Raw genomic sequence first — 111,479 nt, 5'->3', positions numbered from 1 at the left:
CGCGGCCAGTTCGCGCTCGGCGCGCGGCAGGCCGGCCTCGGGGTTGTAGAAGATGTCCTTGTCGGTGCGCGTGCGCGCGCCGAGGATGTCGGGATCGCGCGCGAGCAGCCGGAAGTACGGCGACTTGGCGCGCGAGGCATCCACCAGGCCCGCGAGGTGACGCTCGGTGAGCTCGGCTTCGGGCAGCGGCTCGAGCCAGGGCAGCCATTCGAGCTGCGCCTGCGTGAAGCGCGTGGGGTGCGCGTTGTCCGGATAGCTCAGGGTCGATTCGGTGGCCATGGCGTTCAGTCGACGGAAGTGATGGGATGGCGCGCCAGCGTGCGCAGGCCCGCGACGACGCGGATCTGGAACGCGAGGAAGGCCACGAGCTGCGACAGAGTCACGATGCCGGTGGACGACCAGCCGGCATCGAGCAAGGCCTGCAGCGCGGTGGGGCTCGCATCGCGCGGATGGAACACCAGCAGCTGCGCATGCACGAGCGCGGCCGACAGGCGCGGGCCCAGCGCTTCGCGGTTCCCATCGGCGACCGCGTACGAGGGGCCGGCCGTGTCCTCGGCGCTCAGCGGGCCGGCGGGATAGCGTCCGTACGGGCCCTTGGCGGCGGCGCGTTTCGCTTCGTCCGCGACCGCCTCGGCCAGGCCCGCGCGTGCGCGCTGCGAGGCCAGGCGCTGCGCGTAGAAGCGCGCGACCTCGGGCTGCTCGTGCAGCGCGGTCACGAAGGCCGCGATGGCGAATCGGTCCGCGATATCGAACGCTTCGGGCACGGGCGGCGTGGGCGCGAACAGCGCGAGGTAGCTCTGCTGCGCGTTGAGGCGTGCCTGTTCGCGCTGCGCGCGCAGGCGGTCGAGCGGATCGCCGGGCGCGATGCCGACCAACTGGTCGATCACGTCGGCGACGGGAGTGGTGGTGGCGGTCATGAGGTCTGGAGGGAAGGAAGGTCGGTGGGTGCCGCAGCCGTGTCCCGCTGCCAGCCGAGCGCGGGCGCGACCTCGGTGGCGACGAGTTCGATCGAGCGCAGGATCGCCGCATGCGGCGGATCGACCGAGTGCACCTGGCACACGAGGTCGGTGACGCGCGCGAGCGTGCTGTCGGCGGCAAGCGATGCGATCACGTCCTCGGGCGTTCCCACGTGCACGTCGTAGGCCGCGATCAGTTGTTCGAGCGGGGCCTCGGGGCCCGCGCGGTCCGCGAGGCCACCGCCGCCCGAGGCCGCGAAGCGCGCGGCCGAGCGTCGCAGGCCGATCTCGGCCAGGCGCAGCGCCTCGGCGCGCGTGTCCGCCACGAAGACGCTGCGCGATCCCACGATGCGCGGCGTGGCGCCGGCGGGCAGCGCGGCGAGGTAGGCATCGACGATCGGGTTTTGCAGCTCTGCCAGCGTCGCATCGGGTGCTTCCAGCGTGCGCGGCTGGGTGCGCGAGAGCATCAGGCCGTCGCCGGCCTGGCCCGCGCGCGTGCCGCCGCCGACGGAGAAGGTCGCCTGCCAGATCCGGCCCAGCAGTTGGGCGCCCGCGGGGTACAGCGTGTCGCCGCCCGCGAGCGGCCGGCCGGCCCAGGCCGCGCGCACGGCGGCGAGCTGCCGCGCGAACAGCGCCGGACGCTCGGCCGCATCGAGGCCGAAAGCGGCGAAGGCCTCGGGCGTGCCGCCCGTGCCCACGCCGATTTCGAGCCGGCCGCCCGCGAGCAGGTCCAGCACGATGGCGTCCTCGGCCACGCGCAGCGCGTTCTCGAGCGGCAGGGTCACGATGCCGGTGCCCAGGCGGATGCGACGCGTGCGCGCGGCCACGTGGGCGAGAAAGACGAAGGGCGATGGCAGGCCGCCCTCGTGTTCGTGGAAGTGGTGCTGCGCGACCCAGGCCGAGTCGAAGCCGAAGGCCTCGGCGTGCGCGATCTGCGCGGCCACCAGGCGATAGCGCTCGGCCGCGGGGGCGTCGTCGAGCAGCCGGCTGAAGAAGCCGAGGCGCTTGCGCACCGTCGGTCGTTGGGCGGAGGGTGCGTGCGAAGGCTCGGGCATGAAGCGGAAATTGTGGCGGCCGGGGGCTGCGCCGGCTGCGAAGAAAAAGTCGCATGCATATGCGCAAACCGAGGCTGCGCCACCCGACCGCCTTGCCAAATGCAGCGCGCGCCTAAGGAAGTGCGAATCCCTTCTTTCCGCGCGAGCGGACACCGACTTAACCTGCCGCCGCACTTTTTCGCGCACCCTCCGACCACGAGTTCCCATGGCCACTTCCTCCCGCCAGATCAAGCTGGGCGCCTTTCTCATGCAGACCGGCCACCACATCGCCGCCTGGCGCCATCCGCAGGCACAGGCCGACGCGGGCAGCAACTTCCGCCACTACGTCGAGCTCGCGAAGCTGGCCGAGGCCGCGAAGTTCGATGCCGTCTTCCTGGCCGACTCGGTGGGCGTGCGCAGCAGCGAACTCGCCTCGCTCTCGCGCACCGCGCGCAGCGACCACTTCGAGCCGTTGACCCTGCTGTCGGCGCTGGCCGCGGTCACCGAGCGCATCGGCCTGATCGCCACCGTGTCAACCAGCTTCAACGAGCCCTTCAACGTGGCGCGCAAGTTCGCCTCGCTCGACCAGATCAGCGGCGGCCGTTCGGGCTGGAACCTCGTGACCTCGAGCGGCACCGGCGAGGCGCAGAACTTCAACCGCGACGAGCACTTCGAGCACGCGTTGCGCTACGAGCGCGCGGCCGAGTTCCACGACGTGGTGACCGGCCTGTGGGACAGCTGGGAGGACGACAGCTTCGTGCGCGACAAGGACAGCGGCCAGTACTTCCACGAGGACAAGCTGCACGTGCTGCATCACAAGGGCAAGCATTTCTCGGTGCGCGGGCCGCTCAACGTCTCGCGCTCGCCGCAGGGCCGGCCGGTGGTGGTGCAGGCCGGCGCCTCGGAAGCCGGCCGCGACCTCGCCGCGCGCACGGCCGAGGTGATCTTCGTCGCGCACCAGACCTTCGACGAGGCCAAGAGCTTCTACCGCGACATCAAGGACCGCGCCCAGGCCTACGACCGCGAGCCCGAGTCGATCAAGATCATGCCGGGCATCTTCCCGGTGGTCGGCCGCACGCAGGAGGAGGCCGAGGAGAAGTTCGCGCTGCTGCAGGACCTGGTGCACCCGGTGGTCGGCGTCTCGCTGCTGTCGAACGTGATCGGCGGCTTCGACTTCTCGGGCCTGCCGGTCGACGGCCCCGTGCCCGAGCTGCCCGAGACCAACGGCCCGAAGAGCCGGCAGCGCCTGCTGCTCGACCTCGCGCGGCGCGAGAACCTCAGCATCCGCGACCTCTACCTGCGCATCGCGGGCGCACGTGGCCACCAGCAGGTGGTGGGCACGCCGCAGAGCATCGCCGACCAGCTGCAGCAGTGGTTCGAGGAAGGCGGCGCCGACGGCTTCAACATCATGTCGCCGTGGTTCCCGGGCGGGCTGCAGGACTTCATCGAGCTGGTGCTGCCCGAGCTGCGCCGGCGCGGCCTGGTGCGCACCGAGTACGATGGAAGTACCTTGCGCGAGCACCTGGGGCTGCAGCGGCCGCGGCATGGGCAGCGCCGGGCCGCGGTGAGCGCCGCATAGCGGCGCGTCGCCTCTCCTCCGCTCATACGGCGGCGCGCAGCGTCCTGGCCGCCGCCACCATGTTGCTCAGCGCCGGAATCACCTCGGGCCACTGGCGCGTCTTGAGGCCGCAGTCGGGGTTGACCCACAGGCGCTCCGCGGGAATGCGCTCGGCCGCCTTCTTCATCAGCTGCACGATGTGCTCCTGGCTGGGGATGTTCGGCGAGTGGATGTCGTAGACGCCGGGGCCGATCTCGTTCGGGTACTTGAAGTCGTCGAAGGCGTCGAGCAGCTCCATGTCCGAGCGCGAGGTCTCGATGGTGATGACGTCGGCATCCATGTCGGCGATCGACGCGATGATGTCGTTGAACTCCGAATAGCACATGTGGGTGTGGATCTGCGTCTCGTCGCGCACGCCGTTGGCCGTGATGCGGAATGCATCCACCGCCCAGTCCAGGTATTCCTGCCATTGCGACTTGCGCAGCGGCAGGCCTTCGCGCAGCGCGGCCTCGTCGATCTGGATCACGCGCACGCCGGCGCGCTCGAGGTCGAGCACCTCCTCGCGGATGGCCAGCGCGAGCTGACGGCAGGAGGCGGCGCGCGGCTGGTCGTCGCGCACGAAGGACCAGTTGAGGATGGTCACGGGGCCGGTCAGCATGCCCTTCATCGGCCGTTGCGTGAGCGACTGCGCATAGCGGATCCACTCGACCGTCATCGCCTTCGGGCGGCTGATGTCGCCGAACAGGATCGGCGGCTTCACGCAGCGCGAGCCGTAGGACTGCACCCAGCCGAACTGGCTGAAGGCATAGCCCTCGAGCTGCTCGCCGAAATACTCGACCATGTCGTTGCGTTCGGCCTCGCCATGCACCAGCACGTCGAGGCCGAGCGCTTCCTGCTCGCGCACGCTGCGCTCGATCTCGGCGCGCATCGCCACCTGGTAGTTGGCCGCGTCGAGGCGGCCGGCCTTGAACTCGCTGCGCGCATGGCGGATCTCGGCCGTCTGCGGGAACGAGCCGATGGTGGTGGTGGGGAACGGCGGCAGCTTGAGGAACGCGGCCTGCTTGGGCGCGCGCTGGGCATAGACGCTCTCGCGCCGGCCGAGCTGGCTGTTGAGCCGGGCCACGGCCGCCTGCGCGGCGGGGTTGTTCACGCGCGGCGAGGCACGGCGCGCTGCCAGCGCCGCGGCGTTCGCGGCCAGCGCCTCCTTCACGGCCGCGCGGCCGTCGCGCAGCGCGCCGGCCAGCACGCGCAGTTCCTCGAGCTTCTGCAGCGCGAACGCGAGCCAGGACTTGAGCTCGGTGTCGAGCTTCTGCTCGCTCGCGAGATCGACCGGCACATGCAGCAGCGAGCACGAGGGCGCGATCCAAAGGCGGTCGCCGAGGCGCTCGGCCAGCGGCTCGAGCCAGTCGAGCACGGCGGCCAGGTCGGTCTTCCAGATGTTGCGGCCGTTGATCACGCCGAGCGACAGCACCTTGTGCGGCGGCAGCATGCTCAAGAGCGGCAGCACGTCGTCGCGGCCGTTGATGGCATCGACGTGCAGGCCGGCCACCGGCAGGTTGGCGGCCAGGTACTTGTTCTCGGCGAGCTGGCCGAAGTAGGTGGCCAGCAGGATCCTGATCCTCGCGCTCTTGAGGTGGTGGTAGGCCGTGTTGAAGGCGTGCTGCCAGTCGGCGTCGAGCTCGGTCGCGAGCAGCGGCTCGTCGATCTGCACCCATTCGACGCCGCGCGCCGCGAGCGCGTCGAGCAGCTCGGCATAGACCGGCAGCAGGCGCGGCAGCAGCGCGAGGCGGTCGGAGTCGTCCTTGGCCTTGCCGATGGCCAGGTAGGTGACGGGGCCGACCAGCACCGGCTTGGCCTTCACGCCCTGTGCCCTGGCTTCGTCGAGCTGTTCGAGCAGGCGCGAGGCATCGAGCCTGAACTCGGTGGCCGCGGTGAACTCGGGGACGATGTAGTGGTAGTTGGTGTCGAACCACTTGGTCATCTCGCCCGCGGCCACGCCGCCGCAGCAACCCGCATGCTCCTCGGCCGACTGCGCCGAGCGGCCGCGCGCCACGCGGAAGTAGTTGTCGAGCGCATCGCCATGGAAGCCGCGCACGCGCTCGGGCAGGTTGCCGAGCGTGAAGCTCATGTCCAGCACCTGGTCGTAGAACGCGAAGTCGCCGACCGGCACGAGGTCGAGGCCGGCCTGGTCGTTCCAGTGGCGCTGGCGCAGCGCGGCGCCTAGGGCCTGGAGCGTTTCGCGTGAGGACTCTCCCTTCCAGTACGACTCGAGCGCGAACTTCAGTTCGCGCCGGGCGCCGATGCGGGGAAAGCCGAGGTTGTGGGTGGTGGTCATGGGTAGCGGAAGGTCCGGCAGTACAGGGAAAGGCGCGATCCTAGGTGTGGCGACTCGTGAAGTAAAATGGTCTTATTTCACGCATCCATGAATCTGGCTCATTGACCATGCTCGAGCGCATCCATCTGTCGATCGTCCAGGAAGTGGACAAGCAGGGCTCGCTGACCGCGGCCGCCGAGGTGCTGCACCTCACGCAGTCGGCACTGAGCCATTCGATCCGCAAGCTCGAGCAGCAGCTCGGCACCGAGGTCTGGCAGCGCGAGGGGCGCAGCCTGCGGCTGACGCAGGCGGGCCAGTACCTGCTCGCGGTGGCCAACCGCGTGCTGCCGCAGCTCGCGCTGGCGGAAGAACGTCTGGGCCAGTTCGCGCAGGGCGAGCGCGGCTCGCTGCGCATCGGCATGGAATGCCATCCCTGCTACCAGTGGCTGCTCAAGGTGGTCTCGCCCTACCTCGCGGCCTGGCCCGACGTGGACGTGGACGTGAAGCAGAAATTCCAGTTCGGCGGCATCGGCGCGCTGTTCGGCTACGAGATCGACCTGCTCGTTACGCCCGACCCGCTCTACAAGCCGGGCCTGCACTACGAGCCGGTGTTCGACTACGAGCAGGTGCTGGCGGTGGCGCGCGGCCACCGGCTGGCGAACCTGCCCTACGTGAAGCCCGCGCAGCTCACGCAGGAGGTGCTGGTCACCTACCCGGTGGCGACCGACCGGCTCGACATTTACAACATGTTCCTGATGCCCGCGGGCGTGACGCCCAGGCGGCACAAGGCCATCGAGACCACCGACATCATGTTGCAGATGGTGGCCAGCGGCCGCGGCGTGGCCGCGCTGCCGCGCTGGCTGGTCGAGGAGTACGCGCAGAAGATGGACGTGGTGCCGGTGCGGCTCGGCGCGCGCGGCATCGCCAAGCAGATCTTCCTGGGAGCGCGCGAGGCCGACACCGACATCGACTACCTGCGCGCCTTCGTCGAGCTGGCGCGCGCGGCCGGCTGATCAGCCGGCCGGCCGCATGCGCTCGGCGATCTCGGCGTGGCCGCGCGCGGCCAGCGCCTCGGCGGCGCCCGCGCGATCGCGCGTTTCCTTGTTCTGGCTGAGCTTCGACTTGCCGACCAGCGAAGTGAGCGCGATCTCGATGCCGACGATGCGGCCCAGCATGTCGTCGATGAAATCGGGCGCCGAGTCGCCCATCTTCCAGGGCCTGGGCTCGGCCGCCTCGTGACGGCGCGTGAGGCGCGCGACGATGCCGCGCACGAAGCGCTCGTCGTCGCGCACGGTGATCGTGCCGTGCGCATGCACCACCTCGTAGTTCCAGGTCGGCACCTGGCGGTGCAGCTCGTGCTTGCTCGGGAACCAGCTCGGCGAGATGTAGGCCTGCGCGGCGCGGAAGACCACCATCACCTCGGTGCCGGTCGGGCAGCGCTGCCAGACGTCGTTGGCGCGCGCGACGTGCGCCGAGAGCAGGCCGTGCGTGCCGACCTCGGGATCGAACTCGAAGGGCAGGTGGTCGGCGTCCAGCCCCGCGGGGCCGTGCGTGACCAGCATGCCGAGCGGATGCTCGCGGATGACGCGCTGGAGCGCGGCGGGATCGGTGACGGCGAAATGCGCGGGGATGTACATCGGGCGTGGCTCGCAAAGCGTGGGGTGCCTCACTGTCGCCTCGAACCGGCACAATGCGAAGAACCAGTTTTCCACTTTTTGAATGGACCAGTTGTCGCTTCCCCCGGGCCAGGGCGCGGGCCGCCGCATCTACGCGCTGCTGCGCGACCAGATCGCCGACGGCACCCTGCCCGCGGGCGCGCCCGCACCGTCGACCCGGGCCCTGGCGGCCGAGCTCGGGGTCTCGCGCACCACGGTGACCGCGGTCTACGAGCAGCTCGCGGCCGAGGGCTACCTGCTCACCTCGGCGGGCCGCGCGGCGCGCGTGGCGAGCCCGCCGTCTGCGGCCGTGGCCCGACCGGCGGCCGCCTCCCGCCGCGCCCGGCCCGCGCCCACGCTGTCGGCCTACGGCCGCCGCATCGCGGCGATGGCGCCACCGTCCGCCGCGCCGAGCGAGCCGCCACGCATCGACTTCCTCTACGGCGCGGTCGCCTCGCGCGACTTCCCCGCGCTGGCCTGGCGGCGCGCCTACCAGGCCGAGCTGCTGCGCCAGCAGCGCAGCCTGAGCTACGCGCCGCCCGAAGGCGACGAAGGCTTGAGGCGCGCGCTGCAGGGCTATCTGCGGCGCGCGCGCGGGCTGGTCTGCGACGCCGGGCAGATCGTCGTGGTGCAGGGCTCGCAGCAGGGCATCGACCTGTGCGCGCGGCTGCTGCTCGATCCCGCCGATGCCTTCGTGTTCGAGAACCCCGGCTACCTGATGGCGCGGCGCTGCTTCGAGGCCACGGGGGCGACGCTGCTGCCGGTGCCCGTCGATGCGCAGGGCCTGGACACGGCCGCGCTCCCGCGCGACGGCCGCGCGCGCCTGGCCTATGTCACGCCCTCGCACCAGTTCCCGCTCGGCGGCGTGCTCGCCATCGGCCGGCGCCTCGAACTGCTGCAATGGGCGCGGCAGCAGCGCGCCTGGATCGTGGAGGACGACTACGACGGCGAGTTCCGCTACGGCCAGCGCCCGATCGATGCGCTGCGCGCGGTCGATGCCGACGGGCGCGTGCTCTACGTGGGCACCTTCTCGAAGGCGCTGTCGCCGCAGATGCGGCTCGGCTACCTGGTGCTGCCGCCCGAGCTGGTGCCGGTGTTCCGCCAGGCCAAGCGCATGGCCGACCGCCATGCGCCGCTGCTCGAGCAGCGGGTGCTGGCGGCGCTGATCGACAGCGGCGCCTACGAGCGCCACGTGCGGCGCGCGCGGCGCGAGAACGAGCGCCGCCGCACGGCGCTGCTCGAGGCGATCGCGCGCCATCTGCCGGCCGAGGCACAGGTCGCGGGCACGGCGGCCGGGCTGCACGTGGTGCTGTGGCTGCCGTGGCTGCGGCCGCGCGACGAAGCCGCGCTGGTCGCCGCCGCGCGGCTGCGTGGCGTGGGTGTCTATCCGGTGTCGCCGCTCTACGCGGGCAAGGCCGCGGGCGGTCGCTGCGGTGGCCTGATCCTCGGCTATGCGAGCCTCACGGTCGAGCAGATCGCGCAGGGCGTGCGGCTGCTGGCCGCGGTGCTTCAGCTGTAGCGCTGCTCCAGCGCGTCCCACTCGGGCTTGCCCACGAGCCGCTGGCGCTCGGCGAAGGGCGTGACCAGGCCGCTGGCCTCGCGCACTTCCTTCTCGTCGCGCAGCACGGTCAGCGCCTTCTGCATGCCGGCCACCGCGCCCTGCAGCGCGGCATTGGCATAGAGCACGATGCCGTAGCCGAGCTCGCCGAGTTCGGTCGCATTGAAGATCGGCGTCCTGCCGCCGATCACCATGTTCATGAGCTGTGGCCGGTCCAACCGTTGAGGCAGCGCGCGGACTTCCTCCGCGCTGGTCACGGCCTCGACGAACAGGATGTCGGCGCCGGCCTCGGCGAAGCGCTGCGCGCGCTCGACCGCGGCCTCGAAGCCATGGACCGCGGCCGCGTCGGTGCGCGCCATGATCAGCAGGTCGGCATCCTGCCGCGCATCGACGGCCGCCTTGATCTTGCTCACGGCCTCCTCGGTGGAGATCACTTCCTTGCCCGAGAAATGGCCGCAGCGCTTGGGCGCGACCTGGTCCTCGAACTGGATGCAGTCGGCGCCCGCGCGCTCGAGCGTGCGCACGGTGTGGCGCACGTTGAGCGCGTTGCCGAAGCCGGTGTCGGCATCGACGATCAGCGGCACCGACACCGCATCGCGGATGCGCGCCGTGTGGTCGGCGATCTCCGACAGGCCCATGAAGCCCTGGTCGGGCATGCCGAACCACATGTTGGTGACGCCGGCGCCGGTGACGTAGATGGCCTGGAAGCCGAGGTCCTCGACGACGCGGGCGGAGAGCGCATTGAAGGCGCCCGGAACGATCAGGCCGCGGCGGGCCTCGGCGAGGGACTTGAGTTGCTTGCGGGTGGACATGGGGAGGATCCGTCTTTCAGAAACTGTCGCCGGGCACGCGCACCCAGCCTTCCATCAATACGCGCGCGCTGCGGCTCATCAGGGCCTTGGTCACGGCCCACTGGCCATCGACCGCGCGCGCCTCGGCGCCGACGCGCAACGTGCCCGAGGGATGGCCGAAGCGCACCGCCTGGCGTTCGCCGCCGCCGGCCGCGAGGTTCACCAGCGTGCCGGGGATCGCGGCCGCGGTGCCGATCGCGACCGCGGCCGTGCCCATCATCGCGTGGTGCAGCTTGCCCATCGACAGGGCGCGCACCAGCAGGTCGACGTCGGCGGCCCGCACCGGCTTGCCGCTGGACGCGACGTAGTCCTTCGGCGGCGCGACGAACGCGACCTTGGGCGTGTGCTGGCGCTTCGAGGCCTCGGCGATGTCCTGGATCAGGCCCATCTTCACGGCGCCGTGCGCGCGGATGGTCTCGAACATCGCGAGCGCCTTCGGGTCGCCGTTGATCGCGTCCTGCAGCTCGGTGCCGCTGTAGCCGATGTCGGCGGCGTTGACGAAGATGGTGGGGATGCCGGCGTTGATCAGCGTGGCCTTGAAGGTGCCGACGCCGGGCACCTCGAGGTCGTCGACGAGCCTGCCCGTGGGGAACATCGCGCCGCCGCCCTCGCCCTCCCCTTCGTCGGCCGGGTCGATGAACTCCAGCGGCACCTCGGCCGCCGGGAAGGTCACGCCGTCGAGCTCGAAGTCGCCGGTTTCCTGCACCTGGCCGAGCGAGATCGGCACATGGGCCACGATGGTCTTGCCGATGTTGGCCTGCCAGATGCGCACGGTGCACACGCCGTCGGGCGGCACGCGGGCCGGATCGACCAGGCCCTGCGCGATTGCGAACGGGCCCACGGCGGCCGACAGGTTGCCGCAGTTGCCCGACCAGTCGACGAAGGCGCTGGCTATGGAGACCTGGCCGAACAGGTAGTCGACGTCGTGATCGTGCCGCGTCGAGCGCGAGAGGATCACGGTCTTCGAGGTCGACGAGGTGGCGCCGCCCATGCCGTCGATCTGCTTGGCATAGGGGTCGGGGCTGCCGATCACGCGCAGCAGCAGCGCGTCGCGCGCCGGGCCCGGCTGTTGCGCGGCCTGCGGCAGGTCCTGCAGGCGGAAGAACACGCCCTTGCTGGTGCCGCCGCGCATGTAGACGGCGGGAATCTTGATCTGGGGAATGAATGCCATGGCGATGGGTTTCTCAAGCGGCCGCGGTGTTCGCGGCCAGGAAGTCTTGCGCAAAACGCTGCAGCACGCCGCCGGCCTCGTAGATGGACACTTCCTCGGCGGTGTCGAGGCGGCAGGTGACCGGCACGCGAAGCTCCTCGCCATTACGCCGATGCACGATCAGCGCGAGGTCGGCGCGCGGGGCCGGTTCGCCGGCCACGTCGTAGGTCTCGGTGCCGTCCAGCCCCAGCGTGAGCCGCGTGGTGCCGGGCTTGAACTCGAGCGGCAGCACGCCCATGCCGAGCAGGTTGGTGCGGTGGATGCGCTCGAAGCCCTCGGCCACCACGGTTTCGACGCCGGCCAGGCGCACGCCCTTGGCGGCCCAGTCGCGCGAGGAGCCCTGGCCGTAGTCGGCACCGGCCACGACGATCAGCGGCTGGCGGCGGTTCAGGTAGGTCTCGATCGCCTCCCACATGCGCACCACGCGGCCCTCGGGCTCGATGCGCGCGAGCGAGCCCTTCTGCTGCACGCCGTCGACCACCGCCATCTCGTTCACGAGCTGCGGATTGGCGAAGGTGGCGCGCATCGCCGTCAGGTGGTCGCCGCGGTGCGTGGCGTAGGAATTGAAGTCCTCTTCCGGCAGGCCCATCTTCGCGAGGTACTCGCCGGCGGCGCTGTCGCGCAGGATCGCGTTCGACGGCGAGAGGTGGTCGGTCGTGATGTTGTCGGGCAGGAGCGCCAGCGGCCGCATGCCGCGCAGGGTGCGCGGGTTGGCCGCGAGCGCGCCCACGCCCTCGCTGTCCCAGTAGGGCGGGCGGCGGATGTAGGTGGACCGCGGGCGCCAGTCGTACTGCGGGCTGGCCTTCTCGCCGTGGTCGGCATGGATCGCGAACATCGGCTCGTAGACCTGGCGGAACATCTCGGGCCGCACCGAGGCGGCGACGATCGCATCGATCTCCTGGTCGCTGGGCCAGAGGTCGGCCAGGCGGATCTCCTTGCCGTCGACCACGTCGAGGATGTCGCGCTCGATGTCGAAGCGCATCGTGCCCGCGATCGCATAGGCCACCACCAGCGGCGGCGAAGCGAGGAAGGCCTGCTTGGCGTAGGGATGGATGCGGCCGTCGAAGTTGCGGTTGCCCGAGAGCACGGCGGTGGCGTAGAGGTCGCGCTCGACGATCTCCTGCTGGATCTTCGGATCGAGCGCGCCCGACATGCCGTTGCAGGTGGTGCAGGCGAAGGCGACGATGCCGAAGCCCAGCTGCTCGAGCTCGGCCAGCAGGCCGGCATCGCGCAGGTAGAGCTCGACGGCCTTCGAGCCCGGCGCCAGCGAGGACTTGACCCAGGGCTTGCGCACCAGCCCCAGCCGGTTGGCGTTGCGCGCCAGCAGCCCGGCCGCGATCACGTTGCGCGGGTTCGAGGTGTTGGTGCACGAGGTGATGGCCGCGATGATCACGGCGCCGTCGGGCATCAGGCCCGCGGCCTCCTGCTGGCGCGCCTCGTGCAGGCCGACGGCGATCTCGCGCTCGGCCAACTGCGAGGTCGGCAGGCGGCGGTGCGGGTTCGACGGGCCCGCCATGTTGCGCACCACGCTGGAGAGGTCGAAGCGCAGCACGCGCTCGTAGGTGGCGGATGCCAGCGCGCCGGCCCAGAAGCCCGCGGTCTTCGCGTAGGTCTCGACCAGCGCGACCTGCGCGTCCTCGCGGCCGGTGAGCCGCAGGTAGGCCAGCGTCTGTTCGTCGATGTGGAACAGCGCGGCGGTGGCGCCGTACTCGGGGCACATGTTGGAGATGGTCGCGCGGTCGCCGATGGTGAGGCTGCGCGCACCCTCGCCGTAAAACTCGAGGTAGGCGCCGACCACCTTTTCCTTGCGCAGGAACTCGGTCAGCGCCAGCACGATGTCGGTGGCGGTGATGCCCGGCTGGCGGCGGCCCGTGAGCTCCACGCCGACGATCTCGGGCAGCCGCATCCACGAGGCGCGGCCGAGCATCACGTTCTCGGCCTCGAGCCCGCCCACGCCGACCGCGATCACGCCCAGCGCGTCGACGTGCGGCGTGTGGCTGTCGGTGCCCACGCAGGTGTCGGGGAAGGCCAGGCCGTCCTGCACGTAGACCACGGGCGACATCTTCTCGAGGTTGATCTGATGCATGATCCCGTTCCCCGCGGGGATCACCTCCATGTTGGCGAAGGCGCGCTTGGTCCACTCGATGAAATGGAAGCGGTCCTCGTTGCGCCGGTCCTCGATCTCGCGGTTCTTCTCGAAGGCCCGCGGATCGAAGCCGCCGCACTCCACGGCCAGCGAGTGGTCGACGATCAGCTGCACCGGCACCACCGGATTCACCTGCGCCGGATCGCCGCCCTCGGCCGCGATCGCATCGCGCAGGCCCGCGAGGTCGACCAGCGCGGTCTGGCCCAGGATGTCGTGGCAGACCACGCGCACCGGGAACCACGGGAAGTCGCGATCGCGCCGGCGCTCGGCGATCTGCAGCAGGCATTCGTCGAGGATCGCGGGATCGCAGCGGCGCACGAGGTTCTCGGCATGCACGCGCGCGGTGTAGGACAGCGTGTCCCAGGCACCGGGGCGAAGCGCTTCGATGGCGGCGCGCGCGTCGATGTAGTCGAGCGCGGTGCCGGGGAGTTTCTTTCTGTGGCTTGAAGTCATCGTGGGGAAGCGGGCAGGAAAGCGATGCGGCCCCGCTGCGAGGGGCCGCGCGGGGTTCATTCGGAGCGGATGTCGTTGTCCTTCACGACCTTGGCATAGCGCGGGATCTCGGTGCGGATCAGCGCGCCAAACTGCTCGGCGCTGCCGCCGGCCGGCGACACGCCGGTGGGATCGAGCTTCGCCACCAGTTCGGGCGCCTTGAGCCCGGCGTCGAGCGCGCCGTTGAGCTTCGCGAGCACCGACGGCGGCACGCCCCGGGGCGCGATCAGGCCGTGCCAGGCCACCACGTCGTAGTCGGGCAGGCCGCCGCTCTCGGCGATCGAGGGAATGTCGGGATAGGCCTGCAGCCGCTTCGCCGTGGTGACGGCGAAGGCGCGCAGCCGGCCCGACTGCACGTGCGGCATCAGCGCCTCGGTGCCCGCGATCAGCATGTCGACGTTGCCCGCCACCAGGTCGGTGACGGCCGGCCCGGTGCCGCGGTAGGGCACGTGCGTGGCCTTGACCTTCGCCATGCCGAACAGGTACTCGCTCACGATGTGCAGGTGGCTGCCGTTGCCGGCCGAGGCGAAGGTCAGCTTGCCGGGGTTCTGGCGCGCGAAGGCCAGCAGTTCCTGCAGGTTCTTCGCGGGCACCTTCGACGGGTTGACGCACAGCACGTAGGCGCCCTTCGAGAGCTGGATCACCGGCGTCATCTCGGCCACCGGATCGAAGCGCAGCTTGTAGAGCGAGGGATTGACCGTGTAGCTGCCCGCGATCAGCAGCAGCGTGTAGCCGTCGGCCGGCGTGTGCAGCGCGTACTCGGTGCCGATGGTGCCGCCGGCGCCGGGCCGGTTGTCCACCACCACCGACTGGCCCAGTTGCTGGGTCAGCACGTTGGCCGCCACGCGGGCGATGAAGTCGGAGCCGCCGCCCGGCGCGAAGGGGCAGACGATGCGCAGCGGCTTGTTCGGGAAGGCCTCCTGGGCGCGGCTCAGGGTGGCGGCGGGCAGCGTCAGTCCCGCCAGGGCGGCGGTCGAGAAGGCGCGGCGGTTCAGCGTCATGGTCTTGTCTCCAGTGTTGTCGTTCGATGTGGGAGCGTGCCGCCCACGGGAGGCGGCACCGCGGAGTGTGCTCCGAGCGACATCGACCTGGAAGGACTTCACCGCGCCGCTGCCCCCGCCTCAGGCGCGCGCCTCGATCGGCACGAACGCCAGGTCCTCGGGGCCGGTGTAGTTCGCGCTCGGGCGGATGATCTTGTTGTCCACGCGCTGCTCGATGACGTGCGCGGCCCAGCCGCTGGTGCGCGCGATCACGAACAGCGGCGTGAACATGGCGGTGGGCACGCCCATCATGTGGTAGCTCACGGCGCTGAACCAGTCGAGGTTGGGGAACATCTTCTTGACCTCCCACATCACCGACTCGAGCCGCTCGGCGATGTCGTACATCTTGGTCGAGCCGGCCTCCTGCGACAGGCGCCGGGCCACGCCCTTGATCACCACGTTGCGCGGATCGCTCACGGTGTAGACCGGGTGGCCGAAGCCGATCACCACTTCCCTGGCCTCCACGCGGCGGCGGATGTCGGCCTCGGCCTCGGCCGGGCTGTCGTAGCGCTTCTGGATCTCGAACGCGACCTCGTTGGCGCCGCCGTGCTTGGGGCCGCGCAGCGCGCCGATCGCGCCGGCGATGGCCGAGTGCATGTCGCTGCCGGTGCCCGCGATCACGCGGGCGGTGAAGGTGCTGGCGTTGAACTCGTGCTCGGCGTAGAGGTTGAGCGAGGTGTGCATCGCGCGCACCCAGGCCTCGGAGGGCTTCTCGCCATGCAGCAGGTGCAGGAAGTGGCCGCCGATCGAGTCGTCGTCGGTCTCCACGTCGATGCGCTTGCCCTGCGTGCTCCAGTGGTACCAGTACAGCAGCATCGAGCCCAGCGAGGCCATCAGGCGGTCGGCGATGTCGCGCGCGCCCGGCAGGTTGTGGTCGTCCTTCTCGGGCAGCACGCAGCCCAGCGCCGAGACGCCGGTGCGCATCACGTCCATCGGGTGGGCGCCGGCCGGCAGGCTTTCGAGCGCTTCCTTCACGCTCGCGGGCAGGCCGCGCATCGCCTTGAGCCGTGCCTTGTAGGCCTTGAGCTCGGCGCGCGTGGGCAGCTTGCCGTGCACCAGCAGGTGGGCGATCTCCTCGAACTCGCAGACCTCGGCGATGTCGAGGATGTCGTAGCCGCGGTAGTGCAGGTCGTTGCCGGTGCGGCCCACGGTGCACAGCGCGGTGTTGCCCGCGGTCACGCCCGAGAGGGCAACGGATTTCTTGGGGCGGAAGCCCGCGGGTGCGGTGGTGTCGGTCATGGGGTTCATGCGGTTTCTTCGTTGAGGTAGGCGCGATCGATGGCGGCGGGACGACCGGCGGCGTCGACCGCCACCATCTCGAACACGCCCTTGAGGACTTCTTCGGCCGGCACGCCCGGCACGTCGGCCAGGCCGGTCACGCACACGGTCATCGAGCTGCGGCCGATGCGGCTGACCCAGCCGCGCAGCAGCAACTGGTGGCCCACCGGCACCGGCGCGAGGAAGTCGACGCCGGTCACGCCAGCCATCACAACCTCGCGCTGCGCCAGGCCGCGCGCGGCCAGGAAGGCGGCTTTGGTCATCAGTTGCAGGCCCTGCCCGGCGAACAGCGTGCCGCGGTGGTTGGCATGCACCGGCAGCACCAGTTCGCGCAGTTCGGTCGTTCCAGCGGGTGTTGTCATGCTTCGCAATCTACGCAGAGAATGCGGTTTGCAGAAGGACTGAAAAGGCAAATTCTTGCGAACCTCAATCCTCCAATTTGCGAATTTTGCGAATTTCCCCGCATTCGCGGCGAAGGCGAAACGATGAAGAAGACATTCATGGGCGTGCGCCTGCGCAGCCTGCGCGCGGAACGCGGCCTGTCGCAGGTGGCGCTGGCCCAGGCGCTGGAGCTGTCGCCCAGCTACCTCAACCAGCTCGAGCAGAACCAGCGGCCGCTGACGGTGGCGGTGCTGCTCAAGATCAGCCGCGCGCTCGGCGTCGACATCCAGCAGTTCTCGGAAGACGAGGAGGCGCGGCTGGTGGCCGGCATGCGCGAGGCGCTGGCCGATGCCGCCGAGCCGGTGGCGCTGCCCGAGCTGCAGGAGGTGGCGGCGCAGATGCCCGCGCTGGGTCGCGCGCTGCTGGCGCTGCACCGGCGCAACATCGAGGCGATGGAGCAGCTCGAGACCATGGCGCTGCGCCTGGGCGACGAGCGCTCGGGCCTGGCCGCGCCGCGCGCCATGCCCTTCGAGGTGGTGCGCGACTTCTTCTTCGCGCACCAGAACCACTTCGACACCCTCGACCGCGCGGCCGAGGCGCTGGCACGGGAGGCGCAGCAGGCGCAGGCCGCGCCGGGCGCGCGCGAGCACGGCGGCCATCTCGCCGAATGGCTGGTCGAGCGGCTGCGGCAGCGCCACGGCGTGCGCGTGCTGCTGACCGACGACACCGAGGTCAGCAAGCGCCGCTACGACGCCGCGCAGCGCAGCCTGCGGCTGTCGCCCGCGCTCGAGCCGGGCCAGCAGGCCTTCCAGCTCGGCACCCAGCTCGCGCTGCTCGAGCTCGGCGCGGCGATCGACGCGCTGGTCGACGCGCCGCCCTTCACCGAGGACCCGGCCTCGCGGAAGCTGGCGCGCATCGGCCTCGCGAACTACTTCGCGGGCGCGCTGCTGCTGCCCTACGGCGCCTTCCTCGAGGCCGCGGAATCGCTGCGCTACGACATCGACCTGCTCGGCCAGCGCTTCGGCGTCGGCTTCGAGACCGTGTGCCACCGGCTCAGCACGCTGCAGCGGCTGGGCGCGCCCGGCGTGCCCTTCTTCTTCGTGCGCGTGGACAAGGCCGGCAACATCTCCAAGCGCCAGTCGGCCACGCACTTCCACTTCAGCCGCACCGGCGGCACCTGCCCGCTGTGGAACGTGTACGAGGCCTTCGCGCAGCCCGAGCGCATCTTGCCGCAGCTCGCGCGCATGCCCGACGGGCGGCGCTACCTGTGGATCGCGCGCTCGGTCTCGCGCGGCCAGCGCGGCTGGGGCTCGCCGCGCAAGACCTTCTCGATCGGGCTGGGCTGCGACATCCGCCATGCGCCGCGGCTGGTGTATGCGAAGGGGCTCGACCTGCAGGACCCCGAGGCCGCCACGCCGATCGGCATGGGCTGCAAGGTCTGCGAGCGCGAGCGCTGCCCGCAGCGCGCCTTTCCGTTCATCGGCGAGGCGCTGGACGTGGACGAGAACCAGAGCCGGTTCGCGCCGTACGGCTTCGAGCGCTGAAGCCGCCGAACGCGAGCAGGCCTCGTCCGGCCTTCTTTCGGCCGCTTCGCCGACACCGCCACGGCCCCCGGAACCTGCCCGGCGTTCCGGGAAAAAAATCGCTCACGTTACGTAACGCGCGGCGAAAAGCCGTGTTACGGATGTTCCCGCCGCGTGTTACCCCGGATGAGAAAAGCCTTTGGAATCAACGAGATAAGGCGGTCGAGGTGCCGTAACAGAGGACCGCCATGGCGGCAGCGCAAAGACGGCACGCATGTTGCCCCTGTAGGCCACATCTTTGTCACAGAGGCCGCCATGACTACAACTCAATCATCGACCCCGACGACCCCGGAAACCACCGTGAACGGTGGGGCGCCCGTGGTCCTCGCGCAAGCCACCACCACGCCGATCGCACCGATGGGCTCGACCGCCATGGCGCCTCCCTCCGCACCCGCGGCCGCCGCGCCCGCCAGCATCGGATCGCTGTCGAACGCGACCCCGGGCACGACCATCGTGCGCGACGGCGTGAGCATCCCGGTGGACGGCAACCAGTCGCTGATCGCCGGCGACCGCGTGATCGTTCCCGATGGCGGCCAGGCCAATGTGCTGTTCCCCGGCTCGGCCACCAACAAGGCGCCGCTGGCCGGCGTCTTCGCGGGCGGCACCGATGCCACCGTCACGTCGACCAAGCTGCCGGGCGGCCTCGAGCAGGTCAATGTCGACGTGGCCTCGGGCGACCTCGCGGTCACCCCGCCCGACGCCGACGCCGATGCGGCGGCGCTGGCCGTCACCAAGAAGCTCGCCAGCGGCGGTGGCCTCGGCCTCGGCGAGTTCGCGCTCGGCGCGCTCGGTGGCATCGCGCTGGCCGCGGCCCTGGGCGGCGGCGGCGGCGACTCGACCATTCCCTTCTTCATTCCCGGCGTCGGCGACTCCGACGCGGATGCGGACGCGGACGCGGATGCGGATGCCGATGCGGACGGTGATGCCGATGCCGATGCGGACGCAGATGCGGATGCCGACGCTGATGCAGACGCCGATGCGGATGCAGACGCCGATGCGGACGCGGACGCGGATGCCGACGCTGACGCCGATGCGGACGCCGATGCCGATGCCGACCACCTGCTGGATCCGGGCGACAGCGCCGTCGGCCACGTGGTCGATGCCGTGGACAACACCCTGGGCCTAGGCGGCGCGCTGCAGACGGTGAAGCCCATCGTCAACAGCGTCACCGACGTGATCGACGACGTGCTCGCGCCGATCGCCGGCAACGAGTTCACGCCCAACGATCCCAACGAATTCGATCCCGTGGACAACGTGGTCGACCACGTCACCACCAATCTCGGCGGCGTGCTGTCGCCCGTGGTCGACGGCCTGCTGGGTGGCGGCACCACCGGCGCGATCATCGACACGGTCAACACCCAGGTCGACTACCTGACCGATGCACTGAACAACATCCTCGAGAACGTGCTGGGCAGCGACGGACTGCTGGGTGGCGTGACCACCGGCCTGGGCATCGATGGCCTGGTCGACGGCCTGCTGGGCGACGACGGCGTGGTCGGCCAGGTGCTCGACGGCCTGCTCGGCGAACACAGCCTGCTGGGCGGCCTGCTCGGCGAGGACGGCCTGGTCGGCGGTCTGCTGGGCGACGATGGCCTGCTCGGCGGCCTGCTGGGCGAAGGCACCGCGGTCGGCAGCCTGCTCGACACCCTGCTGGGTGACGGCGGCCTGCTCGGCGGCCTCGGCGGCGAAGACGGCCTGCTTGGCGGCCTGCTCGGCCCCGCGCTGGGCGAAGGCGGCCTGCTCGGAGGCCTGCTGGGCGACGACGGTGCGCTCGGCGGCCTGCTCGGCGAGGACGGCCTCGTGGGTGGCCTGCTCGGCGGCGACGGCGTGCTCAGCGGCCTGCTCGGCAGCGAAGGCCTGAGCGGCGGGCTGCTCGGACCGGACGGCCTGGTCGGCAGCCTGCTGGGCCCCGATGGCGTGGTCGGCAACCTGCTGGCCGACGGTCCGCTGGGCGGCCTGCTCGGCGGTGAAGACGGTCTGCTCGGCGGCCTGCTGGGCGACGACGGCCTGGTCGGTGGCCTGCTCGGCGAAGACGGGCTGCTCGGCGGTGTGCTCGGCGAAGACGGCCTCCTCGGCGCCGGCGGCCCGCTCGGCGGCCTGCTGAGCGACGACGGCCTGCTCGGTGGCCTGCTGGGCGATGAGGGCCTGGTCGGCGGTCTGCTCGGCGACGACGGCCTGTTGGGCGGCGTGCTGGCCGACGACGGCCTGCTCGGTGGCCTGATCGGCGGCGACGGCCTCGTGGGCGGCCTGCTCGGCGGCGATGGCCTGGTCGGTGGCCTGTTGGGCGACGACGGTCTGCTGGGTGGCCTGCTCGGCGAAGGCGGCATCCTCGGCGGCGTGCTGGGCGAAGACGGCCTGGTCCCGAGCCTGCTCGGCGACGACGGCCTGGTCGGCGGCCTGCTGGGTGGCGACGGCCTCGTGGGCGGCCTGCTCGGCGAGGACGGCCTGCTCGGCGGCTTGCTGGGCGGCCTGGTCGATGGCATCGGCGGCGGCGGTGGTGGCACCGGCGCGCAACTGCTCGACCCGACCGACACCATCGTCGGCGGCCTGGTCGACGGTCTCAACGACGGCCTGCTCGGCGAGCTCGGCCTGGGCGACGTGCTCGCCCCGGTCGTCGGCCTGACGGACAGCCTCACCGACACCGTGAGCGGACTGCTGGCCCCGGTGCTCGGCGACAGCTTCACGCCGAACGACCCGAACGTGCTGGATCCGGTGGACGACCTCGTGAGCCAGGTCACCGGCGGTGTCGGCGACCTGCTGAGCCCGCTGACCGACCAGCTGCTGGGCGCCGGCACCACCGATGCGCTGCTGGGCGCGGTCGGCACGCAGGTCGACTTCCTGACCGATGGCGTGGCGAATCTGATCGGCGGCGATGGGCTGCTGGGTGGCGTGCTGGGTGATGACGGCCTGCTGGGCGGCTTGCTCGGCGGCGACGGTGGCCTCCTGGGCGGTGTCCTGGGTGACGACGGCCTGCTGGGTGGTCTGCTCGGCGGTGACGGCGGTCTCCTGGGTGGCGTGCTGGGTGACGACGGCTTGCTGGGCGGCCTGCTCGGCGGCGACGGTGGTCTCCTGGGCGGCGTGCTGGGTGACGACGGTCTGCTGGGCGGTCTGCTCGGTGGCGACGGCGGCCTGCTGGGAGGCGTGCTGGGTGATGACGGCCTGCTGGGTGGTCTGCTCGGCGGCGACGGTGGCCTGCTGGGCGGTGTCCTGGGCGATGACGGCCTGCTGGGCGGTCTGCTTGGCGGCGACGGTGGTCTGCTGGGTGGCGTGCTGGGCGACGACGGCCTGCTGGGCGGTCTGCTCGGCGGCGACGGTGGCCTGCTCGGCGGTGTCCTGGGCGATGACGGCCTGCTGGGCGGTCTGCTTGGCAGCGACGGCGGCCTCCTGAGTAGCGTGCTGGGTGACGACGGCCTCCTGGGCGGCGTCCTCGGTGGCGAAGGCGGCCTGCTCGGCGGCATCCTTGGCGACGACGGCCTTCTCGGCGGTCTGCTGGGTGGCCTGCTCGGCGGTGGTGCCGATGCCGGCGCCTCGGCCAGCCTGATGGTCGCGGCCGATGCGCCTGCCGCGGACGGTGGCCTGCTTGGCGGCCTGCTGGGTGGCGATGGCGGCCTGCTCGGCGGCATCCTCGGTGACGACGGCCTGCTGGGCGGTGTGCTCGGCGGTGACGGTGGCCTGCTCGGCAGCATCCTCGGCGATGACGGCCTGCTGGGAGGTGTGCTCGGTGGCGAAGGTGGCCTGCTCGGCGGTGTCCTGGGCGACGGTGGTCTGCTGGGTGGCGTCCTCGGTGGCGAAGACGGCCTGCTCGGCGGCATCCTGGGTGACGACGGCCTCCTGGGCGGTGTCCTCGGCGGCGAAGGCGGCCTGCTCGGCGGCATCCTGGGTGACGACGGCCTCCTGGGCGGTGTCCTCGGCGGTGACGGCGGCTTGCTCGGCGGCATCCTGGGTGACGACGGCCTGCTGGGCGGCGTGCTCGGCGGCGACGGCGGTCTGCTCGGTGGCGTCCTCGGCGACGACGGCCTGCTGGGTGGCGTGCTCGGCGGCGGCGAAGGTGGCCTGCTCGGCGGCATCCTCGGCGACGACGGCCTGCTGGGCGGCGTGCTCGGCGGTGACGGTGGCCTCCTCGGCGGCGTGCTCGGCGGTGGCGAAGGCGGCCTGCTCGGTGGTGTCCTCGGCAGCGACGGCCTCGTGGGCGGCCTGCTCGGCAACGATGGCCTGGTCGGCAACCTGCTGGGCAACGACGGACTGGTCGGTGGCCTGGTGGGCGGCCTGCTCGGCAACGACGGTCTCGTCGGCAGCCTGCTCGGCGCCCTCGGCGGCGACGGCCCGGTGGCCAACATCCTGCAGCCGGTGACCGAGATCGCCAGCGGCCTGAGCGACACCCTCGCTCCGGTGGTGGACACGCTGACCAGCGCCAGTTCCGGTGCCCTGGCCCCCGTGACCGACATCCTGGCCGGCGCGACCGCGGCGGCGGCACCGGTGGTCGAGACCGTGTCCAACGTGGTCGAGAACGTCGATCACTCGGTGGGCTCGGTGGTCACCGACGTGGTGACACCGATCACCAGCCAGGTCGAGCACACCGTGAGCAGTGCGGTGACCCCGGTCGCCAACATCCTGCACGGCCTGCTGGGCTGATCGCGCACCGCGGCCTCGGCCGCGGCTCGCCACGAAAAAAAGGGGCGGACCGGCGACGGTCGGCCCCTTTTCTCATGGCGCCCCGCGGGGCGCCGGACCGCTCAGGCGCTGCCCCGCTCGATCAGCTCGAAACCCAGGTCGCGCTTGCGCGCCGCCGGCGTCTCGCTGCGCAGCCGCTGCACCAGCATGCGCGCGGCCTCCTCGCCCATGCGCACGGTCGGCACCGCGATGGTCGTGAGGCCGGGGTTGAGCTCGCGCGCGATCTCGTAGTCGCCGAAGCCCATGATCGCGAGCTGCCTGGGCACCGCGATGCCCAGCCGCTGGCAGGCCAGCAGCGCGCCCGAGGCCAGCAGGTCGCTCGAGAACAGCAGCAGGTCGCTGTCGGGGAAGCGCGCGCGCGCGGCCTCGAGCAGGGTGCTGCCGCTGCCCATGGTGTAGGGCAGGTTCTCCACCACCAGGCTGCGCGACGCCTGGCCCGGGTAGTGGCGCGCCATGCCGGTGGTGTAGCCGTCCAGGCGCTCGCGCGCGCGGTCGTCGCCGGGGCGCGCGGCGCCCACGAAGGTGGGATGGCGGTAGCCGCGGCGCTGCGCATAGGCCACGGCCGCGGCCAGCGCCTCCTGGTTCGAGAAGCCCACGAGCTGGTCGATCGGCTTGCGCGTCCAGGCCCAGCTCTCGACCACGGGAATGGCGGCGCGCGCGAGCATCTCGCGCACCGCGTCGGTGTGGCGCGTGCCGACGAGGAAGAAGGCGTCGGGCCGGCGGCCCAGCAGGCTGCGCACCACGGCCTCCTCGCGCTCGTGGCTGTAGTCGGTGTGGCCGATGATCACCTGGTAGCCGGCCTGCAGCAGCACGTTGGACAGGCCCTGCAGCGTCTCGGCGAACACCGAGGCCGCGATCTGCGGGATCACGGCGGCCACCGTCATGCTGCGGTTCGAGGCCAGGTGGCTGGCCGCGAGGTTCTGCACGTAGCGGGTGCTGCGGATCGCCGCCTCCACGCGCTCGCGCGTCTGCGGCGTGCAGCCCTCGGGGTCGCGAAGCACGCGCGACACGGTCTGTGCCGACACGCCCGCCACCTGGGCCACGTCGGCCATGGTGACGGAGTTGGTGCCGAAGCGGCGGCGGCCCTGTCTTTTTTCGGGTTCTGTCATGGGTGGCCCGGATTCTGCCGCCAAGCGCGCCCGGCCACCGCCGCGCTCAAAGCCGCCCGCGCGCGGCGAGGTTGCGCATCAGCGCGCCGATGCCGAAGGTCCACGGCGCAATGCGGTCGCTGCGCCCGACCCGGTTGAACAGCGTGCCCAGCCGCTCGGCGCGGATGGCGACGCGGTCGCCCTCGTGGTGGGTGAAGCCGGCGCCCGGCGCGTCGCGGTCCTGGATCGGCGCGAACATGGTGCCGCAGAACAGCAGGATGCCGTCGGGGTACTGGTGGTGCGCGCCCATGGCGTGGCGCACCAGCTCGAGCGGATCGCGGCTGATCTGCGCCATCGAGCTCGAGCCCTCGAGCACGAAGCCGTCCTCGCCTTCCACGCGCAGCTCGACCACGGTGGCGCGCAGGTCGTCGATGCCGTAGTGGGCGTCGAACAGGCGGATGAACGGGCCGATGGCGCACGAGGCGTTGTTGTCCTTGGCCTTGCCCAGCAGCAGCGCGCTGCGGCCCTCGAAGTCGCGCAGGTTGACGTCGTTGCCGAGCGCGGCGCCGACGGTCCGGCCGCGGCTGTCGACGGCAAGCACGACCTCGGGCTCGGGGTTGTTCCAGGTCGAGCCCGGATGCAGGCCCACCTGCACGCCGGTGCCCACCGAGGCCAGCGGCGCGGCCTTGGTGAAGACCTCGGCATCGGGCCCGATGCCGACCTCGAGGTACTGCGACCACAGGCCCTGCGCGAGCAGCACCTGCTTGAGCTGCATGGCCTCGGGCGAGCCCGGCACGATGCCAGAGAGGTCGTCGCCGACCACGGCCACCACCTGGCGGCGCACCGCCTCGGCGCGGCTCGCGTCGCCGCGCGCCTGTTCCTCGATCACGCGCTCGACCATGCTGGCCGCGAAGGTCACGCCTGCCGCTTTCACCACCTGCAGGTCGTTGGGCGCGAGCAGATGGCGCCGCGCGGGATCGGGGCCGTGCGCGGCGGTGCTCGCGAGCCAGTCGGCCAGCGTGCCGAGCGGCACGCCCTCGGCATCGCGCACCGCGGCGGCCGCGTCCGCGCGCTCGAGCAGCGCCGAGACGGTGGGCGCGAGCGCGCCGATGTCGACCAGTTGGCCCTCGCGCACCGTCACCAGCGTCGGGCCGCCCTCTTCGCCGTTCCCGCCCGGCAACCAGGCGCGGCCCACGAGCAGCGCCCTTTCCGCATCGACGGGCAGCGTGGCCGTGGCATCGACCATGTCGGGGATCGCCTGCATCTCAGCGCCCCTCGAACACGGCCGGACGGCGCGCCTTGAAGGCCGCGCGGCCTTCCTTCGCGTCCTCGGTCGCGAAGCACACGGTCTGCAGGTCGCGTTCGTACTGGATCGCGGTCTCCAGCGGCATCGCATAGGCGGCGCGCAGGTTGGCCTTGGCGGTCTCGACCGCGATCGGCGGGCGGCTCGCGATGGTGGCGGCAATGGCCTGCGCGCGCGCCAGCAGCTCGGTGGCCGGCACCAGCTCGCTCACCAGGCCCCACTGCAGCGCCTGCTGCGCGCCGATGGGATCGCCGCCCATCAGCATCAGCGCGGTGTTCGAGGCGCCGATGCTGTGCGCGAGCATGTACGACATGCCGCCGCCGCCGATCCAGCCGAGCTTGACCTCGGGCGCGCCGAAGCGCGCGTGCTCGGCCGCGATGCGGATGTCGCAGGACATGGCGGTCTCGAGGCCGCCGCCGAGCGCATAGCCGTTGATGGCGCAGACCACGGGCTTGCGCAGCGCGCGGATCGCGTCGCAGTAGTCGGGCCGGTTGCGGAAGGTCCAGGGCGTGTCGTAGCCGTCGAGCTCGGCGATGTCGCTGCCGGCGCAGAAGGCCTTCTCGCCGGAGCCCGTGATGACGACGGCGCGCACGTCGGCGCGCGCGTTGCAGTCCTTCACGTGGGCGACCAGCGCATCGGCCATCTCGGGCGTGACGGCGTTGAGCTTCTCGGGGCGGTTGAGGATCAGGGTCGCGACCCGGTCGCGGACCTCGAAGAGGATGTGGTTCATGGCGGAGGTGGACTGAAGAAGGGAAGACGGGCTCAGACTTCGCTGCCCGCGGGCCGGTGGTTCTGGTAGAGCGTTTGCAGCCGCTCGAGCGCGGCCCTGGCCGCGAGCCGGTCGGCGAGCATCTCGCGCACCAGCGCCGAGGCCGCGGTCTGGAACGGGATGTAGCCCGGATGGCGCGGCCGCACGATCGCGGCCTCGAGCGTGGCCTCGGTTTGCGCGAAGAAGCCGTTCCAGGCGCCGTTGACGCGCGCATTGCTCCAGGCACTGCGCGCGCTCGGCTGTCCGTCGGCGAAGGGAATGAAGTCTTCCTGCATCGCCGGGCTCATCAGCGCGACGAGGTGGGCGCGCAGCGCATCGCCGACCGTCGCGCGCCGGCTCACCGCGAGGCCGGTGCCGCCGAGCGTCGAACCGAGGCCGTGCGAACCGGCGGGCACGTCGGCGAAGTGCAGCGGCTGCGTGCCGGCGCCGGCCACCGCGTAGTTGACATAGCCGTAGACCAGCGGGCAGTACACGGCCCGCGCATCGCGCGACATCGCATCGAGGATGCCGATCGGGTTGAGCCCGGCCCAGCCGTGGAAGGCCAGCGCATGCAGCTCCGACAGCAGCTCCCAGGCCGTGGTGGCACCCTGCCCCGTGAACAGGCGGCCGGGCTCGCTGCCCGCGGGCGCATCGCCGTGCGCGGCCGCCATGCTGAACAGCGAGAGCGCCGCATGCGGGCCGGCCAGCGACAGGCACACCGGCTGGCGCGCGGCCAGCGCGAGCACCTCGGCCCAGCTGCGCGGCAGCGGGCCCTCGAGCCGGTCGGTGCGCGCCACCGCCACCTGCGTGGCGGCATCGAGCGGCAGCGCCCAGTGCACGCCCGCATAGCGGTAGCTGTCGAACGAGCGGCCGATGCTCTGCGCGCGCCAGCGCGCGAGCTCGTCGGCCGCGAACAGCGACTCGAGCGGCTGCAGGCAGTCGCCGGCCACCGCGTCCCCGATGTGCGGATGGTCGAGCACGATCAGGTCGTAGCGCTCGGCGAGGTCCTCGATCGGATGCGACTCGAAGCCCTCGAGCGGCTGGCGCTCCCAGTGCAGGTCGAGGCCCTCGGCGCGCGCGCGTTCGGCCGCGCGCTCGAGCGCGACGTAGCCGCGCGGATGGTCCCAGGTCAGGCCCTTGATCGGCGCGCCGCTCACAGCGTCTCTTCCCCGATCACCTTGGCCGCGAGCAGGCCGTCGATGCGCTCGGTGCTCCAGCCCAGCTCGCCGAGGATCTCGCGCGTGTGCTGGCCCGCCAGCGGCGCGCCGCGGCGTACGCTCGAGGGCGTGCGCGTGAACTTGATCGGGAAGCCCGGGGTCTTCACCTTGCCCTCGGTCGGATGCTCGTACTCGACGAAGGTGCCGTTGTGGACGATCTGCGGATCGTTCATGACGTCGGCATAGCCGTACACCGGGCCGGCCCAGATGTCGGCCGCGCGGAACACAGCGAGCCACTCGGCGGTGGCGCGGTGGCGCAGCTTCTCGCGCGTGATCGAGAAGATCTCGTCGCGCCGCGCGAAGGTGTCGCGCTCGTCGTCGAAGTCGGCCAGCACCGGCGCGCCGATGGCCTGCGCGAGCGCCGCCATCTTCGGGAAGGCCAGCGCGAGGAAGCCGTCCTGCGTGGCGAACACGCCGTAGGGCGCGCGGATGTAGACGTGGGCATGGGGCTCGGCCGTGCGTTCCTGCGGCTTGCCGGCCACGCTGAACACCGACAGCTCCTGCATCTGCAGCGCGACGATCGCATCGAGCATGTTGACCTGCACCAGCTGGCCCTCGCCGCTGCGCTCGCGGTGCAGCAGCGCGGCGATCACGGCCTCGAAGGCGGTCGATGCGGTGATGGCGTCGACCAGGTACTGGCCCGCGGGCGACGGCGGCTCGCCGGCGCGGCCGGTGGAGAGCATGGCGCCGCTCATCGCCTGCAGCAGCAGGTCCTGCCCGGGCCAGAGCTTGTAGGGGCCGTCTTCGCCGTAGCCCGACATCGAGACATAGACCAGCCGCGGGTTGATCTTCGACAGCGTGGCGTAGTCCACGCCCAGGCGCTCGGCCACGCCGGGGCGGTAGTTCTGCAGGAACACGTCGGAGCCGCGCACCAGTTCGTAGAGCGCGTCGCGGCCCTCGTCGCTCTTGAGGTCGACCGCGAGGCTGCGCTTGTTGCGGTTGAGCGAGAGGAAGGAGACGTTGATGCGGTTGCCGCGCGCGCCGCCGGCCGAGACGTGGCGCTGCCATTCGCCGGCGACCGGCTCGACCTTGATGACGTCGGCGCCCAGGTCGCCCAGGCGCTGGGCCGCGAAGGGGCCGGCCATGGCGATGGAGCAGTCGAGGACGCGGAAGCCCTCGAGGATGGCGGAGGATTTGTTCATGGAGTGTGTTGGCGATGAGGTGGGGGAAGAATTCAGTGCGTGCGCGGCGCGGCGGCGAGGTTGCGGCCGGTGGCGGCGTCGAACAGCACGGCCTGCGTGGCATCGAAGCCGACCGCGACCGGGTCGCCGTTCGCAAGGTCGGTGTAGCCCGGCACCGTGACCATCAGGTCGGCGTTCGCGGCGCCTTCCTCGTCGTGCAGCGTGCGGGCGTCGGTGAGCGCGACCGCCACCAGCGACTCGGCGCCGACGTGCTCGACCAGCGCGATGCGCCCGGCCAGGCCCTGGCCGCCGCGCGCCACCGTCAGCGCGTTCGGCCGCAGGCCGAGCACCACGGCGGCGCCGGGCGCTGCCAGGCCGCGCAGGTGCGCGGGCAGCGGCATCGTGGCCTCGCCGCCGAGCGCGAGCGCGCTGCCGTCGGCGTTCACCGTGGCTTGCAGCAGGTTCATCGGCGGCGTGCCGATGAAGCGCGCCACGTAGAGGTTGGCGGGCGCCTCGTAGATTTCTCGCGGGCTGCCGAACTGCTGCACCACGCCGTCCTTTAGCAGCGCGATGCGCGTGCCCATGGTCATCGCCTCGACCTGGTCGTGCGTGACGTAGACGAAGGTGCCGCCCACGCGCTGGTGCAGCTTCGAGATCTCGGCGCGCATGGTGGTGCGCAGCTTCGCGTCGAGGTTCGACAGCGGCTCGTCCATCAGGAACACCTGCGGCTCGCGCACCATCGCGCGGCCGAGCGCCACGCGCTGGCGCTGGCCGCCCGAGAGCGTGCGCGGGTACTTGTCGAGCCAGTCGGTCAGTGCCAGCGTGCGCGCGGTGCGCTCCACCAGCTGCGAGACCTCGGGCGAGCGCTCGATGCGCCGCTTTGCCATGCCGCCGAGCAGCGGGATGTGGAACCACCAGCGGTGCTGCCGCATGATCAGCGGAAACGCGATGTTGCGCCGCACCGTCATGTGCGGATAGAGCGCATAGGACTGGAACACGAAGGCGATGTCGCGTTCGGTCGGCGGCAGTTCGTCGACGCGGCGCTCGGCGATGTGGATCTCGCCGCCGCTGATGCTCTCGAGGCCGGCGAGCATGCGCAGCAGGGTCGACTTGCCGCAACCGGAGGGGCCGAGCAGCACGAGGAATTCCCCGTCGGGCACGTCGATCGACACGCCCTTGACGACATGCTTGTCGGCGAAGTTCTTGGTGATGTCCTGGAGCTTGATGGAAGCCATGGATTGAAGATCTATGTGCGTTTGGATATTCGGATTCGACGGGCGCTCAGAAGGCGTGAAGGAACCGTCGCGAGCGCCCCGAGGTCGCGTCGAGGACCGGAGCCGTACTCAGGTACGGCGAGGACCGCAGACGCGAGATCGGGGTGCGCAGCAGGTTCATTCATGCCTTCTCAGCCCTTGACGCTGCCGGCCGTCATGCCGGAGACGACGTGGCGCTGCACGATCAGGTAGAAGACGACGGCCGGCAGCGTGTACATCACGCCCACCGCCATCACGGCATCGAGCGGCGTGCTGAGTTCGCCGATGAAGCCGGCCAGGCCGACGGAGGCCGTGTGCAGCCGCTCCTCGGTGATCAGCGTCTGCGCGAACACGTACTCGTTCCAGCCATGGAAGAAGGAGATCACCGCGGCCGCGGCCAGCGTGGGCGCGATCAGCGGCACCACCACGCCCAGCACGATGCCGATGCGCGAGCAGCCGTCCACCCGCGCGGCCTCCTCGACCTCGATCGGCACGCCGTCGATGGCGCCCTTGAGGATCCAGGTGATCACCGGCACGGTGAAGGCGGTGTTCGCGAGGATCAGGCCGCTCAGGGTGTTGAGCAGCTGCATCTGCGCGAAGATCGCGTACAGCGGCACCACCAGCATCGCCTCGGGCAGCATCTGGGTGGCGAACAGGCCGAAGCCGATCGCGCCCTTGCCGCCGAAGCGGAAGCGCGACAGCGCATAGGCCGGAAACACCGCCAGCGCGATGCTCAGCACCGTGGTGCCGATCGCGACGCAGGCGCTGTTGAAGAGCCAGCTCGCCACCGGCTTGATGGCGAACACGCTCGCGTACACCGGCAGTTGCCCCAGCGACGGCAGCAACTGCGGCCGGTCGGCGAACAGCGCCTCGGTCGGCGTGAGCGAGGTCACCAGCATCCAGTAGATGGGGAAGGCCGCGGCGCCCAGCAGCGCCAGCACCGCGAGCATGCGCAGCGCCTGTCGGCTCATGGCGGCGTGCATCAGCGCTCTCCCTCGCGTTCGGCGCGCGCGGTGTAGCGGAAGTACACCAGCGTCACGGCCAGCGCGATCGCCACGCCCACCATGCCGACGGCCGCGGCCTGGCCCAGGTGGTGGTTGACGAAGGCGCGCCGGTAGAGATCGATCACCAGCGTGTTGGTCGCGCCCACCGGCCCGCCTTGCGTGAGCAGCCAGATCAGGTCGAAGCGGCGCAGCGACCAGATGGTGGAGAACAGCGCCAGCAGCGCGACCGAGGGCCGGATGGTGGGCCACACCACCGCCTTGAACACGCTGAGCCGGTCGGCGCCGTCCATCACGGCCGCCTCGCGTAACTCGGACGGCACGCCCTGCAGCGCCGCCAGCAGCACCACCGAGGCGAACGGGAAGATCTGCCAGATGGTGGTGAGCAGCACCGCGGGCATGGCGAGCTGCATGCTGTCGAGCCAGTTCTCGCTGCCCGCGGCGATGCCGAAGAAGCGCAGCGTGTGGCCGAACACGCCGTACTGGGCGTTGTAGATCCAGATGAAGATCAGCGCCACCGCGACCGGCGGCGCGGCCCACGGGATGGTGACGGCGGCGCGCGCGATGCCGCGGCCGCGGAACGGCGCGTCGAGCAGCAGCGCCGAGGCCAGGCCCAGCCCGATCGCCGAGGCCACGCAGGCCACGGTGTAGAGCAGCGTGGTGAAAATCACGCGGTGGAAATCGGGATCGTTCCAGAGGTCGGCGTAGTTCTGCAGCCCGACCCATTCGCCCTGCGAGGCCGCGAGCAGCGAGGTCGAGGTGAAGCTCAGCACCAGTTCGCGCAACAGCGGATAGCCCTGGAACACGAGCAGGTAGAGCGTGGCCGGCAGCACCAGCGCATAGGGCGCGAGCGGGTGGCCGTCGAGGCGCGCGCGGCGGCGCGCACCCTCGCGGCGGGCCACCGCGGCGGCGGAGGACAGCGTGGCGTTCATCGTCACGGGATGCGGCGCGGGTTCAGCGCTTGAGCACGCGGCTCAGCACGGTCTGCTGTGCGTCGTTCATCGCCTTGGCGGGATCGACGCCGCCCTGCAGCACCTTGATGACCTGCTCGATCACGATCTGCTGGATCTCGGGCGCCTTGACCTCGAGGCCCTGCGGCAGCGCGGGCACGCTGTTGGCGGTCTGCTGGTCGTAGACCGAGATCCAGGGCCACTTGGCGACCTCCTCGGCCGAGCGCGGCACGGCGATCGCGACGCTCGAGGCGCCGTGGATCAGCTGCAGCTCGCGCTGCGCCTCGGGCGTCAGCATCCACTGCAGGAAGGCACCGGCCGCGGCCTTGTTCTTGCTGTTGGCGTTGATGCTGATCGGCGCCAGGATCATGCCCTGCGCCTTGGTGGGAAACGGCGAAGGAGCGGCACCGAACTCGAAGCCCTTGGCCTGGGTCGCGAGGTTGGCGGCCACGCCGCCGTTGTCGACCTGCATCGCGATCTTGCCCTCGGCGAACATGCGCCGGTAGGTGGCGGCGTCGGCGCCCTTGGGGATCGCGCCGGCGTCGTAGACCTTCTTGTAGGCCGCCACGCCCTCGATCACCTTGGCGCTGTTGATGGTCGGGTTGCCCTGCTCGTCGGACCAGCGGCCGCCGAAGCCGTAGACGTAGTTGCACAGGTCATACCAGAAGCCGCCGCGTTCGGCCATGGTGGCGCGGTAGGCATAGCCGTAGTTGCCGGCGGCGGTCGCGGCCTTGGCGGCGGACAGGAACTCGTCGAAGTTCGAAGGCGGCGTGGCCTTGAGCAGCGCCTTGTTGTAGACCATCGCGTAGTTGCTGACCTCGAACACCACGCCGTAGCGCTTGCCGCCGATCTTCATGTACTTGTCGGGACCCGTGAGCGGGAAGGCGCCGTCGGCGATCACGTCGTCGATGGGCACGAGGCGCTTGGCATCGACCGCGGCATAGAACTCGGGCAGGTCGAAGCGCACGAGGTCGGGGCCGGCATTGCCGCCCATCTGCGTGAAGACGGTGCTCGCGAAGGACGAGAACGGGATCGTGACGGGCTGGATCTCGACCTTGTCCTGGCTCTGGTTGAACTTGCCGATCCAGGCGCGCATCTTCTCGCCGCGGCCGGGCTCGGCGAAGCTCGATGCGGCGAAGGTCACGACCTGCTTGCCGCCGGCCTGCGCCTGGGCGTTGCCCGCGGCGAGCAGCTGCAGGGCCGGAACGATGGCGATCGCGGCGAGGGCCGCGCGGCGGCCGGTGAAAAGGCGTTGCTTCATGTGTGTCTGTCTCCGATGACGGCAGGCCCTGCCGTGGGATTCGAGGCGTCCGGCCGAAACCGTCGCGCTGCTGTTGGTGAGATTATTAGCGCTAACTGTTAGCGCTAACAAGTACGACTTTAGCGTTCCGGCCCGTGGCTGCGATCACGGGATTTCCCTAGCTGCTGGTGGTATCGAGCGGAAAGGCGGGGGCTTCGGCGGCTACTGCATCACCCAGCCGCCATCGACGTTGAGCGTCTGGCCGGTGACGAAGCCGCTGCCCTCGGCCGCGAAGAACAGCATCGCGTTCGCGATGTCGTCGGGCGCGCCGCGGCGCTTGACCGACTGGTGCTCGAGCACGAAGCGCTCGTAGCCCTCGGGGTCGGGATGGATCTTCTCGGCATCGGTCGGGAAGGCGCCCGGCGACACCGCGTTGACCGTGATGCCATGCGGCCCGAGTTCGCGCGCCATCGCGCGCGTCATGCCCAGCAGCGCGCCCTTGGAGGTGACGTAGGGCAGCAGCAGCGGCCAGCCGCCGTACATGGTGATGCTGACGACGTTGACGATGCGGCCGAAGCGCTGGCGCTTCATGTGCGGCAGCGCGGCCTGCACGCAGACCAGCGCCGCGTCGACGTTCACGCCCTGCACGCGGCGATGCTCCTCGACGCTGAACTCCTCGATGCTGCGCGAGGGATAAATGGCGGCGTTGTTGATCAGCACGTCGATGCCGCCCTGGGCCTCGAACAGCGCGGCCAGTTGCGCCGCGAGCGCGCCGAGGTCGGCGAGGTCGCCCTGCACGAAGCGCAGCCGCGCGCGCACCTCGGCGCCCTCGCCCTCCCCGGCCGCGACCAGGCGCTCGCCCTTGGCCGGATCGATGTCCAGCGCCAGCACCTGCGCGCCCGCGCGCGCGAAAGCCCAGCAGATGCTGGTGCCGAGTCCGCCGGCGGCGCCGGTCACCAGCACCTTCTTGCCTGTCATGTCCATGGTCGTGTCGTGTCTTTTGAAGTCGTGTGAGGAAAGGAGGGATCAGGGCAGGTTCTCGCGCACCGCGATGCCGGCGCGCACCGGCTCCACGCCCGCGAGCGCATCGCGCCCCGCGCGCAGGTTGGCGAAGATGCGCACGCAGTTCATCACCTCGGTCTGCGGGTTCTGGTTGATGGCCGCGTCGAGCGTGCCGTCGATCAGCATGGCGCGGGTGTCGGGCGTGATCTCGTGGCCGATGAAGACCACCTTGCGGTCGAGGCCCGCCTCCTTGAGCGCGCGGCCGATGCCTTCGGAGGCACCGCCGATGTTGTAGAGCGCCACCAGGTCGGTGTGCTGGCGCAGCAGGGTGCGCGCCTGGCGGTAGTTCTGCGCCACGTCGTCGTGGCCCTCGCGCAGACCCACCACGCGCAGCCCCGGGAACTGCTCGGCCAGCACCTGCAGGAAGCCGACCTCGCGCTCCTCGTGGCCGCGGTAGCTGAGGCTGCCCGCGATCAGGCCGACCTTGCCCGACTTGCGGTCGAGCATGCGGCCCATGAGGTAGCCCGCGGTACGGCCGGCCGCATGGTTGTCGATGCCCACATAGGCGGCGCGCCGCGAGCCCGGCAGGTCCGACAGCAGCGTGAGCAGGTGCACGCCCTGGTCGGCCAGCGTGGCGACGGCCTCGCGCACCGCCGGATGCTCGAGCGGCACGAAGGCGATGCCGTCGCATTGCCGGCCATGGCGCAGCAGCCGCGCGGCGAGCACCTCGGCATCGAAGCCCTCGATCTCGACGCGGCGGCAACGCACGTTGAAGGGCTCGAGCTGCTTCTCGACGATGCCGACGTAGTCGCCGAGCATGCGGATGAACTGGTTGGTGCCGGCCGGCAGCAGGAAGATCAGCTCCATCGGCCGCGGCCGCAGCACCTGGTGCAGGCTCTCGTCGGGCAGGTAGCCCAGCTGCGCGGCCGCGCGCACCACGCGCTGCACCGTGGCCGAGCGCACGCCCTTGCGCGCATGCAGCGCGCGGTCGGCCGTGGCCTTGGAAACGCCGGCCACGCGCGCGACGTCGGCCAGGCGCGAGCGGCCGGGGGCCTCGGCGGGGGGCGTCGATGTCTTCGTCTTCATGTCGCCGAGTATTCCGCGCAACGAGACGCCCTGCCGCGATGTCCGCACCGGCTCGCCCATCTTCTTCGCGCCTCAGTCCCAGCGGCCGGTGATGGCCGGGTACTCGTCGGCGGGCTGCGCGCAGATGGCGCGCACGCGCTCCTCGAAGGCCGCGATCTCGCCGCGCCCGTCGAGCACCGAGAAGCGCGTGGTGTAGCGGCGCTCGTCGCCGTGCTCGAGCCAGATCAGCTCGCCGCGCTCGCGCGCGAAGGGCTTGCCCAGCACGTGGTTGGTGCTCGGCTCGATGCCCATCGCGTACTGGCCGCGCTGGTAGTTCTGCCACTGGAACTGGCACGGGAACTCGTCGCGGTTGACCTCGACCGCGAGGCCGATGCCATGGCCGCCGTCGAAGCCCTCGTTGACCAGCGCGACCGGGATGCGCCCTTGCGCATCGGCCGCCATCGCATGCTCGTAAACCTGCTCATGGAAGTCCGACTGCGGCCCGGGCTGGGTGCGATAGCCCACCGATTGCCTGCGCAATGCATCGGCATGCGCGGCCCAGGGCGTGTGGCGGATCGGCGCGATGTAGCGGCTGCCCTCGTCGAGCACCGGATGGCCGGCGTTGACGTGGTAGCAGAACATGTGCGGCGTGCGGTAGAAGCCGTGGTTGACCACGCGGTCGTGCAGCGTGAAGCCATGCTCGCCCACGCGCGCCTCGATACGCCGCACCAGGTGCAGGTCCTCGCCGAACACGGCCGACTGCTGCACCACGCCTTCGCACCAGAGGATGCAGTCGTCGCCCTCCCAGCGCTCGCCGTAACCGGTGAGCCGCGCGGGAATGTTCGCGATGCGGCCGTGCAGGCCGCTGTCGACGCTCTGGCGCGGCGTGTAGTGGTAGTGGCCGGCCGGGTCGCTGTCCATGAACAGCGTGTGGTCGAGGCCGCAGGTCACGAGCAGGCCCGAGAAGGAACGCAGCCAGCCGAGGCCGCCCTCGTCGGCGTTCTCGTGCAGCCCCGGATGCCGGAAGCCCGTGGGCGATTGCCAGCCGATGGCGGCGCCGCGGTATTCGCAGGCGCCGACGTCCATCGCGCGGTCGACCAGCACCTGGAACGCGAAGCCGGTGCCGGTGCGGAACTCGAGGCAGCGGATGCCGCGTTCCACGCCGTCGCCCAGCGTCACCAGTCGCACGCCCGCGAACTGCGCGAGCGTGCCCGCGTGTTCGCGCAACTCGCGCCGGCTCCAGTGGCGGCCGTAGAGCTGGGTCACGCGCCGGCCTCCAGCAGCTTGTCGTCGAGGAAGCGCTTGGCGCGCGGCACGTCCGATTCGTCGAGGTGCTCGATGATGATCGGGATGTTCGGATGGTGCTGCGCGAGCCGCTTGAGGTAGAGGTCGTAGTTCAGTGCGCCCAGGCCCGGCGCCGGCAGCTCGATCTCGCCCACGCCGCGGAACTGGTGCGCCTCCGAGGCGTCGATGTCGGCGAACTTTTCGCTCTTGTCGTCGCCCGCGGCGCGCTTCACGTCCTTGGCATGCGCGATGCGGACCTTGTCGCCGAGCGCGTCGAACATCTGGTTCAGCACCTGGTCCATGCGGTCGATGTTGTGGGTCTCGAAGTAGTTGGTCGGGTCCATCAGCAGGCCCAGGCCCGGATGGTTGACGTCGGCGAACAGGCGCAGCGTCTCCTCGACCGAACCGATGATGTTGTTGACGTAGGTCTCGACCAGGAACACCGCGCCGTGGTCGTGCGCCTCCTGCGCGAGCTCGCGCACCACCTTCACGCAGTCGGCGTAGGCGCGCTCGCTCTTGTTGTCGGGATGCGAGGACCAGTCGCTGTCGGGGTTGACGGTGCCGGTCTCGCTGATCACGTAGGGCGCGCCGCAGTCGCGCGCATGGCGCAAGGTGGCCTTGAGGTAGTCGTTGCGGCGCTTGCGCTCGCCGGCGTCGGGGTGGACGATGTTCGTGTAGGCCGACACGCAGCTGATCGGCAGGTCGTGGCGGCGGAAGGTGTCGCGCACGCGGTGGCACTTCTCGCGCGTGATGGCCTCGGGCGTGGAGAAGTCGATGTCCTTGAACGCGAGGTCGAGCTGCACGGTGTTGAAGCCCTGCGCCTTGATGCGGCGCGCGGACTCCTCGAGGGCATAGGGGAAGTAGCCGCTGAAGATGCCGACTTGGATCATGGGTTGTCTCCGATGGTTTGTGGGTGGGGATGCGGGGAAAGCGCGCGGCTCAGACGCCGAACTCGGCCAGCGGCACGGCGCGCCGCTCGGCGAGCGAGCGGTAGCCGGCCTCGACCAGCGCCATGGTCTTCACGTTGTCGGCGACGTCGAGCATCGGCGCCTCGCCCTGGGCGAGCGCCCATTGCAGCTGCTCCATCACGCCCGCGAAGGCCTGCGGGAACCAGCGCGTGGACCAGCTCGGTTCGACCCATTGGCCGTCCGTGCCGTGGCGCGAGCTGTAGCGCAGCGTGCTCGGGCTGCCTTCGGGATAGTCGGGCCAGCCGATCGTGCCTTCGGCCACGCCCTCGGTGCCCTCGACGCGCCACTTGATGAAGATGCCGGCATCGAAGCCCTCGCCATGCGGGCCGGTCCAGACGTCCTCCATGCTGAGCGCCATCACGCCGCTGCGAAAGCGCAAGGTCGAGCAGACGATGCCGTCGCTGTGTTCGAAGCCGGTGCGCGGATCGGGGCGCGCGGCGGTGTAGATGTCCTCGGGCTCGCCGAACAGGAAGCGCAGCACGTCGAGGTGGTGCACGCTCATGTTGGCCAGCGTGAGGCGGCCGTAGCCGCGCAGGAACTCCTGCCAGTGCGGGATGGCGCGCATCTCGATGGTGGCGAGCACCGGCGTGCCGAGTTCGCCGCGATCGAGCAGTTGCTTGAGCACGCGCATCGACTGGTCGAAGCGCATGTTCTGGTTCACCGACAGCGGCTTGCCGGCCGCGCGCGCCTCCTCGGCCAGCGCGCGCGCCGTGTCCAGATCGAGCGCCAGCGGCTTCTGCGCGAGCACCGCCTTCACGTGCGGCTGCGCGAGCGCGAGGCGGATCAGCTCGGGCTGGCGGTCGGGCGGGAAGGCGATGTCGACGATCTGCACCTGCGGATCGCGGATCAGCGCTTCGGGCGTGTCATGCACCGTGGGGATGTTCCAGCGCTGCGCCACATCGGCCGCCTTGGAACGGGTGCGCGAGGCGATCGCCACCACGGGGAAGCCGGCCTCGCGGTAGGCCGCGAGCTGCACGTCCGCCATGATGAAGCCGGCGCCGATGGCACCGATGCGGAAATCGCGGCAGCGGATCGGGGCGTCGGGTTCGAAGCCGCGGGCATCGGCGGCTGGCGCGGCGGTCGCGCTCGTTGGGGTCATGGCTTGTCTCCTGTCCTGGGTCGAATCGAGGCAGTGCTTTGCTGCCTCGCAACCGAGGTTAAGGGACGCGGCGACCCGGACCAATCGACCGGGATGAGGTTTTTTGAGGCGAATCAGCGGGGCATCCCGCGACGCGTCAGGTGGCTTCGGCGTCGATGCCGAGGGCGAAGATGCCCGGCATGCCGATGAAGCCTGGGATCGACTTGACGCGGGCGATCCAGCGCCTGAGCGCGGGATAGCGCGTCAGCGCGATGCCGCCCTCGGGCGCGAGCGCGATGTAGGGGAAGCACGCGATGTCGGCGAGCGTGGGCGTGGCGCCGACCAGCCAGCCCTCCTCCGCGGCCTCGCGGTCGCCCAGGTGGTCCTCGATGTGCGCGAACAGCCTGTGCGCGGCCGCGCGGCAGGCCGGTGCGTCGAGGTCGTAGCCGAAGGCATCGTGCAGGCGCGCGGCCGAGGCGCTGCGCGTGATGTCCTCGGCCACGGTGAGCCACAGCATGACCCGGGCGCGGCGCTTCGGATCGGCGGGAAACCAGGTGCCGGCGCTGTCGTGGCGGCTCGCGAGGTAGACGAGGATGGCCTGCGCGTCACGCAGCACGAAGCCGTCGTCGTCGATCACCGGCAACTGGCCGAAGGGATTGAGCTCGAGGAACTCGGCCTGCTTGTGTTCGCGTCCGGGGTGGAAGTTGACCGGCACGCGTTCATGGGCGATGCCGAGCAAGGCCATGAAGAGCCGCAGCTTGTAGCAGTTGCCGGACAGCTGTTCGTTGTAGAGCCTGATCATCGCGCGCCCTCAGAGATCGAGCACCAGCGTCGCCGAGCGCGACCGCGAGACGCAGGGCAGCATCTGCATGTGGGACGCCTTCTCGCCCGCGCTCAGGTACTGGTCGCGGTGATCGGGCTCGCCGTCGATGACGGTGCACAGGCAGGTGCCGCACACGCCCTGCTCGCAACTGGTGTCGAGGTGGATGTCGATCGCGCGCAGTGCTTCGACGATGGTGGTATCGCTCGCCACCTGCACGCGGCGGCCGCTGCGTGCGAGTTCGACGGTGAAGGCGGGGCCGGTGGCCTCGACGGGCGTGGTGCGTCGGAAGTATTCGAAGTGCACGCGATCGGCGGGCCAATGGCGTTCTGCCGCGACGCGCTCGATGCATTGCATCAGCGGCGCGGGCCCGCAGGCGAAGGCATGCGCGTCGCCACCGGCTTGCAGTGCCTGCCGTACCTGGTCTTCGGTCTGCTGCGGCGACAGGCCCAGGTGCAGATGCAGGTTCGTGCCCAACAGTGCTTCGAGCTCGGCGCGGTACGCGGCATGCTCGGCCGAACGGCAGAAGTAGTGCAGGGCCGGCCGCTTTCCCCTTGCCGCGAGATCGCGCGCCATCGCGAGGATCGGCGTGATGCCGATGCCGCCCGCGATCAGCACCGCGTGTTCGATGCGCGGGTCGAGCCGGAAGTTGTTCTTGGGCAGCCCGATCTCGAGCTGCATGCCGGCCTGCACCGACTCGTGCAGGGCGATGGAACCGCCACGCGAATCGGCCTCGCGCTTGACGGCGATCGTGTAGCCCTCGTCGTCCTGGCCGCAGACCGAGTACTGGCGGATCTGGCCGTTCGGCAGGTGCACGTCGAGGTGCGAGCCCGCGGCGGCGCTCGGCAAGGGGCCGCGACGCGGCGAGCGCAGCCTGAACTCGACGATGTCCTGCGCCACGGTTCTTTTTTCCGCCACCTCCACGCTGAGCCGTGGCCGTGGCTCGGTGCCCTGCGCCTCGATGCCCCAGCGCAGATGGATGTCGCGCAGCCAGCGGCGGAAGGTGCTCGAGGCCGCGTCGGCGCGCGAAGGCACCTCGATGCGCGGATCGAGCGGCAGCTTCTTGTGGACGTGGTTCTCGAGGATCGGCTTGTCCTGCCCGAGGATGTTCTGCTGGAAAGCCATGATTTCGCCACTCGAGCTTTCGGCATCGAACAGGCTGATCGCGAAGTGCGCGATGCAGCGCTCTTCGTCGGTGGGCTGGATGAACAGGAAGATGATGTCGGCGAGCTCGGCCGAACGGCCCGCCGGATGCTTGTAGAGCATCGGCGAGAACGGGTTGACGACGCGGTAGACGTAGTCGACGTCCGCCCCGCCCTTCGCGTCCGCCGAGGCCAGCGGCTGGATGAACTTGCAGTCGCGTGCCCAGAGTTCCTGGCGGGCGTCGAGCTCGACCTCGTAGCCGCGCACTTCGGTCGCCTCTTCCGAGCCCAGGATGTGGGCATGGACGAAGGGGAAATGCGCCATGTCGAGGAAGTTCTCCACCACCCGCAGCGGACCGCTGTGGATGCCGAAGCCACCCATGTAGAGGAAGCGGCGCGCGGGGTTCGCGAAGGCCGCCAGTTCGAACAGCGGCCTGGGCTCGTCGCCGAGGCACAGCAGGACGAAGCCGCAGTGGTCGGTGGCGTGGCAAGGCCTCGTGGGTTCGGTTTCGAACCAGGCCTCGAGCGCGCCGTCGGGCCGGCGGCGCACGTGCAGGTCGTGGCCCAGCAGTCGGGCCCGCCGGCCCGTGCCGGGCACGAGGCCGAGGCTGTCGCCGATGGCGAGCCAGTCGGACGCGATCGCGGGGTCGATGGTGTCAGGCATGTTCGCTCTCCCTCGGGGCGTAGGTCGCGGCCGTCCATTGGGCGATGTGCGTCTTGATGCGTTCGATGGCCCGTTGCTTGTCGAGGCTCGATGAGCCGCGCGCGACGAGCAGGTGGACGATCGAGGTGCCGGGCAACAGCGGCTGGATCAGCAGGGCCGATGCACCCTCCTGCAAGACGCAAGTGCTCTGCCCTTGCAACCAGCCCGCGCGTTCGGCCTGCAGCGCGAAGGTGTCGGCATCGAGGTCGACCGTGAAGCTGCGCGACGGCACGAGGTCGTCGCCGAGGCGCGGCGGATAGCCGACCGGCATGCGCGCGAGGCTGGCCCAGACGATGCCGTCGCTCTCGCGGCTGAGGTAGGTGCGCGCGCAGGCGGCCGGCGGGCTCGCGTCCTTCGGCGAGGAAGGCACCGACACGCAGTGGCCGTCGCGGCCGTAGCGCCAGCCGTGGTAGCGGCAGACCAGTTCTTCCCCGACGACGAAGCCGAGGCTGAGCCGCACGCCGCGGTGCGGGCAGCGGTTCTCCCACACCTCCATCGCACCCGAGGCCGATCGCCAGAGGGCCAGTTCATGGCCGAGCAGCGTGGACTGCAGCACCTGCCCCGGCAGCAGGTTGCGCGAGAACTCCACGGGAAACCAGTCGGCGGAGCTTGCCGCCGTCGCGTCTGCGGTCTGGTTCATGGCCGGGCCTCAGCGCGGGATCGCGCCCTGGATGCCCTCGGCGAACCAGTTCATGCCGGCGATCTCCGAATCGGACAGCGCCGCACCCGGAGCCGCGCGCTGCTTGCCCGTGTTGTCCTTGAGCGGTCCGGCGAACACCTTGAGCTTGCCGGCCACGATGTCGGCGCGCGCCTGCTTCGCCATCTGGACCACCTCGGCCGGCACGCCGGGGTTCCAGTCCGCGAGGTTCACGCCGCCGTTGGCCAGGGTCGCGGCATAGGCCGTGCCCTTGAACCTGCCGTCGAGCGTGTCCTGCACGGCCTGGCGCAGGTAGGGCGTCCAGTCGTGCGTGAGCGAGGTCAGCAGCTTCTGCGGCGCGGACTTGCGGTGGTCGGAGAACATGCCGATCGACCAGACGCCCTTGGCCTCGGCCGCCTGCAGCACGGCCGGGTTGTCCTGGAAGCCCGAGCCGATGACGTCGGCGCCCTGCTGCATCAGCGTGTTGGCGGCGTCGCGCTCGCTGCCGGGGTTGAACCACTCGTTGACCCACACCACCGACACCTTGGCGGCCGGGTTGCTCTTCTGCGCGCCGAGCGCGAAGGCATTGATGGTCGAGACCACGTCGGGGATCGGCAGCGCGCCCACGTAGCCGAGCTTGTTCGACTTCGTGACCTTGCCCGCCACCAGGCCGGCCACATAGGCGGCCTCGTACCAGTGCGCGTTGTAGGTGCCGAAGTTGGCGGCCTGCCTGAAGCCGCTCGCGTGGACGAAGTTGACCTTCGGGTTCTCGGCGGCCGCCTTCAGGCCGTCGTTCATGTAGCCGAAGCTGCCGAGCACCATCAGCCCGGCGCCGTTGCCGACCAGCTCGCGGATCACGCGCGCGCCGTCGGGGCCGGCCTTCACGTCCTGCACCACCTGGGTCTTGATGCGGTTGCCGAATTCCTTCTCGAGCTGCTTGCGCGCGCTTTCGTGCACGGCCACCCAGCCGACGTCGGACACGGGGCTTTGATAGACGAAGCCGATCTGCAGCGGCTCGGCCGCGATTGCGGATGCAGCGCAGAAGAAGGCCGCGAAGGCTGCGACAGCCGGACGAAATTCGATCATGGGGCGTTGTCCTCGAGGGTGGTGGGGAGTCTGAATTCCGAGTCAGTACTCTATATCGGTATACCGATTCAGTCTAATTACAATCCCGGACCATGTCTACCAAGAACGAAGAGATCAGCGACAGCATCCGGGAAGCGGTTGCCGCCCATCGCCTGCTGCCGGGCACGCAGCTGCGCGAAGTGAGCCTGGGCAAGCTCTACGGCGTGAGCCGCACGGTGGTGCGGCAGGCGCTGCAGAGCCTGGCGCGCGAAGGGCTGGTGGATCTCACGCCCGGCAAGATCGCCTCGGTGGCCAAGCCCACGCCGAAGGAGGCGCGCGACACCTTCGATCTGCGCTGGGCGATCGAGCGCCACTCGCTGGAGAAGCTGTCGCAGGCCCATACCAGGAAGGACCTGGCGGCGCTGCGCGCGCACGTCAAGCAGGAGCGCGCGGCGCGCGTGGGCAACGACATGGAGGAGGTGCGCCGGCTCGGCGCGGGATTCCACGTGCTGCTCGCGCGGCTCGCGGGCAACGACCTGCTCGCGCAGACGCTCGATCAACTGGTCGGACGGATCGCGCTGATCCTGCTGCTTTACCAGCACGAATACGACAAGCACACCGAGTGCCTGCAGGACGAGCATGCGCAACTCATCGCCCTGATCGAAAGCGGCTCGACCGAAGAGGCGCTGGCCCTGCTGCGCAGCCACCTCCACACCGTGGAGGTCAGCCTGGGTGCCGATGCGCCCGACGACGAGGAAGCCGATCCGCACCTGAGCCGGGCCCTGCGCCGGCGCTGAGTGCGGCGCCGGGCCCGCGGTGGCTCAGGTGCCCGCCTTGGGCATGCCGGGGCGCAGCACGCGCGCGACCGACGACAGGATCGCCCGATGCCAGGGCGCGCGGCCCGCAGCCGCTTCTTCCTTGGGACGGGCCTCCCCGCATTGGCCCGGCGACGCCGGCGCGGCATCCGTCTGCGGATCGGAGAAAAACTGTGCGAGCCATTCGCACTCGGCACGTGCCATGAACTTGTCCATGCCTGATCCTCGGCTGTAACACTATTGAAATCATTTTAATAAGAATGATTCTTATTGGCGTGATTTCACACAAGCTTTACCTGGGATCGGGTCGACAGCGGGCGGCACAAAGAAAAGCGCCCCGCACGAGGCCGGGCGCGAAGCCTAAGTTGCTGTCACACACTAGGCGCCCAGCCGAGGGAGGAACGGCCGGACACAAGGATGTTCGACCCTGAAACAGTCGTCTCACGTCAGACGACACCGACATTTCTATGGGAGGCAGCGGTTTTTGGCATCCCATATGAAGAATCATGAGCAATTCTTCACGAATCTTTCAATGGCCTACACGCACTGCTGGCCAAAGGCTGACGCGTCTCTTACGGCCTGGCGTCGAACATGGCGTTGCTGTCACGCACCAGGGCGCCAAGAAGAGCAAGAAGAACCTCCCTCCGGGCCCGCAAGGGATGCACACCCGCTTCGGCGGGTGTTTTTTTTGGGGCGCCCGGCGTCCTCGTAACCCGTGTTCCTGGTCGCCGGCGTTACGGGCGTTACGTTCCCATCGAAACAAATCGGACGTGACGGGAACAAACTTGTGTCAAAAAGTGAGGAAAACTGCACAGCCTTGACGGCAGCTTTCGCCGGCGGCCCTTGTGCCTCCGCCGGGCCTGCCTAGCATGCAGTTAATGATTTTTAACAATTTCATCGCCGAGATCTTTCCGGGTGTGGAGACCGCCCAGATCCGCGTCCATTGGCGCTGGGATGTGCGCCACCACGAGGACGACGAGCATCACGATGGCGGCATGTGGGTGCCGGCCACGGCCGCGGCGCGGCGCGAGGCGCGCATCGTGTGCGAGGTGCAGAACGCGGTCTATGGCGCGGGCTCGCACTGGATCGAGGAGCGCGACCGCCCGACCTTCGCGTTGCCGCGGCCCCACCTGCGCCGTGCCTTCTCCGCGCGCGAGCTGATGATGTCCAAGTGCTCCCCATTTTCCGTGGGCAACTTTGTGGATAACTCAGGTACTGCGTTGTAAAAGCGATTTAAGTTGTTGTTTTCAAAGGGGAAACAACAGTCTGCTTAAAGTTTGTGCGGTGCACAGCTTTGTCTGGCAGGTTCCTGGCGCCATCTTTTCCCTGACGAACGCCCTCCACCGCTGAGGGCGCAAGCGCCGAATCCCTTCATCCTTTGGTATTCCCTCCGCCCGGTCGGCTTCGGCCCGGGAGCGCCGCGCATGGGCCCTCGCGTGCCCGCAACACCTCGACGAGCAGCATTTTCACGCCGCCAGCCATCGGCTTGCACCGTTTCGATTCGTCATATAGGATATATCCTGCATCCAAACCCAGACCATGACCGACATCGAAACCCTCTCCCCGGACACGGCGCTCCACAGCGCCGTCGGCAAGGCCGACACGGCACACCACCTGCATTCCCAGACCAACCTCCAGACCCATCGCAGCCGCGGCCCGCTCGTGATGGTGCGCGGCGAAGGCGCCTATGTGTTCGACGAGCACGGCCAGCGCTACCTCGAGGGCATGGCCGGCCTGTGGTGCGCCTCGCTGGGTTTCTCCGAGTCGCGGCTGGTGGACGCCGCGCTGCGCCAGATGCGCCGGCTGCCCTACTACCACACCTTCAATCACCGCTCGACCGACGTCGCCTCGCTGCTCGCGGCCAAGGTCGCGGCGCTGGCGCCGATGCGCGATGCACGCGTGTTCTTCGCCACCTCGGGGTCGGAGGCCAACGACAGCATGGTCAAGCTGGCCTGGAACTTCCACATCGCGCGCGGCGAGCCGGCGCGCCGCAAGATCCTCGCGCGCCAGCGCGGCTTCCATGGCTCGACGGTGATGGGCGCGAGCCTCTCGGGCCTGCCGAACATGCATGCCGCCTTCGGCCTGCCGATCCCCGGCATCGTGCGGCTCGAATGCCCTTCCGCCTACCGCCACGCCCTGCCCGGCGAGAGCGACGCGGCCTTCGTCGACCGGCTGGTGGCCGACCTGGAACACACCATCGAGCGCGAGGGCGCCGGCACCATCGCGGCCTTCATCGCCGAGCCGATCATCGGCGCCGGCGGCGTGCTGGTGCCGCCCGAGGGCTACTTCCCGCGCGTGCAGGCGGTGCTGCGGCGCCACGGCATCCTGATGCTGTCCGACGAGATCATCTGCGGCTTCGGCCGCACCGGCGAATGGTTCGGCGCGCAGTCCTTCGGCTTCGAGCCCGACATGATGGCCTGCGCCAAGGGGCTGTCGGCCGGCTACGCGCCGATCTCCTGCGTGGTGGTGGCGCCGCGGGTGTACGAGGTCATCGAGGCCGAGAGCGGCCGCACCGGCGGCTTCGGCCACGGCTTCACCTACTCGGGCCATCCGCTGGGCGCGGCCGTGGCACTCGAGGCGTTGTCGATCTACGAGCAGATGGACCTGCCGGCCCATGCCCGCCGCCTCGGCGAGCGGCTGCACGCGAGCCTGGCGCCGCTGGCCGCGCATCCGCTGGTCGGCGAGATCCGCGGCAAGGGCTTCATCGCGGGCATCGAGCTGGTGCGCAACCGCGACACGCGCGAGGCCTTCGATCCCGCGCAGGGCGTGGGCGCCCAGGTCGAGCAGGCCACGCGCGAGCGCGGCCTGATCGTGCGCAACATGGGCGACGTGATCGCGCTGAGCCCGCCCTACGTGCTCGACGAGGCCCAGGTCGAATGGATGGCGCGCACCCTCGGCGCCGCGCTCGACGCGGTGGCCGCGCGCGATCCCTGGAAGACACCCGCCGCGGCGCGAAAGGAAGCAGCGTGAACACCACGGCCGAACGTCCGCTGATCGAGCTGATCGGCGTCCAGAAGAGCTACGACGGCGAGCACCTCGTCATCCCCGACCTGAACCTGGCGATCCGCCGCGGCGAATTCCTCACCCTGCTGGGCGCCTCGGGCTCGGGCAAGACCACCACGCTGATGATGCTGGCGGGCTTCGAGAACCCGACGCGCGGGCGCATCCTCATGGATGGCCGGCCGATCCAGGACGTGCCGCCGCACAAGCGCGGCATCGGCATGGTGTTCCAGAACTACGCCCTGTTCCCCCACATGAGCGTGGCGCAGAACCTGGCCTATCCGCTCAAGATGCGCGGCATCTCGGGGCAGGCGCTGCGCGACAAGGTCGATCGCGCGATGCAACTGGTGCGGCTCGCGGGCATGGCCGAGCGCAAGCCGGGCCAGCTCTCGGGCGGCCAGCAGCAGCGCGTGGCGCTGGCGCGCGCGCTGGTGTTCGACCCCGAGCTGGTGCTGATGGACGAGCCCCTCGGCGCGCTCGACAAGAACCTGCGCGAGCACATGCAGTACGAGATCAAGCAGATCCACCGCGAGCTGGGCGTGACGGTGGTCTACGTCACGCACGACCAGGGCGAGGCCCTGACGATGTCCGACCGGGTCGCGGTCTTCCACGACGGCCGCATCGAGCAGCTGGCGCCGCCGCGCACCATCTACGACGCGCCCGCCACCGACTACATCGCCACCTTCATCGGCGAGAACAACCGGCTCGACGGCACGATCGAGGCCGCGGGCGTGCTGCAGTTGCGCGACGGCCTGCGGATCCCGCTGCCCGAGACCGGCCAGGGACAGGCAGCGCATCCGGCGGGCGCGGGCTGCGCGCTGGTGCGGCCCGAGTGCGTGCGGCTGGCCGACGGCCAGGGCGTGCAGGTCAGCGCCGAGGTGGTCGACCTGGTCTACCTGGGCGACCACACGCGGCTGATCGCGCGGCTGCGCAACGGCGACCAGATCGTGGCCAAGCTCGGCCACGGCACGCTGCCCAGCGATACCGTGGTGGGCGCGGACGTCGCTCTGGGATGGCAATCCCGCGATATGCTCGTTTTCGCGCGACCCGCCTGAAAAGAACCCGTGAAACCCAAGATCAAACCCATCGACAAGACCAATCTCGCCGCGCGCGTGTACTCGGAGATGCGCGAATCGCTGATCGCCGGGCGCTTCATGCCCAGCGACCGGATCCGCATCAGCGAGGCGGCGCAGATGTTCGGCACCAGCGACACGCCGGTGCGCGAGGCACTGCTGCGGCTGGTCAGCGAGCATGCGCTCGAGATGGAGACGGCCAAGCAGATCATCGTGCCGCCGCTGAGCCTGGAGCGCTACATCGAGATCCGCACGGTGCGCGTGGCGCTCGAGAGCGCGGCGGTCGAGCAGGCCGCGCTCAAGGTCAGCGGCAAGGACGTGGCGGAGCTGGTGCGGATCAACAAGAAGTTCGCGCAGGCCGAGGCGGCGCACCATCCCGAGAACCAGCTGCGCTACAACCGCGAGTTCCATTTCGGCGTCTACGAGCACTGCGGCCTGCCGCGGCTCTTGTCGATGATCGAGAACATGTGGGCCTCGATGGGCCCGATCCTGCGCGCCTTCTACGAGAAGTCCGACGGTTCGTACGACCAGGGCTACGGCCAGCACGATGCGCTGCTCGACGCGCTCGCGCGCCGCGACCCGGCCGCCGCCGTGACGGCCATCCGGGCCGACCTGATGTCGGCCGGACCGAGCATCGAGCGCTTCCTCAAGGAATACGAGCAGAGCCTCGAGGCCGCCGAGGCCTGATCGGCCCGCGCGCTCAGCGCCAGGCGTCGAGGAACACCACCAGCGACGCTCCGACCACGGCGGGGTTGTAGCCACCTTCCTGCACCAGCACCGTCGGCAACTCCAGCGATGCCACCTGCCGGCCCATGCCGGCGAAACCCGTCTCGGTGAGCCGCAGTCCCGCGGCCGGGTCCGACTCGTGGGCGTCGAGGCCCAGCGACACCACCAGCGCCTGGGGCGCGAAGCGGTCGATGCGCTCGAGCGCGGACCAGAGCTGCAGCAGGTAGTCCGCGTCGCCCGTGCCCGCGGGCAGCGGCAGATTCAGCGTGTAGCCCTCGCCCTCCCCTTCGCCACGCTCATCGGCATGGCCTGCGAAGAACGGGTGGTAGTCGACCGGGTCGCGATGCAGCGAGACGAAGAGCACGTCGGCGCGGCGCCAGAAGATGTCCTGCGTGCCGTTGCCATGGTGCACGTCGAGATCGAGTACCGCGACGCGCGCGAAGCGCTGCCGCAGATGCTCGGCGGCGATCGCCGCGTTGTTGAGGTAGGTGCCGCCGCCGGCCATGTCGGCATAGGCATGGTGGCCGGGCGGCCGGCACAGCGCATAGGCGCAGCGCGCGCCGCGCAGCACGCGCTCGGCGGCCTCGACGGCCAGGTCCGCGGGGGCGCGCGCCGCCTCCCAGGTCGTGGGCCCGATCGGGGCCAGCTGGTCGTGGAAGTGGAAGGCCGCGCGGCCCTCGACCGAGCGCGGATAGCCGCCGCCGTGGCGCCGCATCGCGAACACGTTGGCATGCACCTCGGCCGTAGCACCCGGCAGCGCCGACCACTCGGCATGCGCGGTGGCCAGGAAGTCGAGATAGCGCGCATCGTGCACGCGCGCCAGCGGCGCCAGTCCGTGCGAGACCGTGCTGTCCTGCACCGTGAAGCCCGCCTCGCCGAGCGCGGCGCGCATCGCGTCGACGCGTTCGGACACGTCGCGCGAGGTGCGCCATCCGCCGCGCGCGCCCAGCAGCCCGGGGCGGTGCAGGGCATGCAGCGGCGTGTGCAGGATCTGCAACCCGCTGGCGTCAGCCGCCATCGCAGTGCCGTTCAGTTCGACACCCACTTCGCGAAGCGCTGCTGCAGCTCGTCGAGATGGTCGGCCCAGAAGGCGGTGTTCTGCAGCAGCGGCTGGTCGATGTTCTGCGGCGCGTTGGGCAGCTTGTCGAGCACGGCCTTCGAGAGCAGGGCCTGCGCCTTCGGATTGGCCGGGCCGTAGGGAATGGTCTCGGCAAAGAGCTTCTGCTGCGCCGGCGCGCTCATGTAGTCGATCAGCGCGAGCGCCTTGGCCTTGTTCGGGCTGCCCTTCACCACCACCCAGTCGGTCGGCCCGTAGACCTGGTTCTTCCACACCATGGCCAGCGAACGGCCTTCCTTGTTCGCGGCATCGATGCGGCCGTTGTAGGCCGAGGCCATCACCACCGCCCCCGAGGCCAGCCACTCGATAGGCTGCGCGCCGGCCTCCCACCACTGCACGTCCTTCTTGATCTGGTCGAGCTTGGCGAAGGCGCGGTCCTGGCCGGCCTTGGTCGCCAGCAGCTTGTAGACCTCGGCGGCCGGCACGCCGTCGGCCATCAGCGCGATCTCTAGCGTCTGCTTGGCCTGCTTGCGCAGCGCGCGCTTGCCGGGCCAGCGCTTGGTGTCCCAGAAGTCGGCCCACGACTTGGGGCCGTCGGGCAGCCGCTTGCTGTCGTAGCTGAGCACCTTGGCCCACAGCATGGCCGGCACGCCGCAGGGATTCATCAGCTCCCTGGGCAGGTCGCGCGTGGCGGGTGCCGCGCTGGCCCAGTCGATCTTCTCGAGCAGGCCCGAGTCGCAGCCGACCACCACGTCCTCCTCGTCCATCTGCACCAGGTCCCAGATCACGTTGCCCGACTCGACCATGGCCTTGACCTTGGTGAGGCCGACCACGTTGCTGTCCTCCACCAGCTTCTCGGACTTCGCGGTGGCATAGGGTTGCCAGTAGGCCTTGCGGAAGGACTCCTGCAGCGCGCCGCCGACGCTCACGACGGTCAGGTCGCGCGCAACGGTCCACGGGGCGGCGAAAGCGAGGCCGGCCAGGACGAGGCCGCGCAGGGAAAGCGAAAGGTTCATGGGAACTCCGGGAGAAAGGAACGGGGAGGAAAGAGAGAAACGGGCTCAGGCGCGCAGGCCGCCCGTGAAGCCGTCGAGGAAGTGCACGAGGTTGGCGCCGATGTGGTCGCAGTCGTAGCCGCCCTCCTGCACCATCACGCTCGGCATGCCGAGCCGGCCCAGGCGCTGGCCGATGCGGCGGAAACCCTCGGTCGTGACCTTGAGGCCCTTGAACGGATCGTGCTCGTGCGCATCGAGGCCCAGCGAGATCACCAGCGCGTCGGGGCTGTAGGCCGCGAGGCGGCGGCAGGCGTGCTCGAGCGCCACCAGGTAGGCGTCGTCGCCGGTCTCGGCCGGCAGCGGCAGGTTCAGGTTGTAGCCCAGCCCCGCGCCGGCGCCGCGCTCCTGCGCGTAACCGCAGAAGTACGGGTGGTAGTTCGCCGGGTCGCGGTGCAGCGAGACGAAATAGACGTCGGAGCGCTCGTAGAAGATGCCCTGCGTGCCGTTGCCGTGGTGCACGTCGATGTCGATCACGGCCACGCGGCGCCCATGGCGGCGCAGCAGCTGCGCGGCGATCGCGGCATTGTTGAGATAGCAGACGCCGCCGCCCCGCTCGCGGTAGGCATGGTGGCCGGGCGGCCGGCAGATCGCGTAGGCCGCCTTGGCGCCCTGCAGCACGCGCTGCGCGGCGTCGGCCGCGAGGTTGGCCGAGGCGAAGGCCGCGGCGGCCGTGCCCGGGCCGATCGGCGAGGCCAGGTCCTGCATGTGGTAGCCGGCCTGGCCCACCACGCGCTCGGGATAGCCGTGCTGCAGGCCCGGCACCGCGAACACGTTGGGCACGATCTCGGGCGCGGCACCCGGGATCTCGGACCAGCGGCTATGGCCGTCCTGCAGGAAGCACAGGTAGTCGGGCGTGTGCACGTCGGCGACCGGGCCCAGGCCATGCTCGGCGGCGGTCACGAGTTCGCAGCCGGCCTGCACGGCCGCGTCGCGCAGCTGCTCCGCGCGGTCGATGCGCTCCTGCGCGGGCGTGAAGCGGCCGGTGACGAAGAAGAACGAGGGCTCGTGCTCGCGGTGGATGGGGGTGTAGAGGACGGGAAGCATTGCGTGTGTCTTGCTGTCGAAGGAAGGAGCGTTCAGGCGCGCGCTGCGCCGGGCAGCGGCGGCGTGCGGTAGCCGGCGGTTTCGCCGCCGTCGACCGTGAGCACCGCGCCGTTGATGAAGCTGGCCTGCGCCGAGAGCAGCCAGCAGACCGTGTCGGCCACCTCGCCGGCCTCGCCGAGCCGGCCGGCGGGAATGCGCCGCGTGAGCGCGGCCAGGCGGTCGGCGTCGGCGATCACGCGCGCCATCATCCGCGTGGCGATCTGGCCGGGGCACACCGCGTTGAAACGCACGCGCTCGCCGAACTCCAGCGCCAGCGCCTGCGTGAGCGCGATCACGCCGCCCTTCGAGGCGCAGTAGGCCGCGAGCCCCTCCTCGCCGACCTTGCCGGCGATCGAGGCCACGTTGACGACGGCGCCGCGCGGCGACTTCTGCAGCGCCGGCAGCGCTTTCTGGCTGAACAGGAACACCGAGCGCATGTTGACCGCCATCAGCCGGTCCCAGTCGTCGACGCCCAGTTCGAGGAAGGCGCTGCGCGAACCGGCGCCCGCGTTGTTGACCAGCCCGTCTATGACCCCGCCGCCCAGCGCCTCGGCGCGCGCGACGACTTCGGCGACGGCCGCGGGGTCGGACGCATCCGCGGCCGCGAAATGGGCGCCGGTGTGCTGCGCCAGCGCCTCGCCGGCCGCGGTGTCGCGGCCGGTGAACAGCACCTGCTCGCCATGGCCGGCCAGTTGCGCGACGATGGCCGCGCCGATGCCATGGGTGCCTCCAGTGACGACGATCATGCGAGCTCCTTGCCGCCGCGCGCGGCGGCCACGTTTTCGTAGGGCACGGGGGTGTTGCGCGGGTCGTCCGCCGCGCGCTGCCAGTACATGCGCTGCAGCTGCTGCGTCAGCGGACCGACCTCGCCGTTGCCCACGCTGGCGCCGTCGAGCCGGGTCACGGGCATCACGCCGCCGGCGGTGCTGGTGATGAAGATCTCGTCGGCCTCGCGCAGCCGCTGCACGGGGATGTCGGCCAGTTCGCAGCCGATGCCGAGCTGGCGCGCGAGCTCGATCACGGTGCGCCGCGTCATGCCCTCGAACACGTTGCGCCGCGGCGTGAACAGCGCGCCGTCCTTGGCGCCGAAGATGTTGAAGCCCGCGCCCTCGGTCACGTTGCCTTGCGCATCGGGCAGCGCCGCGACCAGCGCGCCGCGGTCGTAGGCTTCGAAGATGCCCATGGTCAGGTCGAGCCAGTGGAAGTTCTTCACGCGCGTGTCGATCGCCGCGCTCGCGATGCGCTGCACCTGGCTGATCACCATCGCGAGCCCCGTGCGTTGTTGCGCCGGCGTGCCGATCCACACGAAGGGCTGCGAGAAGGCATAGAAGCGGTTCTGGCATTCGCGCGGATCGCGCGAGCCCGGCGGCGGCACGCCGCGCGTGCAGGTCATCTGCACGTAGGCGTCGCGCAGGCCGCTGAGCGCCACGCATTGCTCGAGGATGTGGCGCATCTCCTTCTTCGAGAGCGGCAGGCTCATGCGCAGCTCGCCCATCGACCACAGGAAGCGGTCGATGTGGTCGTCGAGCCGGAAGAAGCGGCCTTGCCAGACGTGGGCCACGTCGTAGGTGGCGTCGGAGCGCACGAAGCCGCGGTCGACGAGGGGGATGCGGGCGTCGCGCAGCGCGACGTACTGGCCGTCGACGTGGGCGACGCCGGCGGAGAAGTCTGGGTTCATGTGGAGCTTCCGGGGTCCTGGGGGCGTTGAACGGGGGCCGAGCGCTGGCTCAGCCAGGCCGACAGCGTGAGTGCCACCGCCGCGACGACCATCAGGAAGGTCGACATGGCGATGATCGAGGGGTCGATGGTGTCGCGGATGCCGTCGAACATCTGGCGCGGCAGCGTGCGCTGACCCGGACCGCCGATGAAGATGGCGACCACGACCTCGTCGAACGAGGTGATGAACGCGAACAGCGCGCCCGAGACGATGCCCGACATGACGATCGGCACCACCACGGTGAAGAAGGCGCGCACGGGCGAGGCGCCCAGGCTGTAGGCGGCGCGCAGCAAGCCCATGTCGAACTGCTGCAGCGTGGCCGTGACCGTGATGACGACGAAGGGAGTCGACAGCACCGCGTGCGCGATGACCAGCCCCGGCAGCGAGGCCGTGAGCCCGATGCGCGAGAACAGGAAGTACATGCCCAGGCCGGTGATCACGGGCGGCACGATCATCGGCGCCATCAGGAAGCCCAGCAGCGTGCGCCGCGCCGGCAGGTTGCGCCGCGCGAAGGCGAAGGCCGCGAGCGTGCCGAGCACGGTGGCGATCAAGGTCGAGCACACGCCGACCACGAGGCTGTTGCGCAGCGAATCGAGCCAGGGGCCGGGCGAGAACACGCGCTGGTACCACTGGGTCGAGAAGCCCGGCAGCGGGTAGGACAGGAAGGAGCCGGCGCTCAGCGAGATCGGCGTCATGGCGAGCAGCGGCAGCAGCAGGAAGCACACCATCAGCGCGCCGTACAGGTAGTGCACGGCGCCGGCGGCGCGGGCGAATTGGCGGTGGGTCATGCGAAGGGGTTCCCGTCTTTCACTTGATGCCCGCGAGCTGCTTCACGCCGAGCGTGGAAGCCGCCACCAGGTACACCGCCATCACGCAGGCCAGCAGCATCAGGCCGAGCGCCGAGGCCATGCCCCAGTTGACGGTGTTGTTGGCGTAGAAGGCGACGAAGTAGCCGAGCATCTGCTCGCGCGCGCTGCCGACCAGCGAGGGCGTGATGTAATAGCCCGCGGCCACGATGAAGGTCAGCAGGCCGCCGGCCGCCACGCCCGGCAGGCTCAGCGGCAGGTAGACGTGCAGGAAGCCGCGCACCGGGTGCGCGCCGAGCGAGGACGAGGCGCGCATCAGGTGCGGCGGAATGCCCTTGAGGCTGTTGTAGATCGGCAGCACGGCGAAGGGCAGCAGGATGTGCACCATCACGATGTAGAGGCCGGTGGCATTGAAGATCAGCGCGAGCGGCTGGTTCACGGCACCGATGGCCTGCAGCAGCGCATTGACCAGCCCGTTCTCCTGCAGCACCACGATCCAGGCCGTGGTGCGCGCGAGCAGCGAGGTCCAGAAGGGCAGCAGCACCGCCAGCATGATCGCGAAGGCGATAGGCTTCGGTGCCTTCACGAGCAGTGCCGCGAGCGGATAGCCGAGCAGCAGGCAGGCCAGCGTGACCGCGCCCGCGATCGAGAGCGTGCGCCAGAGGATGTCGAGGTAGATGCGCTGGTCGGGCTCGGCGCGCACGATGCGGCCCTCGTCGTTCTCCGCCATGTCGAGCGCGGCCAGCAGGTAGCGCCCGGTGTAGGGCGTGGCGGCGCGGCGCAGCGCGCTCCAGTAGGCCGACTCGCCCCAGCGCGGATCGACCTCGAGCAGCCAGGCCCTGGCATCGGGTGCGGCGGGCGCGTCGGTGCCGGCGCGGCGCGCGGTCTTCATCACGAGCGTGCGGTAGCCGCTGATCTCGTAGTTCATGCGACGGCCGAGCTCGCCGACGGCGCGCGTGCCCTGGGCCTGCGCCATGTCGGCGGCCAGCGCGGCGAAGGCGGGGTCGCCGGGCAGCGAAGCGGCCGCGGGCTGCCAGTCGGCCAGGACCTGCGCGGTGCGCGGCAGCGCCTCGCGCACCTCGGGGTTGTCGATGGCGCGATGGACCATCATCGCCAGCGGCAGCAGGAAGAAGACGGCGCCGTAGAGCAGCAGCGGCGCGACCAGCAGCAGCGACACCAGCCGCTGGCGCCGGCCTGCGCGGTGGGTCGAGCGCCTGAGGGCCGCGCCGGCACCCGCCGGCAGGGCGGGAACGGCGAGCGAGGCGGCGGAGGAACCGGTGGACATCGTCGCGGGCCTCAACGTTGCGACACCCAGCGCGTGAAGCGCTGCAGCAGCTCTTCCTCGTGGTCGACCCAGAAGGCGGTGTCGAGCAGCAGCGCGTTGCGCAGGTTCTGCGGCGAGGTCGGCAGCAGCGGGCGCAGCCCCTCGGGCATCGCGGCAGCGGCGCGGGTGCTGGTCACGCCGTAGGGAATGGCCTGCGCGAAGGCGACCTGACGCTGCGCGTCGAACATCGAGTCGAGCAGCGCGTAGGCCTGCTGGCGGTGCGGGCTGCCCTTCACGATGGTCCAGTAATCCATGCTGTAGAGCTGGCCGTCCCAGCTGAAGCGGAACTGCTTGCCCTGCTGGTTGGCCGAGGCGATGCGTCCGCTGTAGGCGGCGGTGGCGGCCAGCGTGCCGCTCTCGAGCCATTCGAGCGGCTGGGCGCCCGATTCCCACCAGACGATGGAAGGCCGCAACTGCTCGAGCTTGGCGAAGGCGCGGTCCTGGCCGGCCCTGGTGGCGAGCACCTTGTAGACATCGGCGGCGGGCACGCCGTCCGCGAGCAGCGCGATCTCCAGCGTCATGCGCGGCTGCTTGCGCAGGCCGCGCTTGCCGGGCCAGCGCCGGGTGTCCCAGAACTCGGCCCAGGTGCGCGGCCCGTTGTCGCCGAACTTGCGGCCGTCGTAGGCCAGCACCTTCGACCAGACGAAGGCGCCCACGCCGCACCTGGCGAAGGCCGCGGGGTTGATGTCCTGCGCCTTCGCGAACTGCTTGCGGTCGATGGGCTCGAGCAGGCCCTGCTCGCAGGCCGAGGCCATCTCGTTCTCGTCCATCTGCACCAGGTCCCAGGTCACGTTGCCGGTCTCGACCATGGCCTTCTGCCGCGCATAGCCGCCGGGGTAGCTGTCCTCGACCAGCGCGATGCCGCCCTGCTTCCTGAACGGCTCGAAGTAGGCGCTGCGAAACGCTTCCTGCAAGGCGCCGCCGAAGCCGACGACCGTGAGATCGGCCGCCATCGACGCGGTGGCGGCAGCGGCCAGCGCGAGCAGCGCGGCGAGTTTGGAAATGCCTGCGCGACAGCGGGAGCGCGCGGATACGACTGTCATGGACGACCTTCTGGACAGTGGGTGGGAAATCGGACTTTGCAGGTCCCGATCGGTGATGTAGGATATATCCTATATGTTGATTTCGAGCGAGACAAGTCTTTTTTCGCCCGACCCGTTGATGGAAAACCCGATGGAGGACGCAGGCCCGGCACGACGCTCCCGAACCCCACGCCCGCCCGCGGCGCATGCCCATGCGCGCGGGCTTCTTTCACCCTCTTAGCCACGCAACCGATATGCCATTCCCGTCCGAATCACCGCCCGCCCCGTCCGCCGACGAACTGAAACGCCTGCGCGAGAAGGCCCGCTTCATCCGCCTCGAAACGATCCGGCTGATCGAGATCGCCAAGGTCGGCCACTACAGCTCGGTGTTCTCCGCCGCCGAGCTGTTCGCCTCGCTCTACTACGACGTGATGGACATCCGCGCCAACGAGCCCCGCTGGCCCGATCGCGACCGCTTCCTCATGGGCAAGGGCCATGCGGCCGTGGGCCTGTTCCCGATCCTCGCGGAGTACGGCTACATCGACCGCGCCACGCTCGACGGCTACACCCGCCTGGGCAATCCGCTGGGCGACCACCCCGACATGCGCAAGGTGCCGGGCATCGACTTCAGCTCGGGCTCGATCGGCCATGCGCTGTCGGCCGGTGCCGGCATGGCCTTCGGCGGGCGCATCGCGAAGCGCGGCTTCGACACCTTCGTGATGCTCGGCGACGGCGAGATGCAGGAGGGCCAGGTCTGGGAGGCGGCGATGTTCGCGGCCCACTACCGGCTCTCGAAGCTCATCGCCATCGTCGACCGCAACGGCTTCCAGCTCGACGGTCGCGTCGACGACGTGATCGGCATCGAGGGGCTGGCCGACAAGTGGCGCGCCTTCGGCTGGGAGACGCACGAGGTCGACGGGCACGACCTCTCGGCCCTCACGCAACTGCTGCGCCGCCTCAAGCAGGACGCGCGGCGCGAGCGGCCGGCCTGCGTGATCGCCCACACGGTGAAGGGCAAGGGCGTGTCGTACATGGAGACCGAGCCCGGCTGGCACCTGGGCTACCTGTCGCCCGACGACGCCGCGCGCGCGATCGAAGAAATCATGCAAACCGAAATCTGACCACGAGGCCCACCCGATGTCCCAACCCCTTTCCCCCGAAAGCTGGCAGTACCGCTCGCTCAACGCCACCACGCCCGGATTGAGCATGCTCTCGGACGCCCTGATCGAACTCGCCGAGGCCGGCCATCCGGTCGTGGCCGGCTCGGCCGACCTGCAGTATTCGAACGGCCTCAACAAGTTCGCGGCTGCCTTTCCCGAGCGCTACATCCAGTTCGGCATCTCGGAACAGAACATGGTGTCGGCCGCGGCCGGCCTCGCGACCACGGGCCAGATGCCCTTCGTGGCGACCTTTGCTTCCTTCCTCGGCCTGCTGTGCTGCGAGCAGATCCGCATGGACGTGGCCTACAGCGCGCTGCCGGTGCGGCTGATCGGCCACCACACGGGCATTTCGCTCGGCTTCTACGGCACCTCGCACCATGCGACCGAGGACATCGGCACGATGCGCTCGATCGCCGGGCTCACGATCATCTCGCCCGCGGACGGCCACCAGCTGAAGGCCGCGATCAAGGCTTCGGTCGACTGGCCCGAGCCGATCTATTTCCGGATCGGGCGCGGCCGCGATCCGGAGATCTATGCGAGCGGCATCGATTTCCGCATCGGCAAAGCGATCGCGCACGGCCAGGGCACCGATCTCACGATCATGGCCTGCGGCATGCCGGTCCACTCCGCGCTCGAGGCGGCCAAGGCGCTGCGCGCCGAGGGGCTGTCGGTCGGCGTGCTCGACATGGCCACGGTGAAGCCGCTGGACCGCGCGGCGGTGCTCGAGGCGGCCGGCCGGTCGAAGCTCTTGATGACGGTGGAAGAGCACAACGTGCTCGGTGGCCTCGGTGCCGCGGTGGCGGAGGTGCTGTCGGATGTCGGCGGGTCGGTGCGGCTCGTGCGGCACGGCATCCACGACGAGTACAGCCTGATCGCGCCGCCCACGCACCTGTACCGCCACTACCTGCTGGATGCCGAGGGCGTGGCCCATGTCGCGCGGCGCGCGATCGCGGGCGAGACGGTTCGGCCCGGCGCTGTGCCTGCCTGAATCAGGCGGTGCCGTCCGGCGACCGAGCGCGCTCGATCGCCGCCTGCACGATGGCTCGCGCCCACGCGGGCGTGGCGGCCAGCGCCGCGGTGTCCTCGGGCGCCGGATGCGTGACCCGGCCACCGATGACTTCGAGCACCAGCACGGGATCGTCGATCTCCTCGCCCGGCGCAGCCTCGGCGCTGTTGTCGAACACCTGCAGCCGCGCGAGATTCGGCAGCAGCCGGATCAGGTTGGCACGCGAGGCGGTCCAGCGCTCGCGGATCTTCGCTTCGGGGATGTCGTGGCCGCCGCGCAGCACGCGTGCGCGCACGCGGCGCAGATGCAGCTCGGGCGAGGCCAGGCCGCAGAAGATCATCGAGACGTCATGGCTGCGCGCGGCGCGCGCCAGCAGGTCGGGGATGGTGCGGGCGCCGAGCGTGGTCTCGAAGGCGAAGTTGCGGCCGCTCTCGATGGCGGCCTCGAGCCGCGCGCGGCCGTGTTCCCAGGCTCGGCCGTTGGCATCGGCGATGTCGATGCCCAGCGCGGCCACCAGCTCGCGCGCGAAGCGGTCGGGGTTGTACCAGTCAAGGCCGTGCTCGGCCAGCATCGCGCCGCCGACCGAGCTCTTGCCGGCGCCATTGACGCCGGCCAGCACGAAGATGAACGGCCGCCGTGCCGCGGCGGCGCCCATCAGAAGCTTTCGCCGGCCCGCGGACGCTGGCGCTGCTTGCCGCGCGCTTCGAACAGGCTGTCGAGCTTGCCAGCGCTGTCCTCTTGTTGCAGCACCGCCAGCCGCGCGTCGAAGCGCGCGCCGAGTTCCTCGAGCACGTTGGCCTCGCGCGAGCGCAGGGCCTGCAGGTCGGTGGTCAGTTGCTCGTAGGTGGCCGCGTCGAGCAGCACCATCTCGACATTGGCGTGGTGGGTGATTGCCACGCTGCCCGACTGGCGCACCTGACGCACGACCTCGCCCCAGCGGTTCTTGACCTGCGAAGCGTTCTGACGCGGCAATTGATCGAGCGGGGGCCAGAGGGCAGCCATGGACTTCTCCGAGGGAGGAATCTGGCCATTTTAGCCCTATTGGCTATTTTTGACCGATGAGGCTGTTTTCCGCGCCAAGTCCGTTGCCGCTCAGTTCTGCGAGGAGGCCTCCTTGGTCTTGCCGAGACCGCGCAGGTTCATGACGGCCAGGCAGACCTGGAGCGCGATCAGCGCCCAGGCGCTCGAATACACGCCCCAGATGCCCCACAGCACATTGCTCGCGAGGAAGACCCAGAACCCCGCGTTGCGCCTGTCCTTCGCATTCGATGCCACCAGCCAGGAGGCGCCCACCGAGGCAACGAAGGCGGGCCACTGCAGCCAGGAGATCCAGTCCATGCGCTTCAGTTGGCGGGAGGTGGCGGACCCGCGGCCGCCGAGCGGCTCTCGATCCACGCCAGGCACTGCTCGCGCAAGAGGTCGATCGATGCCAGCGTATTGCACTGCGGCTCGAAGATCGGCAGTTCGCAATGGCGCTCGCCCTGGCGATGGATCTGCGCGGTGCCCGAGAAGGTGGCGCGCGCGGGCACCGGTGCGAGGCTGTAGTGGAATTCCCAGTCCTGATGCCGCTCCGAATGCGACAGCGCATCGCGCCCGGTGCCGCCCGATGCGGGCGCCTTCGGCTGTTTCCGGAGAAAGAACGGATGGAGGGACGGAGGCAGAGGCATCGAGGACATGTCGCGTGACACAGGAACAGGCTGGCTGGAATCGGAACACCCGGTATCACCCGGGAACTGCCGACGAGCGTAGTCAGCGGCCCTCGACGCGCCTGTCGGAAAAGATGCCGACACACGCAAGCCGGTGGCCCGCCGATCGCCGGATGCGACTCGCGAAAGCCCGGACTGGTTCCGCGCAAACACCTCGCTAGAGGCCCGCGTGCGATTCCCGCGCATTGAGCGCCACCCAATCGGCCGAACGAACACCGGGGCGATAGACGCTCGTTCTCCACTTGGCCATCAAGCCCGCGAAATCCTCCTGGTTCCTTCCCTGGCGCAGCAGGGCCATGGCTTCGGAACGCTCGTAGTGATGGACCGGGATCACATTGAGCAGGGGCGTCCCGAGCAGTCGCGAGAGCCTTTGCTTGCGCTGCGACAGCGGTTCGCCGGTGACGTCCGCGCCCTGCGCCATTAACAGATCGAAGACGAAATAGAACACGGGCCGGGCACCGCGATACCACCCGCGCCGCCTCGCGCGCTCGCTCAGTCCTTCGCCGTCGCAGCGGCCCTTGTCGTCGAGCACGCAGGCCACCCCATCGAGGATGCAGGGGCCTTCCTTCAACTGGGCCAGACTCTCCACCACCTCGGGAAACCAACCCGTCGCGTCCGACCCATCGCGCGTCTGCAGTTGCACCTTGCCCGAGCGCGTGGGCGTTCGCGTCTGCGCCAGGAGGCGGCAGCCACTCAATCGCTGCTCGTAGACCCAGCCCTCCTCGCGCAGATCGATGGGGCGCGAGGCGGCCAGCATGGGTGACAGGGTGTTCAGGCTCAGCATGCAGCGGAAATTGCCGTGTGCCGGGCCCCTGACCTGTCAGCGGGGGCCTCGGCAGCCCACGGCGATTCTTGAAAACGGCTGCCCGATAAGTTGCCAACCGAAAACAGTGGGTCCAACCATCGGATCGCGGCAATTCGGAAATACAGGTCGCGAAAGCGCTCGCGCCGGATGTCTTGTTGCTGCAGGATTCCATCCCTATAAATAAACTAACGGCCGTAATTGGATTTCAGGGAGCTAAATTGCTCATCAAGTCCAAGGCCGTTCCTCAAAACCCAAACGCAGGCCGTTAGCGTATTTCCATGGTCACGCCTTCCCTCTTCGATACCGACCCCGTCGGCACCCCCCATGAATCGGCTTTCGAGGAATGGCTTGCGGCGCGCAGCGCCGCGGGCACCCTGCGAGAGGCCTCGTCGATGGCGGTCTACCGCGACATGTGGAACGGCTTCACCTCGTGGTGCCTGGGCCAGTCGCCGCGGGTGACGCTGGAGTCCCTCTCACCCGCCGACCTCGACGCCTTCAAGGCCGCGCGCTACGGCATCAAGAGCAGCGACCTGTCGCTCTCGCCGCGCCATGCGCTGCGGCTGGTGCGCCTGATCGACCATGTGCTGCGCCATCGCTGCGCCATGCACGACCTGCCGCCCAGCACGGCGGCGGCCGACTGGCTGCTGGCCCATCCCGAGATCCGCTATGCCGAAGCGGCCAGTGCCGATCCACCGCCCGAGTTCCTGTCGGCGTCCGAGGCCAAGCACCTGATCCTGTTTCTCTCGCGCGCGCGCCCGCGCCCGGGCGCTTCGTCGGAAGGCCGCGGCCAGCCGCTGACCTGGCAGCAGTTGCGCAACCACGCGGCCGTCGGATTGCAGCTCGGTGCCGGCCTCGCCCCGGGCGACGTGCGCGCGCTGGCGCTCGACGCACCCACCATCGCGGGCGGCCGCGTGGCCGACCGCCCTTGGAAGATCGCCGTGCCCGGCAACGGCAACCTGCCGCCGCGCGAAACGCCGATCGCGCCCTGGGCCGCCGAACTGCTCAAGCACTGGCTGCAGGTCCGCGCCGAACTGGGCATCCCGGGCGAGCAGCTCTTTCCCTCGACGCGTACCGGCAAGCCCTGGGGCAAGGAATCGCAATACCGCTGCGCCCGCGAGTTACTCGCGCAGGCCGGGCTCGACAGCGCAGAAGGCGGTTCGTTCCGCTTGCGGCACACCTTCGCGCTGCGCCAGCTTCGCCGCGGCACGTCGGTGGAACAGGTCGCGCGCTGGCTCGGCCTCGAGGTCGAGGCGATGAACAAGTACACGCGGGTGCTGATCGCCCCGGCCGACGTGGTCTGAGCCGGCGCGTCAGTGCCCGCCGCGGCCCGAGCGCGCAGCCTGCCGCGCCGCCTGCGGGCTCAGCCCGAAGTGCCGCTTGAACGCGGTGCTGAAGTTCGCGGCATGGCCGTAACCCACGTCGAGCGCGATCTCGGTCACGCTCTGGCGCCCTTGTTCGAGCAGGACCCTGGCCCGTGCCAGTCGCGCCTTCGTCACGTACTCGAACAACGAGCTGCCGTGCGCCCGCCGAAAACCGCGCGCGAGACCGCTCTCGCTGAATCCGAACCGGCGCGCCAGCCCGCGCAGGTCGAACACCTCGCCGAGGTGCGCGTCGATGTGGTCCTTGAGCGGCGCCAGCCGCTCGCGCGCCGCGGCCGTGGCGCCATCGACCGGTGCATCGCCGAAACCGCGCGTCAGGAAACCATGCAGCAGCTCGAAGGCCTTGGCCTCGGCATAGAGCCCTCGAAAGCGATCGCCCGATCCATCGTCGAGCAGCGCATCGGCGATCCCGTGCTGCGCCGTGCTCAGCGGAAAACGCAGCAGCTCGAAACGATCGGGCCGCGCCTGCATGAAGGCGCCGAAGGGCCCGTCCAGCGGCAGCTCGAGCAGCCCCAGTTCCTCCGACAGGAAATCGCGCGAACAGCACAGCGTGACCGAGCGCTCGCGCACCTCGCTCGCGAAGAACTCCTCCTTGGCCGCCCCGGGCGGCTGCAGCAGGGTGCTCACGCTCATCGCGCTCACCGTCTCCGCGCCCATGCGGCCAGGCTGGCCGACCCGGCTCTCGCCCTCGAGGCGAAAATGCAGCTTGATGAAGTCGCCGCTGCGGTAGACCTCGCGGCTCTCTTCCAGGTGCGTGACATGGCCCAGCGACAGATAGAAGCCGGGCCGGAAACACAGGAACTCGCGCCGCCCGCGCGCCGCGCCGGTCGGCGTCACCGTCAGGCCCTGGGTGCGGCCCCAGCGGCGGGTCGAGGCGAGGCGATAGGCGGAAGGCAGGCTGAACGGCGTGTCCATCGCTTGAGTCCGTGGGCGGGTTCGAAGAGGCGCCGAGGATACTCCCGCACCCGAGTTTTCCTGCAGGCGGAACAAAGCTTTCCGCCGGGGGCGCTTCATTGCGCGCGATGGAACACCTAGATTCGCTGGCACCGTGCGCACCCCGCGCTTCAACCAGCCGGCACCCAAGTCCGGCGCACCGGAGACCACCATGCCGACCGCGATCCGTCCCTTCTTCTTCCAACGCGCCGCCTGGACGCTGGTCCTCGGCCTCGCCACCTTCGTCTGCGCCCAGGCGCAGGACAAGTACCCGAGCAAGCCGATCCGCGTGGTGGTGCCGTTTCCCGCCGGCACCGCACCCGACGTGATGGCGCGCTACTGGGGCGACCGCATCTCCAAGCAGCTGCAGCAGCCCGTGGTGATCGACAACCGCGCCGGCGCCTCCACCATCGTCGGCACGCAGGCCGTCACCACCGCGCCCGCCGACGGCTACACCTTGCTCTACACCGCGAGCGGCACGCTCACCATCAACCCCTTCGTCTACAAGAAGCTGCCCTACCAGCCGCAGGACCTGGTGCCGGTGACGCGCATGCTGTCGATCCCGCTGGTGGTCTCGGTGCCGGTGCAGTCGCCCTACAAGACGCTCGCCGACCTGATCAAGGACGCGAAGGCCCGCCCCGGCGAGGTCAGCTACGCCTCGTACGGCGTGGGCACGGTGCCGCACATGTCGATGGCCTACTTCGCCAACAGCGCCGGCCTCGCGCTCAACCACGTGCCCTACCGCGACGGCGGCCTGACCGACGTGCTCGGCGGCCGCGTCAGCACCGCGTTCTCGCCCATTGCCGACGTGCTGCCCTACATCAAGGCCGGCAAGGTCCGGCCGCTGGCCGTGTCGAGCACGCACCGGCTCGAGTCGCTGCCGCAGGTGCCGACCGTGGCCGAGGCCTTCCCGGGCTTCGAGGGCGACTCGTGGCATGGCGTGTTCGCGGTCAAGGGCACGCCGCAGCCCATCGTCGACCTGCTTGCCAGCCTGTCGCGCCGCATCGCCGAATCCGACGAATACCGGCGCTACCTCGGCGAGTTCGGGCTGATCCCCGTCGGCGGCTCTCCAGCGGACTTCACCCAATTGGTCGGCACCGAGTCGAAGCGCTGGGTCAAGGTCGTCAAGGACAACAACATCACGCTCGAGTGAGCCCGCTCATCCCTTCCCCGTTCCAACGCTCCAAGGATTCCGAATGACAACCCGCGACATCGTCGCCCTCTGCGGCAGCCTGCGCGCCGCCTCCGTGAACCGCCACGTGGTCCAGCTCGCGCGCGAGGTCCTGCCCGAGGGCGCCTCCCTCACCCTGCTCGAATGGCGCGAGGTGCCGGTCTTCGATGCCGACGACTACGCGCGCGGCCTGCCGGCGCCTGTGGCCGCGCTGCGCGAGCGCATCCGCGCCGCCGACGGCGTGCTGATCGCCACGCCCGAGTACAACTTCAGCATTCCCGGCGGGCTCAAGAACCTCATCGACTGGCTCAGCCGCGGCGAGGACCAGCCCTTCAACGCCAAGCCGGTGGCGATCGTCAGCGCCGCGCCCGGCCCGCTGGGCGGCGCGCGCGTGCAGTACGAGCTGCGCAAGGTCATGCTCTTCCTCAACGCCATGCCGCTGGTCAAGCCCGAGGTCTTCATCGGCCACGCGCCCACCAAGTTCGATGCCGAGAGCGGCCGCTGCACCGACGACACCACGCGCAAGTTCGTCACCGACCAGATGGCGGCCTTCGTGCGCTGGATCGACGCGGTCGAACGAATGCGCGGCTAGGGCCGGCGATGGCGCGCGGAGGGCCGGACCGATTGCCTACTCCATTCCGCGCCTCGCCGCATCATTCCATCGTATCCCCCGTCCCCCCACGGAGGTCGTTTGGAAAGGTCATCGGATGCTCGTAGAGTGGACCCGCTTTCAACCCACGACGAGAGGACGCCCCATGAGCAACCCATCCGATCCCCAGAACAAGACCCCCCTGACCACCGCCTTCGGCGCGCCCGTGGTCGACAACCAGAACAGCCTCACGGCCGGCCCGCGCGGCCCGCTGCTGATGCAGGACGTCTGGCTGATCGAGAAGCTCGCCAACCTCAACCGCGAGATCATTCCCGAGCGCCGCATGCACGCCAAGGGCTCCGGCGCCTTCGGCACCTTCACCGTCACGCACGACATCACCAAGTACACGCGCGCCAAGCTGTTCAGCGCCGTCGGCAAGAAGACCGAGATGTTCGCGCGCTTCACCACCGTGGCCGGCGAACGCGGCGCGGCCGATGCCGAGCGCGACATCCGCGGCTTCGCGCTGAAGTTCTATACCGAGGAAGGCAACTGGGACCTGGTGGGCAACAACACACCCGTGTTCTTCCTGCGCGATCCGCGCAAGTTCCCCGACCTCAACAAGGCCGTGAAGCGCGATCCCAAGACCAACATGCGCAGCGCCACCAACAACTGGGACTTCTGGACCTCGCTGCCCGAGGCGCTGCACCAGGTCACCATCGTGATGAGCGACCGCGGCATTCCCTCCAGCTACCGCCACATGCACGGCTTCGGCTCGCACACCTACAGCTTCGTCAACACGGCCAACGAGCGCTTCTGGGTCAAGTTCCACTTCAAGACGCAGCAGGGCATCAAGAACCTCACCGACGCCGAAGCCTCCGCGCTCGTCGGCGGCGACCGCGAGAGCCACCAGCGCGACCTGTTCGATTCGATCGGTCGCGGCGACTTCCCCAAGTGGACCCTCTACGTGCAGGTCATGCCCGAGGCCGATGCAGAGAAGGTGCCCTACCACCCCTTCGACCTCACCAAGGTCTGGCCCAAGAAGGACTATCCGCTGATCGAGGTCGGCGTGATGGAGCTCAACCGCAACCCCGAGAACTTCTTCGCCGACGTCGAGCAGAGCGCCTTCGCGCCCAACAACCTCGTGCCCGGCATCAGCGTGTCGCCCGACAAGATGCTGCAGGCGCGCCTGTTCGCGTATTCCGACGCGCAGCGCTACCGCCTCGGCGTCAACCACCACCAGATCCCGGTCAACGCCGCGCGCTGCCCGGTGCATAGCAATCACCGCGACGGCACCATGCGCGTGGACGGCAACTACGGCGGCACCCTGCACTACGAGCCCAACAGCTTCGGCCAATGGCAGGAACAGCCCGACTACCGCGAGCCGCCGCTCAAGCTGCGCGGCGACGCCGACTTCTGGAATTTTCGCGAGGACGACGCCGACTACTACAAGCAGCCCGGCGACCTGTTCCGCCTGATGAAGCCCGAGCAGCAGCAGGCGCTGTTCGACAACACGGCACGCGCGATGGGCGATGCGCCGGAGTTCATCAAGCGGCGGCACATCGACAACTGCAGCAAGGCCGATCCGGCGTATGGGGCGGGGGTGGCGAAGGCGTTGGGGCTCTGATATTGGCGGGTGCGGGTCGGGCTATGGGCCCGACCCGTATCTCGTTTCAGACAAATTTCGAATTTTGTCTACGATGAGATACACATATGCCCGCCGCAGCCCCTCCCATCGCTCCCACGTCCGACCATCGCCTCACGGCGTTCGGCCGGCGCATCCATGAGCGCCGCAAGGCGTTGAAGATCAGCGCTACCACAGCGGCAGAGGCCGCGGGCATCTCTCGCATGACGCTGCACCGCATCGAACGCGGCGAGCCCTCGGTCACCATGGGTGCCTACATGAATGCCATCGCGGCGCTGGGGCTCGACGTCGATGTGATCGCATCGACGCGGGCCGCGGCTCCCGTGCCCGTCCCCGGCGGCATACGAGTCGCCGACTATCCGCAGTTGCGACGTCTTGGCTGGCAATTGGCGCCCGACACCGAACTTACGCCCGAGGAGGCTTGGGGCACTTACGAACGCAACTGGCGCCATGTCGATGCGTCGGCGCTCGATGCACGGGAGCGGGCGCTGCTGAAAAAGCTGGCTCGTGCGCTGTGCAAGAAGCCATGGCTCGTTTGAGTGTTTCGCTTTGCTGCGCCATCAACGCGGCAAAGGCACTCTCGTCGCGGACCAAAAAAACAAGAGAACCAAGGACCAGTCATAGAGGCTTCAATCGACGTAGCTCAGCCTCAAACCACCGCATAGGCCCGTCCCGCCAACGCCCTCGCCAACACCTCCGCCGGATCCACCAATCGCGCCCCCGCATGCCCCGGCACACCATGCAGCGCCAGCGGTATCTCCGTACAAGCCAGCAGCAGGCTGTCGCACCCATGCCGCTCGACCATCCGCCGCGCCACCTCGGAAAACAGCCGCGTCGCGAGCCCGAGATCCCCGGCCTTCACGCCATCGCGAATGCCGCGCATGACCTGCTCTCTCTCCGGCTCCGTCGGCAGATGGCAGGCGATGCCGCGCTGCGCCAACGCCGCCTGGTAGAAGCCCAGGCTGTAGGTGCCCTGGGTCGCGAGCAGGCACACCGCTTCGATACGTTGGGCCGCGAGGTACTTCGCCGTCTCGTCAACGATGTGCAGCAGCTCCACGTCGGGATGCGAGCGCTGCAGCTTCGCGTGCCACGCATGCGCGGTGTTGCACGCGATCGCGATGCTCGCGACGCCGTGGCTGCGCAGGCCCTCGATGCCGCTCGTCATTCCTTCGAAGGGCGAAGGGCCGTCTTCGAGCAGCGCCAGGGTGCGGTCGGGCACCGGCAGCTGCGCGAGCCAGTGTTCGGGAAAGGCCTGGTCGGACACGGGACTGCCGCTGGCCCGCAGCCGCGCCTCGCAGGCGCCGACGAAGAGCCGCAAAAAATCCGCGCCGGCCGCGGGTCCCATGCCGCCCAGGATGCCGACCTTGCGGGTGCCGGGCATGCGAATCCCTTTGCTCAATAGTCCGAGGGATTCGACGAATCCGTCGGCTTCGCGATCACCTTGGCCAGTGCATCGCTCATCGGGAAATGCAGGTTCACGCCGCGCGGCGGAATCGGCGACTGGAACCACTTGTCGTAGAGCGCCTTGATCTCGCCGCTGGCGAACAGCCGCGCGATGGCCTTGTCGGCCACGGCCTTGAACTCGGGCTCGCCGCGGGGCAGCATGACCGCGTAGGGATCGCGGCTCAGGGTGTCGGTGCTCAAGGCGAAATCGGCCGGATTGAGCGAGAACGAGATCTGCCCGACCAGGTTGATGTCGTCCTCGAAGAAGGCATCGGCACGGCCCGAGGTGAAGGTCAGCATGCTGTCCGAGAAATCCTTCGCCTGGATCAGGTTGAGGTTCAGGCTTTCCTTGCGGTCGATGCCGCGCAGGCGCATCACGGTGTTCGACCCCGTGGTCGCCACGACGGTCTTGCCCTTGAGGTCCTGCAGCGTGGCGAGCTTGTCGGCCTTGCGCGAAACGAACTTGGTGCCCACCACGAAGTAGGTGGTGCTGAAGCTCACCAGCGCCTGCCGCTCGGGGTTGTTGACCGTCGTGCCGCACTCGAGGTCGATGGTGCCGTTCTGGATCAGCGGGATGCGGTTCTGCGAGGTCACGGCCTGGCGCTTCACCACGAGGTCCGGGCTGCCGATGGCGGTCTTGATGTCCTCGACGATTCTTTGGCAGATGTCCTGCGCATAGCCGATGGGCTGCCCGTTGCCGCCGAGGTAGGAGAACGGGATCGAGGACTCGCGGTAGGCCACGGTGATGCTGTTGCGCTCCTTGATGGTTTTGAGGCGGCCGGTCAGTTCGGCGGCGTTCGCGCCCAGGCTGGCGATTGCGAGGGCGGCGAGGGCGAAGTGCGGGAGACGGGATTTCATGTGAGGTACGGGGTGACGTTCAGAGCAGGTAATCGGAGTCGGTCTTGAGCAGGCGGCGCTTGATGCTCGCGAGATGCTGGACCGCGCTCTCGTTGCCGCCGCTGCGCATCTGCGCATAGGTGGTCGCGGCCAGTGCCGGTGGCACGGGACTGAGCTTGCGGCCGGTGGACTCGGCCAGCACCTGCACCTCGCAGGCGCGCTCGAGGTAGTACAGGTCGTTCCAGGCCTCGGCGATGGTCGCGCCGACCACCATCACGCCGTGGTTGCGCATGAACACCACGTCGGCATCGCCGATCGCGGCCGCGATGCGGTCGCCTTCCATCGCATCGAGCGCGAGGCCGTTGAAGTCGTCGACTGCCGTGCGTCCGTAGAACTTGAGCGCGGTCTGCCCGGCCCATTGCAGCGGCTGTCCCTCGACCATCGCGAGGCTGGTCGCGTACGGCATGTGCGTGTGGAACGCGACACGGGCGCGCGGCAGGCTCCTGTGCACCCGCGCATGGATGTAGTACGCGGTGATCTCGGGCGGCCGGTCGCCCTTGAGCACGCGGCCGTCGAAGTCGCAGATGATCAGGTCGGAAGCGCGAATCTCCTCGAAGGCCAGTCCGAAGGGATTGACGATGAAGCAGTGGTCGAAGCCCGGCACCACCGCCGAGAAGTGGTTGCAGATGCCCTCTTCCATGCCGAGCCTCGCAGCCATGCGAAAGCAGGCGGCGAGGTCGACGCAGGCCTGCCGCACCTCGGGCGTGTCGAACAGGCCTGGATCGATCTCGTGTCGTGCGGTGTCGTCCACCGCCAATGAATGCGCCATAGGTTCCCGATGCCGGTTGTTGCCATCGACTTCCGGCGTGCGCCATGATCGGCGGCCCCGTCTGTCTTCCATGCATCGAAGTCTCCGATCCGGGGCCCGGGAGCGTCAAATCAGAATTTGACGCAACGCGATAAGGTCTTCTAATGGCCCCCCTATGAAACTCAAGCACATCGAGGTCTTCAACGCGATCATGCTGTCGGGCAGCGTGAGTGCCGCGGCGCGCATCCTCAACGTCACGCAGCCCGCGGTGACGCAGACGCTCAAGCATGCGGAGCAGCAGCTCGGCTATGCGCTGTTCGTGCGCGACAAGGGCGGCATGAAGCCGACGCCCGAAGCTCGGCAGCTCCATCTGCGGGCGCAGAAGATCTTCGAGCAGGTCGACGAACTGCGGCGCCTCGCGCAATCGCTGCGGCCCGACCACCTGGCGCAGTTCCGCGTCGCGATCGTGCCCTCGCTGTCCACCACCTGCCTGTCGCGCGCGCTCGCGTCGTTCAAGGCCCGCCATCCGCGTAGCGCGGTCTCGATCAAGATCCTCCATTCCGATGAGATCGCGCGCTCGGTGGCGCTGCGCGAATGCGACCTGGGCATCGCCTATGGCGAGATCGATGCGCCTCCGGTCGATGCCGAGGTGGTGGGCACGGGCCACCTGGTGTGGGTCGAGCGCCGCGAAGCCGGGGCGAAAAAACGCCCCGACATTGCGGACATGCCGATCGCCGAGATCGCGGCGCGCGACTTCATCGGCATCGACAAGGACGACCTCGTCGGCAAGGCCCTGCTGGGCCTGCTGTCGGAGAGCGCGGTGTTCGCGGGCACGCGGCTCTCGGCGCAGACCTACCAGTCCGCGCTGTTGCTCACGCTCGATGGCTTCGGGCCCTGCGTGATCGACTCCTTCACCGCGGGCTTTACGCGCGATGAATCGCTGTCGGTGCGCAGCGTCTCGCCGCGCATCCCGGTGACGGTGTCGGCGCTGTCGGTCGCGGAAGGCCGCAGGCGCGCCGACTTCGACGACCTGCTGCAGGCCTTCCGCGCTTCGCTGGCGCAGGTCGACGATGCGTAGAACGCCGAGGCTTCAGGCCTCGCCCAACCAGCGCAGCGCGTTCGCGATCACCTGCCGCGACTGGTCGACCAGGCTGCGCTGCCACGCGGGCTCGCCCGGATAGAAGAAGCGCAGCAGCTCGCGCCGCGTGTCCGACAGCTGCGCGCGGCCGATGCCCGCCGCCCATTCGCGCTGGTCGCGCACCAGCAGGTCGAGCATGCGCTGCGGCCGCGCGGTGCCGAACTCGAGCACGGCGGCCGTCACGCGCGCCTGCGGCAGCGCGCGTTCGTAGCCCGGCGTGCTGTGGCCCGTGACCGGCGCGAAATCCTCGGGCGCGCCGCTCTCGTGCACCGCCACCACCCATTCGCCGAACGCCGCGCGCATGCGCGCCAGCGCCTCGCCCTGCTGCAGCGCGACCAGCGAGCCGTAGCCGTAGGGGCCGAGCCCCGTGTGGTAGTCGACCAGGCAGACTTCGCGCGCCAATGCGCCATGGCGGCGCAGCACGGCCTCGATGGTCAGGCGCGACCAGGTGGGTGCCTGGCCACCGAAACCCATGCCCTGCGCGAAGCTGTACTGCCCGGCCATCAGCGCGTTGTAGAGCGCCTCGCTGCCATGGCTGCGCGCGAAGTCCGCGAGCACCGCATCGCCCGCGGCCACGGCCGAGGCATCGCCGGGATCGAGCGCGATCGCCGCATGCAGCGGCGCGTACTTGTGCGAGGGCGGCGCCTGCGCGTGGTCGATGAAGTTGCGGCAGAGGTCGACGTTGTCCTCGGTGTAGCGCCGCAGCCAGGAGGCGCCCCAGGGATTGATCGCATGCACCAGCACCACCGCGGTGTCGGGCGGCAGGTCGTCGGCCGACTGCGTCAGCAGCCAGTCGATCTGGCAGCCCGAGCCCGCGAACAGCTCCACGCCATGCACGCCCGAGGTCAGCACCAGCACGCGCTGCGCGTCGGCCGGGCCGATGCGCACCACGTCGGTGGCGAGCGCCTCGCCCTGCGCGCCCGCGAGCGGATGGCCATGCACCTCGGGTGCGAGACCGCGCAGCGCGCAGGCGGCGAGGAACTTGCGGCGCGCCGTCGCGTAGTCGGCGCTGAACAGCGTGTCGGTCGGGATCATCGGCGCTGCGCTCATCAATCGATCTGGAAGCCGGATTCCCGGATGATCGGCTGCCACAGCGCGAGTTCGCCACGCACCGCCTCGCGCAACTGCTGCGGATTGCCGGCCGCGGGATCGAAGCCCACGTTGGCCAGGCCCGCGGTGGTGGACCGCAGCGCCGCGATCTCGGCCACGGCCGCGCTGACGCGATCGACCAGCGCCTGCGAGGTGCCGGGTGGCGCGAAAAGCCCGACCCAGCTCGAGCTGCCGAGCGCGCCGAAGCCGAGCTCGCCGAAGGTCGGCACCTCGGGCACGCTGGCCGCGCGGCGCGGGCCGGTCACGGCCAGCATGCGGATCTTGCCCGCGCGGTGCGCGCCCAGGAAACCGCCGAGCGCATCGACGGCGGCCGGAATCTGGTTGCCCATCAGGTCGGCCAGCAGCGGCGCGCCGCCCTTGTAGGGCACGGGCAGCAGCTCGATGCCCTCCTTCTTGCCGACCACGTAGCCCACGAAGTGCGGCGAGCTGCCGGCGGCGGGCACGCCGAAGCTGCGCGCCTCCTGCTTCGCGCGCGCCAGCGCGAGGTACTCCTGCAGCGTCTTCGCGGGCTGCGCCGCGCTGACCGCGAGCGCCACCTCGAAGGTCGCGAGCCGCGCCACCGGTGCGAAGTCCTTCACCGGGTCGTACTTCACCGAGCGCGAGGTCAGCGGCAGGGTCGAGAACATGTGGCTGTTGCCCAGCAGCAGCGCGCTGCCGTCGGGCGGCAGTGCGCGGAACTGCTCGGCCGCGATCTGGCCGCCCGCGCCGGGACGGTTGTCCACCACCACGGTGGCGCCCAGGCGCTTCTGCAGCTCCTCGGCATAGAGGCGCGCCACCGCGTCGGCCGTGCCGCCCGCGGGATAGCCCACCACGAGGCGGATTGTGCGTCCGGCCGTGGCGGACGGCTGTGCCGCGGCCAGGGGCGGCAAGGCAGCGACGATCACGCCGGCGGGCAGCAGGGGCAGGAAGGCGCGACGCTTCATCGGGACATCTCCGAAAGACAAGGAACGGACGGCAACGAGCGGCTGGCGGGCGCGACGCGCGCCCACCGGCCACGGAACAACGAACGCAACGAAGAGGAAAAGCCGGCGCTCAGGCCTCGAGCAACTGCTCGCCGCGCGCGAGCTGGCGCGCGTAGGTCTCGGCATCGAGGTTCGCGCCGCAGACGATCAGCCCGGTGCGCTGGCCGCGCAGTTCTTCGCGCAGCGGCCCGAGCAGCGCGGCCAGTGCCGTCGCACCCGCCGGTTCCACCGCCAGCTTGGCGTCGCGGAACATCACGGCCATCGCGCGGCAGATCTCGTCGTCGCTCACGGTCACGATGCGCTCCATGTGGCGGCGGCAGAGCCCGTAGGCCATCGGCGTGGTCATCGGCGGCGCCAGGCTGTCGGCGATGGTCGAGAGCTTCTCCATGCGCTGCGGCGAGCCGGCCTCGAAGCTGCGCCGCATCACGTCGGCGCCCTCGGGCTCGATGCCGATCACGCGGCAGCCGGGCATCAGCTTGCGGATCGCCGTGGCCACGCCGCTGCCCAGGCCGCCGCCGCCCACGGCGACCAGCACCGTGTCGAGGCCCGGCACCTGCTCTGCGAACTCGAGCCCCACGGTGGCGGTGCCCAGCGAGGTGCCCTCGCCCTCGAAGGGATGGATGAAGCTGCGGCCCTCGTCGCGCACCAGTGCTTCGGCCATCGCGAAGCCGGTGGCGCCGTCGGGCGCGATCAGCAGCTCGGCGCCGTAGGCGCGCGCCATCGCCACGCGCGCCGGGTTGGCCGAGGCCTGCACCACGATCTTCGCGGAGACGCCGGCCTCGCGCGCCGCGAAGGCCGCGGCCACCGCGTGGTTGCCGGCGCTCATCGCGGTGATGCCGCGCGCCTTCTGCTCGGGCGAAAGCCGGCGCGCCACGTTGAGCGCGCCGCGCGCCTTGAAGGTGCCGGTGCGCTGGAACAGCTCGAGCTTCATGTGCACGTCGGCGCGGCCGAGCAGGCGCTCGACCGTGGGTCCGTGCAGCGGCGCGACCGGCGTGCGCAGCAGTGCCTGCGCATTGGCGCGCGCGGTCTCGCGGATGGCCTCGAGGTCGAGGTCGGGCAGCTCGGAGGCGGCGGGGGATACGGTGCTCATGGCGTCAGGCTCCAGGTGCGCGGTGGGCGCGGCGTGCATGCGCGATGGCTTCGATCTCGACCAGCGCGCCCGGCACCATCAGGTCTGCGCGCACCGTCGAGCGCGCGGGCGCGGGGCCCGCGGCGGGGTCGAAGCATTCGGCATAGCTGCGGTTGAATTCGGCGAAGTCCTCCACGCGCGAGAGCCACACGGTGGTCTTCGCGACATCGGCGAGCCCCAGGCCCTCGGTCGCGAGGATCTCGCCGATGCGACCGAGGCAGCGCCGCGTCTGCTCGCCGACCGTGTCGCCCTCGATGCGCCACTGGGCGTCGAAGGCCATCTGGCCGCTGACGAAGACGAGCTCGCCCTCGCGGCGCGAGGGGGAGAAGAACGGTGGGGCCACAGCGGGCGTCGGGTCGGTCTGCATGCGGGGCAGTCTATAGACGGCCGCGCGGCGCGTCTTTTGCGCGACGGGCAAAAACTTATGCGCGAGCGACGCCGCGCATGAGGACTTTCCCTCAGCCCGCCGCCAGCAGCGCGCGCACGTCCGCGGTGAATTCGCTCGCGCTCTGCGCATGGCGCATCACCACGCGCATGCGGCCCTTGCGGTCGATCAGGTAGGTGAAGGCCGAATGGTCCATGGTGTAGGAGGTGCGCGTGGGCACCTTCTCGTAGAACACCTTGAACTCCTTCGCGGTCGCCTCGGTCTGCGCGAGGTCGCCGCGCAGGCCGAGGAAGCTCGGGTCGAAGGCGGCCGTGTAGGCGCGCATCACCTCGGGCGTGTCGCGCTCCGGGTCGACAGTGACGAAGATCACCTGCAGGTCGTCGCCGGCCGCGCCCAGCTGCTGCTTGACCTCCGCCGCGCGCGTCAGCGCGGTCGGGCAGATGTCGGGGCACTGGGTGAAGCCGAAGAAGATCATCACCACCTTGCCCTTGAAGTCGGCCAGCGTGCGGCGCTTGCCGTCGGGATCGGCGAGCGCGAAGTCGCGGCCGTAGTTGGCGCCAGTGATGTCGGTGCCGGTGAAGCTCGGCTTCGGCTCGGATTCGCCGCAGGCGGCCAGCGCGGCCCACAGGGGCAGCGTGGCTGTGCCCAGCAGCAGGCGGCGGCGGGTCGTCGGGAGTACGCGGGTCATGGATGTTCCTTCGAGGGAGTGAATGGGGGAATGCGCCGGGCCGCCGGCTTCGGTGCCAGCTTGCGGCCCAGCCGGCGCCAGCCGATCACCACGCCCGTGAGGCTCAGCGCCGCGCCGCCGAGGCTCAGCAGCACCATCGCCAGGTCCCACAGCGGACGGCGTTCGAGCAGCGGGCGCCAGTCCCAGCTGTGCAGCATCGCGAACAGCCAGCGGCTGGCGCGGCGATGGCTGTCGCTGCGGTTCAGCAAGGCGCCGGTGCGCGGATCGACGTGGGCCCAGGTACCGGCCTCGTCCGCGAACACCACGCGCCAGATGGGCAGCGGCTTGTCGCCGCCGCCGGTCATGGTGTGCGGCTCGCGCGTGTAGTAGTGGCTGTCGTAGGCGTTCAGCACCTCGATGCGCGCGACCGGCGCGCTCGAGAGCCTCGCGACCGCGGCCTTCAACGCATCGGCATCCAGCGCCGTGGGCGCGGCGCTCGCGGCATCGAGCACCGTGGGGCGCAGCGCGGTGCCGCGCGCGAGCACGAGATCGCGTCCCGCGGTGCGGGTCCAGTGCAGCTCGCGCACCGTGCCGCCCGCGGCCGCGATCAGCGCCTGGGGCGATGCGGCGCCGGCCGGCGGCCCGAGCGGCCCGCCATTCATCGCCTCGGTGCGCAGCGCGGGCGCGCCGCTGTCGAACACGCGCCAGGGGTTCATCGACATCAGGCCGCTGAAGATCCAGGTCAGCGTGACGGCCGCGAACAGCAGGCCCGTGATGTGATGCCAGCGCATCATGAAGCCGCGGTACGGCGAGCGCGAGCCGCTGCGGTAGCGGCCCGCGAAGCGCCAGCGCAGGAGACCGACGGCCGTGCCCATCAGCGTGACCGCGATGCCCAGGATCGAGAGCCAGTTGACGATGTCGGCCCAGTACGGATCGAGCGCGCCGCCGCGCAACGGATACAGCCAATGGATCCACGCACCCGCGTAGTTCCACAGCCGCTCGGCGCGCGGCGCATCGCGCACCACCTCGCCGGTGCGGCCCGAGACATAGAGCCGCGTGTGCGCGGCATCGACCAGCGCCACCTGGTGCAGCGGCCGGTGCGCATCGAGTGCGCGCGAATGGGTGAAGGCGTCCTCGTCGAGCGTGCCCTCGTACACCAGGCCCACGCCCGGCCCGGCGAAGGCCGCGGCACTGCCCATCGCGAGTTCGCGGTCGACATGGCGCAGCGGCGTGCCGGTGGCCGCGTCGATCACGATGCTGCCCTTGCCGTCCGCCGGCTGCGCGAGGTACACGGTGCGACCGCCGCTCGCAACGGCCAGGCGCAGCTCCTTGAGCGGCCCCGCGATACCCGCCGCGTCGAGCGCCTCGTGCGGCCCGAGCAGCACGGCATCGGCGGCCAGCGGCGGCAGGTGCTGCAGCCGCTCCGACTCGGTGAGCTTGGGATAGCCCACGTACATCATCACCACGCCCGAGACGAACCACATCGCGAAGAAGGCGCACACCACGATGCCGAGCCAGCGGTGCAGCAGGAACAGCCAGCGCTTGAAATGGGCCATCGACCAGCCCTCCTCAGAACGCGACATGCAGGCTGAGGTCGCCGGTGCGCGGCGCGCCCAGGTAGGCGAAGGTGCTGCCGAGGTTGGCCGCATAGATGCGGTCGGTGGCATTGCGCACGCGGCCCACCAGCGTGACCGAGCGGTTGATCTTCCATGACAGGCCCAGGTCGACCAGCGTGTACGAAGGCCAGCGCGCGCTGTTGGCCGCGTCGGCGTAGGTCTTGCCCACGTGGCGCAGCCCCACGCTGGCCTGCAGCGTGGGCGTGATCGCGTACGACACCCAGAGGTTGGCCACCACGGCCGGGGTGTTGGTCGGCGTGCGGCCCGCGAGTGACACGCCGTTCTGCACGAAGTTGTCGTACTTCGCGTCGACATGGCTCAGGTTGCCCTGCAGCGACCACTGCGGCGTGGGCTGCAGGCCCACTGCGATCTCCACGCCCTTCGACGACTGCTCGCCCACGAGCACGGTCAGCGCGCTGTTGTTCGGGTCCTGCGTGGCGATGTTCTTGCGCGAGAGGCGGTAGGCCGCCACGGTTGCCGTGCCCTTGCCCTGCCAGAAGTCGAGCTTGGCGCCGACCTCGGCCTGCCGACCGGTCGTGAGCTCGCTGTTGTTCATCACGTCGGCGAACGAGGCGGTCGACAGCACGCCCGAGGGCGGGTCGGCCGCGGTCGCGTACTGCGCATAGAGATTCGCGCCGGGCGCGAAGTCCCACACCAGGCCGACGCGGCCCGTGGTCGGGTTGTAGTTGCGCCGGTAGCTGGCCGGCGCGGCGGCGGTGATGGCGCGCCGGTTCGTCAGCTCGAGCTCGATGCGATCGTGGCGCAGCGCGCTCACGAGGTGCAGCGAGGGCGCGAGCGCCGTGCGGTTCTCGATCGACAGCGCGGTGGTCGTCACCTTGTTGTCGCGGTCGGGATTGAAGCCCGGCCGCATGCCCGGCACCGCGAAGAAAGGTTCGGTGGCGAAGAGGTACGGATTCACCGTGCTCACGGTGGCCGGCAGGCTGTTCGGAAAGCGCGTCTGCTTGTTGACGCTGAAGTCCAGCCCGAAGGACCAGTCGCTGCGCAGGCCCGCGAGCTGCCCCTTGTAGAGGCCCTCGATGCGGTCGCCCACCACCTCCTGGTCATGGCGCTGCAGCAGGGCACCCGAGCGGATCACGGCCGTGTTGCTCGCGTTGAAGCGGTAACTCTCGACGTTGCGGTAGTCGCGCAGCGCGTCGTAGGCATAGAAGGTGTTCTTCAGCTGCAGCGCCCCGGACACGCGCCAGTCCGCAATGGAACGCAGCCACTGCACGCGCTGCGCGTAGATGCCGTCGGCGCTGTTGTAGTTCCTGAAGCGCGTGGCCGGGTCCACGCGCAGACTGCCAACCACGGGATTGAGCAGCGGCGTGCCCCAGTACGGGCGGTCCACCCACTCGTCCTGGTATTCGTAGGCCAGCGTGTGCGTGACGCCGCCGCCGAAGTCCGACAGCAGCGAAGCCGCGAGCTGCGTGGCGCGCGTGCGCGTGCCGTCGGTCCAGCCGTCGGCGTCCTTGCGGTTGAGGTCGATGCGCGCGTAGTGGCTGCCCGCGCCGCCGTCGCCCGCGATGCGGCGGTTGAGCCCGATCGAGGCCTCCTTGAGCTGCTGCGTGCCCAGACGCAGCCGGGCCTCGGTGAGGTCGCCGGGCTCGGCGAGCCTGCTGATGTAGTTGATCGAGCCGCCGACCGCGCCCGCGCCGAACAGGAAGCTCGAGGGCCCGCCGATGACCTCGACGCGGTCGTAGATCCAGCTGTCGACCGGCCGCGCGGCGATCGAGTACTGCACGTTGATGCCGTTGAACATCTGGCTCAGTGAGCCGGCGCCGAAGCCGCGGTAGCTCACGCCGATGTTGCCGGGCGCGTTGTGCGCGGTGATGCCGGGCACCGCGCGCAGGATCTCCTGCGTGTCCTGCGCGCCGCGCGCCTCGATGGTGGCGCGGTCGACCACGCTGACCGAGGCCGGCGTCTCGCGCGGCGTCAGGCCCAGGCGGCTGCCGGTGTCGGAGGGCGTGTCGAGGTTGAGACGCCCGTTGGGCGCGGGCGCGGCTGGCGGGTCGACCTCGATCGCTTGCAGCGTGGTCTGGACCTGGGCCTGCGCGAACGGCGCGGCGAAGGCGCCGAGCGCGAAGCAGGACAGCGCACGCGCGCGCAGGCGCTCGGCACCACGGCCGTGGGAAATGGCAATGAAAGGCACGGGATCTCTCTTCTCGCAGCGCATGGCTGCGCTGACGGCGCGGCGGCGCGTGGCCGCGCATGCCGTCGACGAACGATGGGCGCCGCGCGCGGACCGGCGCGCCCGCGAGGCGACGCCTGGGTCCGTCGCGCGACGGATTCAGCGGTTCAGGCGAAGAGGAAGGAAGGAGGCCCGCGCGCCGGCAGCGGCGCGGCGGTGGCCGCGGCGATGCGCGCGGCGGGGATCGAACGCAGGGCGTAGGACAGCGGTGCCGGCATCGGCACCTCGACCTGCGCGATCGCTGGCGGCAGGCCGCCGATCACGCACAACGGGCAGTCCATGCCCATGCTGCCCATCGGCACCGCGCCATCCTCGGTCTGCACGACCATCGTGACGTGGCCCGAGGCCGAGCACACGATGTCGATCTGCTGAGGCTTGACGATCGGCGAGGCGACCGCGACGGACAGGGACAGCACGAACCACGCCAGCACGAGGCGATGCAGGGTCGAGAGTTTTCGAAGGGCGTGCACGGGTGCCATTATCGCGACGAATCATGGATCGCGAAGCAACAGCCCGTGCTTCCTCTGTGGCTAGTCGATGGCGATGCTCGCCTTCTGCTGCTCGATGATCTCCACGATCAGCTGGCCGGTGTGCATGACGTGCTCCATCACCATCGCCTTCGCGCCCTGCGCATCGCCGGCCAGGCACAGGCGCAGCAGCTTCTTGTGCTCGGCCTCGGAGCGATCGACGTTGGTCTTCGACTTCCACGGTAGGTAGAGATAGCGCCCGAGGTTGAGCCGCGCGGACTCGACCGACTGCAACAGCAGCGGCCGGTCGGCCTTGGCATAGAGGCTCGCGTGGAACTCGTGGTTGAGGCGGAACACCTCCTCGACCTGCCTGGCCTTGCCGAGCTCGTCCAGCAGCCCGGTGGCGCGCGCGATGTCGGCGCGCGAGAGATGCGGCACGGCCAGCTCGATGAGCCGCCCTTCGAGCAGCCAGCGCAGCTCGATCAGCTCGACCGCCTCGCGCGCGCTCAGGAAGGCCACCGAGGTGCCCTTGTTGAGCCGGGCCGTGGCCAGCCCCGCGGCGACGAGCCGCGAGAGCGCCTCGCGCACCGGCACATGGCTGACGCCGAAGCGCGCCGCGATGTGGTCCTGCTTCAGCGGCGCGCCGGGTTCGAGCACGGCCATCGCTATCTCGGAGCGGAGCGTCTCGTAGACCGACCCCGCGGCCACTTGCGAGCTGCTTTCCTTCATGTTGCGCCTTTTCTCAAAGTATATATACTTTCTTTACTTTATATATAATCATGCGCCGGGCCGGACTTCCGCGTCCGCCTGGGCACTGGAACTATGGCCGAAAAGATCCCTGGCTTCTGCGCCCTCTGCCGCTCGCGCTGCGGTTCGATCAGCGTTGTGGAGGACGGCGTGCTGATCGCCCAGGAAGCCAACCCCTCCCACCCGACCGGCAAGGCCCTCTGCGTGAAGGGCCGCGCGGCGCCCGAGCTGGTCGCCAATCCGCAGCGGCTGCTGCACCCGCTGATACGCACGGCGCCGAAGGATGCCGCCGATCCGCTCTGGCGCCAGGCCTCGTGGGACGAGGCACTGGACCTCGTCGCGCAACGCATCGGGCGCATCCGCGACGAGCGCGGTCCCGAGTCGGTGTCCTTCGCCATCACTTCGCCGAGCGGCTCGCCGCTGTCCGACGGCATCGTCTGGATCGAACGTCTGGTCAATGCCTTCGGCAGCCCGAACCTGTGCCGCGGCACCGAGATCTGCAACTGGCACAAGGACGTCGCCCACGGCTTCACCTTCGGGCGCGGCATCGGCGCGCCGGACTTCTCGAACACGCGGTGCATCGTGCTGTGGGGCCACAACCCGTCGGCCACCTGGCTCGACCATGCGACGGGCGTGACGGAGGCCTTCGCGCGCGGCGCGAAGATCGTCGTGGTCGATCCGCGCAAGGCCGGCTTCGCGATGCGTGCCCACCAATGGCTACGCGTGCGGCCGGGCTCGGACGGCGCGCTGGCGCTGGCCATCGCCGGCGAGATGATCCGCAACGGCGAATACGACATCGACTTCATCCGCCGGCACTCGAACGGGCCGCTGCTGGTGCGCGAGGACACGGGCGCGTTCCTGCGCGAAGCCGATATCACGGGCCTCGCCTCGCAGCGGCTCGTGGCCTTCGACGAGGCGAGCGAATCCATCGTGCCCTACGACACCGGCACGGCCAGCTACGCATCGCAGGACTGCACCCTCGCGCTCTTCGGCACCAGGACGCTGCAGGCGACCACGGGCCCCGTTCGATGCCGGCCCGCCTTCGCGCTGTATGCCGAGCTGTGCGAGGCCATGTCGCCCGAACGCGCCGAGGAACTGTGCTGGGTCCCCGCGCAGCAGGTGCGCGACACGGCACGGCTGCTGTTCGCGCACCGCCCCGTCAGCTACTACGCGTGGTCGGGCGTCGGCCAACACACCAACGCGACGCAGACCGACCGCGCCATCGCGCTGCTCTATGCGCTCACCGGCAGCTTCGACGCGGCCGGCGGCAACGTGGACTTCGCGCATCCGCCGGCGCGCAAGGCATCGGGCAAGGAGCTGCTGTCGGCGGCGCAGCTCGCGAAGTGCGTGGGCATCGACGAGCTTCCACTCGGCCCGGCCGCGCAGGGCTGCATCGGCAGCGACACGCTGTACCGCGCCATTCTCGAAGCCAAGCCCTATGCGATCCGCGGCGTGGTCGGCTTCGGCGCCAACCTGCTGCTCGCGCATGCCAACCCGCTGCGCGGTGCCGAGGCGCTGCGCCAGCTCGACTTCTTCGTGCATGCCGACCTGACGCTGACCCCGACCGCCCAATACGCCGACGTGGTGCTGCCGATCGGCACGCCCTGGGAGCGCGAGGCGTTGCGCATCGGCTTCGAGGTGAACCAGGGTGCCGAGGAACTGGTGCAGCTGCGACCGCGGATGGTGGCGCCGGTGGGCGAGAGTCGCTCCGATGCCTGGGTCGTCTTCGAGCTCGCGAAGCGGCTCGGGCTGGCCGACCGGTTCTGGGGCGGCGACATCGACGAGGGTATGCGCTACATGCTCGAGCCGCTGGGGATCGGCCTCGAGGCCTTGAGGCAGCACCCCGAAGGCATCCGTTATCCGCTGAAGACGCGCTACCAGAAGCACCACGGCGCGGGCTTCCGCTTCGCGACCGACACCGGCAAGGTCGAGATCTATTCGGCGCTGCTGCACCGGAATGGCCAGTCGCCGCTGCCGGTGTACGTGCCGCCGCTACCGAAGCTGCGGCTTCGCGAAGGAAGCCCGGACTTTCCGCTCGTGCTGACCTCGGCCAAGCTGCCGCAGTACTGCCACAGCCAGCACCGGCAGGTCGCATCGCTGCGCAGCAAGGCACCCGACCCGCTCGTGGCCATGAACCCCGCCACCGCCGCCGCGCGCGGCATCAAGCCCGGCATGTGGGTGCGCGTGCGCTCGCCGAGCGGCTCGGTGCGCTTCAAGGCCACGCTCGATCCCAGCCTCGATCCGCGCGTGGTCTGCGCGCAGTACGGCTGGTGGCAGGCAACGAGCAGCTGGGCCTGCCTGCGCACGCACCGCTTTCCGATCAGGGCTCCAACTTCAACCTGCTGGTCGACGACGGCGATCTCGACCCGATCAGCGGCTCGGCGCCGCACCGCTCCTACATCTGCGAGGTCGCGGCCGAAGCCGGGCCCGCCGCCTGAATACCCCATTCACTCAACACCCACTCCGTCGATACCCATGCAAGTCAAAGTCCAACGCAAGGTGCCCGAGGCCACCGACATCTGTTCCTTCGAGCTGGTCGCCATCGGCGCCGAGCCGCTGCCGCCCTACGAGCCCGGCGCTCACATCGACGTCGATGTGGGCGGCGGCGAGACCCGGCAGTATTCGCTCTGCGCGCCCCATGGCGAGGGGCGCTATGTCATCGGCGTGAAGCGCGATCCGCGCTCGCGCGGTGGCTCCCGGTTCATGCACGAGTCCGTGAAGGAAGGCGATGTGCTCACCATCGGCGCGCCGAGAAATCACTTCCCGCTCGCGCCGGACGGCGAGCGCTTCATCCTCGTCGCGGGCGGCATCGGCATCACGCCGCTGCTGTGCATGGCCTCGCACCTGAGCGGCGCCGGACGAGCGCTCGAGCTGCACTACTTTGCGCAGTCGGCGGAACACGTCGCCTTCCGTCGGCAGCTCGAGGGCGCGGCACTGGCCCCTTCCGTGCGGCACCACCAGGGTTACAGCCCCGACGCGCTGCCCGAGCTGCTGGCATCGATCGTCGGCAATCCGGCGCCGGGCAAGTACCTCTACCTGTGCGGACCGCGCCCCTTCATGGAGCTCGTGCGGCAGGCCGCGGCGAACTGGCCGGCCGACCAGGTCCGCTTCGAGTATTTCGGCGCGGGCTCGACACCTCCCGCCGCATTGGCGCCGCAGGCCGCATTCGAGGTCTGCGCCGCCGCCTCGGGCATCTCGGCGCGGGTGGAAGCGGGCCAGAGCATCGTCGAGGTGCTGCGCGCCCACGGCGTGCATATCGAGACCTCGTGCGAGGAAGGCCATTGCGGCACCTGCATGACCACGGTGCTCGAGGGCCAACCCGAGCATCGCGACTCCTTCCTCACCGAGCCCGAGAAGGCATCGGGCACGCTGATGCTGCCGTGCGTGTCGCGCAGCTGTTCCGCGCGGCTCGTCCTCGATCTCTGAGCGAGTGGGTCATGACGCAAGCGCGCGCAATGACCAACGGAACGCGTTCAGAACGCCGTGACGTTCCACTCGTACTCGGTCGCGACCTCGCCGAGGATGCGCAAGCGCTGCGCGGGCTCGGCGGCCAGCGCGGCCAGGATCCGGGTATTCAGGGCCACCATCGTGGCCTTGGCGTTGTCGGCGAACTCCACCGTGATGCCCTGGTCCTCGTACTTCTGGACGAAGGCCTGCGCCGCCACGCCGATGACGAAGTAGAGGCCCGCGTTGTCGAGATCCGACTTCATGAGGTCGAAGGCGCCGCGGTACAGCAGCTTGAAGGCGTCGGAGCCCGACAGGTCGTTCTCGAAGCGGGTGCTGATTTCCTGGAAGTTCATGGTGTGTTGCCTTCGATGTGGTCAGTGATGAAACCCTTGCCGCCGTGCGCCTCGGACCAGGCGACCGGATCGCGCAGGAAATCGTCGAACTCGGCGATCACCTCGCGGCCGAAACTGTCTCGTTGCGCCGCGACCGCGCGGATGTCGTGCCAGTTCGCCAGCGCGTGGACCTTCAGCCCCAGTGCGGCCAGCATGCGGCCGGCGCCGAACATGCCGTAGTCGAACAGCACGAGCACATCACTGACCTCGGCACCCACGCCGCGCAGCGCCCGCGCGAAATTGGCCTTCGATGCGCCGGCCGCCATCATGTCGTCGACCAGCAGCGCGCGCTCGCCGGCGCGCACCACGCCCTCGACCTGGCGGGCGCCGATCGCGCGCTTGCGGACGTACTGCATCGGCAGGTCCAGCGCATCCGCGATCCAGGCCGCCAGCGCGATGCCGCTGGACTCGCCGCCCGCGATCGAGCCGACACCGGCCAGGCAGCCATCGGTTTTCAGCAGCTCGATGGCATGGTCCACCAGCGCGCGGCGCGCCTCGGGAAAGGAAACGAGCCGCCGGCAATCCATGTAGACCGGCGTCGCCCATCCCGAAGGAAGCCGGAAGGGCTCGTCGGTGCGCAAGGTCACGCAGCCGGCATCGAGCAGCCGGGCGGCGACCTCGAGGCGGATCGGGTCTGGGGCAATGGTCATGGCGGTCGAGCCTTTGGCTAGTGAATTCGGTCGAGCAATTTGCGCAGGTGCGTCGCACCCGCCTTGCCCTTGTAGGCGGCCTTCCAGAGCCTACCGATCATGGCTTCGTACATGCGCACCGCCTCAGGCGAGGCGGTCACGGTCGCGATGCCGTTGCGCACGTTGGGCAGCTCGCCGAGCCGGAACGGGCTCACGGCCAGCACGCTGCCGGCGCGACCGGAGAACACCTGGAAGGTCGCGGTCGGCATGGCGTCGTCGATCAGTCCGATCTGCACGTCGATCGGCTCGCTCTCCATCAGGTCGGCGATCCGCTCGACCTCGCGGCGCGCCGCCAGCCGGCGCTCGGTGCGCACGCTCTCGGGCAGGTCGATGCGGCCGACCAGGCCGGTATCGACGAAACGCTCGAGTTCGCGCAGCCCGATCAGGCTCACGATGTGCGGACGCCGGCGCTGGAAGAAGGCCCGGCGCTCCTGCATGATCTGCAGCATCTTGTCGATGTCGGCCGAGGTCGGCCCCTTGCCCGCGCCCTTGGGCGATGCCTCGATCAGCATCTGGCGCAGGGTCGGCAGGTAGTCCTCGGAGGTCAGCAGCAGCGAGATCGGCTCGAAGTGCGCGAGGATGCGGTCGGACGATTCCTCGAGCTGGCGCATGCGCTCGAACAGGCCCAGCGCGGTCGAGTAGTACTCCACCTCCACGCCGAGCAGCGACGCCAGCGTGGTGTCGAGCAGGTGGGCCAGGCGCTCGAGCGTCTCGATCTTGACGATCTCGCCCTTCTCGAGCCGGTACACGACCGCGCGCGAGATGCCCAGCCGCTCGGCCACGTCCTCGGCCAGCAGCGAGGCGCCCACCCGGTAGGCACGCAGGCGGTTGCCCAGCGCCACGTAGTCGATCGATGACTTGAAGGTCGAATTCGCAGCTTCCATCTCGTTTTCCACTTTATGGATCGAAAAAGAAACTATAGGCGAGTTTCGACATCCGCGGTCACCGGCGAGGCGCGAGGCGGTACGGGAATTCACGCCGCGACCGGCTCGGGCACGGGCGCGTCCCGCAGAGCCCACGGCAGGCGGCTGCCCCCGAGGAAGGGATGGAGCGCCCCGCCCCCCGCAAGTGCCACGTCCTGCGGCACCTCCCAGGGCGCGCGCTCGAGCGTCACGCGCGCCTCGTTGGACGCGAGGCCGTAGAAGCGCGGACCGTTGAGGCTCGCGAAGGCCTCGAGCTTGTCGAGCGCGCCCTCCTCCTCGAACACGGTGCAGTAGCTCTGCAGCGCGACCGGCGCGTTGAAGATGCCGGCGCAGCCGCAACCCGCCTCCTTCAGCGTGCGAAGGTGCGGCGCGGAGTCGGTTCCGAGGAAGAAGCGTGCATCGCCCGAGGTCGCCACCCTGCGCAGCGCGAGGCGATGACGCTCGCGCTTGAGCACCGGCAGGCAATAGAGGTGCGGCCGGATGCCGCCCGTGAAGATCGCGTTGCGGTTGAACATCAGGTGCTGGGGCGTGATCGTCGCGGCGAGACGGCCGCTCGCATCGGCCATGATGAAGTCCGCCGCTTCCTCGGTCGTGATGTGCTCCAGCACCACCTTGAGCGCGGGAAAGTCGTGCAGCAGCGGACGCAGGGTCGACTCGATGAACACCGCCTCGCGGTCGAAGACGTCGACGGCCGGATCGGTGCTCTCGCCGTGCAGCAACAGCGGCATGCCGATGGCCTGCATCGTCTCGAGCACCGGTGCCACCTTCGCGATCGAGGTGACGCCATGCTCCGACTGCGTGGTCGCACCGGCCGGATACAGCTTCGCCGCGGTCAGCACGCCGTCCTCGAAGCCCCGGCACAGGTCGTCGGCGGAGGTGCCGTCGCACAGGTAGACCGTCATCAGCGGCACGAAGTCGGCGCCCGGCGGCAAGGCCGCCACGATCCGCTCGCGGTAAGCCCGCGCGAGCGCGGTGGTCGTCACGGGGGTCTTGAGGTTCGGCATGACGATGGCGCGGCCGAACTGCGCGGCGCTGTAGGGCAGCACCGTCTGCAGCATGGCGCCGTCGCGCAGATGCAGGTGCCAGTCGTCGGGGCGGCGCAGGGTGATACGGTGGGTCATGGCAAGGCTCACTTCAATCGGGCGAAGGCCGCATCCATCGCGCCGACGCCGAGCATGAAATCCTCGATGTCCATCGCTTCGTTCGGGTTGTGCGAACCGTTCTGGTTCCGCACGAACAACATGCCGCTCGGGATGCCGGCATTGGCGAACAGCGAGGCGTCGTGCCCCGCGCCGCTGGGAATGAGCTCGAAGGCCGCCTCTTGCGCGGCGCAGGCTTCGGACAGCACGCTGCAGAGGCCCTCGTCCATGGTCGCGGGATCGCTGAGCAGGCGCCGATCGAATTCGAAGCGCACGCCGCGCTCGCGCTCGATCGAGCCGCATTCGGCGCGCATCAGCTGGTAGAAGGCCTCGAGCGTGTCCGTGCTCTTGCTGCGCGCCTCGAGGCTGAAGCTCACCTGCCCCGGAATGCGCGAGATCGAATGCTCGGCCGGATCGGTGCTGACGATGCCCGTGGTCACGACCAGGTCGGTGCCGCGCTCCAACAGCACGCGCCAGTGCTCGTCGATGCGCATGATCAGGTCGGCGACTGCGAACATGGCGTCGTGGCGCAGCCAGCGCGGCACCACGCCCGAATGCTGCGCGTCGCCGTGGCAGACCACGCGGTTGTGCCGCACGTTGCCGCGGATGCCCGAGACCACGGCCAGCGGGAGCTGGCGCGCGACCATCACCGGCCCCTGCTCGATGTGCAGCTCGAGGTAGGCCTTGATCCGCGCCTTGTCGAGCAGCGGCTGCTGCGCGCGGATCGCCTCCACGTCGGCGCCGCAGCGGCGCATGCAGGCCTCCATCGATTCGCCGGTGGTGCGCTGCTTGAGCGCGAGGTCGCTCTCGCTGAGCTTGCCGAACAGCGCGCCGGAGCCCATGTAGGCCTTGCCGAACCAGGCGCTCTCCTCGCCGCGAAACGCGATCACCTCGAGCGGGCGCGCGTAGGGCGTGCCGCCGGCCTTCTGCGCGACGAGACACAGGAGGCCCGCGACCACGCCCGCATAGCCGTCGAAGTTGCCGCCCTGCGGCACCGAGTCGATGTGCGATCCGCACCACGTGACCGCGCTCGCCGCCGCGGTCTGCGGCAGGCCGAACACGAGGTTCGCGGCCCGGTCGGCGCGGACCTCGAGCCCTTCGCTCGCGGCGAAGGCGCGCAGATAGTCGGCGGTGTCCGATTCGCCGCGGCCGTAGCTCTGCCGCGTGACGCCGACCCCGTCGAAGGTCAGCTCGCGCACGTCGGAGAACAGCTTCTCGGCCATGGGGCGAAGTCCCGGCAGGCTCATCGTCCTTGCCCTCCCTAGCCCGACTGCTGCGCGAAGCGCAGCCAGCGGTCCGAGAGCTGGCGATCGAGCTTGACCTGGCCGGTCAGGTCGCGGATTTTCTTCACACCCATCTCGTCGCAGTACACGACCAGGCCGTCGATGATCTTCTGCATCACCCCGGGGTCGATGAAGGAGGCCGTGCCGACCTGAACCGCGCTCGCGCCGGCCAGCATGAACTCGACCGCGTCGTGCGCGCTCGCGATGCCGCCGCAGCCGATGACCGGGATGCGCACGCTGCGATAGCACTGGTGCACCATGCGCAGCGCGATCGGCTTGATGGCCGGCCCCGACAGCCCCCCCATCACGTTGCCGAGCATGGGCTTGCGGGTGCGCACGTCGATCGACATGGCCAGCACCGTGTTGCCCATCACGAGCGCATCGGCGCCGGCTTCTTCCGCGGCCCTCGCGACCGTTGCCACATGCGAGGCATTGGGCGTGAGCTTGGCCCACACGGGATGATGGGTGCGGCGGCGGATTGCGCTCACGACCTTGTAGGTGGTCTCGGGCGTCATCGCGAAGGCCATGCCGTCGGCCTCGAGGTTGGGGCAGGAGATGTTGGCCTCGATCACCGCCACTTCCGGCAGCGACATCTCGGCCACCGCGTCGGCGAACTCGTCGACCGTGTCCGCCGAGATCGAGACCACGACGGGCGTGTCGAAGCGCGTGTAGGGCGGCAGCACCGTCTCGCGGTAGTAGTCCAGGCCCTTGCTCGGAATGCCGATGGCGTTGAGCATGCCGCCGCGGGTTTCCGCCACGCGCGGCGTCGGGTTGCCGGCACGGCTCTTGGGCGAGACGCTCTTGATCACCAGCGCGCCCAGCCGGTTGAAGTCGAGCGCTTCCGCGTACTCGATGGCGAAGCAGCCCGAGGCCGGCATGACCGGGTTGCGCAGGCCGACGTCGCCGACCCTGACGTTGAGATCAGCCAAACTCCACCTCCCCGACCACGTCGCCGATGGGAAACACGGGACCTTCACGGCAGACGCGCAGGAATTGCTTGTCGCCCGCGCGGTCGAACAGCCGGACGCAGGACAGGCACACGCCCATGCCGCAGGCCATGCGCTGTTCCATCGCCACCTCGCCGCGGGTGGCCGGATGGTCGGCGAGGATGCGTTGCAGCAGCATCAGCACGCGGTGCGAGCCGCAGGTGTAGACGGCGTCGTGGTGCCGTTCGCCGAGCAGCCGGCGCACCAGCGTGTCCATGGCCTCCACCGAGGAGCTGCCGTCGGAGTCGTAGACGCAATGCACGTCCGCCTCGGCGCCGCGCAGGAACTCGTCGCGCATCAGGTCCTTGGGCGCGCGCGCCGACATCACCGCCGTGATCGCGATGCCCATCCTGGCCGCCTGCCGCAGCAGCGGCGCCATCGTCGCCAGGCCGACGCCGCGCGCGACGACCATGATGCGTTCGTCGCCCGGCGGCAGCGTGAAGGTGTTGCCCAGCGGGCCGACGATGTCCATCGCGCCGCCGACGGGCAGCGAGGCCAGTGCGTGGGTTCCGGTGCCGGTGACGTTGTAGAGGAACTCGATCGTGCCCGCCTCCGGCCCCACGCCGTAGACGCTCATCGGGCGCAGCAGGAAGGGCTGGAGGTCGTTCGTCGTCGGGCACTTCAGTTGGTAGAACTGCCCGGGCCTGGTCGCGCCCGCCAGGTCGGCCGGCGCGCTGAGCTTCAGGTACTTGTACCGGTCGTTGACCCAGCGGTGCTCGGCGACCTCGCAGCGATACGAGGCCACGGATTGCGCGTTGCGCTGGAAGCAGGCGCCTTCACCCTGAGGCACCGGCGGATGCACGGGCCTGCACGCGGGCGACTGGTGGTCGATGGCGGCGAGCATCATTCGAGCTCCTTGCCCTTGAGTTCGGGAATGAGGAAGTAGGTGGCGACCATGTCGACCAGGTAGATCGCGGCGAGCAGCGCGATCGCGATCTGGAACGAGTAGGCGGCGACCATCGCGCCGACCACCACCGGGCCGAAGCCGCCGATGCCGCGGCCGAGGTTGAACAGCACGTTCTGCGCCGTGGCGCGTGCTTCCGTGGGATAGGCCTCGGAGATCAGCGCGCCGTAGCCGCCCAGCATGCCGTTGACGAACATGCCGAGCACGGCACCGACCCACAGCAGCGAGACCGGGTCGGACAGCTGGGAGTACGCCAGCACCATCGCCACGGCACCGGCCTGGAACAGCAGGAAGCTCGGCTTGCGCCCGATGCGGTCGGCCAGCTGGCCGAAGACGAAGATGCCCAGCATCATCCCGAGGATGGTCACCGAGGTCCACATGGCCGACTTCGTGAGGTTGAAGCCGAGCTTGTTGGCCAGAAAGCTCGGCATCCAGATCATGATCCCGTAGTAGCCGAAGTTCTGCACCGCGCACAGCACGACGATGCCCAGGCTGGTGCGGGTCGTCCGCGCGTCCTTGACCAGCAGCTTGAAGGACCTCAGGCGCGAGCCCCGGACCTTGGGCTTGCGCACGAACACCTCGGGCTCGTGCAGCTTGTTGCGGATCACCCAGGCCACGAGCGCGGGCACGACGCCGACCAGGAACATGCCGCGCCAGCCGATGTGCGGCATCAGCAGCGGCGTGAGCAAGGCGGCGCCCAGCACGCCCAGCTGCCAGCCCAGCGCCACATAGGAAGACACGCGTGCCCGATGCCTGGCGGGCCAGGCCTCGGCCGCCAGCGCCATGCCGATGCCGAACTCGCCGCCCAGGCCGATGCCCGCGATGGTCCGGTAGACCAGCAGGTCCCAGTAGCCCTGCGCGAAGGCACAGAGGCCGGTGAACACCGCGAACAGGACGATGGTCCAGGTCATCACGCGGATGCGCCCGAAGTGATCGCTGAGCGAACCGAAGACGATGCCGCCGACGACGGCGCCCACCAGCGTCCAGCTCACCAGCGAGCCGGCCTGGCCCGGCGTGAGGTGCAGGTCGGCCGAGATGGCCGTGAGCATGAAGCCCAGGATCAGCAGGTCGAAGCCGTCCATCGCATAGCCGATGGCGGAACCGGCCAGCGCCTTCCAGGCGTAGCCCGAGACGGCGTCGTCGCGCGGCGCGGAGGCGGTCGAATCTAGTGTGGATGACACGTCAGGACTCCTGGTTCGACGCGGAAAGCCCGGCGCCGGCGGATGGATGGGCCATGGAAACGGTCTCGACATGGAGTCCGTTTCGCTCATTTGCGATACTAGTATCGAAAAAGATATCAATCAGGAAAAAGTTCACCGGGTTGTCTCTGTGATGGATGGAAGGAACGAGGGAAACCGGGGGATCGAGCCTGGCGTCGGCTCGCGCGGCCGCTAGAAGCGGTGGCGGATGCCGACGCCGAAGCTATTGCCGCCCGCCATGGCGGTCGCGAGATCGCGCATGAGGACGGCATAGACGTCGGTTCGCTTCGACAGGTAGTGATCGTAGGCCAGGCTCACCGTCGTGCGGGTGCCGTCGTAGGAGCCGGCGATCTTCGTCCTCGCGACGGCCGCGAGGATCTGCCCCGCGGTCGACCCGACCGGCACGCTGGCGCCGAGGGAAGTCGTGGTCCCGCGATAGCCGGTCACCTCGGCCTTCGACCGGCCGTAGCTTGCATAGGCCTTGAGCAGGCCGAAGTCGTAGGCCCCGCCCAGCATCCAGTCCTTGCACGTGGTGGGCACCACCGCGCCGGCGACCGTGGCGGTGATGACGCCCGGGTTGACCGGGTTGGAGATCTGATCGCGCTCGTAGAAGCCCGCGACCGTGAGCGGCCCGCTGACGTAACTCGCGCTGATGCCGGTGTTGTTCTTGCCCTTGTAGCCGGTGTCGCTGGACTGTTCGCCGAACTGGTAGTGCAGGTTCACGCGCAGGCCGCCGAAGTTCGGCGTGCTGTAGATGAGCTGGTTGCTCCAGCCGGTGTCGGACGGCGAGGTGCGGTACAGCCAGCGCGCGGTGTTGACGTTGGCATGCAGCACCAGCGGCGAGAACGCGAAGGAGTTGCCGAAGGGATTGACCAGCACCGTCGGAATGAAGTTCGGCGCCGCGGCGCGCCCGAGCTGCAGGCTGCCGTAGGCACCGGCGATGCCGACGTTGGCATCGCGCGCGAAGTAGGGGTCGCCATCGAAGCGGCCCGATTTGCCGGCGTCGGCGCGAAAGAAGGAATTGAGTGCGAAGTAGGCCTTGAGCCCGCCGCCCAGGTCCTCGCCGCCGGCGAAGCCGAAGAACGAGGTGGTCATGCCGCCGCTTCCGAGGACCTTGGTGCGGCCGAGATCACCCGCGTAACGCATCGATCCCGCGTACTCGTCGATCAATCCCTGCACCGACACACTGCTCTGCGCGCAGGCGCAGCAAGCCGTCGACAGCGCGACGGCGGCAACTACAAGACTCTTCATAGGTGGCTCACTTCTCAAAACTCGAGGGAATGGATCGGTGGCTCTGGCGCGGGTGCACCGCCATGAGGCGCATCGCCTCGAAAAATCGGCATTCCCGACCAAAAAGCACCATTTAAGAAACCAGGATCAAAAACGAGACTGAATTCTGGCGCGATTCCGCAAGATCGATGCCAAGGGTTTTCGAGCGGTCGGGGCCGAGCGCTTTCGCGCTATTCGCGTGCGCTCGACGCGGGGACGAAGAGACCGGCCGGCCCGAGGCCTTCGCGCCCAACGCCGTGGTCCGCATCGGCACCGACGGCCTCGTCACGCTGGTGATGCCGCGCGTGGAGATGGGCCAGGGGATCTACACCGCCCTCGCGCTGCTGATCGCGGAGGAGCTCGAGATCGATCCTCGGCACGTTCGCCTCGAACACGCGCCCGCCGACGAGACGCGCTATTCGAACCCGCTGACCGGCGGGCAGATCACGGGCGGCTCGACCTCGGTGCGCAGCACCTGGGAGCCGATGCGCCGCGCCGGCGCCACGGCCCGGCTGCTGCTGGTCGAGGCGCGGTGGTGGCCGACCACATGGGTGCGGCGCGCAAGGGCCTGGCCGCGCTCGAGATCCGCTGGGACGAAGGCGCCAACACGGACTACTCGACCGAGAAGCTGATCGCCGCGCTGGCCAGCGCCTCGTCGCGCACCGGCGCCGTGGCGCGCAAGGAAGGCGACACGGTGGCCGCCGCGCGCGGCGCCGCGCGGACAGTCGATGCGGTCTACCAGCAACCCTTGCTCGCGCAGGCGCCGATGGAGCCGGTGAACTGCACCGTGCACGTGCGGCCCGATGCCTGCGAGGTGGCTAGGCCCGCTGTTCCGCCAGCGCTATCCGAAGGTCGCTCTCGACGAATCGCGCATGCTGGTGCCCTCGGGCCGGGTGGTGACGGCCGGCGCGGCGATGGGGCACCTCGATCTGGCACTGTGGCTGATCTAGCAGGCCAGCCCCGAGCTCGCGGCCATGGTCTCGCGCTACCTGCTCGCAGACCTGCGCTCCTCGCAGGCGCCGTACATCGTGCCCCACCATCTCGCGCAGGCCGACCCCGCGACCCCGCGATCCTGCGCTTCGAGCGCTGGGCGCGCGACAACCTCGAGCAGGGCTTCTCGCTCGACACGGCGGCGCGCGCGCTCGCGACCAGTCCGCGCACGCTGCAGCGACGCTGCCAGGCCGTGCTCGGCAAGTCGCCGCTGGCCTACATCCAGGACCTGCGGATCGAGCGCGCGCGCTCGCTGGTGCATGGCAGCGACCTCGAGGCCATCGCGGCCGAGGTCGGCTATGCCGACGGCTCCACGCTCGGCGCGCTGCTGCGCGAACGCCTGGGCCGCGGCGTGCGCGATTTGCGCGCCGATCTGCTTTGAGCGCCGGCAACGAGAAACGCGGCCGGCCTCGCGCTCAGAGCCCGTGCAGCGCCGCCATCTCGTCGATCAGCCCGCGCTGGAACGCATCGAAGCGCGCCGAGGGCTGCTGCAGGCCGAAGAAGTCGGTGAACGGATCCTGCACCTCGGTGCGATGGCCCGAGAGTTCCTCGACCACCGCGAGACCGCAGAAGGGCACGCAGGCCTCGGCATAGCCGCCCTCGTGCACCACCACCACTCGGCCCTCGCTGTGCCGCGCCGCGAGCGCGTTGACCTGCTTCATCATCTGGCGGAACGATTCCGGATGCAGCTGCATGCGCGCGAGCGGGTCGACCGCGTTGGCATCGAGGCCGCTGGCCACCACGACCAGCTCGGGGCGGAAGCGCTCGACCACCGGTGCCACGATGCGCTCGAAGGCATACATGTAGCTCGCATGGCCGCCGCCGGGCTGCAGCGGCACGTTGACGTTAAAGCCCAGGCCCTCGCCCGCGCCGCGGTCCTCGGCGCCGCTGTAGCCGGGCGGGAAGCAGTTCTCCTGGTGCAGCGAGACGGTCAGCACGTCCGGGCGGTCGTAGAAGATCGCCTGCGTGCCGTTGCCGTGGTGCACGTCCCAGTCGATCACGGCCACGCGCTTGACGCCATGGCGCGCCTTCATGGTCTCGATCGCCACCGCGATGTTGTTGAACAGGCAGAAGCCCATGCTGTGCTCGCGCAGGCAGTGGTGGCCCGGCGGCCGCGTGAGCGCGAAGGCGTTGCGGTGGCGGCCCTGCAGCACGCTGTCCATGGCGGCGATGGCCAGGCCGGTCGAGAGCTTGGCGATCTCGTAGCTGCCGGGACCGAAGGGCGCGACCTCGCCGAGATCGCCGCCGCCCGCATCGCTGGCGGCCTTGAACTGCTCGAGATAGCTCGAGGGATGCACGCGCCGCAGGTCCTCCTCGCTCGCCATCGGCGCGCCCAGCAGGTCGAGCTGCGCGCTCAGGCCCGACACGTCCATCAGCGACTTGATGCGGCGCTTGGAATCGGGCGACTCGGCCATGCCGCTGCCGGCCATGGGCTGGACCCAGCCGCCGACCGGCAGGAACAGGGCGTGCAGCCCGCCCGGCACGTGCCAGAAGGTGCGTTCATCGTGAAAGAAGGCGGTGTTCTTCATGCGTTGCGTCCTCGATGGTGTGGGAAATGGAAGAAGAGGAAGAAATCGATGCCGCCCCGTGCGGCGGATGGCGCTGCACGCTCAGGCCGCGCCAGCCCCAGCGCTCGCGCGCCAGGCCCCAGAGGCCGCGCGGCGCCAGCAGCATCACGGCCACCGCGATGCTGCCCATGGCGATCAGGTACCAGCCGCCCGACATCGCGAACCAGGTGTTGAACAGCTCGCGCAGGCCGAAGTAGATCAACGTGCCGATCAGCGGGCCCTCGATGGTGCCGATGCCGCCGATGATGACGATGAACATCGCGGTCACGACCCAGTTGATGTCGAAGGCCGAGTCGGGCGAGACGAACATCGTGCCCATGAAATGCGCGCCGCCGGCCAGCCCGAAGCCCAGGCCCGAGAGCACGAAGGCGATGAAGCGGTTGCGCCAGACGTTCACGCCGATGCTGGTGGCGGCCAGCTCGTTGTCGCGCACCGCCATCAGCCCCAGGCCGAAGGGCGAGCGCATCAGCAGGTAGACGCCGGCCACGGCCGCGAGGCCGATTGCGCCCGAGATCCAGAACGCGTTGCGCTGGAAGGTCTCGGCATCGACCAGCCGCACCGCCTGCAGCGGCACGCCCGATTCGCCACCGAACAGCGGGAACTTGGCGACCAGCAGCCGCACGATCTCGGCCAGCACCCACATGCCGATCGAGAAGTAGGCATCGCGCAGCCTGAACATCAGCGGCGCCACCGCGGCCGCCAGCAGCGCCGCGCCGACGCCGGCCAGCGGCACCATCCAGTAGGGCGAGAGCTCGAGCCGGTCGGAGACCACGAACACCAGGTAGGCGCCGATGCCGACGAAGGCCTGGTGCCCCATCGACACCAGGCCGGTGTAGCCGGCCAGCAGGTTCCACATCTGGGCCATGGCCAGCACCAGGAGCACCTCGCTCAGCAGGCGCAGCAGGCCCGCATCAGCCACCGTGGGCGCGAAGGCGATGGCGAGGGCCGCCGCAAGGAAGCCGATCGAGGGAAGAAGAGACGGGTTGCGCATCGGCTGTCAGGCCCGTTGGCCCGCGATGCCGTTCGGGCGCACCATCAGGACGATGAAGAACAGCAGGTGCGCATAGAGCGCGCCCGCGTTGGAATCGAGGCGCTGCCCCGCGAGCTGCGCCACGCCCAGCGCGATGCCGCCGGCCAGCGCGCCCCAGAACGAGCCCATGCCGCCGATGATCACGACCTCGAAGGCGCCGAGCAGCCGCTCCACGCCCGAGAACGGCGTGAACGAACTGCGCAGCGCCAGCAGCAGCCCCGCCACCGAGGCGAAGGCCAGCGACAGCCCCATGACCACGCCATACACATGGCGCGGCCGCACGCCCATGGTGCGCACGATCTCGCGGTGGTCGGAGGTGGCGCGCACGATCAGGCCGAAGCGCGAGTGCCGCAGCAGCCACTGCAGCGCGCCGAAGGCCAGCACCGCGAGCCCCAGCACCAGCACCGGATACCAGCCGATGCGCAGGCCGCCGATCTCGAAGCCGGCCGTGGCCAGCGCGCCGCCGTCGAGCGCGCGCGGGTCGGCGCCGAACAGCTCGACCATCAGGTTGCGCAGCACCACCGCGATGCCGAAGGTCACCAGCACGGGCGTGAGCGGATCGTCGGTCGCCACCGCGCGGTTGAGCAGCAGCCGCTGCAGCAGGTAGCCGGTGCCGAAGGCGGCCAGCGCCACCGGCACCAGCAGCAGCAGCGGCGACACCTGCGGAAACTGCGCGGCCAGGAACACCGCGAAGTAGGCCGCGAGCACGACGAACTCGCCGTGCGCGAGGTTGACCATGCGCATCACGCCGAAGACCAGCGCCAGCCCGAGGCCGAAGAGCGCATAGAGGCCGCCGAGCAGCACGCCGTTGATGAGGGTTTCGATCCAGGCCATGGTGCTTTTCTCAGTGCCCGAAGTAGGCGTTGGCGATCTGCTGCGCGCTGAAGTCCGACGCGGGGCCGGCCAGCGTGACGCGGCCCTTGAGCAGGCAGTACACGCGCTGCGCGATGCGGCAGGCGCGCGTCACGTCCTGCTCCACGACCAGCAGCGCCGTGCCCTGCGCCTGGATGTCGCCGAAGGCGCGGTAGATCTGCGCGATCACCGCCGGCGCCAGGCCCAGCGAGATCTCGTCGCACAGCATCAGCCGCGGGTTGGCCATCAGCGCGCGGCCGATGCTCACCATCTGCTGCTGGCCGCCCGACAGCCGCGTGGACGGCCGGTGCCTGAACTCGCGCAGGATCGGGAACAGGGCATAGACGGTGGCCAGGTTCCAGTGGCCGGCCCGGCCGCACAGCGCGCCCATGCGCAGGTTCTCCTCCACCGTGAGCGAGGCGAACAGCATCCGGCCCTCGGGCACCAGCGCGATGCCGCGGCGCGCGATGCGCTCGGCCGGCTCGGCCTCGATGGCCTGGCCGTCGAAGCGCACCGTGCCGCGGCTGCGCCGGCCCAGGCCCGCGATGGCGCGGATCAGCGTGGACTTGCCGGCCCCGTTGGCGCCGATCAGCGCCGTGGCCTCGCCCTCGCCCACGTCGAGCGACAGGTCGAACAGCGCCTGCAGGTCGCCATAGTGGCTGCAGAGGTCTCGCACTTCAAGCAGCGGCATGGGCGGCCTCCTCTGCGTCTTCTCCCACGCCCATGTAGATCTCGCGCACCTCGCGGCTGGCCATCGCGGCGGCCGGCGCGTCCTCGAGCAGCTTGCGGCCGAAGTTCAGCACCATGATGCGGTCGGCCACCGCCATCAGCGCCTGCGCGATGTGCTCGATCCAGATCATCGCCACGTCGCGCTTGAGCTCGAGCACGAGCGCGACCAGCAGCTGCACCTCGGCCTCGGTCAGGCCGCCCGCGATCTCGTCGAGCAGCAGCAGGTGCGGCCGGGCCGCGAGGCCCTTGGCCAGCTCGAGCCGCTTGCGGTCGAGCAGCGGCAGCCGGCCCGCGGGCAACTCGGCGCGGTCGGCCAGGCCGGTGCGCTCGAGCACCTCCCAGGCCAGCTGCGCGGCCTGCGCGCGCGGCAGCCGCGCCGCGAAGCTGGCGGCGGCCAGCGCGTTCTCGTAGGCGCTCAGGTGCGCGAAGGGCTGCGGGATCTGGAAGGCGCGCGCCACGCCCAGCCGCGCGCGCGCATCGGCGCGCAGGCCCACCAGCTCGCGGCCCTCGAGCCGGATGCTGCCGGCATCGGGCACGGCCACGCCGGTGATCAGGTTGAACAGCGAGCTCTTGCCGGCCCCGTTGGGGCCGACCACGCCGAGGCACTGGCCGCGCGCGAGCGCGAGCGACACGCCGTCGGCCACCACGATCTCGCCGTAGCGCTTGCACAGGCCGTCGATGACGAGGCAATCGGTCATGCGTCGCGGGCTCAGGCCTTGAGCTGCGACAGCAGCTTGAGTTCGTCTTCCACCGGGATCTGCTTCGCGGTGCTGTTGTGCGTGATCACCAGCTCGTACGGGAACTTCGCGCCCGCGGCGGTCTTGCGCCACTGGCCCGCCACCATCGGCGTGACGGCCACGCTCTTGATCGGGCTGCCCTTGAAGTCGATGCGCCCGACCACCGAGTCGAGCTGCAGATTGGCCAGCGCATCGCGCACCGCCTTCTTGTCTTTTGGATTGGTCGCGTTCTTCAGCGCCGCGATGCCGACCTCGAACAGCGCATGGCCGTAGCCGATGGGCTGGGTCCACTGCTTGCCGGTGGAGCTCTCCCAGTCGGCCGCCAGTGCCTTGGCGCTCTGGCCGGTCAGCGAGGACTTGAACGGGAAGTTGGGCGTCCACCAGACCTCGGTCGACATGCCGTTGCCGGCCGCGCCCAGCGACTCGACCGCGCTCGGGAACAGGAAGGCCGCCGCCATGGTCACCACCTCGGGCCGGTAGCCCGACTGCTGTGCCTGCTTCCAGAAGGTGGCGAAGTGGTTGGCATAGGCGAAGCCCGAGACGATATTCGCGCGCGCCGCCTTGAAGCTCGAGACCTGGTTGCTGAAGTCGTCGGTCGCGATCTTGAAGAAGCCGCCGTTGGTCTCCTTGTAGCCGCGCTGCTTCGCGCCGCCCGGGATGCCGTTGGTCGGATCGGCGAAGGCATGGCCCGGGCCGTTGTCGATGTAGAGCGTGCCCAGCGAGCGCTCCACCTTCAGCGGCTCCCACATGCCAAAGAAGTTCTTCAGCACGTCGTCGGCGCCCCAGAAGAAATGGAACGAGAACGGAAAGCCCTTCTGCGGCGTGGAGCCCCGGCCGAAGGTGATGGCCTGCCACGGGCCCATGGTCGAGACCATCGGCACGCCGTTGACGTCGCAGAGCTGGCCGGCCGCGAGCGCGGCGTCGCTGTCCTGCACCAGCAGCAGGTCGACCTTCTCGCGCAGCAGCAGCTCGCTCGACATCGTGGCGCCGCGGTTGGCATCGGACTGGGTGTCGCGCACCACGATCTCGACCTTGTAATTGGTGCCCGCGATGGTGAGACCGTCCTTCAGCGCGGCGCGCACGCGCTCTAGGCTCCAGGGGTCGGCCTCGCCGAAATTGGCGCGCACGCCCGACAAGGTCGTGAGGTAGCCGATCTTGATCGTCTTAGACTGCGCGTGCGACAGCGCGGGCACGCCGGCAAGCGCGGCCGCGCCGCCGCCGATGACGAGTTGGCGGCGCGTCAGCGCGCCGGAGGCTGCAAAAGGGAAAGCGGCGGGCATGGAATGCTCCTTGGCGATGGAGGATGGACAGGGCCGCATCCTCCCTCCGCGCGCCGGCTCGCCGTTATCGAAAACTGGCAAATCGCAGGCCGCAGCCGCCGCCCTCATTCGGGGCGCAGGTTGACCGACTTGGCGATCGCGCGGTAGCGCTCCACGTCGGCCTGGTAGCCGCGGCGCAGCTCGGCCAGCGTCTGCTCGGGCGCCACCTTGCTGCCGCCGAGCTCGATGGCGCGGCGCAGTTCGGGCTTGCGCATCATCTCGTTGAAGGCCACGTGCAGCCGCTGCTGCGTCTCCTCGGGCACGCGCTGCGACACCTGCGCGCCGGCCCAGAGGCTGTAGACGAAGTCGTCGAGCCCCTTGCTGGCGCGGATCAGCGGAATGGCGCCGAAGCGCTCGTGCGGCGTGGCGGCCGCGATGCCCAGCGCCTTGACCTTGCCGGCGTCCAGCAGGTCGGGCACGTTGCCGGCCAGCGGCGCGAACACCAGGTCGATCTGGCCGCCGAGCAGGTCGTTGATGATCGGCGCGAAGCCCTTGTAGGGCACGTGCAGCATCTTCGTGCCGGTCTGCTGCGTGAAGCGCTCGCCCAGCAGGTGGTAGAGCGAGCCCGGGCCGATGCTGCCGTAGCTCAGCTCCTTGGCGTCGGGCTTGCGCAGCTGCGCGATCAGCTCGTCGACGCTGCCCGGGCCCAGGTCCTTGCGCGCCAGCAGCACCATCGAGGTCACGGCCATCATGCCGATGGGGCGGAAGTCCTCGGCCTTGTAGCGCGCGCTCGCGAGCGTGAGCGGCGTGAGCATCAGCTCCATCGGCGAGCCCATCAGCAGCACCGAGCCGTCGGCCGCGCCGTTGGCGGCCTTCATCACGCCCAGCGATCCGCTGGCGCCGGGCACGTTGTCGATCACGGCCGGCTGGCCCAGCAGCCGCGACAGCTCGGGCGCGGCCAGCCGCGCGTTGATGTCGGAGCCGCCGCCGGCCGGGTAGGGAACGATCAGGTTCAGGGTCTTGCCGGCCAGCCCCTGGGCCAGGACGGAGCCGGCCATGGTGGACAGGCCGGCCGCCAGGCCGGCACCGATCATCGAACGTCTGCGCATGCGCTTTACTCCTCGGGTGGTTGTTGTCTGTTCTCGGAAATTCAGGCCACGGCCAATAGCGGCGAGCGCGCATCGGCGAAGGGCACGGCCTGGTGCCAGCCGTGCGCGAGCCGCAGCACCTCGAGGTCGGCGCCGGGCCGGCCGATCAGCTGCAGGCCCATCGGCAGGCCGCGCGTCGCGCCGTCGGGCGAGAAGCCGGCCGGCACCGCCATCGCGGGCAGGCCCGCGAGCGAGGGGCCGATGGTCACTTCCATCCAGCGGTGGTAGGTGTCCATCGCGCGGCCGCCGACCTCGCGCGGCCAGTGCAGCTCGGCCGGCAGCGGAAAGGCCTGCGCGGCCGGCAGCACCAGCACGTCGAAGCGCTCGAACAGCTTCAGCAGCGTGGCATGCCACCGTGTGCGCGTGACCGCGGCCTCGTGCAGCGCGGGCACGGCCAGCCGCTGGCCCTGCTCGATCTCCCAGCAGGCCTCGGGCTTGAGCTTCGCGCGCAGCGCCGGATCGGCATGCAGGCCCCGCAGCGCGCCGGCCACGATGAAGCCGCGCAGGCGCAGCCAGGCGGTCCACAGCGCGTCGAAGTCGAAATCGGGCACGGCCGGCTCGACCGTGCAGCCCAGGGTGTCGAAGTGGCGCAGCGCCGCCTCGCACAGCGCCATCACGCCGGGGTCCATCGCCAGGTGGCCGCCGAGGTCGCCGAGCCAGGCCACGCGCGTGCCGCGCAGCTCGGCATCGAGCGGCTGCGCGAAGGCCTCGCCGTCGCCGGCCAGGCTCAGCGGCGAGCGCGGATCGTGGCCGGCCTGCACCGACAGCAGCCAGGCCACGTCCTCGGGCGTGCGGCCCATCGGCCCTTCGCAACCCAGTTGCTGGAAGAACAGCTCGGGGCCGGGCCCGGTCGGCACGCGGCCCAGCGAGGGCCGCAGACCGTAGACATGGTTCCAGGCCGCCGGATTGCGCAGCGAACCCATCATGTCGCTGCCGTCGGCCACGGGCAGCATCTGCAGCGCAAGCGCCACCGCGGCACCGCCGCTGCTGCCGCCGGCCGCGCGGTCGAGGTTCCAGGCGTTGCGCGTGGTGCCGAACACCGTGTTGTAGGTGTGCGAGCCCAGGCCGAACTCGGGCGTGTTGCTGCGCCCGACGAAGATCGCGCCGGCGCGGCGCAGCCGCTCGACCATGATCGCGTCGTGCGGCACGAGCTGGTTGGCGAACAGCGGGCTGCCCATGGTGGTGGGAATGCCGGCGGTGGCCACGAAGTCCTTGGGCGCCATCGGAAAGCCGTGCAGCCGGCCCACCGGCTCGCCGCGCGCCAGCTGCTCGTCGCAGGCATCGGCCTCGCGCAGCATCCGTTCGCGCGGCTGCAGCGAGACCAGCGCATTGACCTTCGGGTTGAGGCTCTCGATGCGCGCCAGGCAGGCCTGCATCAGTTCGCGGCACGACAGCTCGCGGCGCTTCAGCGCGGCGGCGAGCGCGCGGGCGCTCGGCAAGGTGGACGGGAAGGACGACATATGGCGATCGACGATAGCGATCGCGCCGCGAAGCGGATATCAAGAATTGGCAAACCTGGCGTGCCGCGGCCCCCGGGATTCCCCTGGGTCGCCCGGTGGGCCCTTCAGTGGTGCATCAGCGCCGCGCCACGCAGCGTCTGCGACGGCAGCTCGCCGAACTGGCGCCGGTAGTCGGTCGCGAACTGGCTCAGGTGCCAGAAGCCCCAGTGCGCCGCGACGTCCTGCACCGAGCCGGCACCGAGGCGCTTGAGCTCGCGCCGCACGCCGTTGAGGCGCAACGCCCTGAGGTAGCGCGCAGGGCTCAGGCCCAGCGTTTCCTGGAAGCAGTAGTTGAGCTTGCGCTGACTCGCGCCGATGCGGCTGCAGACCTCGAGCATCGACAGCGGCTCGTCGGGCCGCGACATCATCAGCTCGCAGGCACGGCGCACCACGCGGCGCTGCGCCTCGGTGGAGCGCAGCTCGCGCAGGTCCACGTCCTCGGGCAGCGCCTCGAGCCAGGCCAGCAGCACGTCGTCGCGCAGCTGCGTGGTGGCGGTCGGGTCGGCGAGCAGAGCGGGCATCGCGTCGAGCGCGGCGAAGGCGCCGAGCAGCGTGCCGCGCAGCGCGCGCATGGTCGCGTCGTCGAAGTGCAGCACCACGCGCCGCGCCAGCCAGGCCGGCGGGCCGCGCTCGTCGAGGCGCTCGGCCAGCAAGCGCAGCAGCGCGTTGTCGACCACGATGCCCATCAGCTCGAAGCCCGGCGGACTGCACAGGTCGAGCTCGTCGCAGCGCCCGACCATCACCGATCCGGTGTCGAGCCGCTGGCCCGAGAAGCGCGCCTCGCCCTCCTGCCGGCAGGTCAGCGCGAAGCCGCAGCACTCCGGATTCATCTCGCCGTGCTGGCGCAGCGCGCGGTTGGTGGTCTCGCGCACCAGCCGCAGGCCCGGCAGCTGCACATGGTCGAGAAAGCCCGCGAAGCTGCCGCCCGAGAGCATGTCGCACTCCAGGTGCCAGCCGCTCTGGCTGCTGGCATAGGCGTCGATGTCGTGCGTGGTCAGGGTCCAGCGCTCGATGGGAAGGCGGGGGGTGGAGGCGGTCTGGCAGTTCATGGCGGATATCCACGGGACGGGGATCCCCTGGACCGAAGCAAGCTCCAGACCAGATTGTTTCGTTGACAACGATCTCAAAGCACCGGGAGAAACCCTCGGCGCCCAGGTCCGAATGCCTTCGGATCCGTGCGCCCCGAAGAGAATGCCTGGCGATCCACGAACGCCAGGAGACTGCATGAGCCCCCAAGCCACCGGCCGGCTTCAAGGAAACGACCTGATCATCGAGCGCAGGTTTCGCGCGCCCATCGACGACGTCTGGGCCAGCGTCACCAGGCCCGAGAAGACCGCCCTCTGGTTCGGGCCCTGGGAAGGCGAGGCCGGCCAGGGCATGACGGTGCGGCTCCAGCTGGTGCACGAAAAGGACCAGCCCTGGACCGACCTGAGGATCGATGCCTGCGAGGCGCCACATCGCCTCGCGGTGGCGACCGTGGACGAGTTCGGTGAGTGGCGCATGGAGCTGACGCTCGCGCAGGAGAACGACGTCACCACGCTGCGCTTCGTGCAGCGACTGAGCGATCCCGCGCTCGCGGCAGAGGTGGGGCCGGGCTGGGAGTACTACCTCGACATGCTGGTCGCCGCGCGCGAGGGCCGCGCGCTGCCGTCCTTCGGCGACTACTACCCCGCGCAGAAGGCCCATTACCTCCAGGGCCTGTAACGCGCTTACTCGAGCTCGCCGCTGGGCTCGAAACCCGAGGTGCTGTCGAACAGCTTCTGCACGAGGGCCTGCAGCACGCGCCGCTCGTCGGCCGTGAGCTGCGCGAACAGCCGCTGCGCGGTGTCGTGCGCGAGCGGCACCATGTCGCGGTAGAGCGCGAGGCCTTCTTCCTCGAGCGAGACGATGACCTTGCGCCGGTCCTCGGCGGAAGGATGCATGTTGGCCAGGCCGAGATCGACCAGCCGATGCTGCGCGCGGCTCACGCGCGCCTTGTCCATGCTGGTCTTGCGCGCGATCTCGAGCGCCGACAGCGCGCCGTACTTGCCGAGCACCACCACGATGCGCCACTCGGGGATCTGCAGCGCGAAGCGGCCGGCGATCGCCTGGCCCACCGACTGGCTCACGCGATTGGCGACCACCGAGAGCTGGAACGGCAGGAAGGTCTCGAGGTCGAAGGCATCTGCGATCGAGCGCGGCGGCGAGGAGTTGCGTGAACGGGGCACGGTGCGAGTGAGGAGGTGGAGTGCGCGGACAGTATAGGAACGCGTTCATCCATCGCGACGATGGACGCACGAGGTTTGCCAGTTTTCGATAACGCGGCGGGGGGTGCGATCCCTATCGTCGCGGCATGGACTATCCCGAACTCGCCCTGCACATCGCCGGCCGATGGCGCACGCAAACCGCGGGCGGCCAGCGCGCCGTCGTCGATCCCGCCACCGAAGCCACTCTCGCGCAACTGCCGCTCGCCAGCCGCGACGAACTCGCGCAGGCCGCCGAGTCCGCGCGCCGCGGCTTCGCGCTCTGGCGCGCGAAGAGTGCGCTCGAGCGCTGCAACATCCTGCGCACCGCCGCGCAGACGATCCGCGACCGGGCGAAGGCCATCGCGCAGGTGCTCACGCTCGAACAGGGCAAGCCGCTGGCCGAGTCGCTGCGCGAGGTCACGCTGTCGGCCGACATCGTCGACTTCCAGGCCGAGGAAGCCAAGCGCCTGTACGGCCGGCTGGTGCCGCCGCGCGTCGAGGGCATCCTCTCGCAGGCGGTCACGCGCCAGCCGGTCGGCCCCGTGGCGGCCTTCACGCCGTGGAACTTCCCGGCCAACCTGCCGACGCGCAAGCTCGCGAGCGCACTGGCCGCGGGCTGCAGCGTGGTCATCAAGCCGGCCGAGGAGACGCCGGGCACCTGCATGCTGCTGGTGCGCGCCTTCCTCGACGCGGGCGTGCCGCCCGATGCGCTCAACATGGTGTGCGGCGATCCGGCCGAGGTGTCCTCGTTCCTCATCGACCATCCCGCGATCGCCAAGGTCTCGTTCACCGGCTCGGTCGCGGTGGGCCAGCTGCTCGGCGAACAGGCGGCGCGCCACGTCAAGCGCTTCACGGGTGAGCTCGGCGGCCACGCGCCGGTGATCGTCTGCGAGGACGCCGACTTCGCGTTCGCGCTCAGGAACTCGATCGCCGCCAAGTTCCGCAACGCGGGCCAGGTCTGCGCCTCGCCGATCCGCTTCTACCTGCCGCGCGCGCGCTTCGATGAATGGGCCGAGGCCTTCGTGCAGGCCGCGCGCGCGCTGCGCATCGGTGCCGGCACCGATCCCGCGACGCAGATGGGCCCGCTCGCGCATGCGCGCCGCATCGAGGACATGCAGCGCTTCGTCGACGATGCCGTCGACCGCGGCGCGCGGCTGCTGTGCGGCGGCCGGCGCATCGCGCGGCCCGGCTACTTCTTCGAGCCCACGGTGATCGCCGATGCGCCCGACGACAGCCGCGTGATGCGCCAGGAGCCCTTCGGCCCGATCGCGGTGCTGCAGCCCTACGACACGCTCGACGAAGCCATCACCGCCGCCAACGCCCTGCCCTACGGCCTCGGCGCCTATGCCTTCACGCGCGACCTGCGGACCGCGCACCGCCTGGGCGAAGCGCTCGAGGCCGGCATGGTCGGCATCAACCACTTCGGCGTCTCGCAGCCCGAGATGCCCTTCGGCGGCTGGAAGCAGAGCGGCATCGGCCAGGAGATGGGCGCCGAGGGCCTGCTGCACTACACCGAACTCAAGACCATCACCGTGGGAGTCCCCGCATGACGACAACAGACATCGACGCACTCAAGGAAGACAACGCCCGCTACCTGTGGCACCCCATGGCCCATCCGCAGACCATGCAGAAGAGCAAGCCCGACATCGTCGCGCGCGGCCAGGGCTGCTGGATCTGGGACGTGGACGGCCACAAGATGCTCGACGGCGTCGGTGGCCTGTGGGCCGCGAACCTGGGCCACAGCAACCAGGCCGTGCGCGACGCCATCGTCGCGCAGCTCGACGAGCTGCCCTTCTACAACGTGTTCCGCGGCACCACGCATCCGCGCGCGATCGAGCTGTCGAAGCGCATCGTGCAGACGATGGAACCCGACGGCGTGGCCGCGGTGTTCTTCAGCAACGGCGGCTCCGACGCGGTGGAGGGCGCGCTCAAGCTCGCGCGCCAGTACTGGAAGCTGCAGGGCCAGGCCGACCGCCACAAGTTCATCGCGCTGCGCCAGGGCTACCACGGCGTGCACTTCGGCGGCATGAGCGTGAACGGCAACCTCAACTTCCGCCGCGCCTACGAGCCCCTGCTGCCCGGCTGCTTCCACGTCGACACGCCGTGGCTCTACCGCAATCCCTACACGCAGGACCCCGAGGCGCTCGGCGAGATCTGCGCCACGCTGCTCGAGCGCGAGATCCAGTTCCAGGGGCCCGATACCGTGGCCGCCTTCATCGCCGAGCCGATCCAGGGCGCCGGCGGCGTGATCGTGCCGCCGCCCAACTACTGGCCGCGCGTGCGCGAGATCTGCGACAGGTACGGCGTGCTGCTGATCGCTGACGAGGTCGTCACCGGCTTCGGCCGCGGCGGCGCGCTGTTCGGCACGCGGCTGTGGAACGTCAAGGCCGACCTCTGGTGCCTGGCCAAGGGCATCTCCTCGGGCTACGTGCCGCTGGGCGCCACCGCCATCGGCGCCAAGGTGGCCGAGGTCTTCCTCGACGACCCCACGGGCCAGGCCGCGGTGGGCCATGGCTACACCTACAGCGCGCATCCGGTGGCCGCGGCCGCGGCGCTCGCCACGCTCGACCAGATCGAGGCACTCGACGTGCCCGGCAACGCGGCGCGCGTGGGCGCGCATTTCCAGGCGCGCGTGCGGCCCTTCGTCGACCGCTTCAGCTTCGTGGGCGACGTGCGCGGCATGGGCCTGATGCTCGGCATCGAGATGGTGGCCGACAAGGCCACGCGCACCACGCTGCCGCGCGGCAACCCGATCGCCGCGAAGGTGGCGCAGGCGGCCTACAAGCGCGGTCTCATGGTGCGCATCTCGGGCCCGAACCTGATCCTGTCGCCGCCGCTGGTCATCACGCGCGAGGAAGTCGACTACATGGTCGATGCGCTCGAGGGCGCCTTCGCCGACGTGGAAGCCACGCTGTGAGCAAGGTGCCGACCGTCCTGCTGATCGGCACCGCCGACACCAAGAGCGCCGAGCTGCTGTTCATGCGCGAGTGCATCGAGGCCGGCGGCGGCCGCGTGGCGGTGATGGACGTGGGCGTGCTCGACGGCGCGCCCTTCGTGCCCGAGATCACGAATGCCGAGGTGGCCACGGCTGCCGGCCGCAGCGTGGCCGAGGTGGCGGCCAGCGGCGACGAGAACAGCGCCATGACCCTGATGGCGCGCGGCGCCGCCAGGCTGGCCGCGCGCTGGCATGCCGAGGGCCGCATCGACGGCCTGCTGGCGCTCGGCGGCACCATGGGCACCGATCTCGCGCTCGAGGTGGCGCAGGCGCTGCCACTGGGCGTGCCGAAGGTGGTGGTCTCGACTATCGCCTACTCGCACCTGCTGCCGCCCGAACGCATACCGCCCGACCTGATCATGGTGCTGTGGGCCGGCGGCCTCTACGGCCTCAACAGCCTGTGCCGCTCGGCCCTGAGTCAGGCCGCGGGCGCGGTGCTCGGCGCCTGCCGCCAGGCGCGCGCGCCGGCCTTCGAGCGGCCGCTGGTCGGCATGACCTCGCTGGGCTCGAGCGCGCTGACCTACATGAAGACGCTCAAGCCCGCGCTCGAGGCGCGCGGCTACGAGGTCGCGGTGTTCCACACCACCGGCATGGGCGGGCGCGCCTTCGAGGCGCTGGCCGCCGAGGGCCGCTTCTGCGCCGTGATGGACTTCAGCCTGCAGGAACTGGCGAACCAGCTCGGCGGCTCCTGCGTGACCGCGGGGCCCGACCGGCTGCTGGGCGCCGGCCGCGCCGGCACGCCGCAGATCGTGGCGCCGGGCGCCATCGACATGCTCGATTTCCCGGCCTGGCAACCCACGCCCCGAGGCCTCGAAGGCCGGCCGGCCCACACGCACAACCGGCTGCTGGCCTCGGCGCTCAGCGCGCCCGCGTTCCGGCGCGGCGTGGCGACCGAGATCGCGAGCCGCCTGGCGCGCGCGGAAGGCGCCACCTGCGTGCTGCTGCCGCTGAAGGGCATCGAGGGCTGGGACCGGCCCGGCGAGCCGCTGCACGATCCCGAGGGCCTGGCCGCCTTCACCGGCGCGCTGCGCGACAGCGTCGGCGCCACGCGCATGATCGAGCTCGACGCGCACATCAACGACGCCGCCTTCTGCGAGGCCGCGCTGCGGGTGTTCGATGCCTGGGTCGCCGACGGCACCGTGCCCGCGGGGAGGCCGGCATGAGCACCGAGCACGCAACGCAAGCCCTGGTGCTCGACTTCGGCGGCGTCATCAGCCGCACGCTGTTCGAGACCCATGCGCTGACCGAGGAAGCGCTCGCGCTGCCGCGCGGCACGCTGACCTGGCGCGGCCCCTTCGACCTCGCGAGCGATCCGCTGTGGCGCGACATGCAGGCCGACAAGCTCTCGGAGCGCGACTACTGGATGGCGCGCACCCGCGAGGTCGGCGCGCTGGTGGGCGAGCGCTGGGAGGCGATGGAGACCTTCGTGCAACGCGCGCGCGGCGCTGATCCCGAGGCCGCGATCCGGCCCGAGGCGCTGGCCGCGATCGAAGCCGCGCGCCGCGCGGGCTGCCGGCTCGCGATCCTCTCGAACGAGCTCGACCTGTTCTACGGCGCCGACTTCCGCCGCCGCCTGCCCTTCATGGCGGCCTTCGACGTGGTGGTCGACGCCACCCACACCGGCATCCTCAAGCCCGATGCGCGCGCCTACCGGCAGTGCCTCGACGAACTCGGCCTGCCGGCAGAGGCCTGCGTGTTCGTCGACGACCAACTGCGCAACATCGCCGGCGCCGAGCGCGTGGGCCTGCGCTGCGTGCACTTCGACGTGATGCAGCCCGCCGCGAGCTACGCGCAGGCCCTCGCGCTGCTGGGCATTCCCTCTTCCTCTTCGCAACGACCATGACCCCGACCTTCGAACCCACCGTGCCGCGCGAACGCGTGCAGGCCCTGATGCGCGCCGAGCAGGAGCGCTACGCGCGCACCCATGCGCGATCCGGTGAACTCTTCGCGCAAGGCCAGCAGGCCTGGCTCTACGGCGCACCCTCGCACTGGATGCGCCGCTGGATCGGCGGCTGGCCGCTCTACGTGCAGGACGCGAAGCTGCCCTACGGCGCGCGCTTCGTCGACGTCGACGGCCACGGCTATGCCGACTTCTGCCTCGGCGACACCGGCGGCATGTGCGGCCATGGCCACCCCGCGGTGGTCCAGGCACTGGCGCGGCAGGCGCGCATCGGCAGCTCGCTGATGCTGCCCACCGACGACGCGGCCTGGGTCGGCGAGGAACTCTCGCGCCGCTTCGGCCTGCCCTACTGGAACCTCACGACCTCGGCCTCAGACGCCAACCGCGCCTGCATCCGGCTCGCGCGCATGGTCACGGGCCGGCCGCGCGTGCTGGTGTTCTCGGGCTGCTACCACGGCTCGGTCGAAGAGGCGCACGTCGAGCTGCGCGATGGCACCGTCGCGATGCGCAACGACATCCATCCCAACGGCTTTCCGCACGACCGCCTGTCGGCCGTGGTCGAGTTCAACGACCTGCCCGCGCTCGAACGCGCGCTGCGCGCGGGCGACGTGGCCTGCGTGCTGGCCGAGCCGGCCATGACCAACTACGGAATGATCGCGCCCGCGCCCGGCTTCCACGATGCGCTGCGCCGCCTCACGCGCGAGACCGGCACCCTGCTGGTCATCGACGAGACCCACACCATCTCGAGCGGCCCCGGCGGCTACACGCGCGCGCACGGCCTCGCGCCCGACATGTTCGTGATCGGCAAGGCCATCGCCGGCGGCATTCCCGCCGCGGCCTTCGGCCTCAGCGCCGAAACCGCCGAGCGCGTGTGGCAGGTGCTGCCCAAGCTGCATCCGACCAAGCGGCAGTCGGCGCACGCCGGCTTCGGCGGCACCTTGGCCGGCAATGCACTCACCGTGGCCGTGATGCGCGCGGTGCTGTCGCAGGTGCTGACGCCCAAGGCCTTCGATCGCATGCTCGCGCTCGCCGAGCGGCTGGCCGATGGCGTGAACGCGAGCATCGCCAAAGCCGGCCTGCCCTGGCACGCGACCCAGGTCGGCGCGCGCGTCGAGACCCTGTTCTGCCCCGACGCGCCGCGCAACGCCGCCGACGTGCGGCGCACGCGCGACGGCGAGCTCGAGGCGCTGCTGCACCTCTACATGATGAACCGCGGCGTGCTGATCACGCCCTTCCACAACATGATGCTGTGCTGCCCCGGCACCACCGAACGCGAAGTGGACGAGCACGATGCGGCCTTTGCCGATTTCGCGCGGGAGTGCAGCGCATGAGCGGCAACGATCCCTTCGGTCTGCAGGGCAAGGTCGCGCTGGTCACCGGCGGCGGACGCGGCATCGGCGCCGCGATCGCGCAGGCCTTCGCCGAGGCCGGCGCCTCGGTGCTGATCGCCAACCGCACCGGCAGCGCCGGCGAGGCCGTGGCGGCCGAGCTGCGCGCGCGCGGCTTCGCCGTGCAGGCACTGGCCTGCGACATCGGCCGGCGCGACGAGGCCGAGCGCGCGGTGGCCGAGGCGGTGCGCGTTTTCGGCGCGCTCGACATCGTGGTCCACAACGCCGCCGTCAATCCCTGGGCCGCCATCGATGCCATGAGCGACGAACAGCTCGAGCGCACGCTGGCCGTGAACCTCAAGGCCTGCTTCTGGCTCGCGCAGGCGGCGGTGCCGCACCTGCGCGCGCGCGGCGGCGGACGGCTGCTCGTCACCTCCTCCGTGACCGGCCCGCGCGTCGCGATGCCCGGCAGCGCCCACTACGCGGCCAGCAAGGCAGGCGTCAACGGCTTCATCCGCAGCGCCGCGCTCGAGTACGCGCGCGAGGGCATCACCGTCAACGGCGTCGAGCCCGGCTACATCGCCAAGCAGGGCGGCTCGCTGCTGTCCGATCCCGCGAAGGCCGCGCGCATCGCGCGCCACATCCCGATCGGCGAGCTGGGCCGGCCCGAGGACATCGCCCTGGCGATGCGCTTCCTGGCGAGCCCCGCCGCGCGCTACATCACCGGGCAGACGCTCGTGGTCGACGGCGGCTCGACCCTGCCCGAGAGCCCCTTCTTCGCGGAGCAGGCATGAGCAACGGAAGGTTGCAAGGCAAGGCCTGCCTCGTCGTCGGCGCCGCGAGCGGCATCGGCGCCGCGGTGGCCGCGCGCTTCGCGAGCGAGGGCGCGCGCGTCGCGGTCGCCGGCTGGCCACGGCCGCAACCGGTGGGCGACGGACCCGCGCTCGACTGCGACGTGACCGACGACGCCGCCGTGCGCGCGACCGTGGCCGCGGTGCTCGCGGCCTTCG

103 protein-coding genes and 1 pseudogene (2 of these 104 running past the window's edge) are annotated in these 111,479 nt (G+C 70.1%); 29 read left to right on the top strand and 75 right to left on the bottom strand.

The window, feature by feature from the left end:
• The 3 genes in view from ACEN9J_RS32205 to ACEN9J_RS32195 are tightly spaced (at most 5 nt apart) and all read right to left on the bottom strand, a layout consistent with a single transcriptional unit that may run on beyond the window.
• Positions 1 to 279: the beginning of an alkylhydroperoxidase domain protein gene (locus ACEN9J_RS32205; RefSeq protein WP_413765307.1), read on the bottom strand. It extends 324 nt beyond the left edge of the window; the window shows 279 of its 603 coding nt (coding positions 1–279); the start codon lies at positions 277 to 279; its stop codon lies beyond the left edge, outside the window.
• A 5-nt stretch (positions 280 to 284) separates the two neighbouring features.
• Positions 285 to 917, bottom strand: a complete 633-nt coding sequence (locus ACEN9J_RS32200; protein ID WP_413765306.1) for a CMD domain protein — start codon at positions 915 to 917, stop codon at positions 285 to 287.
• On the bottom strand, positions 914 to 2,011 hold the full coding sequence (locus ACEN9J_RS32195; protein ID WP_413765305.1) for a putative FMN-dependent luciferase-like monooxygenase: 1,098 nt from the start codon (positions 2,009 to 2,011) through the stop codon (positions 914 to 916). The genes ACEN9J_RS32200 and ACEN9J_RS32195 overlap by 4 nt, the downstream gene beginning before the upstream one ends.
• A gap of 205 nt (positions 2,012 to 2,216) precedes the next feature.
• Between ACEN9J_RS32195 and ACEN9J_RS32190 the strand changes: the two genes are divergently transcribed.
• Entirely contained in the window at positions 2,217 to 3,569 is a 1,353-nt protein-coding gene (locus ACEN9J_RS32190) for an LLM class flavin-dependent oxidoreductase (RefSeq protein ID WP_296729418.1), read from the top strand.
• 22 nt (positions 3,570 to 3,591) lie between these two features.
• Here the strand turns inward: ACEN9J_RS32190 and metE are convergent, their stop codons facing one another.
• Positions 3,592 to 5,883: a 5-methyltetrahydropteroyltriglutamate--homocysteine S-methyltransferase gene (gene metE, locus ACEN9J_RS32185; RefSeq protein WP_413765304.1), complete on the bottom strand. Its 2,292-nt coding sequence runs from the start codon at positions 5,881 to 5,883 to the stop codon at positions 3,592 to 3,594.
• Between the two features lie 107 nt (positions 5,884 to 5,990).
• Here metE and ACEN9J_RS32180 point away from each other — a divergent pair, with 107 nt between their 5' ends.
• On the top strand, positions 5,991 to 6,875 hold the full coding sequence (locus tag ACEN9J_RS32180) for a LysR family transcriptional regulator (RefSeq protein WP_057592609.1): 885 nt from the start codon (positions 5,991 to 5,993) through the stop codon (positions 6,873 to 6,875).
• Here the strand turns inward: ACEN9J_RS32180 and ACEN9J_RS32175 are convergent, their stop codons facing one another.
• Positions 6,876 to 7,499, bottom strand: coding sequence for an FMN-binding negative transcriptional regulator (locus tag ACEN9J_RS32175; protein ID WP_413765303.1), 624 nt, complete (start codon positions 7,497 to 7,499; stop codon positions 6,876 to 6,878). It abuts the gene before it with no gap.
• An 82-nt stretch (positions 7,500 to 7,581) separates the two neighbouring features.
• Between ACEN9J_RS32175 and ACEN9J_RS32170 the strand changes: the two genes are divergently transcribed.
• Positions 7,582 to 9,036: a PLP-dependent aminotransferase family protein gene (locus ACEN9J_RS32170; RefSeq protein WP_057592607.1), complete on the top strand. Its 1,455-nt coding sequence runs from the start codon at positions 7,582 to 7,584 to the stop codon at positions 9,034 to 9,036.
• On the opposite strand, the gene ACEN9J_RS32165 is transcribed toward ACEN9J_RS32170, so the two are convergent.
• The 6 genes from ACEN9J_RS32165 to ACEN9J_RS32140 all read right to left on the bottom strand — a co-directional run bounded on the left by ACEN9J_RS32165 (position 9,027) and on the right by ACEN9J_RS32140 (position 16,454).
• Positions 9,027 to 9,887 carry an isocitrate lyase/PEP mutase family protein gene (locus ACEN9J_RS32165; protein ID WP_413765302.1) on the bottom strand — a complete coding sequence of 287 codons (861 nt, stop codon included), beginning with the start codon at positions 9,885 to 9,887 and terminating at the stop codon, positions 9,027 to 9,029. The genes ACEN9J_RS32170 and ACEN9J_RS32165 overlap by 10 nt on opposite strands.
• Before the next feature lie 16 nt (positions 9,888 to 9,903).
• Complete coding sequence (prpF, locus tag ACEN9J_RS32160; protein WP_413765301.1) at positions 9,904 to 11,097, bottom strand: 2-methylaconitate cis-trans isomerase PrpF; 1,194 nt, start codon at positions 11,095 to 11,097, stop codon at positions 9,904 to 9,906.
• Positions 11,098 to 11,110: 13 nt separating this feature from the next.
• Positions 11,111 to 13,735, bottom strand: coding sequence for a Fe/S-dependent 2-methylisocitrate dehydratase AcnD (acnD, locus tag ACEN9J_RS32155; protein WP_413765300.1), 2,625 nt, complete (start codon positions 13,733 to 13,735; stop codon positions 11,111 to 11,113).
• Between the two features lie 56 nt (positions 13,736 to 13,791).
• On the bottom strand, positions 13,792 to 14,775 hold the full coding sequence (locus ACEN9J_RS32150; RefSeq protein WP_296729407.1) for a tripartite tricarboxylate transporter substrate binding protein: 984 nt from the start codon (positions 14,773 to 14,775) through the stop codon (positions 13,792 to 13,794).
• Between the two features lie 120 nt (positions 14,776 to 14,895).
• Positions 14,896 to 16,053 (bottom strand): 2-methylcitrate synthase, encoded by a 1,158-nt coding sequence (prpC, locus tag ACEN9J_RS32145; protein WP_172705295.1) that lies wholly within the window; start codon positions 16,051 to 16,053, stop codon positions 14,896 to 14,898.
• A gap of 5 nt (positions 16,054 to 16,058) precedes the next feature.
• Positions 16,059 to 16,454 carry an acyl-CoA thioesterase gene (locus ACEN9J_RS32140; protein WP_413765299.1) on the bottom strand — a complete coding sequence of 132 codons (396 nt, stop codon included), beginning with the start codon at positions 16,452 to 16,454 and terminating at the stop codon, positions 16,059 to 16,061.
• A gap of 123 nt (positions 16,455 to 16,577) precedes the next feature.
• Here ACEN9J_RS32140 and ACEN9J_RS32135 point away from each other — a divergent pair, with 123 nt between their 5' ends.
• Together ACEN9J_RS32135 and ACEN9J_RS32130 are read left to right on the top strand one after the other, a co-directional pair.
• The gene (locus ACEN9J_RS32135; RefSeq protein WP_413765298.1) at positions 16,578 to 18,017 is read left to right on the top strand and encodes a short-chain fatty acyl-CoA regulator family protein; all 1,440 of its coding nucleotides are present in this window, start codon (positions 16,578 to 16,580) and stop codon (positions 18,015 to 18,017) included.
• Between the two features lie 357 nt (positions 18,018 to 18,374).
• Positions 18,375 to 22,688 carry a hypothetical protein gene (locus ACEN9J_RS32130; protein ID WP_413765297.1) on the top strand — a complete coding sequence of 1,438 codons (4,314 nt, stop codon included), beginning with the start codon at positions 18,375 to 18,377 and terminating at the stop codon, positions 22,686 to 22,688.
• Between the two features lie 101 nt (positions 22,689 to 22,789).
• Here ACEN9J_RS32130 and ACEN9J_RS32125 read toward each other — a convergent pair whose 3' ends face one another.
• The 18 genes from ACEN9J_RS32125 to ACEN9J_RS32040 form a co-directional block, all read right to left on the bottom strand.
• Positions 22,790 to 23,836 (bottom strand): LacI family DNA-binding transcriptional regulator, encoded by a 1,047-nt coding sequence (locus ACEN9J_RS32125; protein ID WP_261214519.1) that lies wholly within the window; start codon positions 23,834 to 23,836, stop codon positions 22,790 to 22,792.
• A 46-nt stretch (positions 23,837 to 23,882) separates the two neighbouring features.
• The gene (locus ACEN9J_RS32120; RefSeq protein WP_413765296.1) at positions 23,883 to 25,079 is read right to left on the bottom strand and encodes a fumarylacetoacetate hydrolase family protein; all 1,197 of its coding nucleotides are present in this window, start codon (positions 25,077 to 25,079) and stop codon (positions 23,883 to 23,885) included.
• 1 nt (position 25,080) lies between these two features.
• Complete coding sequence (locus ACEN9J_RS32115; protein ID WP_413765295.1) at positions 25,081 to 25,848, bottom strand: enoyl-CoA hydratase/isomerase family protein; 768 nt, start codon at positions 25,846 to 25,848, stop codon at positions 25,081 to 25,083.
• A 32-nt stretch (positions 25,849 to 25,880) separates the two neighbouring features.
• Positions 25,881 to 27,023 carry a carbohydrate ABC transporter substrate-binding protein gene (locus ACEN9J_RS32110; protein WP_413765294.1) on the bottom strand — a complete coding sequence of 381 codons (1,143 nt, stop codon included), beginning with the start codon at positions 27,021 to 27,023 and terminating at the stop codon, positions 25,881 to 25,883.
• On the bottom strand, positions 27,020 to 28,225 hold the full coding sequence (locus ACEN9J_RS32105) for a CaiB/BaiF CoA transferase family protein (protein WP_057590040.1): 1,206 nt from the start codon (positions 28,223 to 28,225) through the stop codon (positions 27,020 to 27,022). The genes ACEN9J_RS32110 and ACEN9J_RS32105 overlap by 4 nt, the downstream gene beginning before the upstream one ends.
• 32 nt (positions 28,226 to 28,257) lie before the next feature.
• Positions 28,258 to 29,439, bottom strand: coding sequence for an ABC transporter ATP-binding protein (locus ACEN9J_RS32100; protein WP_413765293.1), 1,182 nt, complete (start codon positions 29,437 to 29,439; stop codon positions 28,258 to 28,260).
• 170 nt (positions 29,440 to 29,609) lie between these two features.
• A complete protein-coding gene (locus ACEN9J_RS32095) occupies positions 29,610 to 30,440 on the bottom strand; it encodes a carbohydrate ABC transporter permease (protein ID WP_413765292.1) in 831 nt (276 codons plus the stop codon).
• The gene (locus ACEN9J_RS32090; protein ID WP_296729392.1) at positions 30,440 to 31,390 is read right to left on the bottom strand and encodes a carbohydrate ABC transporter permease; all 951 of its coding nucleotides are present in this window, start codon (positions 31,388 to 31,390) and stop codon (positions 30,440 to 30,442) included. Before ACEN9J_RS32090 ends, ACEN9J_RS32095 begins: the two co-directional genes overlap by 1 nt.
• Before the next feature lie 22 nt (positions 31,391 to 31,412).
• Positions 31,413 to 32,669 carry an ABC transporter substrate-binding protein gene (locus ACEN9J_RS32085; protein WP_413765291.1) on the bottom strand — a complete coding sequence of 419 codons (1,257 nt, stop codon included), beginning with the start codon at positions 32,667 to 32,669 and terminating at the stop codon, positions 31,413 to 31,415.
• A 201-nt stretch (positions 32,670 to 32,870) separates the two neighbouring features.
• On the bottom strand, positions 32,871 to 33,632 hold the full coding sequence (locus tag ACEN9J_RS32080; RefSeq protein WP_413765290.1) for an SDR family NAD(P)-dependent oxidoreductase: 762 nt from the start codon (positions 33,630 to 33,632) through the stop codon (positions 32,871 to 32,873).
• A 42-nt stretch (positions 33,633 to 33,674) separates the two neighbouring features.
• Positions 33,675 to 34,736, bottom strand: coding sequence for a LacI family DNA-binding transcriptional regulator (locus ACEN9J_RS32075; protein WP_413765289.1), 1,062 nt, complete (start codon positions 34,734 to 34,736; stop codon positions 33,675 to 33,677).
• Between the two features lie 72 nt (positions 34,737 to 34,808).
• Positions 34,809 to 35,981 carry an aldose 1-epimerase family protein gene (locus ACEN9J_RS32070; protein ID WP_413765288.1) on the bottom strand — a complete coding sequence of 391 codons (1,173 nt, stop codon included), beginning with the start codon at positions 35,979 to 35,981 and terminating at the stop codon, positions 34,809 to 34,811.
• Entirely contained in the window at positions 35,978 to 36,889 is a 912-nt protein-coding gene (locus ACEN9J_RS32065; protein ID WP_413765287.1) for a sugar phosphate isomerase/epimerase family protein, read from the bottom strand. Before ACEN9J_RS32065 ends, ACEN9J_RS32070 begins: the two co-directional genes overlap by 4 nt.
• A gap of 49 nt (positions 36,890 to 36,938) precedes the next feature.
• Positions 36,939 to 38,066 carry a Gfo/Idh/MocA family protein gene (locus tag ACEN9J_RS32060; protein WP_093345681.1) on the bottom strand — a complete coding sequence of 376 codons (1,128 nt, stop codon included), beginning with the start codon at positions 38,064 to 38,066 and terminating at the stop codon, positions 36,939 to 36,941.
• 136 nt (positions 38,067 to 38,202) lie between these two features.
• The gene (locus tag ACEN9J_RS32055; RefSeq protein WP_413765286.1) at positions 38,203 to 38,847 is read right to left on the bottom strand and encodes a glutathione S-transferase family protein; all 645 of its coding nucleotides are present in this window, start codon (positions 38,845 to 38,847) and stop codon (positions 38,203 to 38,205) included.
• Between the two features lie 9 nt (positions 38,848 to 38,856).
• Positions 38,857 to 40,671: a 2Fe-2S iron-sulfur cluster-binding protein gene (locus ACEN9J_RS32050; RefSeq protein WP_413765285.1), complete on the bottom strand. Its 1,815-nt coding sequence runs from the start codon at positions 40,669 to 40,671 to the stop codon at positions 38,857 to 38,859.
• Positions 40,664 to 41,350, bottom strand: a complete 687-nt coding sequence (locus ACEN9J_RS32045) for a Rieske 2Fe-2S domain-containing protein (RefSeq protein ID WP_413765284.1) — start codon at positions 41,348 to 41,350, stop codon at positions 40,664 to 40,666. Before ACEN9J_RS32045 ends, ACEN9J_RS32050 begins: the two co-directional genes overlap by 8 nt.
• A gap of 9 nt (positions 41,351 to 41,359) precedes the next feature.
• Positions 41,360 to 42,433 carry a BMP family ABC transporter substrate-binding protein gene (locus ACEN9J_RS32040; protein ID WP_413765283.1) on the bottom strand — a complete coding sequence of 358 codons (1,074 nt, stop codon included), beginning with the start codon at positions 42,431 to 42,433 and terminating at the stop codon, positions 41,360 to 41,362.
• Between the two features lie 92 nt (positions 42,434 to 42,525).
• Between ACEN9J_RS32040 and ACEN9J_RS32035 the strand changes: the two genes are divergently transcribed.
• Positions 42,526 to 43,209, top strand: a complete 684-nt coding sequence (locus ACEN9J_RS32035; protein ID WP_057590053.1) for a GntR family transcriptional regulator — start codon at positions 42,526 to 42,528, stop codon at positions 43,207 to 43,209.
• 24 nt (positions 43,210 to 43,233) lie between these two features.
• Here the strand turns inward: ACEN9J_RS32035 and ACEN9J_RS32030 are convergent, their stop codons facing one another.
• Complete coding sequence (locus ACEN9J_RS32030; RefSeq protein ID WP_261214553.1) at positions 43,234 to 43,443, bottom strand: hypothetical protein; 210 nt, start codon at positions 43,441 to 43,443, stop codon at positions 43,234 to 43,236.
• Between the two features lie 653 nt (positions 43,444 to 44,096).
• On the opposite strand from ACEN9J_RS32030, the gene ACEN9J_RS32025 reads away from it, so the two are divergent.
• From ACEN9J_RS32025 to ACEN9J_RS32010, 4 genes are all read left to right on the top strand, one after another.
• Positions 44,097 to 44,453, top strand: a complete 357-nt coding sequence (locus ACEN9J_RS32025; RefSeq protein WP_296783416.1) for a hypothetical protein — start codon at positions 44,097 to 44,099, stop codon at positions 44,451 to 44,453.
• A 313-nt stretch (positions 44,454 to 44,766) separates the two neighbouring features.
• Entirely contained in the window at positions 44,767 to 46,197 is a 1,431-nt protein-coding gene (locus tag ACEN9J_RS32020) for an aminotransferase (protein WP_261214556.1), read from the top strand.
• A complete protein-coding gene (locus ACEN9J_RS32015; RefSeq protein WP_057590057.1) occupies positions 46,194 to 47,282 on the top strand; it encodes an ABC transporter ATP-binding protein in 1,089 nt (362 codons plus the stop codon). The genes ACEN9J_RS32020 and ACEN9J_RS32015 overlap by 4 nt, the downstream gene beginning before the upstream one ends.
• A gap of 9 nt (positions 47,283 to 47,291) precedes the next feature.
• On the top strand, positions 47,292 to 47,987 hold the full coding sequence (locus tag ACEN9J_RS32010) for a GntR family transcriptional regulator (protein WP_261214560.1): 696 nt from the start codon (positions 47,292 to 47,294) through the stop codon (positions 47,985 to 47,987).
• 13 nt (positions 47,988 to 48,000) lie between these two features.
• On the opposite strand, the gene ACEN9J_RS32005 is transcribed toward ACEN9J_RS32010, so the two are convergent.
• Genes ACEN9J_RS32005 through ACEN9J_RS31970 form a run of 8 tightly spaced genes read right to left on the bottom strand, consistent with a single transcriptional unit; the run spans position 48,001 to position 56,111 of the window.
• Positions 48,001 to 49,044, bottom strand: coding sequence for a histone deacetylase family protein (locus ACEN9J_RS32005; RefSeq protein ID WP_413765282.1), 1,044 nt, complete (start codon positions 49,042 to 49,044; stop codon positions 48,001 to 48,003).
• Between the two features lie 11 nt (positions 49,045 to 49,055).
• Positions 49,056 to 50,099 (bottom strand): ABC transporter substrate-binding protein, encoded by a 1,044-nt coding sequence (locus ACEN9J_RS32000; RefSeq protein ID WP_057590059.1) that lies wholly within the window; start codon positions 50,097 to 50,099, stop codon positions 49,056 to 49,058.
• 45 nt (positions 50,100 to 50,144) lie between these two features.
• On the bottom strand, positions 50,145 to 51,182 hold the full coding sequence (locus ACEN9J_RS31995; RefSeq protein ID WP_057590060.1) for a histone deacetylase family protein: 1,038 nt from the start codon (positions 51,180 to 51,182) through the stop codon (positions 50,145 to 50,147).
• Positions 51,183 to 51,214: 32 nt separating this feature from the next.
• On the bottom strand, positions 51,215 to 51,967 hold the full coding sequence (locus tag ACEN9J_RS31990) for an SDR family NAD(P)-dependent oxidoreductase (RefSeq protein WP_057590061.1): 753 nt from the start codon (positions 51,965 to 51,967) through the stop codon (positions 51,215 to 51,217).
• The gene (locus ACEN9J_RS31985; RefSeq protein ID WP_057590062.1) at positions 51,964 to 52,899 is read right to left on the bottom strand and encodes an aminotransferase class IV; all 936 of its coding nucleotides are present in this window, start codon (positions 52,897 to 52,899) and stop codon (positions 51,964 to 51,966) included. Before ACEN9J_RS31985 ends, ACEN9J_RS31990 begins: the two co-directional genes overlap by 4 nt.
• Positions 52,896 to 53,726 carry an ABC transporter permease gene (locus tag ACEN9J_RS31980; protein ID WP_057590063.1) on the bottom strand — a complete coding sequence of 277 codons (831 nt, stop codon included), beginning with the start codon at positions 53,724 to 53,726 and terminating at the stop codon, positions 52,896 to 52,898. Before ACEN9J_RS31980 ends, ACEN9J_RS31985 begins: the two co-directional genes overlap by 4 nt.
• Positions 53,727 to 53,745: 19 nt before the next feature.
• On the bottom strand, positions 53,746 to 55,029 hold the full coding sequence (locus ACEN9J_RS31975; RefSeq protein ID WP_413765281.1) for an ABC transporter permease: 1,284 nt from the start codon (positions 55,027 to 55,029) through the stop codon (positions 53,746 to 53,748).
• 11 nt (positions 55,030 to 55,040) lie between these two features.
• Positions 55,041 to 56,111, bottom strand: a complete 1,071-nt coding sequence (locus tag ACEN9J_RS31970; protein WP_413765280.1) for an ABC transporter substrate-binding protein — start codon at positions 56,109 to 56,111, stop codon at positions 55,041 to 55,043.
• Between the two features lie 233 nt (positions 56,112 to 56,344).
• On the opposite strand from ACEN9J_RS31970, the gene ACEN9J_RS31965 reads away from it, so the two are divergent.
• Positions 56,345 to 57,211: a transketolase gene (locus tag ACEN9J_RS31965; RefSeq protein ID WP_261214579.1), complete on the top strand. Its 867-nt coding sequence runs from the start codon at positions 56,345 to 56,347 to the stop codon at positions 57,209 to 57,211.
• Positions 57,212 to 57,227: 16 nt separating this feature from the next.
• Positions 57,228 to 58,238: a transketolase family protein gene (locus ACEN9J_RS31960; protein ID WP_261214581.1), complete on the top strand. Its 1,011-nt coding sequence runs from the start codon at positions 57,228 to 57,230 to the stop codon at positions 58,236 to 58,238.
• A 1-nt stretch (position 58,239) separates the two neighbouring features.
• Here the strand turns inward: ACEN9J_RS31960 and ACEN9J_RS31955 are convergent, their stop codons facing one another.
• From ACEN9J_RS31955 to ACEN9J_RS31935, 5 genes are all read right to left on the bottom strand, one after another.
• The gene (locus ACEN9J_RS31955; protein ID WP_261214582.1) at positions 58,240 to 58,911 is read right to left on the bottom strand and encodes an AAA family ATPase; all 672 of its coding nucleotides are present in this window, start codon (positions 58,909 to 58,911) and stop codon (positions 58,240 to 58,242) included.
• Positions 58,911 to 59,258 (bottom strand): type II toxin-antitoxin system Phd/YefM family antitoxin, encoded by a 348-nt coding sequence (locus ACEN9J_RS31950; protein ID WP_261214584.1) that lies wholly within the window; start codon positions 59,256 to 59,258, stop codon positions 58,911 to 58,913. The genes ACEN9J_RS31955 and ACEN9J_RS31950 overlap by 1 nt, the downstream gene beginning before the upstream one ends.
• A gap of 90 nt (positions 59,259 to 59,348) precedes the next feature.
• Entirely contained in the window at positions 59,349 to 59,594 is a 246-nt protein-coding gene (locus ACEN9J_RS31945) for a hypothetical protein (RefSeq protein WP_261214585.1), read from the bottom strand.
• A gap of 5 nt (positions 59,595 to 59,599) precedes the next feature.
• The gene (locus ACEN9J_RS31940; RefSeq protein ID WP_261214587.1) at positions 59,600 to 59,923 is read right to left on the bottom strand and encodes a hypothetical protein; all 324 of its coding nucleotides are present in this window, start codon (positions 59,921 to 59,923) and stop codon (positions 59,600 to 59,602) included.
• 196 nt (positions 59,924 to 60,119) lie between these two features.
• Positions 60,120 to 60,746 carry a hypothetical protein gene (locus tag ACEN9J_RS31935; protein ID WP_057590071.1) on the bottom strand — a complete coding sequence of 209 codons (627 nt, stop codon included), beginning with the start codon at positions 60,744 to 60,746 and terminating at the stop codon, positions 60,120 to 60,122.
• 299 nt (positions 60,747 to 61,045) lie between these two features.
• Between ACEN9J_RS31935 and ACEN9J_RS31930 the strand changes: the two genes are divergently transcribed.
• Positions 61,046 to 62,068 carry a tyrosine-type recombinase/integrase gene (locus ACEN9J_RS31930; RefSeq protein ID WP_057590072.1) on the top strand — a complete coding sequence of 341 codons (1,023 nt, stop codon included), beginning with the start codon at positions 61,046 to 61,048 and terminating at the stop codon, positions 62,066 to 62,068.
• A gap of 9 nt (positions 62,069 to 62,077) precedes the next feature.
• On the opposite strand, the gene ACEN9J_RS31925 is transcribed toward ACEN9J_RS31930, so the two are convergent.
• Positions 62,078 to 63,061 (bottom strand): helix-turn-helix domain-containing protein, encoded by a 984-nt coding sequence (locus ACEN9J_RS31925; protein WP_413765279.1) that lies wholly within the window; start codon positions 63,059 to 63,061, stop codon positions 62,078 to 62,080.
• Between the two features lie 190 nt (positions 63,062 to 63,251).
• Between ACEN9J_RS31925 and ACEN9J_RS31920 the strand changes: the two genes are divergently transcribed.
• The 4 genes from ACEN9J_RS31920 to ACEN9J_RS31905 all read left to right on the top strand — a co-directional run bounded on the left by ACEN9J_RS31920 (position 63,252) and on the right by ACEN9J_RS31905 (position 67,020).
• Positions 63,252 to 64,232 carry a Bug family tripartite tricarboxylate transporter substrate binding protein gene (locus ACEN9J_RS31920; RefSeq protein WP_413765278.1) on the top strand — a complete coding sequence of 327 codons (981 nt, stop codon included), beginning with the start codon at positions 63,252 to 63,254 and terminating at the stop codon, positions 64,230 to 64,232.
• Between the two features lie 43 nt (positions 64,233 to 64,275).
• Positions 64,276 to 64,842, top strand: coding sequence for an NADPH-dependent FMN reductase (locus tag ACEN9J_RS31915; protein ID WP_057590074.1), 567 nt, complete (start codon positions 64,276 to 64,278; stop codon positions 64,840 to 64,842).
• A 163-nt stretch (positions 64,843 to 65,005) separates the two neighbouring features.
• Entirely contained in the window at positions 65,006 to 66,463 is a 1,458-nt protein-coding gene (locus ACEN9J_RS31910; protein ID WP_057590075.1) for a catalase, read from the top strand.
• Positions 66,464 to 66,549: 86 nt separating this feature from the next.
• Entirely contained in the window at positions 66,550 to 67,020 is a 471-nt protein-coding gene (locus tag ACEN9J_RS31905; protein ID WP_413765277.1) for a helix-turn-helix domain-containing protein, read from the top strand.
• Between the two features lie 110 nt (positions 67,021 to 67,130).
• Here ACEN9J_RS31905 and ACEN9J_RS31900 read toward each other — a convergent pair whose 3' ends face one another.
• The 3 genes from ACEN9J_RS31900 to ACEN9J_RS31890 are packed head-to-tail and all read right to left on the bottom strand — an operon-like array spanning position 67,131 to position 69,590.
• The gene (locus ACEN9J_RS31900; protein ID WP_057590077.1) at positions 67,131 to 67,862 is read right to left on the bottom strand and encodes an aspartate/glutamate racemase family protein; all 732 of its coding nucleotides are present in this window, start codon (positions 67,860 to 67,862) and stop codon (positions 67,131 to 67,133) included.
• Between the two features lie 14 nt (positions 67,863 to 67,876).
• Positions 67,877 to 68,782, bottom strand: a complete 906-nt coding sequence (locus ACEN9J_RS31895; protein ID WP_413765276.1) for an amino acid ABC transporter substrate-binding protein — start codon at positions 68,780 to 68,782, stop codon at positions 67,877 to 67,879.
• A gap of 19 nt (positions 68,783 to 68,801) precedes the next feature.
• Complete coding sequence (locus ACEN9J_RS31890; RefSeq protein ID WP_057590079.1) at positions 68,802 to 69,590, bottom strand: aldolase; 789 nt, start codon at positions 69,588 to 69,590, stop codon at positions 68,802 to 68,804.
• Between the two features lie 154 nt (positions 69,591 to 69,744).
• Between ACEN9J_RS31890 and ACEN9J_RS31885 the strand changes: the two genes are divergently transcribed.
• Entirely contained in the window at positions 69,745 to 70,647 is a 903-nt protein-coding gene (locus tag ACEN9J_RS31885; protein WP_413765275.1) for a LysR family transcriptional regulator, read from the top strand.
• A gap of 12 nt (positions 70,648 to 70,659) precedes the next feature.
• On the opposite strand, the gene ACEN9J_RS31880 is transcribed toward ACEN9J_RS31885, so the two are convergent.
• From ACEN9J_RS31880 to ACEN9J_RS31840, 9 genes are all read right to left on the bottom strand, one after another.
• A complete protein-coding gene (locus tag ACEN9J_RS31880) occupies positions 70,660 to 71,757 on the bottom strand; it encodes a M14 family metallopeptidase (RefSeq protein WP_413765274.1) in 1,098 nt (365 codons plus the stop codon).
• Entirely contained in the window at positions 71,757 to 72,740 is a 984-nt protein-coding gene (locus ACEN9J_RS31875; protein ID WP_413765273.1) for a tripartite tricarboxylate transporter substrate-binding protein, read from the bottom strand. Before ACEN9J_RS31875 ends, ACEN9J_RS31880 begins: the two co-directional genes overlap by 1 nt.
• 109 nt (positions 72,741 to 72,849) lie before the next feature.
• A complete protein-coding gene (locus ACEN9J_RS31870; protein ID WP_413765272.1) occupies positions 72,850 to 73,869 on the bottom strand; it encodes a pyridoxal-phosphate dependent enzyme in 1,020 nt (339 codons plus the stop codon).
• A 4-nt stretch (positions 73,870 to 73,873) separates the two neighbouring features.
• Positions 73,874 to 74,275, bottom strand: a complete 402-nt coding sequence (locus ACEN9J_RS31865; RefSeq protein ID WP_064262181.1) for a RidA family protein — start codon at positions 74,273 to 74,275, stop codon at positions 73,874 to 73,876.
• A 91-nt stretch (positions 74,276 to 74,366) separates the two neighbouring features.
• The gene (locus ACEN9J_RS31860; RefSeq protein WP_057590083.1) at positions 74,367 to 74,981 is read right to left on the bottom strand and encodes an SCO family protein; all 615 of its coding nucleotides are present in this window, start codon (positions 74,979 to 74,981) and stop codon (positions 74,367 to 74,369) included.
• Positions 74,978 to 76,516: a PepSY domain-containing protein gene (locus ACEN9J_RS31855; RefSeq protein ID WP_261214609.1), complete on the bottom strand. Its 1,539-nt coding sequence runs from the start codon at positions 76,514 to 76,516 to the stop codon at positions 74,978 to 74,980. Before ACEN9J_RS31855 ends, ACEN9J_RS31860 begins: the two co-directional genes overlap by 4 nt.
• 13 nt (positions 76,517 to 76,529) lie before the next feature.
• Positions 76,530 to 78,716, bottom strand: a complete 2,187-nt coding sequence (locus ACEN9J_RS31850) for a TonB-dependent receptor (RefSeq protein WP_413765694.1) — start codon at positions 78,714 to 78,716, stop codon at positions 76,530 to 76,532.
• 155 nt (positions 78,717 to 78,871) lie between these two features.
• Positions 78,872 to 79,234: a DUF2946 family protein gene (locus ACEN9J_RS31845; RefSeq protein WP_082321667.1), complete on the bottom strand. Its 363-nt coding sequence runs from the start codon at positions 79,232 to 79,234 to the stop codon at positions 78,872 to 78,874.
• 60 nt (positions 79,235 to 79,294) lie between these two features.
• Positions 79,295 to 79,960: a GntR family transcriptional regulator gene (locus ACEN9J_RS31840; protein ID WP_057590087.1), complete on the bottom strand. Its 666-nt coding sequence runs from the start codon at positions 79,958 to 79,960 to the stop codon at positions 79,295 to 79,297.
• Positions 79,961 to 80,053: 93 nt separating this feature from the next.
• On the opposite strand from ACEN9J_RS31840, the gene ACEN9J_RS31835 reads away from it, so the two are divergent.
• A complete protein-coding gene (locus ACEN9J_RS31835) occupies positions 80,054 to 83,404 on the top strand; it encodes a molybdopterin-dependent oxidoreductase (protein ID WP_413765271.1) in 3,351 nt (1,116 codons plus the stop codon).
• A 47-nt stretch (positions 83,405 to 83,451) separates the two neighbouring features.
• Here ACEN9J_RS31835 and ACEN9J_RS31830 read toward each other — a convergent pair whose 3' ends face one another.
• The 9 genes from ACEN9J_RS31830 to ACEN9J_RS31790 all read right to left on the bottom strand — a co-directional run bounded on the left by ACEN9J_RS31830 (position 83,452) and on the right by ACEN9J_RS31790 (position 92,191).
• The gene (locus ACEN9J_RS31830; RefSeq protein WP_057590090.1) at positions 83,452 to 83,778 is read right to left on the bottom strand and encodes a hypothetical protein; all 327 of its coding nucleotides are present in this window, start codon (positions 83,776 to 83,778) and stop codon (positions 83,452 to 83,454) included.
• Complete coding sequence (locus tag ACEN9J_RS31825; protein ID WP_057590091.1) at positions 83,775 to 84,467, bottom strand: orotate phosphoribosyltransferase; 693 nt, start codon at positions 84,465 to 84,467, stop codon at positions 83,775 to 83,777. The genes ACEN9J_RS31830 and ACEN9J_RS31825 overlap by 4 nt, the downstream gene beginning before the upstream one ends.
• Positions 84,468 to 84,484: 17 nt before the next feature.
• Entirely contained in the window at positions 84,485 to 85,390 is a 906-nt protein-coding gene (locus ACEN9J_RS31820; RefSeq protein ID WP_057590092.1) for a helix-turn-helix domain-containing protein, read from the bottom strand.
• Between the two features lie 89 nt (positions 85,391 to 85,479).
• Positions 85,480 to 86,550, bottom strand: a complete 1,071-nt coding sequence (pyrC, locus tag ACEN9J_RS31815; protein WP_057590093.1) for a dihydroorotase — start codon at positions 86,548 to 86,550, stop codon at positions 85,480 to 85,482.
• 8 nt (positions 86,551 to 86,558) lie between these two features.
• Positions 86,559 to 87,815 (bottom strand): hydantoinase/carbamoylase family amidase, encoded by a 1,257-nt coding sequence (locus ACEN9J_RS31810; protein ID WP_057590094.1) that lies wholly within the window; start codon positions 87,813 to 87,815, stop codon positions 86,559 to 86,561.
• Positions 87,816 to 87,829: 14 nt separating this feature from the next.
• Positions 87,830 to 88,780: a dihydroorotate dehydrogenase gene (locus ACEN9J_RS31805; RefSeq protein ID WP_057590095.1), complete on the bottom strand. Its 951-nt coding sequence runs from the start codon at positions 88,778 to 88,780 to the stop codon at positions 87,830 to 87,832.
• Positions 88,773 to 89,684, bottom strand: coding sequence for a dihydroorotate dehydrogenase electron transfer subunit (locus ACEN9J_RS31800; protein WP_261214615.1), 912 nt, complete (start codon positions 89,682 to 89,684; stop codon positions 88,773 to 88,775). Before ACEN9J_RS31800 ends, ACEN9J_RS31805 begins: the two co-directional genes overlap by 8 nt.
• Complete coding sequence (locus tag ACEN9J_RS31795) at positions 89,681 to 90,922, bottom strand: MFS transporter (RefSeq protein ID WP_057590096.1); 1,242 nt, start codon at positions 90,920 to 90,922, stop codon at positions 89,681 to 89,683. Before ACEN9J_RS31795 ends, ACEN9J_RS31800 begins: the two co-directional genes overlap by 4 nt.
• A gap of 210 nt (positions 90,923 to 91,132) precedes the next feature.
• The gene (locus ACEN9J_RS31790; RefSeq protein ID WP_057590097.1) at positions 91,133 to 92,191 is read right to left on the bottom strand and encodes a porin; all 1,059 of its coding nucleotides are present in this window, start codon (positions 92,189 to 92,191) and stop codon (positions 91,133 to 91,135) included.
• Positions 92,192 to 92,466: 275 nt separating this feature from the next.
• Here ACEN9J_RS31790 and ACEN9J_RS31785 point away from each other — a divergent pair, with 275 nt between their 5' ends.
• Both ACEN9J_RS31785 and ACEN9J_RS31780 read left to right on the top strand, forming a co-directional pair.
• Positions 92,467 to 92,841, top strand: a complete 375-nt coding sequence (locus ACEN9J_RS31785) for a molybdopterin cofactor-binding domain-containing protein (protein ID WP_409976570.1) — start codon at positions 92,467 to 92,469, stop codon at positions 92,839 to 92,841.
• A 183-nt stretch (positions 92,842 to 93,024) separates the two neighbouring features.
• Positions 93,025 to 93,581 (top strand): annotated as a pseudogene (locus ACEN9J_RS31780) (helix-turn-helix domain-containing protein); the annotation flags it as partial.
• Between the two features lie 34 nt (positions 93,582 to 93,615).
• Here the strand turns inward: ACEN9J_RS31780 and ACEN9J_RS31775 are convergent.
• The 9 genes from ACEN9J_RS31775 to ACEN9J_RS31735 form a co-directional block, all read right to left on the bottom strand.
• On the bottom strand, positions 93,616 to 94,728 hold the full coding sequence (locus ACEN9J_RS31775; protein ID WP_057590099.1) for a class II histone deacetylase: 1,113 nt from the start codon (positions 94,726 to 94,728) through the stop codon (positions 93,616 to 93,618).
• Positions 94,700 to 95,758 carry a branched-chain amino acid ABC transporter permease gene (locus ACEN9J_RS31770; RefSeq protein ID WP_057590100.1) on the bottom strand — a complete coding sequence of 353 codons (1,059 nt, stop codon included), beginning with the start codon at positions 95,756 to 95,758 and terminating at the stop codon, positions 94,700 to 94,702. Before ACEN9J_RS31770 ends, ACEN9J_RS31775 begins: the two co-directional genes overlap by 29 nt.
• A gap of 6 nt (positions 95,759 to 95,764) precedes the next feature.
• The gene (locus ACEN9J_RS31765; RefSeq protein ID WP_057590101.1) at positions 95,765 to 96,631 is read right to left on the bottom strand and encodes a branched-chain amino acid ABC transporter permease; all 867 of its coding nucleotides are present in this window, start codon (positions 96,629 to 96,631) and stop codon (positions 95,765 to 95,767) included.
• A 10-nt stretch (positions 96,632 to 96,641) separates the two neighbouring features.
• Positions 96,642 to 97,340: an ABC transporter ATP-binding protein gene (locus ACEN9J_RS31760; protein WP_413765270.1), complete on the bottom strand. Its 699-nt coding sequence runs from the start codon at positions 97,338 to 97,340 to the stop codon at positions 96,642 to 96,644.
• Positions 97,327 to 98,076 (bottom strand): ABC transporter ATP-binding protein, encoded by a 750-nt coding sequence (locus ACEN9J_RS31755; RefSeq protein WP_057590103.1) that lies wholly within the window; start codon positions 98,074 to 98,076, stop codon positions 97,327 to 97,329. The genes ACEN9J_RS31760 and ACEN9J_RS31755 overlap by 14 nt, the downstream gene beginning before the upstream one ends.
• 11 nt (positions 98,077 to 98,087) lie before the next feature.
• Complete coding sequence (locus ACEN9J_RS31750) at positions 98,088 to 99,395, bottom strand: ABC transporter substrate-binding protein (RefSeq protein WP_064262180.1); 1,308 nt, start codon at positions 99,393 to 99,395, stop codon at positions 98,088 to 98,090.
• 104 nt (positions 99,396 to 99,499) lie between these two features.
• Positions 99,500 to 100,483 (bottom strand): Bug family tripartite tricarboxylate transporter substrate binding protein, encoded by a 984-nt coding sequence (locus ACEN9J_RS31745; RefSeq protein ID WP_057598043.1) that lies wholly within the window; start codon positions 100,481 to 100,483, stop codon positions 99,500 to 99,502.
• Between the two features lie 41 nt (positions 100,484 to 100,524).
• Positions 100,525 to 101,961: an amidase gene (locus ACEN9J_RS31740; RefSeq protein WP_412180061.1), complete on the bottom strand. Its 1,437-nt coding sequence runs from the start codon at positions 101,959 to 101,961 to the stop codon at positions 100,525 to 100,527.
• Between the two features lie 125 nt (positions 101,962 to 102,086).
• Positions 102,087 to 103,070: a helix-turn-helix domain-containing protein gene (locus tag ACEN9J_RS31735; protein ID WP_413765269.1), complete on the bottom strand. Its 984-nt coding sequence runs from the start codon at positions 103,068 to 103,070 to the stop codon at positions 102,087 to 102,089.
• A gap of 175 nt (positions 103,071 to 103,245) precedes the next feature.
• Here ACEN9J_RS31735 and ACEN9J_RS31730 point away from each other — a divergent pair, with 175 nt between their 5' ends.
• On the top strand, positions 103,246 to 103,725 hold the full coding sequence (locus tag ACEN9J_RS31730; RefSeq protein WP_057590107.1) for an SRPBCC family protein: 480 nt from the start codon (positions 103,246 to 103,248) through the stop codon (positions 103,723 to 103,725).
• A gap of 5 nt (positions 103,726 to 103,730) precedes the next feature.
• Here the strand turns inward: ACEN9J_RS31730 and ACEN9J_RS31725 are convergent, their stop codons facing one another.
• A complete protein-coding gene (locus ACEN9J_RS31725) occupies positions 103,731 to 104,228 on the bottom strand; it encodes a MarR family winged helix-turn-helix transcriptional regulator (RefSeq protein WP_057590108.1) in 498 nt (165 codons plus the stop codon).
• A 125-nt stretch (positions 104,229 to 104,353) separates the two neighbouring features.
• Here ACEN9J_RS31725 and ACEN9J_RS31720 point away from each other — a divergent pair, with 125 nt between their 5' ends.
• The 7 genes in view from ACEN9J_RS31720 to ACEN9J_RS31690 are tightly spaced (each overlapping or abutting the next) and all read left to right on the top strand, a layout consistent with a single transcriptional unit that may run on beyond the window.
• Positions 104,354 to 105,796, top strand: coding sequence for an NAD-dependent succinate-semialdehyde dehydrogenase (locus ACEN9J_RS31720; protein ID WP_261214640.1), 1,443 nt, complete (start codon positions 104,354 to 104,356; stop codon positions 105,794 to 105,796).
• On the top strand, positions 105,793 to 107,163 hold the full coding sequence (locus ACEN9J_RS31715) for an aminotransferase class III-fold pyridoxal phosphate-dependent enzyme (RefSeq protein WP_261214642.1): 1,371 nt from the start codon (positions 105,793 to 105,795) through the stop codon (positions 107,161 to 107,163). The genes ACEN9J_RS31720 and ACEN9J_RS31715 overlap by 4 nt, the downstream gene beginning before the upstream one ends.
• On the top strand, positions 107,160 to 108,404 hold the full coding sequence (locus ACEN9J_RS31710; RefSeq protein ID WP_413765268.1) for a Tm-1-like ATP-binding domain-containing protein: 1,245 nt from the start codon (positions 107,160 to 107,162) through the stop codon (positions 108,402 to 108,404). The genes ACEN9J_RS31715 and ACEN9J_RS31710 overlap by 4 nt, the downstream gene beginning before the upstream one ends.
• Positions 108,401 to 109,084 carry an HAD-IA family hydrolase gene (locus ACEN9J_RS31705; protein ID WP_296723246.1) on the top strand — a complete coding sequence of 228 codons (684 nt, stop codon included), beginning with the start codon at positions 108,401 to 108,403 and terminating at the stop codon, positions 109,082 to 109,084. The genes ACEN9J_RS31710 and ACEN9J_RS31705 overlap by 4 nt, the downstream gene beginning before the upstream one ends.
• Positions 109,081 to 110,472, top strand: a complete 1,392-nt coding sequence (locus tag ACEN9J_RS31700; RefSeq protein WP_413765267.1) for a transaminase — start codon at positions 109,081 to 109,083, stop codon at positions 110,470 to 110,472. Before ACEN9J_RS31705 ends, ACEN9J_RS31700 begins: the two co-directional genes overlap by 4 nt.
• Positions 110,469 to 111,263, top strand: coding sequence for an SDR family oxidoreductase (locus tag ACEN9J_RS31695; RefSeq protein WP_413765266.1), 795 nt, complete (start codon positions 110,469 to 110,471; stop codon positions 111,261 to 111,263). The genes ACEN9J_RS31700 and ACEN9J_RS31695 overlap by 4 nt, the downstream gene beginning before the upstream one ends.
• Positions 111,260 to 111,479 carry the start of an SDR family NAD(P)-dependent oxidoreductase gene (locus tag ACEN9J_RS31690; protein WP_413765265.1) on the top strand. It continues 554 nt past the right edge of the window, so only the first 220 of its 774 coding nucleotides appear in the window; the start codon lies at positions 111,260 to 111,262; its stop codon lies beyond the right edge, outside the window. The genes ACEN9J_RS31695 and ACEN9J_RS31690 overlap by 4 nt, the downstream gene beginning before the upstream one ends.

This window comes from Variovorax sp. Varisp41 (assembly GCF_047325085.1).
GTDB lineage: Bacteria > Pseudomonadota > Gammaproteobacteria > Burkholderiales > Burkholderiaceae_C > Variovorax.
This window is presented reverse-complemented; position numbering and strand designations above follow the sequence as displayed.

Coding starts and splice junctions, on each gene's coding strand:
- ACEN9J_RS32200 (WP_413765306.1), bottom strand. CDS start 917: ATGACCGCCACCACCACTCCCGTCGCCGACGTGATCGACCAGTTGGTC.
- ACEN9J_RS32195 (WP_413765305.1), bottom strand. CDS start 2,011: ATGCCCGAGCCTTCGCACGCACCCTCCGCCCAACGACCGACGGTGCGC.
- ACEN9J_RS32190 (WP_296729418.1), top strand. CDS start 2,217: ATGGCCACTTCCTCCCGCCAGATCAAGCTGGGCGCCTTTCTCATGCAG.
- metE (WP_413765304.1), bottom strand. CDS start 5,883: ATGACCACCACCCACAACCTCGGCTTTCCCCGCATCGGCGCCCGGCGC.
- ACEN9J_RS32180 (WP_057592609.1), top strand. CDS start 5,991: ATGCTCGAGCGCATCCATCTGTCGATCGTCCAGGAAGTGGACAAGCAG.
- ACEN9J_RS32175 (WP_413765303.1), bottom strand. CDS start 7,499: ATGTACATCCCCGCGCATTTCGCCGTCACCGATCCCGCCGCGCTCCAG.
- ACEN9J_RS32170 (WP_057592607.1), top strand. CDS start 7,582: ATGGACCAGTTGTCGCTTCCCCCGGGCCAGGGCGCGGGCCGCCGCATC.
- ACEN9J_RS32165 (WP_413765302.1), bottom strand. CDS start 9,887: ATGTCCACCCGCAAGCAACTCAAGTCCCTCGCCGAGGCCCGCCGCGGC.
- prpF (WP_413765301.1), bottom strand. CDS start 11,097: ATGGCATTCATTCCCCAGATCAAGATTCCCGCCGTCTACATGCGCGGC.
- acnD (WP_413765300.1), bottom strand. CDS start 13,735: ATGACTTCAAGCCACAGAAAGAAACTCCCCGGCACCGCGCTCGACTAC.
- ACEN9J_RS32150 (WP_296729407.1), bottom strand. CDS start 14,775: ATGACGCTGAACCGCCGCGCCTTCTCGACCGCCGCCCTGGCGGGACTG.
- prpC (WP_172705295.1), bottom strand. CDS start 16,053: ATGACCGACACCACCGCACCCGCGGGCTTCCGCCCCAAGAAATCCGTT.
- ACEN9J_RS32140 (WP_413765299.1), bottom strand. CDS start 16,454: ATGACAACACCCGCTGGAACGACCGAACTGCGCGAACTGGTGCTGCCG.
- ACEN9J_RS32135 (WP_413765298.1), top strand. CDS start 16,578: ATGAAGAAGACATTCATGGGCGTGCGCCTGCGCAGCCTGCGCGCGGAA.
- ACEN9J_RS32125 (WP_261214519.1), bottom strand. CDS start 23,836: ATGACAGAACCCGAAAAAAGACAGGGCCGCCGCCGCTTCGGCACCAAC.
- ACEN9J_RS32120 (WP_413765296.1), bottom strand. CDS start 25,079: ATGCAGGCGATCCCCGACATGGTCGATGCCACGGCCACGCTGCCCGTC.
- ACEN9J_RS32115 (WP_413765295.1), bottom strand. CDS start 25,848: ATGAACCACATCCTCTTCGAGGTCCGCGACCGGGTCGCGACCCTGATC.
- ACEN9J_RS32105 (WP_057590040.1), bottom strand. CDS start 28,225: ATGAACAAATCCTCCGCCATCCTCGAGGGCTTCCGCGTCCTCGACTGC.
- ACEN9J_RS32100 (WP_413765293.1), bottom strand. CDS start 29,439: ATGGCTTCCATCAAGCTCCAGGACATCACCAAGAACTTCGCCGACAAG.
- ACEN9J_RS32095 (WP_413765292.1), bottom strand. CDS start 30,440: ATGCACGCCGCCATGAGCCGACAGGCGCTGCGCATGCTCGCGGTGCTG.
- ACEN9J_RS32090 (WP_296729392.1), bottom strand. CDS start 31,390: ATGAACGCCACGCTGTCCTCCGCCGCCGCGGTGGCCCGCCGCGAGGGT.
- ACEN9J_RS32085 (WP_413765291.1), bottom strand. CDS start 32,669: ATGAAGCAACGCCTTTTCACCGGCCGCCGCGCGGCCCTCGCCGCGATC.
- ACEN9J_RS32080 (WP_413765290.1), bottom strand. CDS start 33,632: ATGGACATGACAGGCAAGAAGGTGCTGGTGACCGGCGCCGCCGGCGGA.
- ACEN9J_RS32075 (WP_413765289.1), bottom strand. CDS start 34,736: ATGAAGACGAAGACATCGACGCCCCCCGCCGAGGCCCCCGGCCGCTCG.
- ACEN9J_RS32065 (WP_413765287.1), bottom strand. CDS start 36,889: ATGATCCAAGTCGGCATCTTCAGCGGCTACTTCCCCTATGCCCTCGAG.
- ACEN9J_RS32060 (WP_093345681.1), bottom strand. CDS start 38,066: ATGACCCCAACGAGCGCGACCGCCGCGCCAGCCGCCGATGCCCGCGGC.
- ACEN9J_RS32055 (WP_413765286.1), bottom strand. CDS start 38,847: ATGATCAGGCTCTACAACGAACAGCTGTCCGGCAACTGCTACAAGCTG.
- ACEN9J_RS32050 (WP_413765285.1), bottom strand. CDS start 40,671: ATGCCTGACACCATCGACCCCGCGATCGCGTCCGACTGGCTCGCCATC.
- ACEN9J_RS32045 (WP_413765284.1), bottom strand. CDS start 41,350: ATGAACCAGACCGCAGACGCGACGGCGGCAAGCTCCGCCGACTGGTTT.
- ACEN9J_RS32040 (WP_413765283.1), bottom strand. CDS start 42,433: ATGATCGAATTTCGTCCGGCTGTCGCAGCCTTCGCGGCCTTCTTCTGC.
- ACEN9J_RS32035 (WP_057590053.1), top strand. CDS start 42,526: ATGTCTACCAAGAACGAAGAGATCAGCGACAGCATCCGGGAAGCGGTT.
- ACEN9J_RS32030 (WP_261214553.1), bottom strand. CDS start 43,443: ATGGACAAGTTCATGGCACGTGCCGAGTGCGAATGGCTCGCACAGTTT.
- ACEN9J_RS32025 (WP_296783416.1), top strand. CDS start 44,097: ATGCAGTTAATGATTTTTAACAATTTCATCGCCGAGATCTTTCCGGGT.
- ACEN9J_RS32020 (WP_261214556.1), top strand. CDS start 44,767: ATGACCGACATCGAAACCCTCTCCCCGGACACGGCGCTCCACAGCGCC.
- ACEN9J_RS32005 (WP_413765282.1), bottom strand. CDS start 49,044: ATGGCGGCTGACGCCAGCGGGTTGCAGATCCTGCACACGCCGCTGCAT.
- ACEN9J_RS32000 (WP_057590059.1), bottom strand. CDS start 50,099: ATGAACCTTTCGCTTTCCCTGCGCGGCCTCGTCCTGGCCGGCCTCGCT.
- ACEN9J_RS31995 (WP_057590060.1), bottom strand. CDS start 51,182: ATGCTTCCCGTCCTCTACACCCCCATCCACCGCGAGCACGAGCCCTCG.
- ACEN9J_RS31990 (WP_057590061.1), bottom strand. CDS start 51,967: ATGATCGTCGTCACTGGAGGCACCCATGGCATCGGCGCGGCCATCGTC.
- ACEN9J_RS31985 (WP_057590062.1), bottom strand. CDS start 52,899: ATGAACCCAGACTTCTCCGCCGGCGTCGCCCACGTCGACGGCCAGTAC.
- ACEN9J_RS31980 (WP_057590063.1), bottom strand. CDS start 53,726: ATGACCCACCGCCAATTCGCCCGCGCCGCCGGCGCCGTGCACTACCTG.
- ACEN9J_RS31975 (WP_413765281.1), bottom strand. CDS start 55,029: ATGTCCACCGGTTCCTCCGCCGCCTCGCTCGCCGTTCCCGCCCTGCCG.
- ACEN9J_RS31970 (WP_413765280.1), bottom strand. CDS start 56,111: ATGACAGTCGTATCCGCGCGCTCCCGCTGTCGCGCAGGCATTTCCAAA.
- ACEN9J_RS31965 (WP_261214579.1), top strand. CDS start 56,345: ATGCCATTCCCGTCCGAATCACCGCCCGCCCCGTCCGCCGACGAACTG.
- ACEN9J_RS31960 (WP_261214581.1), top strand. CDS start 57,228: ATGTCCCAACCCCTTTCCCCCGAAAGCTGGCAGTACCGCTCGCTCAAC.
- ACEN9J_RS31955 (WP_261214582.1), bottom strand. CDS start 58,911: ATGGGCGCCGCCGCGGCACGGCGGCCGTTCATCTTCGTGCTGGCCGGC.
- ACEN9J_RS31950 (WP_261214584.1), bottom strand. CDS start 59,258: ATGGCTGCCCTCTGGCCCCCGCTCGATCAATTGCCGCGTCAGAACGCT.
- ACEN9J_RS31945 (WP_261214585.1), bottom strand. CDS start 59,594: ATGGACTGGATCTCCTGGCTGCAGTGGCCCGCCTTCGTTGCCTCGGTG.
- ACEN9J_RS31940 (WP_261214587.1), bottom strand. CDS start 59,923: ATGCCTCTGCCTCCGTCCCTCCATCCGTTCTTTCTCCGGAAACAGCCG.
- ACEN9J_RS31935 (WP_057590071.1), bottom strand. CDS start 60,746: ATGCTGAGCCTGAACACCCTGTCACCCATGCTGGCCGCCTCGCGCCCC.
- ACEN9J_RS31930 (WP_057590072.1), top strand. CDS start 61,046: ATGGTCACGCCTTCCCTCTTCGATACCGACCCCGTCGGCACCCCCCAT.
- ACEN9J_RS31925 (WP_413765279.1), bottom strand. CDS start 63,061: ATGGACACGCCGTTCAGCCTGCCTTCCGCCTATCGCCTCGCCTCGACC.
- ACEN9J_RS31920 (WP_413765278.1), top strand. CDS start 63,252: ATGCCGACCGCGATCCGTCCCTTCTTCTTCCAACGCGCCGCCTGGACG.
- ACEN9J_RS31915 (WP_057590074.1), top strand. CDS start 64,276: ATGACAACCCGCGACATCGTCGCCCTCTGCGGCAGCCTGCGCGCCGCC.
- ACEN9J_RS31910 (WP_057590075.1), top strand. CDS start 65,006: ATGAGCAACCCATCCGATCCCCAGAACAAGACCCCCCTGACCACCGCC.
- ACEN9J_RS31905 (WP_413765277.1), top strand. CDS start 66,550: ATGCCCGCCGCAGCCCCTCCCATCGCTCCCACGTCCGACCATCGCCTC.
- ACEN9J_RS31900 (WP_057590077.1), bottom strand. CDS start 67,862: ATGCCCGGCACCCGCAAGGTCGGCATCCTGGGCGGCATGGGACCCGCG.
- ACEN9J_RS31895 (WP_413765276.1), bottom strand. CDS start 68,782: ATGAAATCCCGTCTCCCGCACTTCGCCCTCGCCGCCCTCGCAATCGCC.
- ACEN9J_RS31890 (WP_057590079.1), bottom strand. CDS start 69,590: ATGGCGCATTCATTGGCGGTGGACGACACCGCACGACACGAGATCGAT.
- ACEN9J_RS31885 (WP_413765275.1), top strand. CDS start 69,745: ATGAAACTCAAGCACATCGAGGTCTTCAACGCGATCATGCTGTCGGGC.
- ACEN9J_RS31880 (WP_413765274.1), bottom strand. CDS start 71,757: ATGAGCGCAGCGCCGATGATCCCGACCGACACGCTGTTCAGCGCCGAC.
- ACEN9J_RS31875 (WP_413765273.1), bottom strand. CDS start 72,740: ATGAAGCGTCGCGCCTTCCTGCCCCTGCTGCCCGCCGGCGTGATCGTC.
- ACEN9J_RS31870 (WP_413765272.1), bottom strand. CDS start 73,869: ATGAGCACCGTATCCCCCGCCGCCTCCGAGCTGCCCGACCTCGACCTC.
- ACEN9J_RS31865 (WP_064262181.1), bottom strand. CDS start 74,275: ATGCAGACCGACCCGACGCCCGCTGTGGCCCCACCGTTCTTCTCCCCC.
- ACEN9J_RS31860 (WP_057590083.1), bottom strand. CDS start 74,981: ATGACCCGCGTACTCCCGACGACCCGCCGCCGCCTGCTGCTGGGCACA.
- ACEN9J_RS31855 (WP_261214609.1), bottom strand. CDS start 76,516: ATGGCCCATTTCAAGCGCTGGCTGTTCCTGCTGCACCGCTGGCTCGGC.
- ACEN9J_RS31840 (WP_057590087.1), bottom strand. CDS start 79,960: ATGAAGGAAAGCAGCTCGCAAGTGGCCGCGGGGTCGGTCTACGAGACG.
- ACEN9J_RS31835 (WP_413765271.1), top strand. CDS start 80,054: ATGGCCGAAAAGATCCCTGGCTTCTGCGCCCTCTGCCGCTCGCGCTGC.
- ACEN9J_RS31830 (WP_057590090.1), bottom strand. CDS start 83,778: ATGAACTTCCAGGAAATCAGCACCCGCTTCGAGAACGACCTGTCGGGC.
- ACEN9J_RS31825 (WP_057590091.1), bottom strand. CDS start 84,467: ATGACCATTGCCCCAGACCCGATCCGCCTCGAGGTCGCCGCCCGGCTG.
- ACEN9J_RS31820 (WP_057590092.1), bottom strand. CDS start 85,390: ATGGAAGCTGCGAATTCGACCTTCAAGTCATCGATCGACTACGTGGCG.
- pyrC (WP_057590093.1), bottom strand. CDS start 86,550: ATGACCCACCGTATCACCCTGCGCCGCCCCGACGACTGGCACCTGCAT.
- ACEN9J_RS31810 (WP_057590094.1), bottom strand. CDS start 87,815: ATGAGCCTGCCGGGACTTCGCCCCATGGCCGAGAAGCTGTTCTCCGAC.
- ACEN9J_RS31800 (WP_261214615.1), bottom strand. CDS start 89,684: ATGATGCTCGCCGCCATCGACCACCAGTCGCCCGCGTGCAGGCCCGTG.
- ACEN9J_RS31790 (WP_057590097.1), bottom strand. CDS start 92,191: ATGAAGAGTCTTGTAGTTGCCGCCGTCGCGCTGTCGACGGCTTGCTGC.
- ACEN9J_RS31775 (WP_057590099.1), bottom strand. CDS start 94,728: ATGAAGAACACCGCCTTCTTTCACGATGAACGCACCTTCTGGCACGTG.
- ACEN9J_RS31770 (WP_057590100.1), bottom strand. CDS start 95,758: ATGCGCAACCCGTCTCTTCTTCCCTCGATCGGCTTCCTTGCGGCGGCC.
- ACEN9J_RS31765 (WP_057590101.1), bottom strand. CDS start 96,631: ATGGCCTGGATCGAAACCCTCATCAACGGCGTGCTGCTCGGCGGCCTC.
- ACEN9J_RS31760 (WP_413765270.1), bottom strand. CDS start 97,340: ATGCCGCTGCTTGAAGTGCGAGACCTCTGCAGCCACTATGGCGACCTG.
- ACEN9J_RS31755 (WP_057590103.1), bottom strand. CDS start 98,076: ATGACCGATTGCCTCGTCATCGACGGCCTGTGCAAGCGCTACGGCGAG.
- ACEN9J_RS31750 (WP_064262180.1), bottom strand. CDS start 99,395: ATGCCCGCCGCTTTCCCTTTTGCAGCCTCCGGCGCGCTGACGCGCCGC.
- ACEN9J_RS31745 (WP_057598043.1), bottom strand. CDS start 100,483: ATGCGCAGACGTTCGATGATCGGTGCCGGCCTGGCGGCCGGCCTGTCC.
- ACEN9J_RS31735 (WP_413765269.1), bottom strand. CDS start 103,070: ATGAACTGCCAGACCGCCTCCACCCCCCGCCTTCCCATCGAGCGCTGG.
- ACEN9J_RS31730 (WP_057590107.1), top strand. CDS start 103,246: ATGAGCCCCCAAGCCACCGGCCGGCTTCAAGGAAACGACCTGATCATC.
- ACEN9J_RS31720 (WP_261214640.1), top strand. CDS start 104,354: ATGGACTATCCCGAACTCGCCCTGCACATCGCCGGCCGATGGCGCACG.
- ACEN9J_RS31715 (WP_261214642.1), top strand. CDS start 105,793: ATGACGACAACAGACATCGACGCACTCAAGGAAGACAACGCCCGCTAC.
- ACEN9J_RS31705 (WP_296723246.1), top strand. CDS start 108,401: ATGAGCACCGAGCACGCAACGCAAGCCCTGGTGCTCGACTTCGGCGGC.
- ACEN9J_RS31700 (WP_413765267.1), top strand. CDS start 109,081: ATGACCCCGACCTTCGAACCCACCGTGCCGCGCGAACGCGTGCAGGCC.
- ACEN9J_RS31695 (WP_413765266.1), top strand. CDS start 110,469: ATGAGCGGCAACGATCCCTTCGGTCTGCAGGGCAAGGTCGCGCTGGTC.